This window comes from Spirosoma arcticum (assembly GCF_054779955.1).
In genome coordinates, this window is the sequence record NZ_BAAGXG010000017.1 from 1 (window position 1) to 113497 (window position 113497).

At 53.2% G+C, this 113497-nt stretch carries 101 protein-coding genes; 36 read left to right on the forward strand and 65 right to left on the reverse strand.

What is annotated here, in order from left to right:
* Positions 1 to 52 precede the first annotated feature (52 nt).
* From ACYVHB_RS26765 to ACYVHB_RS26775, 3 genes are all read right to left on the reverse strand, one after another.
* On the reverse strand, positions 53 to 346 hold the full coding sequence (locus ACYVHB_RS26765; protein WP_461054956.1) for a TspO/MBR family protein: 294 nt from the start codon (positions 344 to 346) through the stop codon (positions 53 to 55).
* 3 nt (positions 347 to 349) lie between these two features.
* The gene (locus ACYVHB_RS26770) at positions 350 to 865 is read right to left on the reverse strand and encodes a hypothetical protein (protein ID WP_461054957.1); all 516 of its coding nucleotides are present in this window, start codon (positions 863 to 865) and stop codon (positions 350 to 352) included.
* Between the two features lie 85 nt (positions 866 to 950).
* Positions 951 to 1886, reverse strand: a complete 936-nt coding sequence (locus ACYVHB_RS26775; protein ID WP_461054958.1) for a helix-turn-helix domain-containing protein — start codon at positions 1884 to 1886, stop codon at positions 951 to 953.
* 170 nt (positions 1887 to 2056) lie between these two features.
* Here ACYVHB_RS26775 and ACYVHB_RS26780 point away from each other — a divergent pair, with 170 nt between their 5' ends.
* The 3 genes from ACYVHB_RS26780 to ACYVHB_RS26790 all read left to right on the forward strand — a co-directional run bounded on the left by ACYVHB_RS26780 (position 2057) and on the right by ACYVHB_RS26790 (position 4861).
* Positions 2057 to 3007, forward strand: coding sequence for a c-type cytochrome (locus ACYVHB_RS26780; protein WP_461054959.1), 951 nt, complete (start codon positions 2057 to 2059; stop codon positions 3005 to 3007).
* A gap of 77 nt (positions 3008 to 3084) precedes the next feature.
* The gene (locus ACYVHB_RS26785) at positions 3085 to 4080 is read left to right on the forward strand and encodes an SMP-30/gluconolactonase/LRE family protein (RefSeq protein WP_461054960.1); all 996 of its coding nucleotides are present in this window, start codon (positions 3085 to 3087) and stop codon (positions 4078 to 4080) included.
* A 316-nt stretch (positions 4081 to 4396) separates the two neighbouring features.
* On the forward strand, positions 4397 to 4861 hold the full coding sequence (locus ACYVHB_RS26790; RefSeq protein WP_461054961.1) for a hypothetical protein: 465 nt from the start codon (positions 4397 to 4399) through the stop codon (positions 4859 to 4861).
* A gap of 585 nt (positions 4862 to 5446) precedes the next feature.
* Here ACYVHB_RS26790 and ACYVHB_RS26795 read toward each other — a convergent pair.
* From ACYVHB_RS26795 to ACYVHB_RS26865, 15 genes are all read right to left on the reverse strand, one after another.
* Positions 5447 to 5899 carry a type II toxin-antitoxin system VapC family toxin gene (locus ACYVHB_RS26795; protein WP_461054962.1) on the reverse strand — a complete coding sequence of 151 codons (453 nt, stop codon included), beginning with the start codon at positions 5897 to 5899 and terminating at the stop codon, positions 5447 to 5449.
* Positions 5896 to 6078, reverse strand: a complete 183-nt coding sequence (locus ACYVHB_RS26800) for a hypothetical protein (protein WP_461054963.1) — start codon at positions 6076 to 6078, stop codon at positions 5896 to 5898. The genes ACYVHB_RS26795 and ACYVHB_RS26800 overlap by 4 nt, the downstream gene beginning before the upstream one ends.
* 216 nt (positions 6079 to 6294) lie before the next feature.
* Entirely contained in the window at positions 6295 to 9150 is a 2856-nt protein-coding gene (locus tag ACYVHB_RS26805) for a BamA/TamA family outer membrane protein (RefSeq protein ID WP_461054964.1), read from the reverse strand.
* On the reverse strand, positions 9137 to 9376 hold the full coding sequence (locus ACYVHB_RS26810) for a hypothetical protein (protein WP_461054965.1): 240 nt from the start codon (positions 9374 to 9376) through the stop codon (positions 9137 to 9139). Before ACYVHB_RS26810 ends, ACYVHB_RS26805 begins: the two co-directional genes overlap by 14 nt.
* A gap of 745 nt (positions 9377 to 10121) precedes the next feature.
* Positions 10122 to 10709 carry a GAF domain-containing protein gene (locus ACYVHB_RS26815; RefSeq protein ID WP_461054966.1) on the reverse strand — a complete coding sequence of 196 codons (588 nt, stop codon included), beginning with the start codon at positions 10707 to 10709 and terminating at the stop codon, positions 10122 to 10124.
* Positions 10710 to 10957: 248 nt separating this feature from the next.
* Positions 10958 to 11563 (reverse strand): YdeI/OmpD-associated family protein, encoded by a 606-nt coding sequence (locus ACYVHB_RS26820; protein WP_461054967.1) that lies wholly within the window; start codon positions 11561 to 11563, stop codon positions 10958 to 10960.
* 16 nt (positions 11564 to 11579) lie between these two features.
* Entirely contained in the window at positions 11580 to 12323 is a 744-nt protein-coding gene (locus ACYVHB_RS26825; protein ID WP_461054968.1) for an SDR family NAD(P)-dependent oxidoreductase, read from the reverse strand.
* A gap of 522 nt (positions 12324 to 12845) precedes the next feature.
* Positions 12846 to 13685, reverse strand: a complete 840-nt coding sequence (locus tag ACYVHB_RS26830) for an oxidoreductase (protein WP_461054969.1) — start codon at positions 13683 to 13685, stop codon at positions 12846 to 12848.
* 208 nt (positions 13686 to 13893) lie between these two features.
* Entirely contained in the window at positions 13894 to 14211 is a 318-nt protein-coding gene (locus ACYVHB_RS26835; protein WP_461054970.1) for a hypothetical protein, read from the reverse strand.
* An 87-nt stretch (positions 14212 to 14298) separates the two neighbouring features.
* Positions 14299 to 15174: an SDR family oxidoreductase gene (locus tag ACYVHB_RS26840; protein ID WP_461054971.1), complete on the reverse strand. Its 876-nt coding sequence runs from the start codon at positions 15172 to 15174 to the stop codon at positions 14299 to 14301.
* Between the two features lie 25 nt (positions 15175 to 15199).
* Positions 15200 to 16150 carry an SMP-30/gluconolactonase/LRE family protein gene (locus ACYVHB_RS26845; RefSeq protein ID WP_461054972.1) on the reverse strand — a complete coding sequence of 317 codons (951 nt, stop codon included), beginning with the start codon at positions 16148 to 16150 and terminating at the stop codon, positions 15200 to 15202.
* 12 nt (positions 16151 to 16162) lie between these two features.
* Positions 16163 to 17611, reverse strand: a complete 1449-nt coding sequence (locus tag ACYVHB_RS26850; RefSeq protein ID WP_461054973.1) for a hypothetical protein — start codon at positions 17609 to 17611, stop codon at positions 16163 to 16165.
* A gap of 107 nt (positions 17612 to 17718) precedes the next feature.
* A complete protein-coding gene (locus tag ACYVHB_RS26855; RefSeq protein WP_461054974.1) occupies positions 17719 to 19296 on the reverse strand; it encodes an aldehyde dehydrogenase family protein in 1578 nt (525 codons plus the stop codon).
* Positions 19297 to 19556: 260 nt separating this feature from the next.
* Positions 19557 to 20432: an oxidoreductase gene (locus tag ACYVHB_RS26860; RefSeq protein ID WP_461054975.1), complete on the reverse strand. Its 876-nt coding sequence runs from the start codon at positions 20430 to 20432 to the stop codon at positions 19557 to 19559.
* A 28-nt stretch (positions 20433 to 20460) separates the two neighbouring features.
* Entirely contained in the window at positions 20461 to 21066 is a 606-nt protein-coding gene (locus tag ACYVHB_RS26865) for an NADPH-dependent F420 reductase (protein WP_461054976.1), read from the reverse strand.
* Between the two features lie 258 nt (positions 21067 to 21324).
* Between ACYVHB_RS26865 and ACYVHB_RS26870 the strand changes: the two genes are divergently transcribed.
* The 3 genes from ACYVHB_RS26870 to ACYVHB_RS26880 all read left to right on the forward strand — a co-directional run bounded on the left by ACYVHB_RS26870 (position 21325) and on the right by ACYVHB_RS26880 (position 21900).
* Positions 21325 to 21462, forward strand: coding sequence for a hypothetical protein (locus ACYVHB_RS26870; RefSeq protein ID WP_461054977.1), 138 nt, complete (start codon positions 21325 to 21327; stop codon positions 21460 to 21462).
* A gap of 25 nt (positions 21463 to 21487) precedes the next feature.
* Complete coding sequence (locus ACYVHB_RS26875) at positions 21488 to 21667, forward strand: hypothetical protein (RefSeq protein ID WP_461054978.1); 180 nt, start codon at positions 21488 to 21490, stop codon at positions 21665 to 21667.
* Positions 21668 to 21732: 65 nt separating this feature from the next.
* Positions 21733 to 21900, forward strand: coding sequence for a DoxX family protein (locus ACYVHB_RS26880; protein WP_461054979.1), 168 nt, complete (start codon positions 21733 to 21735; stop codon positions 21898 to 21900).
* A 167-nt stretch (positions 21901 to 22067) separates the two neighbouring features.
* On the opposite strand, the gene ACYVHB_RS26885 is transcribed toward ACYVHB_RS26880, so the two are convergent.
* The 18 genes from ACYVHB_RS26885 to ACYVHB_RS26970 all read right to left on the reverse strand — a co-directional run bounded on the left by ACYVHB_RS26885 (position 22068) and on the right by ACYVHB_RS26970 (position 36935).
* A complete protein-coding gene (locus ACYVHB_RS26885) occupies positions 22068 to 23942 on the reverse strand; it encodes a heparinase II/III domain-containing protein (RefSeq protein WP_461054980.1) in 1875 nt (624 codons plus the stop codon).
* A gap of 265 nt (positions 23943 to 24207) precedes the next feature.
* Complete coding sequence (locus ACYVHB_RS26890; protein ID WP_461054981.1) at positions 24208 to 24885, reverse strand: GAF domain-containing protein; 678 nt, start codon at positions 24883 to 24885, stop codon at positions 24208 to 24210.
* A gap of 76 nt (positions 24886 to 24961) precedes the next feature.
* Positions 24962 to 25765: an alpha/beta fold hydrolase gene (locus ACYVHB_RS26895; protein WP_461054982.1), complete on the reverse strand. Its 804-nt coding sequence runs from the start codon at positions 25763 to 25765 to the stop codon at positions 24962 to 24964.
* Between the two features lie 145 nt (positions 25766 to 25910).
* Positions 25911 to 26087, reverse strand: coding sequence for a hypothetical protein (locus ACYVHB_RS26900; protein ID WP_461054983.1), 177 nt, complete (start codon positions 26085 to 26087; stop codon positions 25911 to 25913).
* Positions 26088 to 26834 (reverse strand): type 1 glutamine amidotransferase domain-containing protein, encoded by a 747-nt coding sequence (locus tag ACYVHB_RS26905; RefSeq protein WP_461054984.1) that lies wholly within the window; start codon positions 26832 to 26834, stop codon positions 26088 to 26090.
* Positions 26835 to 27077: 243 nt separating this feature from the next.
* On the reverse strand, positions 27078 to 27797 hold the full coding sequence (locus ACYVHB_RS26910; RefSeq protein WP_461054985.1) for an alpha/beta hydrolase: 720 nt from the start codon (positions 27795 to 27797) through the stop codon (positions 27078 to 27080).
* Between the two features lie 1055 nt (positions 27798 to 28852).
* Positions 28853 to 29623: a glucose 1-dehydrogenase gene (locus ACYVHB_RS26915; RefSeq protein ID WP_461054986.1), complete on the reverse strand. Its 771-nt coding sequence runs from the start codon at positions 29621 to 29623 to the stop codon at positions 28853 to 28855.
* 91 nt (positions 29624 to 29714) lie between these two features.
* On the reverse strand, positions 29715 to 30362 hold the full coding sequence (locus ACYVHB_RS26920; RefSeq protein ID WP_461054987.1) for an NADPH-dependent F420 reductase: 648 nt from the start codon (positions 30360 to 30362) through the stop codon (positions 29715 to 29717).
* Positions 30363 to 30374: 12 nt separating this feature from the next.
* Entirely contained in the window at positions 30375 to 30689 is a 315-nt protein-coding gene (locus ACYVHB_RS26925) for a nuclear transport factor 2 family protein (RefSeq protein WP_461054988.1), read from the reverse strand.
* Between the two features lie 106 nt (positions 30690 to 30795).
* On the reverse strand, positions 30796 to 31704 hold the full coding sequence (locus tag ACYVHB_RS26930) for an NAD(P)H-binding protein (RefSeq protein WP_461054989.1): 909 nt from the start codon (positions 31702 to 31704) through the stop codon (positions 30796 to 30798).
* Positions 31705 to 31728: 24 nt separating this feature from the next.
* Positions 31729 to 32394, reverse strand: a complete 666-nt coding sequence (locus ACYVHB_RS26935; RefSeq protein WP_461054990.1) for a quinone oxidoreductase family protein — start codon at positions 32392 to 32394, stop codon at positions 31729 to 31731.
* 53 nt (positions 32395 to 32447) lie between these two features.
* Positions 32448 to 32705 carry an alcohol dehydrogenase catalytic domain-containing protein gene (locus tag ACYVHB_RS26940; RefSeq protein WP_461054991.1) on the reverse strand — a complete coding sequence of 86 codons (258 nt, stop codon included), beginning with the start codon at positions 32703 to 32705 and terminating at the stop codon, positions 32448 to 32450.
* A gap of 74 nt (positions 32706 to 32779) precedes the next feature.
* Positions 32780 to 33529: an SDR family NAD(P)-dependent oxidoreductase gene (locus ACYVHB_RS26945; protein WP_461054992.1), complete on the reverse strand. Its 750-nt coding sequence runs from the start codon at positions 33527 to 33529 to the stop codon at positions 32780 to 32782.
* Positions 33530 to 33580: 51 nt separating this feature from the next.
* Positions 33581 to 34168, reverse strand: coding sequence for a TetR/AcrR family transcriptional regulator (locus ACYVHB_RS26950; RefSeq protein WP_461054993.1), 588 nt, complete (start codon positions 34166 to 34168; stop codon positions 33581 to 33583).
* A gap of 125 nt (positions 34169 to 34293) precedes the next feature.
* Positions 34294 to 34599, reverse strand: a complete 306-nt coding sequence (locus ACYVHB_RS26955) for a hypothetical protein (RefSeq protein WP_461054994.1) — start codon at positions 34597 to 34599, stop codon at positions 34294 to 34296.
* Positions 34600 to 34889: 290 nt separating this feature from the next.
* Entirely contained in the window at positions 34890 to 35513 is a 624-nt protein-coding gene (locus ACYVHB_RS26960) for an FMN-dependent NADH-azoreductase (RefSeq protein WP_461054995.1), read from the reverse strand.
* A gap of 21 nt (positions 35514 to 35534) precedes the next feature.
* Positions 35535 to 36281, reverse strand: a complete 747-nt coding sequence (locus ACYVHB_RS26965) for an SDR family oxidoreductase (protein ID WP_461054996.1) — start codon at positions 36279 to 36281, stop codon at positions 35535 to 35537.
* 63 nt (positions 36282 to 36344) lie between these two features.
* A complete protein-coding gene (locus tag ACYVHB_RS26970; protein ID WP_461054997.1) occupies positions 36345 to 36935 on the reverse strand; it encodes a TetR/AcrR family transcriptional regulator in 591 nt (196 codons plus the stop codon).
* 400 nt (positions 36936 to 37335) lie between these two features.
* Here ACYVHB_RS26970 and ACYVHB_RS26975 point away from each other — a divergent pair, with 400 nt between their 5' ends.
* The 4 genes from ACYVHB_RS26975 (at position 37336) to ACYVHB_RS26990 (ending at position 47061) form a co-directional block, all read left to right on the forward strand.
* On the forward strand, positions 37336 to 39495 hold the full coding sequence (locus ACYVHB_RS26975; RefSeq protein WP_461054998.1) for a glycoside hydrolase family 36 protein: 2160 nt from the start codon (positions 37336 to 37338) through the stop codon (positions 39493 to 39495).
* Positions 39479 to 39682 carry a hypothetical protein gene (locus tag ACYVHB_RS26980; protein WP_461054999.1) on the forward strand — a complete coding sequence of 68 codons (204 nt, stop codon included), beginning with the start codon at positions 39479 to 39481 and terminating at the stop codon, positions 39680 to 39682. The genes ACYVHB_RS26975 and ACYVHB_RS26980 overlap by 17 nt, the downstream gene beginning before the upstream one ends.
* A 271-nt stretch (positions 39683 to 39953) precedes the next feature.
* Positions 39954 to 46517 (forward strand): sigma 54-interacting transcriptional regulator, encoded by a 6564-nt coding sequence (locus ACYVHB_RS26985; RefSeq protein WP_461055000.1) that lies wholly within the window; start codon positions 39954 to 39956, stop codon positions 46515 to 46517.
* A gap of 154 nt (positions 46518 to 46671) precedes the next feature.
* Positions 46672 to 47061: a hypothetical protein gene (locus ACYVHB_RS26990; protein WP_461055001.1), complete on the forward strand. Its 390-nt coding sequence runs from the start codon at positions 46672 to 46674 to the stop codon at positions 47059 to 47061.
* Positions 47062 to 47119: 58 nt separating this feature from the next.
* Here ACYVHB_RS26990 and ACYVHB_RS26995 read toward each other — a convergent pair whose 3' ends face one another.
* Positions 47120 to 47410 carry a putative quinol monooxygenase gene (locus tag ACYVHB_RS26995; protein WP_461055002.1) on the reverse strand — a complete coding sequence of 97 codons (291 nt, stop codon included), beginning with the start codon at positions 47408 to 47410 and terminating at the stop codon, positions 47120 to 47122.
* A 208-nt stretch (positions 47411 to 47618) separates the two neighbouring features.
* On the reverse strand, positions 47619 to 47936 hold the full coding sequence (locus ACYVHB_RS27000; RefSeq protein WP_461055003.1) for a hypothetical protein: 318 nt from the start codon (positions 47934 to 47936) through the stop codon (positions 47619 to 47621).
* An 844-nt stretch (positions 47937 to 48780) separates the two neighbouring features.
* On the opposite strand from ACYVHB_RS27000, the gene ACYVHB_RS27005 reads away from it, so the two are divergent.
* From ACYVHB_RS27005 to ACYVHB_RS27035, 7 genes are all read left to right on the forward strand, one after another.
* A complete protein-coding gene (locus ACYVHB_RS27005; protein WP_461055004.1) occupies positions 48781 to 49365 on the forward strand; it encodes a DsbA family protein in 585 nt (194 codons plus the stop codon).
* 238 nt (positions 49366 to 49603) lie between these two features.
* A complete protein-coding gene (locus ACYVHB_RS27010) occupies positions 49604 to 49858 on the forward strand; it encodes a hypothetical protein (protein WP_461055005.1) in 255 nt (84 codons plus the stop codon).
* A gap of 646 nt (positions 49859 to 50504) precedes the next feature.
* Positions 50505 to 51128, forward strand: a complete 624-nt coding sequence (locus tag ACYVHB_RS27015) for an adenylate/guanylate cyclase domain-containing protein (RefSeq protein WP_461055006.1) — start codon at positions 50505 to 50507, stop codon at positions 51126 to 51128.
* A gap of 284 nt (positions 51129 to 51412) precedes the next feature.
* Positions 51413 to 52654, forward strand: a complete 1242-nt coding sequence (locus tag ACYVHB_RS27020; RefSeq protein WP_461055007.1) for a Pycsar system effector family protein — start codon at positions 51413 to 51415, stop codon at positions 52652 to 52654.
* A 225-nt stretch (positions 52655 to 52879) separates the two neighbouring features.
* Positions 52880 to 54178, forward strand: coding sequence for a TolC family protein (locus ACYVHB_RS27025; RefSeq protein WP_461055008.1), 1299 nt, complete (start codon positions 52880 to 52882; stop codon positions 54176 to 54178).
* A 44-nt stretch (positions 54179 to 54222) separates the two neighbouring features.
* A complete protein-coding gene (locus ACYVHB_RS27030) occupies positions 54223 to 55350 on the forward strand; it encodes an efflux RND transporter periplasmic adaptor subunit (protein ID WP_461055009.1) in 1128 nt (375 codons plus the stop codon).
* 66 nt (positions 55351 to 55416) lie between these two features.
* On the forward strand, positions 55417 to 58608 hold the full coding sequence (locus ACYVHB_RS27035) for an efflux RND transporter permease subunit (protein ID WP_461055010.1): 3192 nt from the start codon (positions 55417 to 55419) through the stop codon (positions 58606 to 58608).
* Positions 58609 to 59103: 495 nt separating this feature from the next.
* On the opposite strand, the gene ACYVHB_RS27040 is transcribed toward ACYVHB_RS27035, so the two are convergent.
* The 5 genes from ACYVHB_RS27040 to ACYVHB_RS27060 all read right to left on the reverse strand — a co-directional run bounded on the left by ACYVHB_RS27040 (position 59104) and on the right by ACYVHB_RS27060 (position 69494).
* Positions 59104 to 61764 carry an alkaline phosphatase family protein gene (locus tag ACYVHB_RS27040; protein WP_461055011.1) on the reverse strand — a complete coding sequence of 887 codons (2661 nt, stop codon included), beginning with the start codon at positions 61762 to 61764 and terminating at the stop codon, positions 59104 to 59106.
* Positions 61765 to 61802: 38 nt separating this feature from the next.
* Positions 61803 to 62621 carry a tyrosine-protein phosphatase gene (locus ACYVHB_RS27045; protein ID WP_461055012.1) on the reverse strand — a complete coding sequence of 273 codons (819 nt, stop codon included), beginning with the start codon at positions 62619 to 62621 and terminating at the stop codon, positions 61803 to 61805.
* 24 nt (positions 62622 to 62645) lie between these two features.
* Complete coding sequence (locus tag ACYVHB_RS27050; RefSeq protein WP_461055013.1) at positions 62646 to 64328, reverse strand: amidohydrolase; 1683 nt, start codon at positions 64326 to 64328, stop codon at positions 62646 to 62648.
* 74 nt (positions 64329 to 64402) lie between these two features.
* A complete protein-coding gene (locus tag ACYVHB_RS27055; protein WP_461055014.1) occupies positions 64403 to 66022 on the reverse strand; it encodes a SusD/RagB family nutrient-binding outer membrane lipoprotein in 1620 nt (539 codons plus the stop codon).
* A gap of 127 nt (positions 66023 to 66149) precedes the next feature.
* Complete coding sequence (locus tag ACYVHB_RS27060; protein WP_461055015.1) at positions 66150 to 69494, reverse strand: SusC/RagA family TonB-linked outer membrane protein; 3345 nt, start codon at positions 69492 to 69494, stop codon at positions 66150 to 66152.
* 385 nt (positions 69495 to 69879) lie between these two features.
* On the opposite strand from ACYVHB_RS27060, the gene ACYVHB_RS27065 reads away from it, so the two are divergent.
* From ACYVHB_RS27065 to phnN, 6 genes are all read left to right on the forward strand, one after another.
* The gene (locus ACYVHB_RS27065) at positions 69880 to 72324 is read left to right on the forward strand and encodes a TonB-dependent receptor (RefSeq protein WP_461055016.1); all 2445 of its coding nucleotides are present in this window, start codon (positions 69880 to 69882) and stop codon (positions 72322 to 72324) included.
* Between the two features lie 2 nt (positions 72325 to 72326).
* Entirely contained in the window at positions 72327 to 73121 is a 795-nt protein-coding gene (locus ACYVHB_RS27070; protein WP_461055017.1) for an endonuclease/exonuclease/phosphatase family protein, read from the forward strand.
* Between the two features lie 10 nt (positions 73122 to 73131).
* Positions 73132 to 73920 (forward strand): bifunctional hydroxymethylpyrimidine kinase/phosphomethylpyrimidine kinase, encoded by a 789-nt coding sequence (locus tag ACYVHB_RS27075; protein ID WP_461055018.1) that lies wholly within the window; start codon positions 73132 to 73134, stop codon positions 73918 to 73920.
* 141 nt (positions 73921 to 74061) lie between these two features.
* Positions 74062 to 77019, forward strand: a complete 2958-nt coding sequence (locus ACYVHB_RS27080) for a TonB-dependent receptor (protein ID WP_461055019.1) — start codon at positions 74062 to 74064, stop codon at positions 77017 to 77019.
* A 71-nt stretch (positions 77020 to 77090) separates the two neighbouring features.
* Positions 77091 to 78503 (forward strand): purple acid phosphatase family protein, encoded by a 1413-nt coding sequence (locus tag ACYVHB_RS27085; protein WP_461055020.1) that lies wholly within the window; start codon positions 77091 to 77093, stop codon positions 78501 to 78503.
* Positions 78504 to 78521: 18 nt separating this feature from the next.
* Positions 78522 to 79070, forward strand: coding sequence for a phosphonate metabolism protein/1,5-bisphosphokinase (PRPP-forming) PhnN (gene phnN / locus ACYVHB_RS27090; protein WP_461055021.1), 549 nt, complete (start codon positions 78522 to 78524; stop codon positions 79068 to 79070).
* A gap of 10 nt (positions 79071 to 79080) precedes the next feature.
* Here the strand turns inward: phnN and ACYVHB_RS27095 are convergent, their stop codons facing one another.
* The 9 genes from ACYVHB_RS27095 to ACYVHB_RS27135 all read right to left on the reverse strand — a co-directional run bounded on the left by ACYVHB_RS27095 (position 79081) and on the right by ACYVHB_RS27135 (position 86699).
* Positions 79081 to 79629, reverse strand: a complete 549-nt coding sequence (locus ACYVHB_RS27095; protein ID WP_461055022.1) for a DUF6886 family protein — start codon at positions 79627 to 79629, stop codon at positions 79081 to 79083.
* A 35-nt stretch (positions 79630 to 79664) separates the two neighbouring features.
* Entirely contained in the window at positions 79665 to 80219 is a 555-nt protein-coding gene (locus tag ACYVHB_RS27100; protein ID WP_461055023.1) for a pyridoxamine 5'-phosphate oxidase family protein, read from the reverse strand.
* Between the two features lie 38 nt (positions 80220 to 80257).
* Positions 80258 to 81421 (reverse strand): alpha-D-ribose 1-methylphosphonate 5-triphosphate diphosphatase, encoded by a 1164-nt coding sequence (locus ACYVHB_RS27105; RefSeq protein ID WP_461055024.1) that lies wholly within the window; start codon positions 81419 to 81421, stop codon positions 80258 to 80260.
* Between the two features lie 37 nt (positions 81422 to 81458).
* Entirely contained in the window at positions 81459 to 82277 is an 819-nt protein-coding gene (gene phnE, locus ACYVHB_RS27110; protein WP_461055025.1) for a phosphonate ABC transporter, permease protein PhnE, read from the reverse strand.
* Positions 82261 to 82992: a glutamine amidotransferase-related protein gene (locus ACYVHB_RS27115; RefSeq protein WP_461055026.1), complete on the reverse strand. Its 732-nt coding sequence runs from the start codon at positions 82990 to 82992 to the stop codon at positions 82261 to 82263. The genes phnE (ACYVHB_RS27110) and ACYVHB_RS27115 overlap by 17 nt, the downstream gene beginning before the upstream one ends.
* Positions 82989 to 83798: a phosphonate ABC transporter, permease protein PhnE gene (phnE, locus tag ACYVHB_RS27120; protein ID WP_461055027.1), complete on the reverse strand. Its 810-nt coding sequence runs from the start codon at positions 83796 to 83798 to the stop codon at positions 82989 to 82991. Before phnE (ACYVHB_RS27120) ends, ACYVHB_RS27115 begins: the two co-directional genes overlap by 4 nt.
* Complete coding sequence (locus ACYVHB_RS27125) at positions 83755 to 84588, reverse strand: phosphonate ABC transporter ATP-binding protein (RefSeq protein WP_461055028.1); 834 nt, start codon at positions 84586 to 84588, stop codon at positions 83755 to 83757. The genes phnE (ACYVHB_RS27120) and ACYVHB_RS27125 overlap by 44 nt, the downstream gene beginning before the upstream one ends.
* 439 nt (positions 84589 to 85027) lie before the next feature.
* Positions 85028 to 85705, reverse strand: a complete 678-nt coding sequence (locus ACYVHB_RS27130; protein ID WP_461055029.1) for a thiamine phosphate synthase — start codon at positions 85703 to 85705, stop codon at positions 85028 to 85030.
* Positions 85706 to 85787: 82 nt separating this feature from the next.
* Positions 85788 to 86699 (reverse strand): phosphate/phosphite/phosphonate ABC transporter substrate-binding protein, encoded by a 912-nt coding sequence (locus ACYVHB_RS27135; protein WP_461055030.1) that lies wholly within the window; start codon positions 86697 to 86699, stop codon positions 85788 to 85790.
* A gap of 189 nt (positions 86700 to 86888) precedes the next feature.
* Between ACYVHB_RS27135 and ACYVHB_RS27140 the strand changes: the two genes are divergently transcribed.
* Genes ACYVHB_RS27140 through ACYVHB_RS27155 form a run of 4 tightly spaced genes read left to right on the forward strand, consistent with a single transcriptional unit; the run spans position 86889 to position 92007 of the window.
* Positions 86889 to 88715 (forward strand): ABC transporter ATP-binding protein, encoded by a 1827-nt coding sequence (locus ACYVHB_RS27140; protein WP_461055031.1) that lies wholly within the window; start codon positions 86889 to 86891, stop codon positions 88713 to 88715.
* Between the two features lie 3 nt (positions 88716 to 88718).
* Positions 88719 to 90581: an ABC transporter ATP-binding protein gene (locus tag ACYVHB_RS27145; protein WP_461055032.1), complete on the forward strand. Its 1863-nt coding sequence runs from the start codon at positions 88719 to 88721 to the stop codon at positions 90579 to 90581.
* Between the two features lie 11 nt (positions 90582 to 90592).
* On the forward strand, positions 90593 to 91129 hold the full coding sequence (locus ACYVHB_RS27150) for a P-loop NTPase family protein (RefSeq protein WP_461055033.1): 537 nt from the start codon (positions 90593 to 90595) through the stop codon (positions 91127 to 91129).
* A complete protein-coding gene (locus tag ACYVHB_RS27155) occupies positions 91126 to 92007 on the forward strand; it encodes a uridine kinase family protein (protein ID WP_461055034.1) in 882 nt (293 codons plus the stop codon). Before ACYVHB_RS27150 ends, ACYVHB_RS27155 begins: the two co-directional genes overlap by 4 nt.
* 9 nt (positions 92008 to 92016) lie before the next feature.
* On the opposite strand, the gene ACYVHB_RS27160 is transcribed toward ACYVHB_RS27155, so the two are convergent.
* The gene (locus ACYVHB_RS27160) at positions 92017 to 92580 is read right to left on the reverse strand and encodes an MOSC domain-containing protein (RefSeq protein ID WP_461055035.1); all 564 of its coding nucleotides are present in this window, start codon (positions 92578 to 92580) and stop codon (positions 92017 to 92019) included.
* A 188-nt stretch (positions 92581 to 92768) separates the two neighbouring features.
* Between ACYVHB_RS27160 and ACYVHB_RS27165 the strand changes: the two genes are divergently transcribed.
* Positions 92769 to 93101 (forward strand): ArsR/SmtB family transcription factor, encoded by a 333-nt coding sequence (locus tag ACYVHB_RS27165; protein ID WP_461055036.1) that lies wholly within the window; start codon positions 92769 to 92771, stop codon positions 93099 to 93101.
* A 238-nt stretch (positions 93102 to 93339) separates the two neighbouring features.
* Here ACYVHB_RS27165 and ACYVHB_RS27170 read toward each other — a convergent pair whose 3' ends face one another.
* Genes ACYVHB_RS27170 through ACYVHB_RS27200 form a run of 7 tightly spaced genes read right to left on the reverse strand, consistent with a single transcriptional unit; the run spans position 93340 to position 98792 of the window.
* Positions 93340 to 94095, reverse strand: a complete 756-nt coding sequence (locus tag ACYVHB_RS27170) for a class I SAM-dependent methyltransferase (RefSeq protein WP_461055037.1) — start codon at positions 94093 to 94095, stop codon at positions 93340 to 93342.
* 4 nt (positions 94096 to 94099) lie between these two features.
* Positions 94100 to 94552 carry a GNAT family N-acetyltransferase gene (locus ACYVHB_RS27175; protein ID WP_461055038.1) on the reverse strand — a complete coding sequence of 151 codons (453 nt, stop codon included), beginning with the start codon at positions 94550 to 94552 and terminating at the stop codon, positions 94100 to 94102.
* Positions 94549 to 95205: a DapH/DapD/GlmU-related protein gene (locus ACYVHB_RS27180; protein ID WP_461055039.1), complete on the reverse strand. Its 657-nt coding sequence runs from the start codon at positions 95203 to 95205 to the stop codon at positions 94549 to 94551. Before ACYVHB_RS27180 ends, ACYVHB_RS27175 begins: the two co-directional genes overlap by 4 nt.
* An 8-nt stretch (positions 95206 to 95213) precedes the next feature.
* Entirely contained in the window at positions 95214 to 96017 is an 804-nt protein-coding gene (locus ACYVHB_RS27185; protein ID WP_461055040.1) for a hypothetical protein, read from the reverse strand.
* Positions 96014 to 97198 carry an alpha-D-ribose 1-methylphosphonate 5-triphosphate diphosphatase gene (locus ACYVHB_RS27190; RefSeq protein WP_461055041.1) on the reverse strand — a complete coding sequence of 395 codons (1185 nt, stop codon included), beginning with the start codon at positions 97196 to 97198 and terminating at the stop codon, positions 96014 to 96016. Before ACYVHB_RS27190 ends, ACYVHB_RS27185 begins: the two co-directional genes overlap by 4 nt.
* 19 nt (positions 97199 to 97217) lie before the next feature.
* Positions 97218 to 97937 (reverse strand): phosphonate C-P lyase system protein PhnL, encoded by a 720-nt coding sequence (locus tag ACYVHB_RS27195; protein WP_461055042.1) that lies wholly within the window; start codon positions 97935 to 97937, stop codon positions 97218 to 97220.
* Positions 97938 to 97943: 6 nt separating this feature from the next.
* Positions 97944 to 98792, reverse strand: coding sequence for an ATP-binding cassette domain-containing protein (locus tag ACYVHB_RS27200; RefSeq protein WP_461055043.1), 849 nt, complete (start codon positions 98790 to 98792; stop codon positions 97944 to 97946).
* Between the two features lie 53 nt (positions 98793 to 98845).
* Between ACYVHB_RS27200 and ACYVHB_RS27205 the strand changes: the two genes are divergently transcribed.
* Positions 98846 to 99031: a DUF433 domain-containing protein gene (locus tag ACYVHB_RS27205; RefSeq protein WP_461055044.1), complete on the forward strand. Its 186-nt coding sequence runs from the start codon at positions 98846 to 98848 to the stop codon at positions 99029 to 99031.
* A gap of 65 nt (positions 99032 to 99096) precedes the next feature.
* On the opposite strand, the gene ACYVHB_RS27210 is transcribed toward ACYVHB_RS27205, so the two are convergent.
* From ACYVHB_RS27210 to ACYVHB_RS27230, 5 genes are all read right to left on the reverse strand, one after another.
* Positions 99097 to 100014, reverse strand: coding sequence for an alpha-D-ribose 1-methylphosphonate 5-phosphate C-P-lyase PhnJ (locus tag ACYVHB_RS27210; protein WP_461055045.1), 918 nt, complete (start codon positions 100012 to 100014; stop codon positions 99097 to 99099).
* Positions 99995 to 101200: a carbon-phosphorus lyase complex subunit PhnI gene (locus ACYVHB_RS27215; RefSeq protein ID WP_461055046.1), complete on the reverse strand. Its 1206-nt coding sequence runs from the start codon at positions 101198 to 101200 to the stop codon at positions 99995 to 99997. The genes ACYVHB_RS27210 and ACYVHB_RS27215 overlap by 20 nt, the downstream gene beginning before the upstream one ends.
* 2 nt (positions 101201 to 101202) lie before the next feature.
* Positions 101203 to 101823 carry a phosphonate C-P lyase system protein PhnH gene (phnH, locus tag ACYVHB_RS27220; protein WP_461055047.1) on the reverse strand — a complete coding sequence of 207 codons (621 nt, stop codon included), beginning with the start codon at positions 101821 to 101823 and terminating at the stop codon, positions 101203 to 101205.
* Positions 101820 to 102248, reverse strand: coding sequence for a phosphonate C-P lyase system protein PhnG (phnG, locus tag ACYVHB_RS27225; RefSeq protein WP_461055048.1), 429 nt, complete (start codon positions 102246 to 102248; stop codon positions 101820 to 101822). The genes phnH and phnG overlap by 4 nt, the downstream gene beginning before the upstream one ends.
* A 131-nt stretch (positions 102249 to 102379) precedes the next feature.
* Positions 102380 to 103123, reverse strand: coding sequence for a response regulator transcription factor (locus ACYVHB_RS27230; RefSeq protein WP_461055049.1), 744 nt, complete (start codon positions 103121 to 103123; stop codon positions 102380 to 102382).
* 659 nt (positions 103124 to 103782) lie between these two features.
* Between ACYVHB_RS27230 and ACYVHB_RS27235 the strand changes: the two genes are divergently transcribed.
* From ACYVHB_RS27235 to ACYVHB_RS27265, 7 genes are all read left to right on the forward strand, one after another.
* Entirely contained in the window at positions 103783 to 106836 is a 3054-nt protein-coding gene (locus ACYVHB_RS27235) for a SusC/RagA family TonB-linked outer membrane protein (protein ID WP_461055050.1), read from the forward strand.
* Between the two features lie 22 nt (positions 106837 to 106858).
* Positions 106859 to 108514 (forward strand): RagB/SusD family nutrient uptake outer membrane protein, encoded by a 1656-nt coding sequence (locus ACYVHB_RS27240; RefSeq protein ID WP_461055051.1) that lies wholly within the window; start codon positions 106859 to 106861, stop codon positions 108512 to 108514.
* A 59-nt stretch (positions 108515 to 108573) separates the two neighbouring features.
* Positions 108574 to 109917, forward strand: a complete 1344-nt coding sequence (locus ACYVHB_RS27245) for an alkaline phosphatase family protein (protein WP_461055052.1) — start codon at positions 108574 to 108576, stop codon at positions 109915 to 109917.
* Between the two features lie 1023 nt (positions 109918 to 110940).
* Entirely contained in the window at positions 110941 to 112263 is a 1323-nt protein-coding gene (locus tag ACYVHB_RS27250; protein WP_461055053.1) for a site-specific integrase, read from the forward strand.
* A complete protein-coding gene (locus ACYVHB_RS27255; protein ID WP_461055054.1) occupies positions 112263 to 112736 on the forward strand; it encodes a DUF6932 family protein in 474 nt (157 codons plus the stop codon). The genes ACYVHB_RS27250 and ACYVHB_RS27255 overlap by 1 nt, the downstream gene beginning before the upstream one ends.
* A 2-nt stretch (positions 112737 to 112738) precedes the next feature.
* Positions 112739 to 112993 carry a hypothetical protein gene (locus tag ACYVHB_RS27260; RefSeq protein WP_461055055.1) on the forward strand — a complete coding sequence of 85 codons (255 nt, stop codon included), beginning with the start codon at positions 112739 to 112741 and terminating at the stop codon, positions 112991 to 112993.
* A 130-nt stretch (positions 112994 to 113123) separates the two neighbouring features.
* Positions 113124 to 113426: a hypothetical protein gene (locus ACYVHB_RS27265; protein ID WP_461055056.1), complete on the forward strand. Its 303-nt coding sequence runs from the start codon at positions 113124 to 113126 to the stop codon at positions 113424 to 113426.
* Positions 113427 to 113497: the final 71 nt, after the last annotated feature.

The window sequence follows — 113497 nt, forward strand, 5'->3', positions numbered from 1 at the left end:
TTCCCCCTGAGTTAGAGTCACATGGTATTTCTTCATAGTTGTAAGCGATTGCTTACGCCAAAAATACCCGCCAAACAATACAAGTCAAAATACTAGTCCGTTTCACTAACCAGGCCGCTACTCCCATCGTGCTGTAGTTAATGGTCCATATAACGACGAAAAACACCCAATCGAACTGAGTCACGGAGGGTTTGATGAGGTTCTTGTCCCAGTTATGACCAAAGTACAGATTGCTCCCGTAAGCCGTTAGTTGGCCAATAAATAAACAGAAAAGAGCAAAAAAGCACCCGGCCAGCCGGTTGTTTTTTTGCTCTTTTGAGCCAGTTGCATGGACGGTCGTAAACATAAATTAGGCGTTTACAGGATTAGGTTGAGGATGTATCATGCGAATGGCCCGGACCGACCAAGCAAGCGCATACCCTTCAGCTAATAACCGGAACAAACCCAGCACGAAACCCAGATAGTAAGTTTCCTCGATGGTTAACCGGTTTGCGCTTGGTTGCAGAAAATAGAGTTTTAGATTCACCTGTGTAACGATCAGCACCGTAAGCACCCAGGCAACTGTAACACCTATGGCCACCCGCCGGTCGGCAAGCTGATGGACTCTACCCATTCTGGCTGAATACTGGCTCACCAGCCAGACAAGCACCAGCAAGACCGTGTTGAGCGGTTGGAAGTAATAAATGGGATTGGTCAGCCAGTTCAATTGATTCCATAGCCTGATCCCATCAGGAATAGAACCAAAGAGAATGTTGGGGGTGAGTACCACTTTTTCATACAGATTGCCAAAGAACCAGTGGGCAGTTAATAGTAATACGCCCATCCGCAGGGTATCGACCCGGGTTGTCGTCATGGTCATCGCCATAAGCGGTACGTTACGCTTACAGTAACAAAGGTAGATACGGGGTAAAACGGGCGGGTAGACTAAATCACGCCATCCCTCGCACAATTCATGCTTTCTGGCGGTAATCCGTTGGGTTAAGGCCTGTATGTTTACGAAAGAAACGGCCAAAATAAGATAGGTCATCGAAACTTAACCGAAAAGCGATCTCTGAAATTGGTAGATCCATCTGATGCAGCAGCACCTTCGCTTCGAGTACCAGCATGTCGGCAATCAGGGCACTGGCGGGCTTTCCAACGGCTTCCTTAACGCATTTATTGAGATGGTTGGGGGTAACAGCCAGTAAATCGGCGTAGTCACTCACCGAGCGCCGGGTCAGAATATGGCGCGCCAGCAGTTGACGGAATCGGTCGGTGAGTCGGTCGGCCGATGATAAAGGACGGGATGAAATCTGTTGCCCGTACTGCTGCTGCACATCCAGCAGAAAACTATACAACAACGTACTACTATAGGCTTGCCCATCCAGCCGATCGCTTCGAAACGTCCGTTCCAGCCGCGCCAACTGGGCCAGCCAGTCCGCCTGAGTCGCGGCATCAATGGGCAGTACCGGCGTGACATCCGGTTGCAGGAAATTCAGTTCGTCCAGTGCCCGTGGGTTTTTTATCGTCGCCAGCACATACGCAGCATCGAACAAGCCATAATAGCCGGTAGCATCGGCACTACAGGCATCGGTGGAGACAATATCGCCCGCCCGGTAGGCCGAAAACATAGCCGGGCCAATCGTATACGACTCCAAACCATACGTTCGCTGAATGGAACCCGCCGTCAGGAACATAAAATCGTAGTGAAAACTACGGGCGGTGGGTATTGGAAACGTAATATGTCGGGCAAAATCCTCAATCCGCATGAGGGTGAAAAACCGGGTGGCCGGAAAGTTGCTATCAGCCGACGAGTGTATGTGCCGGGCCTGCTCATGCGCTTCCGGGCTGACAAACTGATTGACAAATAAGGCCGGGTCGAGTACCGGGATAACGGGCTGGTTCATGATGCTTAAGTAGTTGCTGGATGGCTACTAAACAAAAACAAGCCCGATTTGTCCTGATAGGCTCCGTGTTTGTCCTACCCGCAACGGCTGACCCCGGTTGAACTTTGCAACATAGTCGGGGTCAGCAGTATGGGTTACTGTCCTGCATCCCAACCCGACTACTCAACCGCATGAAAAAGCACACCCTTGTCTTGCCGTTACTGCTCTTGACCGGCGCAACGGCGACATTTTCCAGTCTGACCTCGATTGACTTGCGTCCGGGCCGTACGCCTGAACTATCGAGTCGTGTTCTCGAGGTCAGGCCACCGGACCGGCGATTGATTCAGGCCGGCGAACGGTTGGTGCTGACCAACTGCACTCACTGCCACAGCAACGACGAGGGCCGGTTGGCCGGCCAACAACTGACGGATGTCTCGCCTACGCTGGGCCGGATTGTATCGGCCAACATTACCAACGATTCGGTGCAGGGCATCGGGCGGTGGTCGGACGTACAATTAATTAAGCTACTCCGAACGGGCGTTGACCCGAAGAACCACAAAACCCACTTTATCATGCCCCGCTATCCCCTACTGGCCGATGCCGATATGCGGGCCATTGTCGCGTTTTTGCGCTCCTCCGAATATGCCGTTCAGGCCACGCCCAACACCGGCCCGACCCACAAGCCGTCAATCCTGTCGGGGTTTATTGCCACGTTTTTTATCAAACGCCTGCCCGAACCAACCGCCCCGATTCCCCTGCCCGACACGACAAAGCCGGTGCTGTATGGGCGGTATTTGGTGAACAGTCGGTATCAGTGTTTCGCCTGCCACTCGGCCAACGTGCAAAAAACCAATCTGATTGAGCCTGAGCGAACAAAAGGCTACTTAGCGGGCGGCAGCCAGTTCGATGATGCCGATGGCAAACCGGTGTATTCGGCCAACCTTACCCCCGACCCAGAGACCGGCTTTGGGCGCTACACCCGGGCCGAATTCAGCGAGGTAATGCGGCTGGGCAAAAAACGCAACGGGCAGATTGCCCGCTCCCCCATGTTGCCCTACCCACTGCTGAACGACCGGGAAATCAATGCTATTTATCAGTATCTCCAGTCGGTACCGGCCGTTCGTCATGCCCTGGCCCGGTGAGGAAAAAGCAGCCCGGTTCGCTTCAGTTGCAGTACGCTTTTGAGTTCATTTTTTATCACGTTCTATCAAACAACGCTATGAGAGTTACAACAAAATTGTTCGTGTTATCGGCAGCCATTGGCTTACTCACCGGCTGTCAGGATCATATCACCGATCCATCGCCCATCCCTTCATCGGCCGTCGAGACGGTCCGGGAGTTCAATGCCGCACAGGGGCAGCACCCTGAGAATGTGGCGGTTGACCGGAGGGGTACTGTTTATGTAACGCTACACGAATCAGCAACGGTCTGGAAACGCGATGCTGCGGGTCAGGAATGGTTTATCAACGTACCCGGTAGTAATCCAACGGGTTCGCAGACCCGCGCCAACGGCCTCGTGATCGACCGCGTTCAGAATGCGCTGATCCTGGTCCGTTCTGACCTGCCGGAGTTGGCGGGCATCTGGCAGATCAGCCCCGCTAAAGCCGTCACGAAGTTGATTGCGTTACCGGCCAAAGCGGGTCTAAACGGGCTGGCTCAGGATGAGGTGGGCAACCTGTACGCCACCGATGATGCCAATGGTCTTGTTTACCGAATTAAAGCTGGACAGATCACCCCCGACGTTTGGGCGAGTGGCTCCCTGCTGAAACCGCAGGGGCAATCGGCATCTGGCTTCCCGGTTTTCGGCGTTAACGGCATTAAAGTCTATAAGGGAGCCGTGTTTGTGTCGAACCCGTCGCAGTCGTCGATTCTACGGATACCTATTCAGGTCGACGGTGCTGCCAGGCCGATAACGGAGGCCTATCCTGGGAAACAGTTTGCCAATGTAGATGACATCACCTTCGATGAGCAGGGCAATTTGTACACCACGACCGTGGACCAGAACACGGTGAACCAGATCAGCCCAACGGGTCAGTCGCGGGTGCTGTTGACTCAAGCCGATGGCCTTGATCAACCCACGGCGGTGGCTTTCGGCACCGCAGCGGGTGATGCCACGAAGCTTTACATTACCAATGCTTCTTTCTACACCCCACCGGGCCAGACTTCCAGAGCGTCCCTGTTGCGAACGGATATAAGTATCAAAGGAACCCGGTAAGTAGGGAATAACGTGTTGCCAAGAGGAAGCGGGGTGGTGTCACCGGAAAAGATAGGAGCGGTTAAAGGGGGCTAGGCGTTGTTGAATCTGCTTAGTTTAGTTCCCCACTCTTGCTGAGATTGAGCCAGCCAACTACGCTTTCCTGGTCGGTCAGGGTAGTTGGTTGGCGGGCTCATCAAGACGCCTAATTATTAGTGCAGGACTACGGGGTAGCCGGTTGGGGGCATGCCGACAGCCGCTTTACCGACGACACGCCAGTCAGCGCTTGTTGAAAATTCATTCGTTTACTTTTTTGTTCTCCTAAAACAATTCGTCGATGAAAACGAAACTATTGACCGGTTATTTCATACTCTCGTTTTACGTGCTGGGTGGGCTGATCATCGAAAATGACGCTAATTATCCCACTTGGTATCAACTGGATGCCAGCCATTTTGAGGCCTACCATTACTCCCTGGAAAGCCGGTTGAGCTACTTACTGTTCACACCTCTGGCGATCCATCTCCTACTGAACGGACTGCTGGTCTGGTTCCCCCCGGCTGGTATTCCCCGGTGGCCGTTGGTGCTAACGCTGCTGTTGAGTGGGTATATCATTGTCGAATCGGTATTGATCCAAGTGCCGATTCACCAAGCACTGGCCGCCAATTACTCGCCCAAGTTGGTCAGTCAGCTTATTGATCACCATCGTACCTGGCGCTTACCCGCTGAAGTGTTGGTTGGCAGTCTTAACGCCTGGTGTTTGTACCGGGTTATCAGGATGTCGACTATGCTCTTGAACCGGTAAGTAGGTGTAGGCTCGCTGAGGTGGTCGAGTGTAGCGGCTTACTGAATTTGAGTTGCTGGTTGGCTTTGCCAAATATTAAACGCAGAATAACTGTGAGATGGTCCAGGTTTGCCGGACAGGCTAAGTGTGTCTTGTCTTGAAATCAATTGGACGTTTAACTGAACGGTAGCTGGGTAGGAGGGAGGTTACCGAAAACAGGCCTTTTAGCGTTCAATAAACCCGTTCAGTTTAGTAGTTCACGATTTTGACCTGTTCAGCGCTTTTTCTGAACGGTTTTACATGGCCCAGATAGGCTTATCCATAAGGCCGTGAGGTTTACCAAACTCTACTGCTCGTCTTTTAACGCTTAACCCCTCGATCACTTGATGATCGACTATGCATCAGGCCCGAATCTGCCGTATTGACGGGCATTTCCGGTGGTAACCCAGTACCGGTGTGATCGCAGTCGGAAAACCAAAAAAATCCACAGTTATGTATTCGAAGTAGAGATACCGTACAGATCACTCAAGTTAGAATCACTTTCTCGCTTTGGAAAAATTAGTATCGCCAAATGGACCCGGTGGCATGAGCAGACAATACCGGCCCCTAACTTCGCTTGGTGCTTTGCAGGAGCTGCTGGTAATTGTCAGGCTTGTGGAGAATGATACCTGTCACACGCTCAAAATGCTTGGGATTAAGTGTAAATACAGGTACATCAAAAACTAAGGCGGTGGCAATCGTGTAAGCATCCCCAACGCCGGTGTCGGGCCATCGACGAGCCACGGCTAACGCGGTTTCACTAACCCCATCGCTGTTTAAAACAATATAGTTGTCCAGCCGCTTGCGGTGTCGATCATACTCCGCCCGGCTAATGGGCATCGCCAGCCCCCGTTGGATCAGTAGCCAATGCTGTAATTCAATGAAGACTGCCGCGCTAATCGTTTCTTGATACTTCTCAATGGCCGTTTGGTAGGCTTCGACAAACGGCGGTTGGGCTAAAAAAACACGACTTAACAAACCTGTGTCACAAAGGAGGGCAGGCTTTGTAAGGGTGATCAAGGGATGGAGGTAGGCTCAAGGTGTTTATGGTTGCCCAACTCCCTGGCTATGGCCAGACCAGGGTCTTCTTTGGCGAGTTGACCGGAGAGAATGATGCCCTCAATTACCTGGCCCGATGCATTGATGAGTTTTACCTTAAGCGGCTTTTTGTTTTTTAGCTTTGCGTTGCTCGTTGCCATGGCTGAAAGAATGATTCACGAATTTAACAAAAATAAAACTAATTGATCAATATGCTGAGCGTTCCCCGGCTGTGATCACGCAGATGGTTGAAGACTTTGCACGGGCTGAGTCTGCATGAATTCGTCCATGTAGCGTGGCAAAGAAAATCAACCCTGTTTGCTCAGGAGCCGGTCCCGGATCCAACACACCTTCATTCGATGAGTAAGGGACCCCCTTTAAAAGAAAAAACCAACGTAGACATTCGGCAGGACGCCTTCGCGCGATAGGGCACCCGTCAAAGTAACCACAGCCAGATTGAAGGGGGCCAGCCAGAGTCCACCCCCGAAACCATGATGCCAGCGGGTGGATTGTTCGCCATCCGCCCACACTCGACCCACGTCCGAGAAGCCCAGAACACCCGCATAGCCCCGGGTAAGAAACGAATTGAACTCAACTACGCGCAGCCGCAACTCTGTGTTCTGGTAAAAGGTAGTCCGACCCGAAAATCGGGTGCGCCGGTAGCCCCGCAGATTGGTTGTGCCACCAAGCGTCTGCGCCTGAAAAAAGTCGAATTGGCCCAGGTTGGTGCCACCACCAAGCCTGAGTGCCAGCACAAACGGTGTACCCCGACTCAGCAGCCAGTAGCCGGACACATCCCCCTGAACTGATGCAAAGGCCTTTTCGTCAGTCAAACTGCGGAACCCACCCAGCGTCAAACGGGCCTGCGTCCCCCGGCGGGTTAGCGTGGGGTTATCCCGGCGATCCAGGCTATAGCCCGCCCGGAGACCCACGTACTGCTTCGCCGTGAAATCGTTGGGCGTTAGTCCGGAATCCGGTGCGCCAATGAAGCGCTCTGTATAGGGGCGGACATGGGTGTACTGATACGACGCGCCCAGGAGCAGTTGGCCCTGCCGCCCCAGCGGTCGGCTTAAGGCCGGGTCGAGCAGGACCTGGTTAAAGCGCAGTTGGTAGTAGCGGTACAGCGATACGGGCAATCGGTCATCACCCACCTGCAGGGTTTGGTTGCCCAAACCATAATAATTGTAGACGTAGTTGGGCGCCCGTATCTCCGAGTGCAGAGCCAGATCCCAGGATCCGATCAACCGACGAAACTGCCCCGCGTAGCGAAAACTATACGCCCCGGTGCGAACCGCATAATTGCCCGTCAGCACATGCGTCGAGGCTACCGGCTGTCGGCGAAAGCCGTGGTGAGTGATGGCAACCCCATCGCCCAGAAACAACCCGTCGTCCACGTTGTAACCAGGGGCCAGGGTGGGTCGGACGTGATCATACTCAAACAGCGAATCATACCGGTTCACACCGGGCCGGTCGGCCAGTCGATTGATGGTTTCCGGGCCTGCCGACAAGACAGTACCCTGGTGCGTGTCATAAATGCGGTGTCGGCGCAGCAGGCTCCGCCCGGCGGATTCATCCGTAATCGTATCGCTACCGGGACCGCCCACGACACGAAGCCGGGGGCTTTTCCGGCCCGCTTCTTTCAGAACAAAGTGGTCGTTGCCCTCCCAACCGTAAAGCGTCAGGGTGCGCGTCTGACGGTTCTCGAAGACGCGTGCATACCATGATGCTGTGGGCGACGGACCCGGCTTACCGCTATACACGGTTACCCGCGTGTGATGTTTATCGGGGTGGTCAACCACAATCTGATCGGCACCGGCGGTCCCCACGATGGTCACCTGCCGGGCCAGAACGCGGTAGTAAGCGATGGCCGTTTGCCGTAATCCGTTTCGTCGGCTTTTGAGTTTGGCTATGATGGATTCACCATGCAGTCGATAGACATTATCAGGCCACTGTCGTAGGGCCTGCTTAATCAATGAGTCGGTGAGGCACGTTTGCAAGCTATCGGCAACCGCTTCCCAGTCGGCCTGAGTCAGTTTGGTCAGGTAGAGCCGGTCGAGTCGGCGGGCGTTAAAGCCCAGCCCCACCACGTCGGTAATCTGCGCGTTAAAGCTTTGGAAGCGTCGGCTACCCCACTTGCGACTGCCTATATACGGAATCAGGCCGTCGTAACGGGCAAACACCTGATCGCGATCGCGGGGAATGGGCCGGTAAACGATACCCGCTGACGTTTCAATAGCTGCCCACCGCCACTGATCTTCGTGGCGGTCCCAGTCGCCCAGCCACATATCAAAAAGCCGCGCCCGAACGAAGGCCCGCTCATCGACCCGGTGCCGGTGGTCCTGCCGACATTTGGCAAAGACCTGCCGGGTGTTCAGAATCCGGTGGGCACCCCCGAAGCGGGCCAGATTCGGGGCGTCGCTTTCGGGTCGCTCTTCCAGCAGAGCAACCGTTTCGCCGAAGGTGGTCCGAAAGGTACCCAGAGCGGTGTCGGCTGGTATCCAGACCAGGTGGGGCGTGGTGTGCAGAATACCGGCGGCCTCGGCCAGTAGTGGCACCACCAAGGCACCGTAGGGATGGGAGGCTGAAATCTGATCCTGCAGAATGTAGGCCGGAAGAGTACCCCGAAAGTTCGCCGGTAGCAGGTTTTGGGTGTTTTTGTTAATGGACCGGAGAACATATTGATTGCCATCGGCTCCTTGCAGGCGTAACGAGAGTGTTTGCATGCCCCCACCCTGCTCAAGGGGCGTCAGCCCCCCGGCTGCGCGCCTTAAATCGAGTACTGGCAGCCGCACGGGTGCCGACCAGACCGCTCGGTAATGGCGACCAAAGAACAGAGTCATCAGCCCACGAGCCGTGTACTGCCGGGTAGCACATACAGTAACGGAATCAGGGCGTTGGCACCTCGCTGAATCCGCCAACCAAGTTGCTGACGTTTGGCTGGCCGGTGCTTTGTAGCCGCCTTTCGACGCGGCTAGTGTTGGCTTCGTCGTACCCCAGAAACTGACTGCCAGCAAGCCGGCCCACAACCAGCGTAACCAGCGATGCTGTCGTTTAGCAGATGCGACCAGAGGGGCATTCATGGGGTTGGAGCCGGCACGGACTATATGAACCAGGTCGGTCAGGGTAGCCTCCAGCGGACCCGACGCAGGTTCGTCCAACTGCTCAGACGTCAGGCTCAGGAGTTGCCGGAAACAGCGGCTTAGTGGGTGGAGGTCGGTATCAGCAGGAGACATAGTAGAGTAGCAGATTGGTGAAACAAAGAGTGTTAATGAAATGGCCGGCGGGTCTTCGTACACCCAGCAGGGCGGCTATGGTATAAGCCACCAGCGTAACGGCTAAGTCGATGACGAGCAGCCGGTAAAAAATGGCTAAGAAGCGGAACTTGTAAGTGAGTAGTTTGATAAACTGGTAAGTATCCCGTAACATCTCCCGAAATACATCGGTCTCAGCGCGGTTCATCAGCACCCGAACGCCCGTGTAATGGCTGGCTGGCTCAGGTACTGTTAGGCGCGCAGGTTCTCAATGTTACGTTTGGCTTTGGCCATCAGCCGGACCGGCTGGTACACCCCGGTTTGGTGTTTTGTTCGCTGGGCGATGTCTAACTCAGTTTTCATGGATAGAGTGATTGAAAAACTTGCTGACGGTAACGATTTTATTTTTCCTGAGTGTACCACTTGATTAAGGCGGGGAAGACAATGCAAACGGGTTAATAGGCAGGTGAGTACCGCAACAGGCTCATCAGTGTTGGTGCCAAACGACGTGCCAGCCCACAGTTGGCGGTTTGACGCGAACAGAAAGGTGGTGAAGCCCCTCAGAAATGCAGATTCAGTTGTTGCCGGTTTGGACGAAAGCCTACTGGAAGATGTCTGGCTATCGAACATTCGCATTTCACTGCCAATGGGTGTTTCTGCCGATTCAGCAAAGACGTTTCCGGCAGTTGTTTGGTAAGATGTGAGAGGCTACCCTGAAATCAGACTGACGTTTGGTACAAAACTGCCCGCCAGTGCTTTACATGTCCGGCATGTAAAAGGAATGGTCTTCGATAATGTGTCGATCAATTACGCCGAAAAAGATTCCTGACCCTCGTTTTTCTTATATGCCACGACGCGAGTAAGCCTGCTGAATGTGTATATCGACTTGCATGAACTTGAGCAAAAACAGCCAGAAGCTTCGCAGAAAAAAGTGGTTCGTTTGAGGTGATCAATCAAGAAAAAGGCCTCAGTTTAGTCAGATTACGCACTTCCCAGGCCAGTTCCAGAGCCAGTGAGAGTGTACTGGCATACCGCAAAAAATGCACTTCGTCATAGGCCGTAAAGTCGCCTTCGTAGCGGTCTGAGAGTTGTAACAGACCCCAGTTGGTACCCTGTCGATCCACAATCGGGGCCGCCATCCAACCGCGCATCGGCGGGTGTTTATCGGCTTCTTGGCCGAAATTCTTCCAGGCCGGGTGCTGCTCGAATTCGGCCTGCGTAAAGCGCACGGGCTGGTTATGACTCAGCAGCCAGCCGTGTGTACCGTAGCCAGTTGCCGGCGTATCGTAACCCGACCAGGCCTGATACTTCTCCAAGAGCGAAAAAAATTTACGTACATATCGCCAGTCCTGCCCGATGACAATAGCAATGGCTGCCTGATGTGCGCCAATCAGGTGGCGAAGCAACTCAACTCCGGTCAAAGCAAGCTGATTGGCCGTTTGGGCAAACGCTTCGTCGGCGGCATCAGGGGTAGGCATGAGTGGGTTGGGGGTAGCTCCAACGACAATATTGCCTGTATAAATGTTATGTTCAGGTAGCATAGACAGGGTTTGGCAAAGGGATTTCAGCCAATCCATTAGACTATTCAGGCTGCGTCTCGATTCATAGACATAATAGAAACTATTTTTCAATAGATCCTACTATTGTCTGCTCATTTGTCTTGGCAAAATAGGAGCTATGGCTACAATAGAGGGAATACATTTTTTTGAATGGACGTGGTTTTAAATAGAACAAACGTATCCCCTGACAAAACACTATTAGTCTGTCAATTTATTAACCTTCGTTTTCTCTATTTTTTCCTTCCTGTACCCAGTTGCCGAAAGTGGTTGGCTCGAATATTCTGCTCAGCTAGCCCTACTGTTTCGTTCACCCGTTTCTGCCGGGTTTCTGCTGTTTTGGCATTCTGAATCCACTCTAAAATGTTGCGTTTCGAGGAGCGGGGAAAGGCTTCGAAATTTTCCTTCGCTTGTGAATGTTGATCTAAAAGTCCTTGTAAATCGTTGGGTATAGAGAGTACTTCGACCTCGTCAAGTGCATTCCAACTACCGTTCTGTTTGGCTAATTCAATCAGTTGAAAACCTGCATCGGTCATTCGACCCTCTTGAATTAATTTCTCAACCCGCTGCTTATTGAGCCGTGACCAGTTACTTTTTGGATTGCGGGGAGCAAAAAATTGTTGAAATCGTTCCTCATCAAGCTTATTGGGCTTACTGTCAATCCATCCAAAACAAAGTGCTTCTTCGACGGCTTCATCATACCCGACGTGAGGCTTAGCACTACTTTTCTTATAGGAAATAAGCCAGACACCTGATGCTGTCTTGTGATGTTCCATTAGCCAATCTCGCCATTCCTGAACGGTTTGAGCCTGGAAGGTTAGGGCTTTAGAGGAGTTCATATTCGCGCTGTTACACTTACCAGGGTAGTGGTTTTCCATCCCTAAAAAAACCGCCAGTTGGCCCATCTTTATCTAATAAAGCTGCCCAGACTATACTGGTAGCCCCTTCCGATACGGGCCGGGCACCCATAGCTGCTCCTCCTTCAAACGTGGCCGTCAAGCCAGGGCATACCGCGTTGATGAGCAGACCCGTTTCTTTCTCTTCGTTCGCTAATTTAGCGGTTAGCCCATTTACCGCCGTTTTAGCGACTGCATAACTCGTTCCCATAGCGTTTTGCGTGGTCATGCCAAAGACGGTATCACCATGAGAGCCGGCCCCACTCGATACATTAACAATGCGTCCCTGCTGACTTAACCGAAGTAGGGGAAGCATAATCTGGCACATCCGCCAGGTACCAAATAAAGTAGTTTCCAGAACGGCATGGGCTGTTGCTAAATCAGCCGTTGCTGCTCTTTCTCCGTAGGGAGTGATGCCCGCTGCGTTATTGATTAAGATATCGAGTTTGCCAAACTCCTGCCGGACCTGATCAGCACATGCCTGGATGCTTTCCGCTACATTTACATCGACTACATAGGGCCTGACATCGAGTCCTTCTTGTTGTAAAACCGATGCCAATTGTTGCGCTTCTTCTGTCTTACGAGAAGTCAACAGAACCGTCATTTGATGGCTTGCGAGTTGGCGGCATACTTCATAGCCAATTCCTTGCGCCCGTCCAACACCCGTGATTAGTGCAATTCGATTAGTAGATGGTTGGTTCATGTTAATGCTTTGCTTTTTGTCGTAAAAATAGAAATTGAGTTAACTAAATTGTACCCCATTCTCTGTACCACCATTTGGCCAAACGAAATGGTTAGTTGACAGATTTAAGTTGTTTTTCTTTCCCTTCCATTAATGCGACCCCCTGGTGCCTGGTGTACGGTAGCCTTACGACTGATGGGACCGTTGGTCATTGTAATAGTGAAAATACTTGCTCAAACCCGTCCGTAATCCACCGCCTGTTTGATAGTTTCGCAGATAAACGTCCGAACTGCTGGGGATGCTTATAGTTTAGGGTTCCGCATTGCAAAACCGTTTCACAAAAACATTGTCTAATGCTTGGCCTTTCCCATCTCAACTGATAGCAATTTGGTGATTTTGTAAGACCGCCACAAAATCATCACTGGTGAACTGAATACGGCACGGGCTGCCAAGCCTGATCAGTGTTGAAAATCTCAGGATTACCCCACTGCTGTAAGCTTTGCTGCAGCGTTTCTACACATCAATCGGCTTCCAAAACCCGCGTCATTCAGCGGCCCGGAAGGTGAGGTCTTTGTACTGCTCTACATCCGCCAGTAACGTCCGGCCCTTATCCCGCACCACGGCGTAGGCATCCGTTCCTAAGGCTAACCGATGGGGTGGCTGGCTCATGTGCGCTACCTCAACGATCACCTGAGCCAGTTTTTTGGGATTACCCCCGGCTCGTTGAGGCATCTGGGCTGACTCGAAAAACTGACGGATGCCCCCATTCGTTCGGTCATAGTCATTAATCGTCTGTTCCGAAAAAAGCATGGAACTACCGCCCCAGTTAGTGCGAAAACCGCCCGGCTCGATAATCGTGACGTGAATGCCCAGTGGGCTAAGTTCAAGTGTCAGAGCTTCGGACAGGCCCTCGACGGCAAACTTAGCGGCATTATAGGCCCCCAGTCCTGCCGAACCCCGGATACCTGCGACGGAGGAGAAATTGATGATATGCCCCCTCCGCTGGCGACGCATCAGGGGTAATACTCCTCGTGTAATGTTGAGCAGGCCGAACACATCGGTATCAAAAATACGCCGGAACTCCGCATCGGAGATCTCTTCGATAGCCCCAATCAGGCCAAACCCGGCGTTGTTGACCAGCAAATCGACTTGACCAAATACCTGCATTGCCTGCTTCACAGCCTGTGTAATCTGGTCAGGCTTGGTCACGTCGAGGTGTATTACAATGGCTTGATCAGGAAATTGAGTTTCCCAGTGGCTGATGGCATCGAGTTTGCGGGCGGTGGCAACCACGCGGTCGCCACCCGTTAGGGCTGCCAGGGCCATTTCGTAGCCGAAGCCTGATGAACAGCCGGTAATGAACCAAGTTTTTTGTGTTTTCATTAATTTATTCCTGTTTAAGGGCAGTAAAAAACTTAATAAATAACTTAAGCCGGTGCCCAATGTATAGCCAGTTCGTCCGCCATCAGTTTGTGAAATAGAACCGCCAGTCGATAGCGAATTCGTAGGTCCTCTATTGGTTTCATCAGCTATTCTGGCTAAAAAACAACTGCTATGCATCAGACATGGCCCGTTCCGGCAGCATGCCTGGTCAGCCGTTTGTTTGGTTACTCTTATTCTCAGGCGCAAACAACGATTCCCAGTTTTTGAAGGGCCGTAATTCATGATACGTTGCGTTCAGCATCCCGGCCTTTATCAGGGGTAATTGCAGGAGGTCTTCCTGCAAAGCCGCTATCGACGGATATTCAAATACATCAATGACCATCCCGTCCGTTTCGGTCAGGTATGTTTCTCGGAGTTCACCTTTCAGGAACATCCGCCAGGCCATCCGCTCTTCGTCGGCAATGAGCGGCAGCGCGTCCGCCAGGGGGACATTCTTTTTCAGTGTAAAAGTGGCTATGATTTTCATCAGTAGGAGGCTTAAGTAGGGTTAGCAGTTGACAGACTAAATAAAACTTGCCCGGATTGGTCCCCGGGCAGGCACCTTAATGAACGATTAGGCTATCGGGCCGCGTTCGGCTTCGGCTTTTGCTGGCTGAAACAGATCCAAATTTTCTCGAACGAAATCACGGAATTTGATCGGTTCCGTTCCCGTTACGGAAGCGACATCCGTTGTGGCCGTCGCTACGTAACCCAAACGGGTGATCTCGTCGAGTTCCACGTAGGCCGTCGCCAGCCAGGGCGACAGACCCGCCTGTAGCAGAGACTCATACGCCTGCTGACGCCACTGGTCAATGTACCGGATAGTCCGGCCCGTTTGGCGGGTTAACTCGGCTGCTACGTCTGCGTTGGACAGCAACTCGCTACCCGTCACGGTATAGGTTTTACCTGCGTGGCCGGGTTCGGTAATAGATTTGACCACCACAGCGGCAATATCCCGCACATCTATTAGTGCGTTCTGACCCTCACCGGCCGAGCCGTAAAACGCATCCTGGGTGGTGATGGTCGCCAGATTGGCCAGCGTGTTTTGAAAGAAGGAGGCTGGCTGAACGATGGTGTAAGGGATACCCGACTGTTTGACCAGTTCCTCTACTTGACCGTGCAGTTTGCCCATCGTGATGGGTGCATCGGGGCTGGCTCCCCGAGTGGAGGAGCGGACGATATGGGTAACTCCGGCTTTTCGGGCGGCTCCAATCAGGTTCTGCGCCAGCTCGACCATGTTTTCGACTAATGGAGACACAAAGAAGAAGGTATCGACACCTGCGAAAACAGCATCGAGCGTATCGGGGTTGGCGGCATCGGCCACCGCAAGCGTCAGTCTTCCGGCATCCGCGGTCGGTTTGCGCACCAGCAGACGGACGGTGTGGTTTTGAGCCGCCAGACTTGTGGCTACGACACTGCCGATGTTTCCATTTGATACTAAAACGTTCATGAGTTGATCGATTTTAAGTAGAGTATCAATTAATGCGAAGTGCCACAACTTTGGCGTCTTCAACCCCTCCCCTCGGTGGATAACTCATGCCGCCGTTGGTGGTAACGTACAGTTGTTTTTGGTCAGTAACGGGTCGTCCCCAGGCAACGGCCGTGGACCCGGCCATACCCTGAGCTATTTCAGATACTATGAAAACTTTCTTTTCGGGAGTGATTTTAATCAGGCTATTGTAGATGTGCGTGGTGCCGTACAGATTCCCTTCTTTATCCAGAACGAAATCATCTACATTCACCTGGTCGATGTATGTCTCGGGGTTGCCTGCTTTGTAATTGGACAGGAGTGGAATTCGTACTATCCGTTGCTGTTGGGTATTTGACGCATATACATACCCATTGAAAATCTTGACCCCATTCACGGCGGGGGTGGGGTTCTTGGCATCGGTGCGGCCCAATAACGGGTTATTTACCCAAACGTTCAGTGCATTCTTCCGTTCATCGTAAAGCCACAGGCATCCTTTATACGAATCAGCGATCAGATAATAGCCCCTGGCTAGTTCAGTGATTCCGTTCAAGAATTGGGCATCCTTCGCTACCAACAGTTTTTTTGATTTCCCCAGTTGATCGAAGTAATAAATAGCTGCTTTTTCGTTTTCGTCATAAGCGGTAGCCAAAAGATTCCCTACCTCATTGAAAACAAGCCCCGTAAGTTTTCCCTTTATTCTGGCGAAGGGCAATGGGCCGTGATCTTTTCTGATTTTATAGATCACACCCTCGTAATGGCTGGTCACAAATAACTCATCCTGGCCGTTGATCACAATATTTTCCAGGAAGGTTTTCTTCGGAAAAGAAGTCCGCAGAGCGGACGGTACTATCGTTACAGGTTTTCCCTGAAAGATTGCTGGTAATTCCTGAGCTGCCGCACCAGCTATTATCAGGTACGAAATCAAACCAGACAGAAAAATTCTCTTTATTCTCATCTTGCTGACTAATTAAAAATTGACTTGAAACTGCGCAATCACTTCTCCTTTTCGGACATCGACTACAGCGTTGGGAGACTGATCAGCAAAGGCCGTACTCCCCTTGAAAACGGGTCTGTTTCTATACATCATGGTAAATTTTACTTGATTGGCGTTGATGAACCAGTTGAAACCTCCTTCGTAAATTGTTACCGGGTCTTTTAATGCGTCCAGCTTCGAATGTTGGTATGTGGTAAATACGCCAAGCCGGGTGGTCGGAAAGAGGGTATTGGGCAGGATATAGCCAGCCTGCGTATAAAAGGTCTGGCCGGTTCCAGTGGCGGGGTAGGCGTTGCCGGCACCATTGACGAGCGAAGCACCCTGGGTTGCCGTAGCAATGTTATTCACATTGCTAACCGTGTAATAATTTGGGCCGAGATCGACCGAGTAATACCCCGCATACAACGTGATACCATCAAGCCGGTTGCTGAACGGATACATAACAATGGCATCCACTGCCCAGGCAAACAGGTCGGACGTACGAGCGGAATGTATTATTTTAGGGTTCAGATCACCTTCTGGCTGCCCGGAATTTTGCAGCGTAATCTGCGTTGGAGTCAGGATTCCATCTTTCCGATACATGAAGCCGGTGCCGATGTTCAAAAGCTTCTTACCACCCTGATAGGTGCTAATTTCATACGGGGTAATATGGTTTTCGGTATCCCAAAAAGCATATTCAAAATAGCCCTGTAGCAATTTACTAGTTGCGGAAGGATTAAAATAAGCAACGTTTACCTGGGCATTTCGGGCTTCTTTGCCTAAACTTCCGCCATTGGGGGTACCCCTGCCCGCATTAATCCCGAAAGCAGAAGGCGTAGGGGTAAAGGGTTCATTGAGCGATAGCCGGTAGTTTAATTTTCCTACTTCGCCTTTGACGTAAACCCCCATGACCTGGCCAAGTTTATCCAGTCTATTCCAGGTCACCTGCTGAAAAGCAGGCTGGTCAAGGTTCAATAAACTCCCGATTCCATCAACGTTAAGCCTTGAAAAACCCGTCCATGGGTGGAGTCCGGCACCGATAAATAAGGCTTTGCTGATTTTATACTCCCCGTAGGCATCCAGAATACCTACGTTTAAACCTGACTGGAAGGCATCGCCCGCCCCATTGGCGTTTCCTACCACATTTAATAAGAACAAGGCTCTCGGATGAAACTGGGCTACGGTTGTAAAGACAATACGCCGAAGGGACAGATCGGTGGCCGACGGGCGAAGCTGTTCCCCAACTACGCTTCCCGGATTCAGGTCGGTATACCTGATCCAGGTTTGCAGCAGTGAAATAAACCGAATGTTAGTGCTTCCATCTTTGGTCAGATTTACCTGAAGGCTTTTCTTTTCCGGTTCAGGGTAGTTTGGCTCTTCCTGTGCCTGTGCGATTTGGCACCAAATAGCCACGAATATGAGCGCAATAGAGCACTTTCGCATGGTCGTGTTTGCTATAGAAAGTTACACCAGCCAATACGTAGCCGGTTGTACTGATGCAACTTTCTGTTTTTAGGTTAGATTCAGAATCAGATCCGGGCGGTCGTTTCTTATTCTTTCAGGTTGGCCCAGATGGTTTTAACCTGGGTGTAGCTCTCGAATACTTCGATGCCGTGTTCGCGGCCGTAGCCCGACATTTTGTAGCCGCCGAAGGGAGCTGACGGATCGTACTGGTGCCAGGTGTTAATCCAGACCATACCCGCCAGAATCTTTTCAGCCGCCCGCAGGGCCTTCGCGAGGTCGGTAGTTTGCACACCCGAAGCTAACCCGAAAGACGTGTCATTGGCCAGTTTGATGGCTTCGTCGAAGTCCTTAAAGGGAATCACCGAGAGCACCGGCCCGAAGATTTCCTCGCGGGCAATGCGGCTGTTGTTATCGGTCACAAACACCGTCGGCTCCACAAAATACCCCTTACCATTGATTTGGGCCCTGCTGCCGCCAACCACTAATTTTGCCCCGTCTTCGTGGCCGTACTGGATGTATTTGAGTACTTTCTCGTACTCGCCTTTGCCCGACATCGGTCCCATATCAGTGGTCGGATCGAACGGATCACCGGTCTTGAGTTTTTTAACGCGGGCCACCAATTTCTCTACGAACGCATCCAGAATAGACGCTTCCACCAGACAGCGGGAACCCGCCACGCAGACCTCGCCCTTGTTCCAGAAGATCGCCAGTACTGCCATTTCAACGGCTTTGTCCAGATCGGCATCGGCAAAGATGATGTTGGGCGATTTTCCGCCCAGTTCCATCGTCAGGTGCTTCATCGTGTCGGCACCGCTCCGCATGATACCCTGACCCACCGGGGTCGAGCCGGTGAAGGCAATCTTGTCGATTTTGGGATTTTTAGTCAGCGCATCGCCGACCGCTCCGCCCGGACCCGTCACCAGGTTATACACACCGGCGGGCAAACCAGCCTCGTCCATGATTTTGGCGATGGTCACGGCCGTCAGCGGAGTCAGCGACGCAGGCTTGTGGATAAACGTGTTCCCGGCAGCCAGTGCCGGCGCAATCTTACTAACAGTCAGGATAAGCGGGAAATTGTAGGGAGTAATAGCCGCTACTACGCCCAGTGGTTCACGTCGGGTGTAGGTCAGCAGATGGTTATCGCCACCGATGCCTTCGGCACTTTTTACCGACCCATCGAGCTTAGTCGTCCAACCAGCAAAGTAGCGGAACATATTGGCGATGTGCGGAATATCGACGTAGGTAACGTCCCGGTATAGTTTACCCATGTCGGTCGACTCCCGCACGGCCAGTTCTTCGGCGTACTTCTCAATCACATCGGCAATGCGGTTCATATACTTTGCCCGTTCTTTGCCTTTCATCTTGCCCCAGGGACCCTCTTCGTAGGCGGCCCGGGCGGCATCGGCGGCATCGTCGGCATCCTGGGCGGTTCCCTGCGCCAGCGTCGTGATGACTTCTTCGGTCGTTGGATTAACGGTTATGAACGTTTTTCCGTCACTGGAATCGCGCCATTGACCGTTGATGTAAAGCTGGCCGGGACCAATCGCAATTTTCTGAGCACCTCCCGAAGCCGGTTGAGTTTGCGTCTGAGGGATGGGGGCGTGCGGGTGAAAATCAGCCTCGGCTGAGCCGTTTATCGTTGTTGGGGCAGCTACTGCTTCCATAATCGTACTGGGATTTGAGTTGAAAAATGAATTATAAATTGATTCGGGAAATGAACAGTTAGTGGTTGCAGAGGACAATACCACTTTTGTATAGGGCATTCGTACGCCTTCCCGGTGCTGGGAATGCACTTTTTGTCAACCATCCTAAAACGGAACACAAATGTCAGTATGCACTAACGGATGTGTATATACGTAAAGAGTAAATTTTTCTGCTTCAGCTACTGGTTCTAAATCAGGATGACAGAATACCCGCTAACTCCTTAATCGACTACTGCGGATGCTACTGGCACCGAATCGTAATTAACAGCGAGAGCGACTGACTCCCAGCGGTCAAACTCGTCTGTCATGGCATTCATTTTCTGGCGTACCATCTGAAGGGCGGCCGCTGTCAGAGGAAGGTGAAGGGGTGGATACCCGGCCTGCACCGCTTCAATAATGGCACGAGCCGCTTTAGCCGGATCACCTAGCTGATGACTATCCATTTTCTCAAATTTCTCTTTCAGATTACCAGCGGCAATTGTGTATTCTTTTATTTCGTGCTGGCCCCACTGCATTGAACTTCCACCCCAATTGGTGTTGAATCCACCCGGCTCAATAATCGTTACCGCGATGCCGAACGGAGCCAATTCTTGGGCAAGGGCTTCAGAAATACCCTCGACGGCAAACTTGGTAGCGCAGTAGCCACCCAGCCCAGCCGAGCCAACCAAACCGGCAATGGAGGATATGTTGACGATATGACCGCTGCGTTGTTTTCGAAGATGAGGCAAAAGCGTGCGGGTGACGTTGAGCAGCCCGAATACATTGGTGTCAAACTGTTTCCGTATTTCCTCGTCGCTCAGTTCTTCAATGGCCCCCATCAACCCGTAACCCGCATTGTTGACCAGCACATCGATGCGGCCGAACCGGTCAATAGCTGCGTCAATGGCTGCCGAAACCGATTCGGCTTTGGTAACATCTAGGGGAAGTGCCAGCACCCGGTCAGGAGCCTGTTGAGTAAAGTTAGCTAATTTTTCAGGTTGGCGAGCGGTGGTAACAACGCGGTCACCCAGGTCAATTACAGCTTGGGTAAGGGCGTAACCAAAACCGGACGAGCAGCCGGTGATGAACCAGGTACGGTTTTTTTGGGTCGTTGACATAATTCTGCTCGTACAGGTTAGTTGTTGTTTACTGGCGGCTCAGAATGGATTGGGCAACCGGCAGGGTCATGACTTTGCTGAAAAATGGTCCGCCGGGTTCCTGAAGCCCGGTACTCTCCAGCGTTCCCAGATCGAGCGGCTCGAAACCCGTTTCCCGAATTAGCTGAGCGACAAGTTCGTTAGCCGCCTGATCATTGCCCGACACGGGCAGCACCGTTAGTGGTTCCTGAAAACTGAGCTGAATCAGCAAATCGTACTTCAGGCTGTTAAACGCTTTCACAAGTCGGACTCCGGGCAAGCGACGGGCGATTTCCTGTCCAAAATTTACGCCGGGCGATAATTTAATACCGAATGGGTTATTGGTGTCGATTAGAATCTTGTTTGCTACGTCACCCATCTGCGCCAAAGCCGTATCCAAGGCGGTAAAGGGTATCGACAGGATAACGACCTCACTGTTTGCGACCGCTTCGGCCGGATTAGTTACGGCAACCGAATAGGCAGCCAGTTCCTGGGCAAGGGCCCCCAATTTCTCCGGACTGCGCGAGAAACTGATACGAACCTGGTGGCCGGCCTTCGCCAGCAATCGGGCCAGGTTCGACCCAATAAGGCCGGTACCTATAATACCAATAGTCATACATTTGACGGGTTAAAACGCGTGAAGAGAGGCAAAATAATTATTGGCTTATGATCAGCGTTTTTCTCGTACGTCGCTGACTGTTGCACATCTTCCCCAATTTCAAAAGATGTACCAACTTCTCAACCAGGCATCCTTTATTTTATAACAAACTGAAAATCAGTGAAATAAGGTTATTGTCGAGAATGTACAAGGTGAGGGGCGTATTACTCAGAAGCCCAATAAAAGTGGAGAAATCCATCGTGTACCTCTACTTTTTTGGAGGACAATCAGCTTTCACTCCAGAGCCGAGAGATGGACGCCTATGAGCAGCTCGTCATGCCAGAAAACGCCCTGTCCCTCACGGTTGGCAAAGCGGCTAACCACCAGCGCAAGCCGGAGTTTTTTGTAACGTAATGTAACGGACCTGCGGGCCGTCCGGGTGCTCAACGCGGCCGCAGGTGAAAACGTAACGGTGGTCGTCCAGCACTACGACTACACCGACGAGGAATATGGTGAGAAGAACTACCCCCAGGTTTCGGTACAGTACTGGCGCGATGACAAAATCGTCCGGGAGCAATTCTTCTACGATTTCGTTCTCGCTCCCGTGGCGGTTGATTAAGGTTGTGCCATTTCCGTTCAACTCCTTTCTAAAAGCTGATTGCGCACCTGCTGTCTGGCTTTTCCATGAACTGGTTCGGCAACCAGCCCGGCGATGGTATCGAGATGAACCTGCTGATCTTTGGTATGAGCCTTGCCTTGCTGGTGGTGGGCAGCGGGCGTTACTCCGTTGACTGGCTACTGATCCGATCTGCCCATCCACCTGTCAAAATACCTACCCGAGTAATGGGCTAATGGTCCTTAATTCTTGACGTAGCGGGTCAGAACCAAGCCGCGAACCCCAATTTCCATGGCTCCGCCCACCCGGTTATACCTAAAGCTAAAGCAAGCAAGAGAAAGTAGGGCCGCCGGTGCGGCCCTACTTTCAACCAAAGAACCCCAAGTTGACAGGAAAATGCGCGTTACTTCCGTAGGCCTGCTAACACACTCCCCGGCGTTGCCTTAACCCGAAGGCTTCCGGTCGTCTTCGCCGGTGTCGACTGTCGAATTACAATGCGGCTCAAGCCCGGATTAGGGGAATCCTGCACATTTTTCGCTGCTGAAACATCCTCAATGTCGATCGTCGTACCGGCTGACGAATCGACTGTTAAGGTTAGCGTTTTACCATCCTGACGGAGTAGCAGACCAGTCGGTGTCCTGCTTACCTCCGCTTTGGTCAGCCACTGCCACGATGCTTCGACCGGGCTTTGGCCGGTGGTCCATTGATCTTCGATGTAAACCGAGCAGTCGGAATGAAGCGTTACGTTCCGTTGTACACGAGCGACCTGATTCCGATAAAGGGACGTCAAATCGACTGAGTTGCCCATACTTCCCCGTTGGGTCGGCAACGTAGCCACTTCCCCTTTGCCCGATATATCCTGATAGGCCCCATCAAACCGGAGAATGTTATGACCCTCGGGACCAACGCGGAAGGTGGTCCAGCGGGTACTGTTCTGGGCATAGCTCCAGAGGTCGAGTTTAGCCGCCCGCATCTTGTCGTAGCTTTCCGTTCCCAGGTCCAGCGCCCAGCGAACACCATCGGCTTCGAGTACGAAACTACCCACGTCCATGTGCCCGTGCGACTGATTGGGAGTACCCCCCTTTATCGCTATGAACGTGGCGAGTGGGTCATTCCAGGCCGACCGCATTACGGCAATGGGCAATACGCCCTGCGAGGTCCAGTGCAAAGACGATGTACTGGTTGATGGTAACGGTAGGCCCCGGTCAATCCAGACCGGCTCCCACCACAGCAGGTCGAGGGGTGTATGGCGGTTGGGATGTACGCTGCTTTTTGTGTTCGAGATAGCCGCCCGATATAGGGTGTTTAAATCGGCTACTTCCTGCCGGGCGAGGTCAGGGCGACGGGTTTCTCGGGCGAACCACAGCATAATGGGTTCGTTCTGCGTTTCGGCGTGGTAGTCAGAATAATTGAAATCCAGACCGCCTGGACCCACCATGTGCAGGTTATAATCGGCCGTTTTGAGGAAACCAGGGAACTGTTCCAGACCGTAACTGCTGCCCAATGCCGACCGTAACGCTTCGATTAGCAATACATGAAACGTAGTGCCATACGACCAGTAACTTGGCCCTTCGGGATAGGCTCCGTCGGGGGCATACACCGCGCCAGCATGAGGCAGGTTTTTGATGGCCCGGTTAATGATCTGTTGCGCCAGGTCCGGCTCACGTTCGGCTATAGCCAGCGCGCCAACTGTCAGGCCACCGTGGCACACCTGTGTCCAGTTGAAATCACCATCAACCCAGCTCCCATTGCCCTCTGGCACGTCCAGGGAGGGCAACAAGGCGTTTTTGACGATGGACTGAGCGATTTGTTTCCGTTCATCAGGCGTCAACTCAGCATAGAGCCAGTCAAGACCGATACCAGCCGCCAAGGCACCTTCGCCAACGTCCAGAAAGTGGTTAGGTGCCCAATCGGGCAGGGCCGCCAGTTGCAGCAGTTCGTCGCGGGCGCGGCTCAGAAAGCGTTGATCGCCCGTTAGCCGGTAGCTCATAGCCAGCGTGAGTATGCGCCCCTGCACGGTTCGCATCGGCCCGAATTTGAACCCTTTGGTTGGGTACACGATCCTTTCGGCTGTCAGTATGCTTTCGGCTGTTTTTTGAATATACTTTTTGAGTTGTTTGGAAACCGCATCGTTCTGGTTTTTTAACGAGACGAATCGGGCGGCATTGGCAAACAAACGCGGGTGGTCAGGTACCGGCGGTAACCGTATCTGTGCTTCAGCACCGGTACCCAGCCAGAGCATCAGTGCAATCCCTAAAAGCTGGCTTATAAGTCGCATTGGGGCAGGTAGTTACTTCCGTCCGGATTGTTATTATTCGTTTCAAAAGCCACTAAACCCGATTACTGGAAAACACAGGTCGAGCTGGTTACCTGATTAAACGAAGCAGTCAACTATTTTCCCGGTTTTCCCAATTAATCCTTCATAATGTATTGGCTACGTGGTGTCAGGTTTAAGAACCATACCTGCCGGGCAGCCTGTTGAATATGCCAGCTATTGTTTTGTCTTCCTCGTTTTTAGGCCATGAAAACGGATAAACTAACCGTCAACCAACTCCTGACCAGCATTCCAGCCGACTGCTTGGATACGCTGGCCGACCACACGCAGACCGATCTGGCCCAGCAGAACTGCCCGGTAAAGACGGGTAGTTCTGCTGGGCCAGATTCCGCACCTCCCAGGCCAGTTCCAGAGCCAGTGACAGCGTGTTGGCATACCGCAGAAAATGAACTTCGTCATCCGCCTTAAAATCGCCTTCGTAGCGGTCCGAGAGTTGCAGCAGTTCCCAGTTAGTACCTTTCCGGTCACGGATGGGGGCCGCCATCCAGCCGCGCATGGGCGGGTGTTTGCCCGCTTCCAGGCCAAAGTTTTTCCACGCCTGATGTTGCTCCAGTTCAGCCTGCGTAAACCGCACGGGCTGGTTATGACTTAGCAACCAACCATGCGAGCCGTAGCCGGTGGCGGGTGTATCGTAACCCGCCCAGGCCTGGTATTTTTCGGAAAGCGAAAAGAATTTACGCACATACCGCCAGTCCTGCCCAGTGACAATGGCAATCGCGGACTGATGCGCCCCAATCAGGTGCCGGAGCAATTCGACACCTAATTGGGCCAGTTCGTTAGCCGTCTGTGCAAATGTTTCGTTGGCGGCACCGGGGGTGGGCATCAGTGGGTTAGGCGTGGCCCCGACGAGCGCATTGCCGGTATAGATGTTGCGGTCAGGCTGCATAAATAGAGGGCGGTGCCATAGCAACTTCTTTGCGTAGGAAATAGTATCAAACAGACCTGATTCGTCCCGTCAGCGATTAATTAAGCTGCTTCAGGATACTGACCAATTCGTCGGGTTTGGCAAAGTAGGGGCTGTGACTCGAGTCAATGGTGTACGTTTTCAGGATGGAGCTGTTGTCGGCAATCATTTTCTGCTGCAATAGTGTTCCCACACCCTGGTCTTTTAACGTCTGGACGTAGTACTTGGACACTTTACCGAACTTACTATCCGTCAGCGTAATTTTGTCCTGAAACGCCGACAGCGGTTCGGGGCGGCTCTTGTCCACTACTAACTTTTTGATATCGTCGGAACAGTCAGCGGCAAATGTCTGTACGGTGATATCGTTGGGCAGAGTGGCTGTGGTGAAGTCGGCGGCTAATTTCAGATTGGGGCCAATCAGGCTCTGGCTGTCTTGGCCCGACAGATCGAGCAGACTTTGGCCGTTTTTGGGTAGATAGGCCGACAGATACACCAGCTTGTCGAGTTTGTCGGGGATTTGCTCGGCCACCCCCGAAATCACCATGCCGCCCATGCTGTGGCCCACCAGCACCACTTTGCCGGGCTGGGCATCGATGCGCTGCACCACCGCAGTCGCATACGAATCGAGCGTTGCTCCGCTGACCGGTGTTGTATCGTCGCCGTGAGCGGGCAGGTCGAGCGTGACGACCGTGTATCCCGCCTGTTCGAGTTGGGGCTTGACGAGTGACCAGGCATACTGCCCGGCAAAGGCGCCGTGAACGAGCACGAAGGTTGGTTTGGTTGAGGGTTCCATCGCATGGTCCTGACAGGATAAAAAGGTGAAGAAACAGAGACAACTGAGATTAATCAAAATTCGGGTCATGGTCGTATTGAATAAAAATGAAAAGTGAAACGGTTATTGGACGTGGCCATATTGACTAAAATCAGTCAGGGCGGAACAAAGCTGGACGAGCAGCCTCGGATGACGCGCGAAGGGCGGTGAGCCAGCGAGGGCTGGTTCACCCAGCTTAGAACAGGTGGCGGACAAAGACTCCCCCATCGACGCTGTTCGACAGGCGTTCGCAGTAACTATTTTGGTTGCTGCGAACGCCCGATGCCCACTTGTAGCATCGGCTGTAACGACAGCCCCAGTCGTACTTGCTGATAGCCCAGCAGGCAACCTTGTCAACTGTGCTATTCGCCATTTATAACCCCAGAGCCTCAATGATGACCCGGGCCGTGACGGCCCCAGAGTAGTTTTGCTGACCCGTTATTAGGTTACCCTCGCGGATAGCAAACTCGCGCCAAAGTCCGACCTGAACGTAGTTGGCACCCAGTTTCTTTAATTCGTCTTCAATCCGCCAGGGCATGAGTTGCTGGCCGATGTAGGCATCTGAGAAGTCTTCTTCGACGTTAGCGAAGCCCGTTACAGTCTTGCCCTTTACCAGATACTCTCCGCTGGAAAGTTTCACATAACGCAGTATCGACGTGCCATGACAGAGGGCGGCTGCAATTTTGCCCGCTTCATAAAACTCGGCAAATTTCTGGTGCAGTTCCGGTTCGTCCTGAAACGTAAACATCGGCGACTGGCCGCCGGCAACCATGATAGCATCGAAGTCATTCAGGCTAATCTCCGATACCTTTCGGGTGTTGTCGAGCCGGGCTACCAGCTTTGGTGTATTGATGAAGCCCATCGAGATCAGGTCGTGTTCTGAGTAGCCGCTGGGATCGCGCGGATCGCTGTATTGGTCGCCTTCGAGTTTGCCGCCTTTAGGGGAGAAAAGTTCGATCTCATAGCCTACATCGGTAAAGGCGTAATAGGGGTGCGTTAGTTCCGACCACCAGAACCCAACCGGCGCGTGGATGGTGGTAGCGATTGAGGGATTGCCCAACACAATGGCAATGCGCTTGGGTTTTTGGCTGTTGACAGGGTTGATGGCTTTGGTACTCATGTCTGCTGTTGATCTGTAGGTGAGAAAATCGGTAATTGGTTGTTAATTGATTATTCGCTTTTGGATGGGTTAGAGATTACCGCCTGGCATGGCTGATCCAGCGGAAAAACCGGTTCAGCCATGCCAGTTACAGTTCGCCCTTACCCCTATACGTCGGTCCAGACTCTACAAAGAAACTACGCCTGCGTAACTGGTTGGCAACCGGCTCATCTGTTCGTGTCGATGCGGAAACCACACATTGTCTTACAGCTTGTTCAGGATGGCGGCCAGTTCGTCGGGTTTGGCCCAATAGGGCGTGTGGCCGGTGGCGATGGTATAAACCTTTTTGATGGTGCCATTATCGGCAATCATCTTCTTTTGCAGGGATGTGCCCACGCCCTGGTCGTTCAGCGTTTCGATGTAGTACTTGGGCACCCGGCCAAACTTTTCCGCACTCAGACTAACCTTCGCCTGAAACGGAGCCAGTGGCTCAGGCCGGTTTTTACTAACAACTAACTTCTTGATATCGTCCGAACAGTCACTGGCGAACACCTGCGTAGCCACATCGTCGGGCAACGATGCACTCGAATAATCAGTGGCCAGTTTGAGGTTGCGGCCAATCAGGCTTCCGCCATCGGTGTTACCGAGCGTCTGGAGGTCCTCGCCGTCCTTGGGCAGATACGCGCACAGATACACCAGCTTATCGAGTTTGTCGGGGATTTGCTCGGCCACCGCCGAAATTACCATGCCGCCCATGCTGTGGCCCAGCAATACGACCTTGCCTGGCTGCGCCTGCACCACTTTACCAACGGCTTCCACGTAGCTATCGAACGTAGCTTGTCCCGGCGGGGTGGTGTCGTCGCCGTGGCCGGGCAGGTCAAGCATAACGACCGTGTGGCCTTCTTTTTCGAGTATTGGTTTGATAAATTGCCAAGAATTCTGACTGGCGAATGCGCCGTGAACGAGCACGAAAGTTGACTTCATTTTTTCGGGTGATTGGGTTGTAAATGAGACAAGGGTAACGGTTAGCGACAGAGCCGGTACGGCGATGCGCCAACGGGAGCGGAAAAAATTACCGGCGGCTTCAAGTTTTGATTTAACCTCGGCCCAGACAAACTTTCCTTGCCAGGCTCTATACGCGAGTGCATACGTTTTGGGCGTTGCTGCTATGAGTGAAAGCGAGAAAAGAAGACGAAAACGAACGATTTAAGGAAGACGATCATAATGAGTGAATTTCGATAAAGTCATGAAATACAAAAAGCGCGTGCAGCCCAAAGCGATTCGTTGCCCACTAAACCAGACTGTTATCTGGCGATTGAGGATGACAGCTATTCGATAGCCTACTGACCTTGAATCAGCCTGATCGATAGTGTGTGCAGTACTACGCTGTCAGTTTACGATATCTGCTTTCCAACATCTATGCCATCAGCAAGTGTATGTACTTGACTGTACTTTAGGAATCATATAAACTGCTGAATAACAGTACACTGTATTTCGCTCTCTCTTTTTTCTAAGTATCACCCTCCAAAAAATGGAGTACGCTGGAACGGATTTATCCAAAATTTTAGAGGTTATTAAGGGCGATCATATATCCCTGATTTTACAGTTATTATTGAGCACCTAACTTTCCTATTTTGAGACTTGAGGAGTTGCAAATCCTGCTTTCCATGAGTACTATCATGGCCACGATTCGACAGTAGGCTGACCTGGTGCGGGTCATTTTGGAGCAGATCAAACCCTGTTTCGGTTTTTACGACTGTGGGTTGTTCGTCTTCAACCAGGGCAAAACTAAATTAGACCATTTTACAGTGAGTTGGCCCGGATCAGCCCATCGGAAGCAAACCAGTATTTGGCCAACAACAGGAGGTCAGATTGTTCGCCCTGAGTTTTTTCACCCGCTTACGCGAGAATGGTGAGTCGCACATCCATGGTTAGATGTGAATTTGGGATTTTAGAATTTATCAGTGAATCAAAACGACGGAGTTGGGGGTTCATTCCCAATTTCCGCCGTTGTTAAAAAACGAGACATTACCAATCAATTATCGTTGCACCCCCGGCGTACCGATGGTGCTATAACCGCCATCCACCAAAATCTCTTCCCCGATCACGTAGCTGCTATCATCCGAAGCCAGAAACAGCACCGCTTTGGCGATCTCGGCGGCATCGGCCGCCCGGCGTAATGGTACTTCGCCCTGAAAGTGGTTGTACAAACCTTCTACCTGCTCGTCGCTGAAGCCCGCATGGGCAAAACCAGCCGTGCGCGTAACGCCCGGACTCACCACGTTCACGCGGATGCGTCGGCCCGCCAACTCCATGCTCAGGTTACGGGCAAACTGGCGCACGGCCGCTTTTGTACCTGCGTAAAGCGCGATGTTTGGCGTACCAACATGGGCAACAGTGGACGCATTAATGATGATGGCCCCACCGTCGCGCAACAGTGGTTCGGCTTTTTGAATGGCAAAAAACACCCCCTTCACATTAACGTTAAATAAATCGTCAAAGAGCGATTCGGTACTTTCCTGTAATGAACCGAATGCCAGGATACCAGCATTGGCAAACAAAATATCTAATCCACCGAACTGCGTCTTTACCAACGCAAACAACTGGTCAAGGTCGGTCATACTGCTCACGTCGCTCTTCACAGCCAAGGTGCCGGTGCCAATTTCAGCAGCCGCTGCATCGAGTGTGGTTTTGTCGCGGCCCGTGATGACGACGGTGGCTCCTTCTTCGGCAAAGATTTTAGCTGTGGCTAAACCGATGCCACTATTTCCACCCGTGATAACGGCGATTTTACCCTGTAAGCGGTTCATAATGAATTAGTTTTAAATTGTATTTGACTAATTGCTCAAAAACTGCTAAAAAATAGGGAATGACTGAACCACTCGCTCTCTAATTGGCCAGTTAGACTGCTTTACGATGCAGAAAGGCGAATCCCGAATCCACGCCTAACCCCTGACCGAAGGCGAGTGCGATAAGCAATTGCCCTAAACTCTCTAAATGGCGGGCATTTCGGAGCGGGCCAGCGTCTAATGCGGCTAACCCAACTTCCTGCACCAGTCTGCCCACAACCAGTTTAGCGGCTTCGTCGTCGCCACAGTAAAAACCCGTGACGGTTGCATCGCCAAACCGAAGCTGTTGATTGCCAAGCGTGTAGCCGGACACGGAGTTAAAGGCTTTCACGACCCGCGCTTCTGGGCGCAACCGGGCTACTTCCTCGGCACCCGAATTGGCCTGCTCGAAGTGCAGAGGTGAATAGTCGGCCTGTAACGCGTTGGTTACGTCCACCAGAATCTTGCCCGGCAGCGGGCCGATGGCCTGTAGCGCATCGACCGTGCCATTGTCGGGCCAGGGCGTTGCGACCAAAACTACATCACCAAATTGGGCGGCCTGCTGGTAAGTACCTACCTGCACCGAGGGACCAATGCCGGCGGCCCATTCCTGTTTTTGGTCGTGTGTGCGCGAGCCGTAAAATACGGAATGACCGGCGGCATTAAAGACCTTGCCGAGAGCTGTGCCCCAGTTGCCGGTACCTAAAATAGAAATGTTCATTGTTTTTCAGAATTAAAATCGGTTGTCAACCCCATCGCCTGAGCGATCGAAAAAGTGTCGGTGTACTGCCGGGCCGCCGGTGCGGGTGAACTCAGTGATTTTGCCGTTCGCTACTTTGTATTCAGACGCAAAGTCGGCCTTCATAAAATTGCCAGTGGCCGTGTAGGTGCCTTCGTAGTAACCAATCACGAAAACGCCATCGCCAGTGTCAATCAGGCGGGTAGTGATGGCCTTCCAGCCGGTCCAGTTTGCCCTGAGATAGCTAAATGCCTGCTCAAAAATGGCGTCTATTCCCACGTGCTGACCGCCACCAGGGAAGCCTTTCATCTGGTTCTAACGTACTGCTTCGTCAAAAATGGGGCGAACCGTATCGAGATTGCCAGCCGAAAACAGCGCGTACATCCGTTCGATGGTTTCGATGTTGTTCATGGTGTTAGGCGGCTACTTTGCTTTGTTCATAGACCCCCGCAAACTCCTTGGTGTAGTCTTCCAGCTTGGTTTTGCCGAGCGGTGGTTTCACGGCCAATGACTCGTAGTGTTCCGCCAGCGTACCGTTCGCCAATCCCTGCCCGACTTCCGTGAAGATGTCGATTAAGGTCTCCGGCAGACCGCCCTGTCTGGCCCCAGCGCGAAACTCGTCGTCCGAAAACGGAATCCAGGGTAAATCTTCCTTGCCGATAGCCTTGCCAATGGCCGAAGCCACCTCGGCATACGACCGCACATCGCTCACCACGTAATACGGGTCGCTACTGTCAAATTGGTCATTGTTAAGGGCTTCAGCGGCTACTTCGGCGATGTCGTCCGTGTGGACCAGCAGCAGGGTTCGTTCGGAGGAACCGTAATTGCCGCCCATAATGTCCGCGCCGGTGATGGTCGGGATTTGCCGCACCAGATTACCGTAGAAGAAGCCGGGCCGCAGGTGAATGACGGTTGTATCAGTCAGCGTATTCAGCGCTACTTCAACCTGTCCGATGGAGCTGGTGGGGCCAATGCCATCCAGCCGGTGGGCACCGTAGGTACTGAGGTTCACCACTCTTTTTACCTCGTTGGCCCGCAGTGCCGAGGCATAGTTGGCCCCGACCTCTTTGCCATACGCTATCCAATCCGAGGCATGATACGGAACCGGAATCATCGTATAGACCGCATCGGCTCCCCGGAACGCTTCCGTCAGGAAGGCTTCATCTTCGATGCTGCCGATGGCGGCTGTTGCACCCTTCTCCACAAGCGGCCTGAGGTTTTCGGCGTTGCGGCCAATGACCGTTACCGAGTGGCCCTCAGCCAGCAGTTGCTGCGCTAAAGGTTTACTGATGTTGCCGGCCGCGCCGGTTAGAACAATTTTCATGGTCATTGTGAGATTAAACTTGTTTCAAGGAATCAATACAACTTTGCCGGTTGTCTGGCGAGACTCCAATAGGCGGTGCGCTTGGGCGGCTTCGCATAGGGGTAATGTTTGCCCGATGTGTACGTTGAGTTGACCGCCAGCCGCGTGGCTGAATAAAAATCCATAGGCCTCTTCGATGAGCCTGGGTTGTCTAAAATAACCGCCCAAGTAGAAACCACTGACCGATTGATTGGGAACCGTAAGCTGCCAGACATTGACCGAACTGGGGTTTCCGCTGGAATTGCCGTAGTTAATCAGACGACCAAATGGAGCCAGACACTCTAAACTGCGCTGAAAAACGTCGCCCCCAACTGCATCGAGAATAATAGCGACACCCGTGTTACCACTTGCCAGCTTCACCTGCTGAGGCCAGTCAGCGTGAGAATAATTGATCGTTGCATCGGCTCCTAATGAATGAGCCAGGGCCAGTTTCTCGTCGGTGCTGGCTGTCGCAATTACGGTTCCGGCTCCCTGCAGTTTAGCCAGTTGCACCAAGAGAGTACCGACACCGCCAGCGGCTGCATGAATTAAAATGGTCTCACCCGGTTGCAGGCGGGCAGCTTCTTTCAGCAAGAGGTAGGCTGTCAGCCCCTGCACCTGCAACGTCAACGCTTGCTGACCCGATACGCCTGGCGGTAGTGGAAAGACCATCACGGCCGGGGCTACCGCATATTCCGCGTATCCACCTCCGTTTGGCAATACGGCTACGACTTTGTTTCCGGTGCAACGGAAGTAACGCCGGTACCCACCTGCTTAATAATACCGGCAATTTCTCCGCCCGGTAGGCCAGGTAACGGCGTAGGTTGTGGATAGGCGTTGCGTCGTTGCATCGTATCGGCAAAATTGAGGCCTGCCGCTTCCACCCGAATCAATACCTCACCCGGCCCTGGCTGAGGAACGGGGACATCTTCCAGATAGAGTACCTCCGGCTCACCATACTGGTGAAATTGTATTTGTTTCATGGGGAACGTGGTTTATTATTGAACGATTACTTAAAAACTACAGACGAACTAAGCGAGGATTGAACCCCGCAGCTTTAAAAGCGGAAGCCACCATCAACAGCGATGTATTGACCGGTCACCCAGGCCGAAGCATCCGAAGCTAAAAAGGCGACGGCCCTGGCAATGTCTTCCGGCTGGCCCACTCGACCCATGGGTGTGCGATTCACAAACAGCTCATTCATAGCGGCTGGCAGGTCCATAGCGGCTAAGCCTTCCGTTTGGGTAGCTCCCGGTGCAATGGTATTGACGCGAATCCTTTTGGCACCAAGTTCCTGGCTCAGCACCCTCGTGATGGCATCCACAGCTCCTTTACTGGCAACGTAGGCGACACTGCCGGGGGGCGGATTGAGGGTTCCTGCCGTCGAAACGTTAATGATGGAACCGCCCGTAGCATCAAAAGCGCGAACGGCAGCCTGTGTAGCAAAAAGTAAGCCCTTTACGTTGGTTTCGAAGTGTTTTTCAAGATGCGCTTCGGTAATTGTTTCTATTGGAAGAAGTTCATAGACTCCTGCATTGTTGACTAGTACATCAATGCGGCCAAAATGACGTGTAGCTTGCTCAATGAGTGCCTGTGCTTCGAGTACGCTGCCCACGTCCGCACGAAAGGATACAGCCTGACCGCCTTTGTCAGAAATCTCGCGGACTACAGCCTGAGCGGATGTTTCATCGTTGTGGTAGTTGACCACAACGGCTACTCCCTGATGAGCTAATTCCAATGCAATGGCTTTGCCAATTCCCTTTGACGCGCCGGTCACAACCGCCACTTTACCTGCTAATGGATTCATAAAAATAGGGGATATAATTATTGAACGATTACTCAAAAACAGGGCAAAAAATTAGTCGAGTGCCTGCACGGCGATTCTGGCAATGTCATTCAGCCGATGCGGGTTGGGATCAGCTTTGGCCAACACCTGCATACCCCGCATACAGCCATTCAGGAAGCGGGCCACGGCCAGCGTGTCGGCAACGGAGCGGGGGCGCATTTCACCCATGTTCTGCGCCCGCTGCAACACACTGGCAATGTCGGTTTCAAAGCGGGTCTGGAAGTCTGTCACTTTGCGGGCAACATCGGAGTCAGTTTCGCCGAGTTCAACGGCGGAGTTGGTCATCAGGCAACCCTGCCGCCCTTCGCCGGTTGCCAGCACGCGGGCCACAAGAAACAAGGTGTCTTCGATGGCCTGCCGGGGCGAACCGGGCTTTTGCAGCAGGCTAGTCAGGTATTGCCCTCCCGTTAGGGCGTAGCGATCCAAAGCCGCCAGAAACAGGCTGTGCTTGTCGCCGAAGGTGTTGTAGATGCTACCGGGGTGCAGGTCCAGTTCGCGGCCCAACTCCTGCACCGACGTAGCCTCGTAGCCCTGCCGCCAGAACAAGTGCATGGCTTTGTCTAAAAGCGGTTCGGTATCAAATTTTAGCGGGCGGGCCATTGGTGTTTATGCGTTGTTGAGTGGTTAATCAAAAACATACACCTTTGGTTCAGCTACCGTGAAAAGATTTGGTTTCCTGACAGTTGTAACTGCATGATCCAGGTCATTCAGCCGTCTGGTATTTTTTAGAAATGCCTGATTTCTTCAGTTTCGATTCGAGGGTCAAGGGCGGTAGACCCAGCAGCCGGGCGGCTCCGTGGGGGCCGTTCACCCGCCCCCGGCAGCAGTAATAGTCTGTATTGGACCGTCGTTCTGAGCAACCAGTCGACTTTATCTGTCACGTCCACCCATTGTCGATCCGTACTTTTTGGCGTTGGCTTTAAAATCTGTACGCCTTCGCACGCCTGACGGATAGCGAAAGCGTCAGTCCGGCCCAAACCGTCGCCGTTGGTGAAGCGATAAATCACTTCATCGAGGTTACTAAAGTCCAAGTGACAAACGAAATGGTAACCACTTATGTCCGTTGTAATGGACTAAGTGGTTACCTGTTTTTTCGTATTATAAATCAATATTCCAGGATTTTGGACACGCCGAGCTGCTGGCGGAAGTAGCTCGGAAAACCTGGCTAGGTGCTGGAAGGCCGTCACCATGTCGGGCGATGTGAAATAGGCCTACGTCGAACCGGCCATCATCAGAACCAGCAGCCCCCTGCTGACTCAGTAAGCAATGTTGATTACTTTCATGGAAATCAGTAAGACAGGCAGGAGAGTAGCCGGAGAAATCAAGCAAATACGGGTAACACGAGCTGATCGATCTGCTCCTCGGCTTTGCGAGTCTTTTCTTCAGCGTTGAACAGGAGCCCGGCAGCATCAATGAACTCTACGTGTTGAATACCCAGCGTTTGCCACAGAAACCGAGCATACGGCGTGGCGAAATCCTTGTCGCTGCCCATGGCTCTGCCCCCGCTGGTAAAGACGATGTACACGCTGTGGGCGCGGAGTAAGCCGTGCGAAACGCCGTCGACGTAGTCAAAGGTCACGCCAGGACGGCTGATATGGTCGACGTACGCCTTGAACGTGGAGGGAACGGCCCAGTTGTAGAGCGGCAGGCCGAGCACCATCACGTCGGCGGTGAGCAGTTCGGCCACCATTTCGTTGGAAAGCTGAATAGCGGCTTGCATGGCCGGGGTTGGGTTTTGCATGGAGTACAAAATCCCATCAATGACTGCCTCCGTTGGGAGCGGCAGGCCTACCGCTAAATCGCGGGTCGTGACGTTAGCCTCGGGATATTCCCGCAGCAGGCGCGCCACCAAGTGGTCGGTCAGGTGCCGGGACACGGAATCGGCATACCGCGGGCTGCTGTCGATGCGCAGAATTTCAAGGGGGCGAGTGGGGGAGTGAGTCATGAGAAAAAGTGTTGAAGGGGTTTAAGCATTGGTCCCGTTGATGGCGAGGAACGCTTTTTGGGGTGATTGCAGATACAGGTTGTAGAGCGTTTCCGTAAAACCGACGTGCATCTCGTACACGTCGTTGGAGAGTCCTTTCATGATGTCCCCGGCCACCTCCGATGGCAACATTCGGTCGTCACCGGGTACGTCTTTTGAAAAATTCGTATCGACCAATGGGGGCATGACCTCAAATACCTTGATGCTGGTCCCCTGGCTCAAGGCCAGTCGCAACGTCTGAGAATACGAGTGTAAAGCGGCTTTAGACGCACTATACGTTGGGGCAATACCGCCCGGTGCAAAGGCCACTACGGATGTGTTATTAATCACAGCGGCTTGCGGCTGCGATTGCAGTAAGGGCAGTAATTGTTCCGTCAACCGAACCGCCGACAGAAAATTAGTGCTCATTTCCTCGGTTGCCTTTTGGTGGGCATCAACCCCTTCGCCCAAAAAATAAAGGTGGGCTAAGCCTGCATTATTGAATAATATATTCAAGTCCGGGTGTTCAGTGTTGAGTCGCTCCACCAAGCGGTTTACATCCTCCTCCTTGTTAATATCACAGGGGATGGCGATCACATTTTTCAGGGTGTTGGCGGCCTCGTTGATCGTGATGGCGTTCCGACCGCAAATGATAACCTGATTGCCCCGTTCAGCAAACAGTTTGGCGGTTTCGTAGCCAATTCCCGACCCTCCGCCGGTAATCAAAATGGTGTTGTTTGAAAGTTGCATTTGCCGAATCGATTAAGTGAATTTTTGATCGTTTGCTCAAAAACTGATAAAAAAAATACCAGGTCAGTCTATTGTTTGAACCGCTATCTGTGCGATGGCTTGCAAGCGAAGCCGTGCGTCTGGACTTGAATGAGCCACAACCTGCATCCCCCGCATACAGCCGTTTAGAAAACGGGCCAACGTCTGTATCTCTTTCGGAGAACGTGATTTTATCTCGCCGTGAGCTTGTGCGCCATTCAATGTTTCTGTCAAGGCTTCTTCCAAATTATGCTGATAAGCGGCCACTTTTCGGCTCACGTCAACATCATGGTCGGCACGTTCCATCGCCGTGTTGGTCATCAAACAGCCCCGCCGACCTTCCTCGGTTCCCAGTAACGTAACAGATGTCTGAAAGACGTTCTCAATGGCTCCACGATAGGAACCAGGCTGACGCAATAGATTCGGTATAAAGCACCCTGCGGTGACAGCGTAGCGATCCAGCGCGGCCAGAAATAGCGTGTGTTTATCGCCGAAGGTGTTGTACACACTGCCGGGATGGAGGTCCAGTTCTTTACCTAAATCCTGCACCGACGTAGTCTCGTAGCCCTGCCGCCAGAAGAGGTGCATGGCTTTATCCAAGAGCGGTTCGGTGTCGAATTTCAGCAGACGGGCCATTGAGGTTTGTTCGTTTTTGAGTGATTAATCAAAAACTGCTTAGAATAGTTCATCGGGTAGTGGTAAATATCACGCTGATTCAGTTCTGTTGTATTGATTGATGAAGTTGAGAGTGCGGGCAAATTGGCTGTCATCACGTTTGGCAAACGACAATGTTTCACGGGTCAGTTGAGGCTGCCGTTGCCTAAGCGGTTTATTAACTCGCTCAGTATAAGCCTTGTCTCGTCCTGAAAAAGGGGGTCAGTTCAGGTATCAGGTAATTTCCTGTAGAGCAGGATAATCCATGTTTAGGCTAACATACTTCATTTATAGATTCTTGGGATAACTGAACTTCGTAAATGTAAAGTACAAAAAGAAAGACGATCCTGATAGCCTGAATAGCGTCGGTAGCCAGCCCACCATGATGAAAAAACTCATACTTGTAATCCTACTGGAAAGTCTCTCTCTATCAGGAATTGTGGCAGCTAATCAGGCATCGACGCGTCTGGAGGCACCCTTCGCTAAATGGACCAGCTCGGAGCTTACGCTGAACAACGGAGTCGTTCAGCGTACTCTTAAACTGCCTGCTTCGGAAGCTAGCTTTCTAACCACGCTCTACAAGCCGGTTGACGGGGAACACAAGTACTTCAGTAAAACGAATGCTGACTTTCAGTTTGAGCTTAACGGTAAATCGTACACTGGCTCGGGCGACTGGCGGCTAATTTCAGTTCAGAAAATTACGGATACGAAAGAAGGCGACGGCGCGGCCGTCATTCTACGAAGCAGAGACGGAGTTGCTGAAGTGACTATCCGGTTTCTGCTGTATCCAGACCTGCCCGTTATCCGCAAAAACTTGGTAATCAAGAATCTGGCTAAAGAGCAGGTCCAGCTGGAATCGGTTGATGTAGAGAAGTTTACTGCAACTGATTATTACGCCACTACATTTAGCTGGATTTGTCATGATTACGGTCGAAGGCGATCCATCGGTCCGTATGACGGGAACATGCAGGATGCGTTGCTGACCGTCCACAACAGCGACTGGCAACAGGGGATTGTGATTGGAAACGAGGCCGCCGGGGTAGTCAAGCACACCGCCATATTTTGGGATGAGCCTGCCATTTTGAGTGGCCTAACCCACAAAGATGCCCGCTTCCCGTTTCGGAAATACCTGAACCAGGGGGAGTCGTTTACGACACCACAGGTCTTCACCATTGTTTACAACAACCACAAAGACCCCGATGAAGTACTGAATACGGTCGTACCTGATTTTGTGCGGAAACACATGGGCATCCGCCTGTCGGTGCTGACCGAAAAACCCACCTTTGTCTACAATACCTGGAACCCGTTCAAGAAGAATATTAACGAAAAACTTATTCGTGAACTGGCCACGGCGGCAGCAAAAGCGGGTATGAAAGAGTTTGTGATCGACGACGGCTGGCAAGATAAATACGGCGACTGGGGCATTGACAAAACCAAGTTTCCCAATGGTCTAAAGCCCGTATTTGACCATATTAAATCACTGGGCATGAAGCCCGGTCTGTGGGTTAGCATCGGCACGGCGGCCCCCGACAGTAAGGTCTACCACGATCACCCGGACTGGTTTGTCGAAGACGCAAGGGGTAAGCCCACTTCGCTGGTTATTGATGAGGCCGATAAGTACACGGCCTGTTTCGGTACCGGTTGGTATGGCCATATCAACAAGGTGCTCAACCGTTTGATAAGCGACTACGGACTGGAATATCTGAAACTCGATTTCTCGGTCGTGACCAGTCCGTACCGCTTCCCTCCGGCTGAGTCGGGTTGCTATGCACTGGGGCACGCGGGCCACCGGGATCATCACGAATCGCTGTTCACCAATTACGAACCAATGTGGGCACTTTTTGATGAACTCCACGCCAGAACACCTAACCTGTTCATTGACTGCACGTTCGAGACGATGGGCGGCTTGCAGTTGATTGATTACGCTATGCTGAAACACGCTGAAGGTAACTGGCTGTCCAACTTCAACGGCCCTGATGCCAAAGTAGATCTACGCGTCAGGAACATGGCCTGGTGGCGTTCGCCAGCCATGCCCGCCACTGCCCTGGTGATTGGTAATCCCGAAATGCAGGACGCCGGCTGGGAGCTACACATCAAATCGCTGGCCGGGGCCTTGCCCATCATGCTGGGCGATCCCCGGAAGTTATCGGCACCCGACCTGAAGAAATACCGGGCCTACGCCGATTGGCTGCAACTGATGGAAAATAAGCATCAAATCATGAGCTACCGTCAGGATCTGGCCGGATTTGGCGAGCCGATGGAAGGCGGGTGGGACGGCTTTCAGCGGATCAATACCGAAACGAAGCAAGGCGGTCTCATCGGCGTTTTCCGACAGGGGGCGGTCGAAAAAACGCGCCAGATAACGGTCAACTACCTTGAGCCAAAACGAACATATCAAATAAAAGCTATGAATGGAAAATTGATGGCGACGCTCACCGGAGAAGCACTGCAAACTACCGGATTTACGGTAACGTTGAACGAGTACTATGACGGGGAACTCTTTGACGTTACGGATGCCCTAATGAATGCAAACACAAAGTAAAATTCTAACAGAAATCGTCACGATCAATCAGCTGTTAACCACCGAACAAGTCCGGCAGTATAACCGGGACAGTTACCTGATTATCCAAAACTTCCTGAACCAAGCGGAGGTAGACAAACTGTATCAGGTCGCGTGCCGTCAGCGAAACGCTATTAACGACGGCACCGGCGACCAGCTGGGCAAGTGAGTGCCGTTTTCTGTTTACCGTCGTATTGTTCTATTCATGCTGTCAGAAGATGTACAAACGATGCGGTCAATTTGCCTGATGAACTTTTTAAAGCATAAATGACGGTGATACTCCAAATACTACGCAGTGTGTGGATACCTAATTACTCCAATATATTGTGCAAAAGTCTTATATGTAATCCAATATAATGGAGGGATCACAGAAGAATATGCCTGTTTTCGCTTAGAGAAGCCTAAACCAAATTGGATTCAACCTTGTAGGCAGGATTGACATGGACACGCAGCAATTACAAACACTACTGGAAGTCAGTAAGGCAATCACTACGGTTCGCGATCGTAAGCAATTGCTTAACGTGATCTACCAAACAATCAAAACCGTTTTTCCCTACGATAATGCGGGGCTGTTTGTACTCGATAAAACGGGGCGTTTTTTTACGGAGATCCTCGATAAGGACGTGTTACCTGATTTAGTACAAAACCAGTTAACGCAAGCCAATCTATCCGGGCCTTTTGATTACCACGGACACCCGCCAGCCTCATGGTTCTACGCCCAATCCCCGGTGATTTGCTCATTGGCTGACCAGTCTAATCTGTATTCCACTGATTCGCCGGAACGGGCCATCTACTCCATTGCATTAGACCAGGGGTTACGGCAAATGATTGGGGGACCCCTGGTCTGTAACGACCAGAAGATCGGCTTTATCGCGTTCAACTCTTCCCAGGAGAATGCCTACACCGAAGCCGATACTCCGTTTTTCAACGCCATTACCGACCAGTTGGCTTTAGCCGTGGCTAATATTGTAGCCAATGAGGAGATTCTCCAGCGCGAGCGGGAGAGGGACGTTTTACTAAAGATAACTCAGGCACTCGAACAGCCAACGCTTTTGGCACCCGACGAAACGTCTCTGTTGCTGGCCGTCAGCCGGGCCATTGCTACCATCCGTGACCGGAAAGAACTCTTGGCCACCATCTTTGAGCAGATCAAACCTATCATCCCGGTAGACGATACCGGTATACTGGTATTGGATTCAACCGGGCAGTATTGGCAGGACTGGACCAGCGTGGATGATTATCAGCAAACTCAAGCCTCAGCCATGCTTCAACAGTTGGGCTACGATCAGTGGCTACCGATGGATCGGTTTGGAGAGTACACGTTGACCCATACGGGCATCATGACTGTAGCCCACTTCAAGGAACACTACCCCGAGCATCCCTTCGGGCCGGTGATGTGGGAAGTGGGCCTGCGGGAGATGCTGTATACTCCACTGGTGAACGGAGGGCGGAAGTTAGGAGTACTGTTTTTTGATGCCGAGCAGGAAGGCACTTATACAGAACAGCATGTGAGGTTGTTTAAACCCATCGCCGATCTGATTGCTGCGGCTGTCCATAACATTCTGGCCAACGAGGAAATTCTGGAACGCAAGCAGGAGAAAACCAAACTATTAGCCATCAGCGAAGCCATCACGATGGCCCGGACACCTCGGCAGTTTCTCCGGCTGGTCTATGAGCGGGTTCAACTCCTGTTTCCTTTCGACGATGCGGGTTTGTTTACGTTGGACACCACAGGCCAGTACCACCGCGACTGGGTAATCGATTACGAAGCTACTGATCCAAGTGAGAACTTTACTCGCGCCGGGATAACGGGGTACATCCCCCATGCCAACACGCCGATAGCCGCTATGATGGCCGCACCCACAGCGGCTCTTTATTCATTTGATGACATTACGGCTCAGTACCCTGGCCATCCGCAAGAAGAGCAAATGCGCCAGATGGGCTTCAAGCATCTTATTGCCGGGCCGTTGCTACAAGGAGGAGAGACCATCGGCTTGCTTTGTTTTTTGTCTAAGCAAGCGGATTATTATTCTGAAAGTCAGTTACCACTTTTTAGGGCCATTTCCAATCAACTAACACCCATAGTGGCCAATATTCTGGCCAACGAAGAAATTCTGGAGCGCGAACGGGAGAAGACGCTACTGCTTTCTATCAGTGGGGCCATTTCGTCAACGCGGAATGCCGAAGAGTTACTGGCAGTCATTCGGGAAAAGGTTCAGCAACTGATTCCCTTCTACGATACGGGAATTATTATCGTAGAAGAAGGCGGTCAATACCACTATGATTTGGCTGTAACGATTCAGGGATGGGACCCAACCGAAGCCAATAGACAATTATATGAAGCTGGTCTGCACCGTATCCACCATCCGGGTTCCTACATCGCCCACGTGATGGAGTTAATTGACGAAGCGCACGGGCCAATTATTGACGATTATGAAAAAAGCTATCAGCAATTTGACTACGTGTTCTTTCCCGTTCTAAAAAAACTGGGCTACAAAGAGGGAATCATTGCTGAACTTAAATCGGGGGGGAAAGTTATTGGCACATTTTGGCTCAATTCACTGGAAAAGGGCCTCTTTAATGAGAAACAGTTTCCATTATTTCAGGCAGTAGCCGATCAGGTGGCTGTCGCAGTAGCCAACATTCTGGCCAACGAGGAGATTCTGGAGCGGGAGCGGGAGAAGTCAGTTTTACTCTCCATTAGTGAAGCCATCGCTTCGGCTCGTAACGCGGTAGAGCTATTGACTGTTATCCGGCAGAAGGCCCAGCAGTTGATTCCGTTTTACGACACAGGCATCTTGATTGTGGAAGCCGACGGTCAGTTTCATTTCGACTTAGCCGTCAATCTGTCAGGTTGGGATGAATCCGATGGTAACCGGCAGCTACGCGCGGCTGGTTACCATCGGATTCCCCATTCGGAATCCTACGTTGCCTACGTTATGGACCTAATTGATGCAGCAAGAGGTCCGATTATCGAAGATTACCAGTTGCGATACGAAGAATTTGATTATCCATTTTTTAGCGTTGGTAGAGAGTTAGGCTACAAAGAGGCCATTGTTACGTCCTTAAAGTCAGGCGGTAATGTGTTAGGTACGTTCTGGCTTAATAGTTTACAGAAAAGCCAATTTAAGCCTCAACAGTTTGAGATTTTCCAAGCACTGGCCGATCAGGTGGCCGTAGCGGTGGCCAACATTCTGGCTAACGAGGAGATTCTGCAACGCGAGCAAGAGAAGTCGGTTTTGCTCAGTATCAGCACTGCCATTGCCACTATTAATGACAAACACAGACTACTTAAGCTGATCTTTGAGCAGGTACGCCCGTTATTCGGCTTCGACGATGTTGGTTTAAGTATTCTGGAAAAAGATGGGCAGCATTTCAATGACTGGGCGACACAATTCACCGATACACTGCCGCTTGATATTGCGGCTAAGCAATTGGTTAAGCACCGATTCCCTTATGCCGGTTCCTTGATTGAACAGGCAGTTCATGACGTGATAACGGCGGGGCATCCTTTGGTATATAACCTCACCGCTGAATTAGCCGAGCAGTGGCCCTATAGCCGGGACTTCCTGTTAATTGAAATGGCCGACTCGCAAAAAGAAGCGTTAGTTACTACACTTCGGACAGGAGGGAAATTGCTGGGTTTATTTAATATAAACACGAAGCAGGTCGGCCATTTTTCAAGAACAAACCAGCATATTTTTCAGGCTGTGGCCGATCAGGTAGCGGTGGCGGTCTCCAATATTCTGGCGAATGAGGAGATTCTGGAACGCGAGCAGGAGAAGTCGGTTTTGCTCTCTCTGAGTGAAGATATGGCCACGATCCGGGACCGAAATGACCTCTGGCGGGTAATGATGTCGAAAGTTAAACCGTTGGTTGGATTCAACGATGCAGTGGTTGGGATTTATACCAATAACGGCACTACCTGTAATCATATCCTCACGGTTTCTCCTGCGGAACGAATCAACAATCCTCATTATGCCCAGGTGGTCGATACCGATGTTCCCATCGTAGGCTCACCCATTGAGTACCCGCTTACAAAACCTAAACACTATATCTTTCCGCTTGAGGAGTTAATAAACTTGTATGGCCGGATTCCGGTGCTGCTCTTGATGGCCGAAACAGGACTAACAAATACGTGGCACATTAAACTGAATTGGGCCGGGCAAAACATTGGGTTTGTTCATTTTCACTTTACCCATAAAGACCAGATTCGGGAGTCTCAACATCATCTGATTAATTCGATAGCCGACCAAGTGGCAGTGGCCGTGGCCAATATCCTGGCTAAAGAGGAGATTCTGGAGCGGGAGCGGGAAAAGACGCTATTACTAAACATCAGTAATTCCATTGCTAAGATCAATCACAAGGCAGACCTCTTAAAAAGTATCAACGAGTTGCTGTGGCCCCTCTTTCACCATGATGATGCCTGTTTCTGCGTAGTGGATAAAGAGAAAGAATACTTTACGGATTACTATAATCTGTACTCAGCGGAAATACTGAACTCACCCGAAGCCCCTGACAGGAAGGGCGTTATCTACAAGCAGATTTACAAAAAGAATGATCCAAGACTGCCCTTTCCTGGCTCTTTCGTAGAATATGCCATGAAGGAGTCCCCGGCCGTGGGCAGGCTGGAAGACATTATACCCTTAACCGTCCATGCTGGGCTAATAAAATCAGATATCGAAGCGGGACTGGTGTATTATCTCAGTTCGCCATTAAACGTGGGGGGCAAAAGTTTGGGCTTGTTTATGCTTGATTTTAAAGAGCAAAATAAGCCAGCCGCCACCTCGCTCCATTTATTTTCTCAAATCGCGGAAATGATGGCCATCGCGATGGCCAATATCATGGCCAATGAGGAAATTGTGGAGCGGGAACGGGAAAAGAGTCACTTATTGGAGATTAGTCAGGCGATTGCACAGGTGCAGAACACCAAACAACTGCTTCGAATCATATACGAGCACATCAAGCCCGTGTTTCCTTATGACAATGCCGGGTTGTATGTCTTCGATCAGGCTGGAGAAAACTATTGGGGACTACTCGATACGGAGGTACTGCCGGACGAAACACAAATCGAGTTAGAGAAGGCCAATCTGTTGGGGCCATACGCCTACAAAGGGCACCATCCTGATTTGTGGGGGTACGCCGAAACCGCAGCTATTTATTCCCGGCCGACTCAAGGCCTGCTGTTTGCCGAAGGCTCAAAAGAGCGGATCGCTAACGACATCATCGTGGCCAGTGGGCTTAAACAGATGATTGGCGGCCCCCTTTATTGCGCAGGCCGGAAAATAGGCTTGCTGTGCTTTAATGCCAAACAGGCAGACTTTTATACCGCTAAACACATACCCTTATACAACGCCATTGCGGATCAAATTTCGGTAGCGTTGGCTAACATCGTGGCTAATGAGGAAACCCTCAAGCGGGAGCACGAGAAGGCCCTGGAACTGGGTGTAATCAAGGCGTTGACCGACGGGTATAACTGGGAACAAAAAATGCTGGCGTTGGCCCGGGCCATTCAGCCATACGTCCCGTTTGACTACGTCACCTTGGGTCTGGTAACGGAGGGTCAAAGCCGCCACAGCTATACGTTTTACCAAACCGGCTACGATGAGTACGAGACCCTGCATCCAGCCGAGTTGGTCAGGTTGTGCGGCCTCAGTCCCGAGCGTTACCACAAACTGAGTCAGCCGATAGACGTCTCGCGCTCATTACGGCTAAACGGGACCGAATTTGAGCATTTCTGCCGACAGGATGAGCTAAAACGGATCATTTCCCAGACTTTCCGGCTTCAATCCCACTTGGTGATACCCATACCGATGACGCAGAACGGTTGCCTGCTGCTTTCATTTTACTGCCGCCAAACCGATGCCTACCTGGACTTTCACCTGGATCTGCTGAGTAAACTCCGGCAATCCATCGCCCTGACGCTCGACCGGCTGCTGGCTTACGAGGAGGTGGAGGCTCTTTCCAAACAACTGCAACAGGAAAATACCTACCTGCAGGAAGAAGTCCGAACAAATTACTCGTTCGAGGCTATCGTTGGTACCAGTCAGGCCATAAGTGATGTTTTTCAGAAAGTTAGCTTAGTAGGGCCCATGACTTCGACCGTGCTGATTTTGGGTGAAACCGGCACGGGTAAAGAACTCGTAGCCCGGGCCATTCACCAGTCTTCGCCCCGCAAGGCCAAACCCATGATCAAGGTCAACTGCGCAGCCCTGCCCGCTCAACTCATCGAGTCTGAGCTGTTTGGTCACGAGCGGGGCGCGTTCACCGGTGCCATTGAACGTAGAATTGGCAAATTTGAGTTAGCCCATGAAAGCACCATTTTTCTCGATGAGATCGGCGAATTACCCCTGGAACTGCAAGCCAAGCTCCTGCGGGCTATTCAGGAAAGGGAGATCGAACGGTTAGGCTCCAATAAGGTGATTCAGGTTGACGTGCGGGTGCTGGCGGCCACCAACCGGAATCTGGAAAAGGAAGTGGCCGACGGTCGGTTCCGTTCGGACCTTTACTTCCGGCTCAACGTGTACCCCATTAAGTTGCCACCCCTGCGCGAGCGCCGGGAAGATATTCCCCTGCTGGCGATTCACTTCAGTCAGAAGCTGACCAAAAAATTGGGTAAGCCCATCAATGGTCTGTCCAACGGAGCTATCAAAGAAATGCAATCCTATCATTGGCCGGGTAACATTCGGGAGCTGGAACACGTCATCGAGCGAGGTGCCATTGAGTCAGTGGGCGGTACGATCAGGAGTTTGGCATTACTTAAAAAGCCGGAGGATATACCATCCGTGCCGACCAGCCCTGCCTTCCAGATTAAATCCTACGCCGACGGCGAACGGGAACTGCTCATCAATACGCTCCGGTACTGCAATGGCCGCATCCGCGGGGCAGGCGGAGCCGCTGAGATCCTGAACGTGAAAGCCACTACGCTGGAAGCACGGATGAAAAAGTTAGGCATAAAACGGGAGTTTTTTATTGCCGATTCAGCCAACCCACCAACCGCTTAACACGCTCTATTATACTGGAGAACGCCAATTCATCCGGGTCAACGAATGGAGTGACGACAGGTGACTTAGCTGTGGTACGGCCCGGGTTATCGGTAGACGGAGGTTTTGGCGTTGGTAGGAAGTTTGCAAAGCTTATGCAAAACAGGCTGAACCCATGCAAAACAATAACTCAAATCCGTATGTATCTACTGAGTGTGAATGGCTGGCTGTGCGGGATGATTACCAGGATTGGTACCAGTTTTTTTCCCTGATCAGCATTCAATTTAACACCATCTGCCGCTTGGTGACTGTGACGAGTTCGCTGGAAGATTCACCCGAGGCCCGGCAATCCGCCCAGCAATGGCAGGCCTCGCTGACCCGTTACCGCGCTCACCTCACCGACACCACGCATACCCTGCAGCGAGCATTGAACGAATTAGAAGCGGACGAGCATTCAGAGCGAGTAAACTGGCTGGTATACATTCACCCAATCGTCAAATGCCACATGACGCGTTTTGCGAATGGGATGGACGCGTTATTGTCCGAATTGGAAAACCCTGAATGACCACTGATAGCAGAAGCCGCGCTGATTCGATTCCGGCGGCACAAACAAGGCTTTGACCCTACTCTGACAAGGTGGTAAACTGGCGAATCAGGGGTGTACTCGTTAACAGAGATTGGGCATCCTCGATGAACGACTTAAAATGAGGCTGTTGATAGTGGTTTTCCAGTGCTGCCAGATTCTGCCATTCTTCCAGTAATAGAAAAACATCCGGTTGGTCGGCCTTGTGGTAAAGGGTACAGCCGAAACCGCCTGGTTCGAGTTTTGATTGATGGATTAATGCGGTAGTCAGCTTGGTCAGCTTTTTCTGACAACCTGGCTTTACGTTTAGGGTGGCGGTTACTAAAATCATAACGTATATCCTTAAAATAGTTGTCTCTCAGTCCACTACGTTTTACTGTGCCCAAACGGTACCTGGTCGTCGACAGTTACGTAAGTAAGCTGATGGGTGCCGTTTAGTTTTTACCAGGTTGGTGACGCGTCAAGCAGGTTGCGCCTGGGCCTGACGTACCTTGTCCATTAGGCCCAGGCCAATTAAGGTATAGCCGTAGCCAACCTCTTCAAGGAAGCGCTGGTTGAGCGCAATGCGGGTATGGCGCAGGGTAAGCGGGGGGGGGAGTTGCTCCCCCGGGCCAGAGAACTAACTTAGGGAGCAACTCAGCAGCGGGTAGTGCTTCGTTTACTACGCCGAACTCCTGGGCCTGCCGGGCGGTCAGCACCCGACCGCTTAACAAGAAGTACTCACCGCGCACGACGCCGAGTGCTTCCTGCCAGACCACTTGTGCGATACCGCTGATGACCATCCGGGCCGCGGGCAGGTCGTTTCGCATAACGGCCTGATAGGTAGCTTTTACAATTGCCAGATTTGATGTAAGCATAGGCATTCGGGAGTATAGTAATTAGTTATGGCAGCTAAAGAGTCCTATTAATCATGCAACTAATTACACGCTGACTACGTGGACACGTAGAGCAATTGAATGAGAGAATACCGGGATACAAGTTAGCTATCAAGGCCAGTGCCAAGGGGAGAAGAAGACGGATAGTTACGCTGCTAAACCCTGTTTGAAGGCTGTAGCAGCGTAATTGTGATAGAGGAGAGTTTGATAAATAGAACCGGGAGCAAGTGCATTCTATTATGTTGGAGTCGCTATTCCGGCTTTATCCAATATAATGGGCCCGCACCATATGGAAACGATCAGCTAAATGACCTGTTAAATTTCTCGTTTTAATAAAGCGGCTACGTAACCCGCTCAGACAACCGTCCCGAAAGCTGCTTTTTAGGCCAAATTCTGAACTTCCTTTTATCATCGAGACAGGGTTTGACCAACGCTCAAAATGGCCCAAACGAAACTGTTCATATCGAAACATTCACCATGTCATGACTGATGTCCTTTACAATTAACCGTGTGGGCAAGTTGTGGTGATAGGCGTATTGCACTGATCATTTATTCGACGTAATGCTTCTTACTAATCCTGAACAATCAAAAAAATGGTGCATAAAGGCTATTATCTCTACTGAATATTTTGGAGAAGCACAGAATAGCCGTGTAAAATTTTGGAGTTGCCTCCTGGCACTTCTATGTTGCTTGAGCTAATAAGTGTTTTTTATGGCCGCAGGACCGTATACGACTTGTTTTCTTTACGTTTTCTAACCTGGCATTCAATTTGGCATACTGTATTGGTAACCTGGGCAACTATCTGAAGTTATAGATACCCTAAGCCATGAGCAGTAACGACCCCAATAATTTTACCCATAGGCATGACTCAACTACGCTCGAATTGGTCGAGTATGGTGATTTTACGTGTCCACGTTGTCAGTCGTTCCGCAAGGTACTGGCAACGATCCTGCCAATATTCGAGGGAGTAGTGCATTATACCTTTCGTTGCTTTCCAAACCTACTTCATCCCCAAGCATTTATGTTGGCGACGGCGACGGAGGCTGCTCGGCGGCAGGGCAAGCACTGGATCATGCACCAGGCTCTGTTTACTCATGCTTCTACTATATCGCTTCATTCACTGTCGGGTCTTGCCTTAGCGCTGGGACTTAAACTGGAACCATTTCTGGACGATCTTCATGATGAAAGGGTGAAACAAGTCGTATGGTCATCCATAGAACAGGGACGCTTGGATGGTGTAGTCAGGACCCCCACGCTGTTTTTGGGAACTCACCGATTACATGGTAAACTAACGCAGGCGCGGCTGCTGCCGCTCATTCGCCAGCACGTGAATCGTGCGACCAGTCAAGTCTTGGGAACGGTGGATACCGAACGGGGCCTGATTCGATGGTCCAGCTCCGACTATCAGTAGTAAACCAATTACGTTGAACTACTCATTGCCAATTTAACTGCGCCAAGTTTGATGGAGTAGAATTGGTCGGGCAGATGCGCCAATCCAGTTGTTCCTTAATGTGATCGGATACTGAAGCAGATTGTAATCGCTGCTTACCCGCTGGTGCCAATGTATACCCAGACGCGTGAGCCAGAATATACGTCGAAGAGTTAGCGAGGGACGTTTTTTAAAACTGTAACCTTTAATTAAAGAATATATGAATCGCTACATGTTTGCCTTTACTTGGTTAAGTAACCCCGATCCACAGATAGCGCCTGCCGAACACGAGCAGGTAGTACAACTTATCGCTGAGAAACGGATGGAACAAATGTTTCTGGCTCAGGACCGCTCAAGAGGATGGTTAGTGATGCTGGGTGAGACAGCAGAGGACGCTACCAATTCCGTTAATACACTGCCTTTCTCGCCAATCATGCAACTGGACCTGACCCCCTTAATCCAAAAATACCCCTGATTATTTAGAACCGAATTTACATGCACGAATGTCAAAGCAAATTCTGGCGTTATAAATTATTCGCTATGCTCAAGTTAATATTCTCTGACAAAACGAACTGACTAATCCGACGAAGGTTCTCGCACCTTTTAGTTGAAAAATTACGCCCCTGTTCATTGGAAGACTTTTGACGCATCCTATGGGTAAGCAATTGTTGGAGTTGCCTCATAGCTTTCGCTACTGGGGCATTCGATACGTAACCGTACTCGGGTTGTGTAGTCTGACCCTAATCCTGTTCATGTTGAGCAAATATGGCTTGGAGTTGTCTCTCGTGGTCGTAGCCATTTGGGGAAGTGTTTACACGGCCGGCTTAATTATACTAACTGAATGGGTCGTTGAGTATTTCAAACGCCCCTTGTTTCGGCGTCGGTACACGTGGTTGGGTTTTATAGGATCACCACTCTTTCAATTTGTCGCAGTAACGATTGGGTTGCTGGCCTACCAGGTTCTTAATCACTTTCTGCCAAACTGGCTCTCAGCATCACGATTACGGTTACTGCCCTCCGTTGAAACGGGTGGATCGCCGAATTGGCTACTAGCAAGTGGTGTCGTGTTACTGTGCGTAAACTTAATGGATAGCCTGACTCAACGACTGGGCTGGCGCAATATGACTAACATCCTGACGGGATACTATTGGAAGCCCCGGCTTAAGCAGGTCGTCTTTCTATTTATGGACCTGAATCAGTCGACCCGTTTTGCTGAACAGTTGGGCGAATTGACCTACAGCGCCCTAATGCAGGATTTTTTTTATCTGATGGGTAAACCAATCGAGCAGACTGGTGGAGAGGTGTATCAATACGTGGGGGACGAAATTGTAATTACATGGCCGGTGGTGGATGGATTCAACTTCAATAGGTGTATTACCTGTTATCAGCGCATTTGGCTGGCAGTCAGGCAACGGGAAGCCGATTTCCTTAAAGCGTACGGCGTTTTGCCGCAGTTTAAAGCAGGTATGCATACTGGAGCGGCAGTGATGGCCGAAGTCGGGCGGTACAAATCGGACATTGCCTACCACGGCGATAGCATCAATGTAGCAGCCCGGATAATGACCCTTAGTACCGAGCAACAGTACAACCTGGTCATAACTGACGCCATGGAGCAGCTTCTAACTCCTGATCCGGCATTTCAGATAAAAGCGTTGGGGGAGGTTGTCCTTCGGGGTCGCCAACACCCGATGCATTTATTTGCTGTTCACCAGCTATCTACCTTACCGACACGATCTTGTTCATGAAATTAGATCTATTGTTACTATTCGTGTTCATCAAATCAGTCAAGCTCAATACACATACACTGGTCAGCTCCGGAGCCGATCCAGTCATAGAGGCAAGTCCGTCTGACATTACAAAACGGGCTCCGGTGTCTCAGTTAGATGCTACAACCATCAGCGTTATAGTCATGCAGAACGGTGATGGTTATCCTTTCTCGCTTACTCGGCATCGATTTGTGTCCCTGCCTATTCTATTGTCTTTGCGTTACAGCTTATGATTTATTCACGTCAGACGTTAACCACCCTATATGCACGCGACCAAAGAAACTCTCCGACTGGCGGCAGCGCACGCCACCGAATTAATCACACGGGTATCGCCCGCCGACTTTCCCTATCACACCCTCGATCACACCCTGGGTGTGATCGATATGGTCCGCGAGATTGGCAAAGCGAGTGATTGGAGTAAACGGGAGTTGATCACGGTGAGCCTGGCGGCCTGGTTTCACGATACAGGCGTGCCCCAGACACCGACTAACCCACAAGAAGCCAGCGGACAGGTTGCCCGCGATTTTCTGATCCAGCACGAGGTGGACCCTGAACAGATCGAGCTTGTAGTCGCTTGCATCCGGGCGACCCGCCTGCCCCAATCGCCCCAGGACGATTTGGCAAAGGCGCTGTGCGATGCGGATCTGGCTCATTTGGGCAAAAAAGACTTTTTCGAGCGAACCGAATTGCTCCGGCAAGAACAGGAAATTCAGCAGGGGTATTGCATTACGCCAACAGAGTGGGAGGAACGTGACATTCACCTGCTTCGTGACCATACTTACTTTACCAATTACGGCCGGGACGAACTGGCACCCCGTCAGAAGAAGAATTTGGAACAACTCCTTTTCAACCGGGAGCGCATCAAACCCTACCTCAGGCAGCTGAAACAACTTACGAAAGAAAATGGACGGCTGGTAAGTAAACTCGACGAGGAACGCGGTAAGCAGAACAAGGGTATCGAAACCATGTTTCGAACCATGTCGCGCAACCATATTGAGTTGTCGAACATTGCCGATAATAAAGCCAACATCATGATCTCAATCAATGCCATCATCATTTCTCTGATGGTATCAGTGGTGATTCGTAAGTTCGATGAGTTTCCCAACTTGATTATCCCAACGGCCCTGTTGACGCTGGTTTGCACAATAACTATCATATACGCAGTGCTGGCCACTCGCCCGACAGTTACACACGGCACGTTTACAATGGAAGATGTCCAGGCCGGCCGAACAAATCTTCTGTTTTTCGGAAATTTTCATAATATGACCCGAGAAGCCTACCAAGAGGGCATTCATGGACTGCTGGAAAACGCGGACCTTCTGTATCATCACCTGACCAACGATGTCTATTATTTAGGCCTGGTTTTAGCCCACAAGTACCGGCTCATTCGAATTTCATACACAGTGTTTATGTATGGGTTTGCGCTCACGGTGCTGGCCTACGTGATTGCGGTAAGCTGGCAGCCCTTCGCCCAACCCATAGTGGCTGGCCGTATCCAGCCATAAAGATCAGATATACCTGTGCTATCCACCGGTCGGCAGTTATACTCATAGTAAGTAGATTGCGCATTGATGAATGGTTGAAAGACCGAAACGGTACCAAAGGGAAGTCTACTTATTCTCAACTTTATCGACAGCCTGACGGTTACAGTAGAGCCTATCCATAAGGCTGTTGCCCGTTATTACGTTATGAAAAATAGATGCTTTATCTGCTGCACTGGCTTGTTTGCAATGCTCTCTGGTGTCAGCCTGGCGCAGAAAACACCCGATGCATTAGCGCAGCAGGCGCAGCTACCCGATTGTATTCAGTATGCATTGGAAAATCAGCCGACCGTTCGGCAGCTATTAATCGACCAGGAGATAGCGGATCGTACCGTGCGTTCGACGCTGGCGGCCTGGTATCCACAGCTTAACGCGGGCTACAACGTACTGCACTACCTCAAGCTGCCCGTAACGCTCATTCCCGACGCAGCCACGGGCGAACGGCGGCCGGTAACGCTGGGGGCTAAAAACACCTCGACCGTCTCGTTCTCCCTTTCTCAGGCCGTGTTCAACCGCGACGTGCTACTGGCCAGCCGGACGGCCGATGCGTACCGGGTGCAGGCTACGCAGGCAACCATCGACAATAAAATTGATGTGGTTGTGAACGTTAGCAAAGCCTTCTACGATGTGATCCTGACCCAGAAACAGGCCGACGTTCTGACCGAAGACATTGCCCGGCTGCAGCGTAGTTTGCAGGACGCTACCAATCAATATCAGAGTGGCGTAGTGGACAATACGGACCCGCAACGGGCCCGTATTGCCCTTAACAACACAGTTGCCCAGCGGAAGCAGTTTCAGGATCTGGTCGGAGCCAAACAGCAAGTGCTTAAACAGTTAATGGGCTACCCGCCTAACAGTCCCATCAACCTGACGTACGACACGCTGCAATTGGTTAACGATGCTGTTTTAGACACGGTGCAGTTGGTCAATCCACTTAACCGCATCGAATACCAGTTGTTACAAACGCAGGGGCGGCTGCTGGACGCCAACGTGCGCTACAACCGGTGGGCGTATTTGCCGACGGTGAACGCCAACGCGAATTACAACCTGTTTTATCAGAACAATAGCTTTTCGCAGCTGTACGGCCAGAATTTCCCGAACTCGCTGGTTGGTTTGTCGGTGGCGTTACCCATTTTTCAGGGCGGCAGGCGGGTGCAGCAGACAAAAATTGCGGAGCTACAGGTCAGGCGACTCCAGTGGGATTTAGCCGGGCTAACGAGTGCCATCGACGCCGAATACGCCCAGGCATTGGCAACCTACAAGGGCAACCTGGCTATCTACCGGGCACTACGTGAGAACCTGATGCTGGCGCAGGATGTCTACCGGGTTATTAACCTGCAGTACCGCTCCGGCGTGAAGGCATTCCTGGAAGTTTCCATTGCCGAGGCTGACCTCAGAACGGCCCGTCTCAACGTATTTAACGCGCTCAATCAACTACTGGTGAGTAAGTTGGATGTGCAGCGGGCGTTGGGCGAAATTCGATTTTAACTATGCTCCCGGACTATAGATCGGGGTATACACGCATACACACAATGAAGAAACACATTAAATCTGGTTTCATCGCGGGCATCGCACTCATGCTGACTGCCTGTGGCGATAAGCAGGACGAGCAACAGCAGGCCCCACCACCGCCCACGCCGGTCACCGCGGTGAAAGCGACAAAGGGTAACGCTACCTATTATGACGAGTTTCCGGCGACGGTAACCGCCCTGCGCGAAGTTGAGATTCAGCCGCAGGTGGCAGGTAACATTACGGGCATCTTCTTTCAGGATGGGCAGCGCGTCAGAAAAGGGCAGAAACTGTACACCATCGACGCCCAGCAGTACCGCGCCGGCTATGATCAGGCGGTGGCGAACCTGAACGTGCAGAAAGCAAATCTTAACCGTGCTCAGAAAGATGCCGACCGCTACAACACGCTGGCCGGGCAGGATGCCATCGCCCGGCAGGTGGTCGACAACGCATCGGCCACGCTCGAAGCATCTCGGATGCAGGTCGAAGCGGCTCAGGCCAACATCCGGCAGGTAGCCACGAATCTGAAATACACGACGATCTACGCCCCGCTCGCCGGCACCATTGGTATTTCGCAGGTGCGGATTGGGGCGGCTGTGGCGCCCGGTTCGGTACCGCTCAACACGATTTCGTCCGACAGCCCGATTGCGGCCGATGTGCAAGTCGATGAATCTGAAATTCCTCGCTTTTTAAAATTGCAGAGTCAAAAAAATATCGTGCGTGATTCAACTTTCGTGCTGGCACTGACCGGTGGTAGTCGCTATAAATACCCCGGTTCGGTTCGCATTGTCGACCGCGCCATCGACCCCCAAACGGGTACGCTCCGGGTCCGAATCGCCTTTCCTAACCCCGATAAGCAATTGAAAGTCGGCATGAACGGCAACGTGCGGGTGAGAAACAGCACCAACCAGCCCGAACTGCTGATTCCGTACCAGGCCGTGACGGAGCAGATGAGCGAATACTTTGTGTTTGTCGTGGGTGACAGCAGCAAAGTGACTCAGAAAAAGGTGACGCTCGGTGCGCGGATCAACGAGAAAGTAATCGTCAAAAATGGACTGAAAGAAGGCGAGGTCGTCGTGACAGAAGGAACCCAAAAGATAAAGGAAGGGGCTAAGGTGAAGGTAAACCTCAATCAGCAAACCGGTAAATGAGTGGAAGAGCGCCAGTTGCGTAGCCTGTCCACTCGTTCGCTCGTTCACTTTCTCATTCGTTAAATCATGTTCGCAGAAATATTCATTAACCGACCCGTCACTGCTATTGTCGCGTCCATCGTCATCGTGATCCTGGGTGTACTGGCGCTGTTAAGTTTGCCCGTTAGTCAGTACCCCGACATCACGCCCCCCGTGGTGCAGGTAACCGGCACGTACACCGGAGCCGATGCCCAAACGGTGGAGCAGACCGTGGCGACACCCATTGAAACGCAGGTGAATGGTACGCCCGGCATGGACTATGTGCAAACCAACGCCACCAACGACGGCCGGATGACCATGAACGTGACCTTTAAAGTAGGCACCGACGTGAATATTGCCGCCCTCGACGTACAGAACCGGGTGGGTATTGCCGAGCCGCAACTGCCCGAAGAAGTTAACCGACTGGGGGTGGTGGTTCGCAAGCGTAACCCGTCGCTGTTTATGCTGGTCGCTATTTACGCACCGAAAGGAACCCATGCCGTCTCTTTTCTGGATAACTACGCTAACATCTATATCCGCGACGCCTTACTGCGCGTGCCGGGTGTGGGTGACATCTTCAGCCGGGCCGACGACTTCAGTATGCGCATCTGGATGAAGCCCGACCGGTTAGCTCAGCTTGGTCTTACTGCCGAAGAGGTAGTAGCGGCTTTGCAGGAGCAGAACCTACAGGTGGCGGGTGGCTCGGTAGGTGGGCCGCCCCAACCTACGTCGCAGGCGTTCGAGTACACTGTTTTCACCAACAGCCGGCTCAGCAAAGAGGAAGAGTTCAATAATATTATCGTTCGTTCGGACCCGGCGCGGGGTTCGCTGGTGTACCTTAAAGACGTAGCGCGCGTGCAGTTAGGCAAGTTTTCGTACACCAGTAATTCGTTTGTCGATGGCAAGCGGGCAGCCTATCTACTGGTGTACCAGTTGCCCGGCAGCAACGCATTAGCCACGGCTAAGGGCGTGTACGACGCGATGGACAACCTGAAAAAGACGTTCCCGAACGACGTGGAATACGTGGTGCCGTTCGAGTCGGTGTCAGTGATTGAAGTGTCCATTGAAGAAGTGATCAAAACGCTGCTCGAAGCACTGGTGCTGGTTATTCTGGTCGTATTCCTGTTTCTGCAAAGCTGGCGGTCCACGCTCATCACACTGCTGGCGATTCCGGTGTCCATTATCGGCACGTTCGCGTTGTTTGTTCCGCTCGGTTTCACCATCAACACGCTGACCCTCTTCGCGTTCGTACTGGCCATCGGGATCGTGGTCGATGATGCCATCGTAGTGGTCGAAGCAGTGCAGGTCAACATTGACAAAGGCATGTCGCCCAAAGAAGCAACGGTGGAAGCCATGCGCGAGATTTCGGCTCCGGTCATCGCCATCGCGCTGATTCTGGCGGCTGTGTTCGTGCCGGTGGGATTCATTCCCGGCATCGTTGGGCGGCTCTATCAGCAGTTCGCCATTACCATCGCCGTGTCGGTACTGATTTCAGCGTTCGTGGCCCTGTCGCTAACGCCCGCGCTGTGTACGCTGCTGCTCAAACCGCAGCACATCGACGAAAATGCGAAAGGATTAGACAAGTTTTTTTACAAATTCAATCAGTGGTTCGAGCGGGTCACAAATGCTTACTCGAACAGCGTTCAGCGGCTCATCAAAGCTACACCGCTGGTGATTGTCGGCTTAGTGGTTTTGTACGTCGGCACGGGGCTGCTGTTCCGGGCCAAACCAACGGGCTTCATCCCGACGGAGGACGAAGGACGGCTGATTGTGACCTACGAAATTCCCGAAGCCGCTTCGACCTCGCGTAGTTTAGTCGTACTTAACCGCATCATGGACACCCTCAAACGGCAGCCGTACGTCAGTCACTTTTCGGCGTTGGGCGGTCTGAACGCCATTACCTTCGCATCCAAATCGAACAGCGGCACGGTATTTATCCAGCTAAAGCCCTGGGACGAACGCACTGGAGATGGAATGCAGGCCGATTCATTGGTGGGCAAACTACAGCGGGCCTTTGCCAGCCTGAACGATGCGCGGGTACAGGTGGTGCAGCCGCCCGCCATTCCGGGATTAGGCCAAAGCTCGGGGTTCACGTTCCAGATTCAGCAACGCGAAACCTCCGACGACGTGCGGGCCTTCGACGGTGTCGTTCAGAACTTCATTGCCGAAGCCCAGAAGCGACCCGAAATTGGCCGGATCTTCTCTTACTTCACGGCTAAATCGCCGGCCTACCGCGTGGAAGTGGACCGCGATAAATGCAAAAGATTAGGTATTCCCGTGAGTACGGTCTACCGAACAATCCAGACGTTTTTGGGTAGTCAGTACGTCAACGACTTCATTATTTACGGCCGCAAATTCCGGGTGGTGGCCCAGGCCGACACGATGTACCGTACCGACATAAAAGCCCTGAATCAGTTCTACGTGCGCAATTCAGGCGGACAATTAGTGCCCATCAGCACGGTTATTAAAACCAGTGTTATCGAAAATGCCCCGCTGATTTCGCACTTCAACCTGTTTCGCTCCGTCGAACTAAACGGCGGGGCTAAGCCGGGTTACAGCAGCAGTCAGGCCAACGAGGCCCTGCGCGAAGTAGCTGCGAAAGTGCTGCCTGCAGGCTACTCGTTCGACTTCTCTGGCCTGAGCCGCGAGGAGATTAGCGCGGGCAACAGTTCCATCTACATTTTCGCGCTCAGCATCGGCTTCGTGTTTCTGTTTCTGGCAGCCCTGTACGAAAGCTGGACAGTACCGTTTTCGGTGCTGCTGTCGGTACCCATCGGCGCGTTGGGAGCCATCCTCGCGCTGATTCTGTTCCCGTACCTGACCAATAACGTGTACGCTCAGATTGGCCTGATTACGCTCATTGGTCTGGCGGCCAAAAATGCCATTCTGATTGTGGAGTTCGCCAAAGAACGCGTGGACAGGGGGGGCGATCTGTTTGAGTCGACCATCGAAGCCGTGCGACTCCGGCTCCGCCCGATCCTGATGACTTCGCTGGCGTTTATCCTGGGTGTGGTGCCGCTGGCCATTGCCAGTGGGGCGGGGGGCGTGGCCCGCGTTACCATCGGCCGGACGGTACTGGGTGGGATGCTGGCCGCGACCTCGCTGGCTATTTTCGTCGTGCCGGTGCTCTACGTCGGTATTACAAAGTTGGCCTATGGTAAGAAAGGGCTGGAAGCCTTGAAGAGTAATGCAGTACGGGAGAAGGAGCCGGAAGACCAGCCGCAGATGGTGGATAAATGAGTGATTATGAAGAGACAGTACTGCTCCGCTTCCTTTAGACAAGAAATAGCTCAAAACTCCCTCGTAAAGCTTCTGGTGTAAGTTGCGTAGCGGTTTCCTCGTGTGACACCTATGTTTATTTCCGTACACGCTTCCTCCTCTATTTAACCGGCCGTTTTAGTCCAATAAAAGGGACGTTTTTCTGAACGATTTCCAGCGGTAGCTGAAATTGACACAAACCATTCATTGACAGTAAAATAACGAGTTCATTAAAAAGCATTAGCTGCCCATTTATTAACCGAAAACGGCCAGTTGAGTAGGCGGGATCCTGCACGAATATAAACAGGTAGTTGTGTGAAGAAAACGCGACGCAACCTATACCAGAAGCTTGACGAGGAATTATGGAGCTATTTTTTGCCTTAAGGAAACGGAGCAGTACTTTACGGAGAAAATCACTACTTTTTGTCAATATGATCTTTTGTGCTAAGTGGTTGATTTTCAATGATAAGTAATCTGTCAACGGTGGCGTGGATAAGGTGCGTTGCCTTTCGTAGCAAACCACAGGATTCGGTTCATCAGCTCGTCTTCGCCGGTGTCGATGCCCTGCTCCGCCTGCTCGACCGACTCACGGGCGTATTGCAAGGCACGGCCCCGCAGACTTGTCAACGGCTTGTTCATCTCATCCAGCGGAATCCGATTCTGTAGGGCCTGATATGGCGTAGTATTGGGCTTGTCGGTAAAGCAGTCAAACATGGGCAGGGCCGTGACGTCGATGACGTTCATGGGCGGCAATCCCAGAATCTGCTCAATGGTGCGCACCATTGATGTTTGGTTGTAATTGGTCGTCACCGTTTTTCGGAGCCGCGAATAGGGGCTAATCACAAAGCCCGTCGTGCGGTAGGCCGAAATGTGATCCCAGCCAGCCTGCGAGTCGTCTTCTGTGATAAAAATCACAGTATTGGCCCCGAACCGACTCTTCTGAATGGCCTCGACCATCCGGCCAACGGCCAGATCGTTGTCGGCTACCATGGCGCGGGGCGTCGGGAACTTCGGACTCATTCCCGCCGTGTGGTCGTTTGGAAGGGCCATGACCATCAGGTTAGGCCAGTCATCGCCGGGGCTGGCGGCTGCCGCGTTCAGGTCGCGGATAAACGCATCAGCCCGCATCTGATCGCTGATGGCTTCGTCGGCGCAGCCAGGAAAATTCATCGCCAGAATGGGGCGTACCCGCGAAATGGTTGTCGTATTGGTGTATGAAAACGGTTGGCCCGTCAGCCGCATCTGATAGAGCTTCTTCCAGTCGTATTGCTGCTTGTCGTACTCACAGTCGCAGGCTTCGCCATAGATACGAACGGTTTTGCCGTGATCGAGAGCGTTGTTCCAGATTAACCCTTCCTTGTTATAAACCATAGCATCGTAGAGCACGTGCGGATACGACCGGAACCACGCCCGCACACTTTTTTCGGTGTAGTCGGTTACGATGGCTGCGTCGGCCCAAGGGTGACCTTCCGCCGACGATTTGCCCGACACGTGGTAGTTGTCCAGCAGCGTAAACTCACGAGCCAACTGGTGCTGATTGGGCGTGACGCTGTCGCCGAAGACACAGAGCGAGGGCATCCCACGACCTTCGGGCATATCGCCCAACACCTGGTCGTACGTGCGGTTTTCCTTAATAATGTATAGCACGTGTTTAAACACCGACGGTTCGCCGATACGCTCCGGTACGGGCCGGGGGCGGGCGTTGGGGCGGGGCTGTTGCTCGGCCAGGGCCAGCCGGAATTGCAGACTCAGTTGCCGCACTTTCTCGGTTAGCTTCGCCAGTTCAGTTTCGGTCGGTACGGGAATGATGGATACCGAGGCCAACTGCCGGTGCGATGTCAAGGCCCGCTGACCCGGTTTCAGGTTGCGCCCCTGACTGGCTGGTTCGACCGGCGTGGCAACCCGCGACCCGGCGGCTTCGAGATTGGTGACGTATAATTCATTACCGACGCAGAGCACCCCCGACGGGTACGCCTGCGTGGGGATGTATCCTCTGACGCTATGGTTGCCGGGCGTGTTGCCGATGCTCACCACCGCTAAGGCGTTATCCAAACCATTGGCTACGTAGAGCGTTGTACCGGTTGAATCGAGAGCTAAGGCATTAGGTGTGCTGCCAATGCGGCTGTTGCCCCGTCCGAACAGGCCCACCGCTATTGAATCAACCACCTGCCGCGTTTGCGCGTCGAGGACCGATACGTAATCGCTGTTGCCATTGGCGACATACAGTTGCTTCGCATCGCGGCTGGTCAAAATGGCATTGGGGTGCAGTCCCACCCGCAGTTCGGATTCGACCTTGCCGTCGTTCTGGTCAATGACCGAGACGGTACCCTGCGCCGTCGCGCCCGTTCGGGGGGCTACGTATGCATTGCCAAAAGCTACTGGAACGCCCGCCGTTTCAAGTTTACGGGTCGAATCGGGCGAATCTACGCTGGGCACCGGGCCACCCCAGTTAGTTACGAACGCTCGGTCATTGGCGAGGGCCACGCCGTACGGTGCTACGCCCGTCGGGGCCGTCCAGACGATGCTGCGATCAGCAAAGCGCACTTTAACAAGCTGGTTATTACCGTTCAGCACTACGTACAGAAATAATTCATCACCTTCCGTCTGCACGGCAACGTCGTTGGGTAGCGAGAGAGGAATCGGGGCCACGGCCGGAAAAGTCAGGAACTCAACCGCCCCGATTTTACCGTTAGCGAACGGGGCAATCACGACCCCCGACTTCCCCTTTCCCCGCTCCGACGCGCCCCAGATCAGATACGTTTGCCCCCGGTACACAACCGCTTCTATGCCCGAAAATACGCTCATCAGGGATTTTGTCTCGGGTGCGTCGCTGAGACTCCAGCGGTAGGTGATTTTGCGGCTGACCCGGTCGAGAACGGCAATGCCGTAACGGTCTTCTACTACTACCTGGGTGCCACCGGGCAGCAGGGCTACATCGAGCGAATGGTTTTCGAGCTTAGCGTCGCCGAAGATGACCGTCGTACCAGCCGCATCGATGAGCCGGTTGTAGGGCATAGCTATAGGCAGGCTGTCGGCGAGTGTCCGTTTGTCGCTGCGATGTCGCTGCGCTTTTGGCTGGGCCGAAACAGTCAGGGTTACCAGCAGCAACAGGCTAAGAGGGAAAGACTTGTTAAGCATAATTTATTGCTCCGGGGTAATGCGTAGTTTAAGCCTGACTATTGTAAGTATTTCGTCCGCAAAGTAGTCAGTTTCTCTGGTGTCAATTCCATTTCGGTCGTTAAGAAATTGGTCATTGAGCCGTATTTCTGATCAATGGTTGTAAAGAAGTTGGTCAGATATGCCGGGTCGGCAGCTAACATTTTCGCCATCTGTGCATTACCTGCCCCGCCCTGCTGCATCATCTGAGCAACGCGCTCTCGGCCCTGTTTCCAGTATACATCCGTGGCGACATAATCTTTCAGAATTGTGGCATTGTCCACGCCCAGCGCACTCAGCACCAGGGCGGCTCCCATGCCGGTGCGGTCTTTGCCCGCCGTGCAGTGAAACATCAGAGCTTTTTCGCCGTCGAGCATTAATAACTGATCGAACATGGGCTTGTATTTGGCCTTGAGGTGGTCGGTGCGGGTGTAGGCCACGCGCATCATCGAGTCGCGGTTCATGGCTGCGTAATTGGTGTTGGCCCGGAGGGTTTCGCTCCCAGCGGGCAGATTCACGTAGGTTACGCCGGTGGGTAGCCGGTCGGGGCTGGTCTTCAGTTCGTCGGGGCCGCGCAGGTCGCATACGGTGGCAATGTGGCGGGCTTCGAGGGTTTTCATATCGGCATCGGTCAGCTTGCTCACATCAGCCGAGCGGTAGATGCGGCCCCATTTTACCGTTTTGCCCTCCGCAGCCGGGTAGCCACCCAGGTCGCGGAAGTTGCTGGCTCCCTCGAGTGTAACGGCCCGGTGGGCGTTGTATACCAGCGTATCGGTCTGGTCGGGTGCCTGAGCCAGGGCGATGGCTGGAGATAGCAGGAGGAATAAAATGTTCTTCATGATTTGGGGAGATTTATGATTGAGTTATTGTTCAAATACGACCTTGCCGCCGATCATTGTTTTAAGCACTCGAATGGCCTTCAACTGGTTTACATCAGTCGTGGTCGGGTCTTGCGACAACACCACGAGGTCGGCCAGTTTGCCTACCTCGAGCGTTCCTTTTTGCGCGTCTTCAAAGGACGTTTTTGCCCCGCCGAGCGTCCAGAGCCGGATGGCATCTTCAGCCGGAATGCGTTGACTTTCGCCGATGACGATGCCTTCGGCACTGCGCCGGGTGGCTAAACTCTGGATGCGTAATAACGGAATGGCCGCGCTCACCGGCGAGTCGGAGTGCTGAGCGGCCATAATACCCATCTCCAGTACGGTTCGGTTCGGGTGCATCATGTTCCAGCGCTGCGTACCATACACCAACATTTTGTCGCCGTGTTCGTAGATGTAGGAGTGGAGCACCACCGCCACGCTGTCGCGCCGGATGCGTTCGAGCAGTTCGCGGTTCGTCACGCTGCAATGCTCAATGCGGTGGCGGCTGTTGGGTCGCGGGCTGACGCGCTGGGCGGCTTCGAGGGCGGTCAGCACCATAGCAATTTCGCGGTCGCCGTTGGAGTGGCAGGCGACTTGTAGCCCACTGCGGTGAATCTTCAGGAGTAGGCTGTCAAGCTGGGCCTGTGTTCGTTCGGGGGGAATGCCGTAGTAATCGCGTTTGCCCGTTTCGGGGTTAACCATGTCATACGGTTCATTGAGCCAGCAGGTGCGACCGCTCAGCGAGTTGCCGTGAAAAACCTTAATACCGCTAATCCGTAGTTTATGAGTGCCATAGCCCTGCCGGATGCCCTTCCGAACGGCTTCGTCCAGTTCGCCGACCGACAACAGCAGGTTAATGCGCAGCGACAGACCAGACGCCTGTAGTTTTTCGTACAGGGCCATTCTGGTGAACGACGAACCCGCTTCCGTAATGCTCGTGATGCCGTTGGTAAGATAGGACTGAAAACACAGGCGATAGGCTTCCAGCGTTTCAGCTTCCGACGGTGGGGGCGGCTGTTGCAGTTTCGCCAGGCGCTGCACCAGCGAGCCTGCCCCTTCGCGGCAAACGCCGTTGGGAACGCCTGCGCTGTCGCGATCAAAAGCCCCGCCAGCCGGGTCGGGCGTGGTGGCGTTTAATCCAGCCCGCTCGATAACGTACGAATTGACGACCGAGAGGTGCCCGCTTGAATGCCGGATAATGACCGGATGCGTTCGCGATACCTGATCCAGATCCTGCCGCGTCGGGTGCCGACCGAGTTTAGTGTCCTGATAGCCAAACCCCTGAACCGGTAAGCCAGCCGGTGTCAGTCGGGCCTTTTTCTGCAACAGCGCGACCAGTTCGTCTATGGTCCGGACCGAATCCGGCCCGACGTTCACCACCGCGTGAACCGACGCGAAGGGAAAAACGGGTCTCGGATGCAAGTGAGCGTCGTTGAATCCAGGTACTACTGTTCTACCCTGAAGGTCAATCGTTTGGGTTTGCTTGCCAATGCGCTTTCGGATGTCGGCGTTCGAGCCAACGGCTACAAGTTTACCCCCGCTGATAGCAACAGCCTGGGCGCGGTGGCCCTTCTCGGCAATCGTGATGATGTTGCCGTTGAGCAGCACCATCTCCGCCGGTTGCGCCATGAGCGTTGCCGGAAGCAAAGCAATCAGAAGTATTGTCTGTTTAGCGAAAAGCGGCATAAGATTATAAAATCACGTACGAGTGAATGAACCGCTTCATTCACTCGTACGTATGGTAGAGGTTGTTAAACGGCTTACTTCGTCAGCCAGATGTCTTTGCTCAGATCGTCGGTGCCGCCGAACTGAGCCGTGATAGCCGCTTTGTAGTTTTCGGTGTTATAGGTCTGTTCATCCACTGAATACTGCCACCGACGCGGGATTCTGCCGGCTGCGTTGATGCCTGATCCGGTCGAGATAAACGTGCGGGGAAAACCCGTTCGGCGCCAGTTGTAAAAAGCCTCCCAACCTGAATTCTGGAAAAAGGCGACGTATTTCTGGTTCAGAATCTGCTCCAGCCCCTCGGCATTGTCGCCCTTATACGCCACACCCGGATTAGCCAGGAATGCGGCAATGTTTGCCTTTACCGAACCGAGCGATTTGCCGGTCAGGTCGCCGATGGGGAGCGTCGCGCCTTCGGTCAGGCCGTAAAATGTCAGCGATGCGTTGATACCGCGTGTGTAGTAGGTGGCTGCCGTGGTCGTCGGTGCGGCCCAGCCCCGGTTGATGCCCTCGGCAATGTTGAAGTTCATCTCCGAAAAACCTACCATGATATACGGCTCCGGTCCGGTCAGCGACACATAATAGCGCAGGTAGTTGGTGAACGAAAACTTACCGTCGATGGCCTGGGTGGATAAATCCGGAATCGGCACCGAAATATCAGCACCGACGTAGGCCGTGAAGTCGTCTACTTTCTTGCCCTTCACTAACTCTGCCGGGGCGGGCGTGGCCACCACAAACGTGCGTGGGTCCTGCGTGGCGGTCGTTAGTTTGAGGTAGGTGCTGGCCATGCTCGACGAGCGGTTGTAGTTGGCCGTTGGCCCCACCGGATAGGTGTTATACGACGCATTGTAGGTGAACACCATGTTGTCGGCGTTGCTGGCCATAAGCGGGTACTTCCCCGGGTTGTCGACCACATCTGCAAATTTTTGCTTGATGCCCAGATCGGCGGTGTCGTCGGCGCGTTTGCTCAGGCTGATCAGCACCCGCAATTTGTAGGTGTTTACCATTTTCTGCCATTTTTTGATGTCATTGGCGTAGAAAATGTCCCCCTCCAGCGTGGCAGCAGGGTTGGCGGGCGTGGCAATCAGCGCAGCCAGTTCGGTGTTGGCCTCGTCCAGCAGTTGCAGCGCACCGGCATAGATCGCCTTCTGCGAGTCGAATTTGGGCGTGATAAACTCCAGTCCTTTACCGGCCTCCATCATCGGGGCATCGCCCACTCGTTGCGTTTGCCACACAAACACGTAGGCCCGGAAAAACTTACCCAGGGCCGTGTACACGTTTTTGGGATTGTTCAGAATTTTGACCGACTGCTCTTCCATTTTGCTCACGTTCCGCAGCACGTTGTACATCGGGGCCGACGTAGACCAGTTATAGCCATTCTGCCCGCCATAATAGGTGTCGTTCGAGATAACGAACTGATTCCAGCGCTGCACCTGCCCAAACGGCCCTTCCAGTACGTTGCCCGGAACCCCGTCAATTACGCCACCACCTCGAGATACTTCCATCTGTACCCGGCCCAGCAACAGCGAAGGCGGTATGGTCTTGTCTTCGCCGGCCACGTTCGGGTTCGGCTCCAATTCATCGAACGATTTGCAACCGTTCAGCGCCAGTAGCACAGCCGCCAGCGCAATGATTTTGTGAAATATAGTTTTCATCGTTTGGGAGAGTTGGATAGAACCGCACCGGCGGTCCAGGCAGATTTTTATGATGGTTATGATTAATCATGATTGACCATAATCATCATGACAACCTGCCCGGGCCGCCGGTGCGGTTCTATTTAGCTTAGAATGTCAGGTTTAGATTAATACCAAACCGGCGCGTGGTGGCTGATTGCAGGCTGGGGTTCCGAAGCGTGCTGCGGCTCGTTGCGTTGAAGCCGATCCCGTACTGATCGAGGTCGAAATCTTTGCGTTCGGCAAAGTAGAGCAGGTTCCGGCCCACCACCGATACCGAAGCCGCCCGGATAAACTTAGGCAACAGGTTCGTCGGCAGGGTGTAGCCGATGATGACTTCGCGCAGCTTGGCGTAGGTCTTGCTCATCATATATTCTTCCTCGATGCCGGAGCCATAAACACCCACGGCGTAGGTCTGAACGGTAGTCGCTTTAGTGTTTGGCACAAACGTCAACTCGTTGATATTTTTGATGCTGCCATCGGGGTTGAACTGCGCCACGCCACCATTGGCAATCTGCACACCCTGCCCCACGTAGGCGGGCGTGGCGGCTTTAGTGCCGAGGGCCGTGCTTTCCCATTCTTTGTCGCGGGCGGCACCGTAGGCGCCTTCTACCAGTTCCTGGGCGTTGCCCGAACTCATCTGGTAGGCAAAAACCTGGTCACGAATCACACCCCCCACGCGCCCGTCGAACTGGAAGCTGAAGTTGAAGTTTTTGTAGCTGAACTGGTTGTTGATGGCCCATACATAATCGGGATTGGTGTAGCCCATTAGTTGCTTATACTGCGTACCGGCGGGGCGCTGTAGCGGCAGGCCCGTAGCCGCGTAGATAACCTGCCCATCGGGGCTGCGTAGGTAGTTGTAGCTGTAATAGCCATCAAGCCGGTCGCCGATGCTGAAGACGTGGTCCGGGCCAGACAAATAAAGCGTCTGCTCGTTGTCGTAAATTTCCTTCAGCTTCTCTTTATACGTAGACCAGTTGGTCATCACGTCCCAGTTGAGGCCGTTCGGATTTTTCAGGACTGAGCCGGTCAGCGACACTTCCCAGCCGTCTTTCTGCGTCGTCAGGCCGTTGATGGTCCGGCTGCTGTAACCAGTCGAAGAGGCTACCGGCAGCGGGAAAATCTGCGGACCGTTGAGTGAGGTAAAGTGCGTCACGTCCAGCCCGAGCCGATTGCGGAGGAACTTGGCATCCAGACCAAACTCGTAGGACTGTACCGTAAAACTCAGCAGATTGCGGTTGGCGATGGTGCCGGAGTAGTTAGCCAGCGGCTGGTTGTTATACAGGTTCGTGGTGATGTCATACTGGTTCTGGTTCTCATAGCTCGGTCCGTCGTAGGCCGTCTGCACGTCTTCGCCATAGCCGAACAGAGTCGATATGTTCCGGCCCGTCACGGCGCGGTAGGCCGTGCCGATGTTCGACTGCGTCAGCCCCCCGCGCACGTTGGCCCACGAGCCGCGCAGCTTCATGAATGTAATGGCCTGCGGCAGTTTCACGTAATCCGAAACCACCGTGCTGAGGGCCACCGATGGATAAAAAATAGCGCGGTTGCTGGCCGATAGCGTCGATACTTTATCGATTCGGCTCGTTACGCCCAGCGTTAGAAAGTTCTTGTACGAAAAGTCAGCCGTAGCGTAGGCACTCAGCACAGCCATGTCGGACCGGAAGTTAAAGCCGCGCACCGGATTTTTCGAGTTCGAGAAGGCATACACGCCCGGCACGATCAGGAAATCGGTGGTGGCGAAACTCGAATTGTAGCGGAACAACCGCATGTTGCCACCCAGGCTGGCGTTGACGCGGAAGTTTTTTACCACTTCCTTATCGAAATTAATCAGCAGGTCGGTGTTGTTCTCGAACAAATCGCGCTGGTCTTCGCGGTAATCGCCCTGACGGATGTCGGGGGTTTTGTAGGTGATGGCCGAGAAAGGCAGTTTTTCGGTCCGCAACTGGCCCCAGGTCGTGATCTGAGTTCGGGCGGCCACGTTCATGAAGTCATTGATTTTGTAGCTCAACCGCGTGTAACCGTAGATGTCGGTCTTGCGGTGTTCGTGCAGCCACTCGTAGGCCATGAAATAGGGGTTGTTATTCCGGCCATATTCGCTGTAATACTGCGTCACGCCCACTTTGCCCTGCGGCCCTTTCCAGTAGTCTCGCATATCGGACATGGCCCAGTGACTGCCGCCATAGACCTGCAACTGATACGTGTACCCTTCCGGTCCCGACGTAGCTTCGGGAATGTTGGGTGTATTTTGAAGGTTTACGTTCAGGCTTCCTTCCAGCAACAGCCGGTCCGAGAATTTAACGCCTGTCGTCAGGTTGAAGTTGGTGATGTTCAGGCTGGTGTTCGGCACCATGCCCTTCTGGTAGTTGTTCGAGACCGAGATCCTGACGTCAGCTTTGTCGGTGCTACTCGAAATCGACACGTTATTGGTCGAGAGCATCCCTACTTCCATGAAATCGCGGAAGTTGTTGGCCCCCCGCTCAATCCAGGGTGTCGGAATCCGCTTGCCATCGGCCCCAAACGGACTGTCATACTGCTTCACCGGCTGGCCGTCGAAGCGCGGTCCCCAGATGTTGGACCGGCGGTTCACATTGCCGTCGTCGTAGAGGTTGTCGGCGTATGAATACTGATAGTTGGCCCCAAAACCGTACCGGCTTTGCCGCTCCGGGAGTGCTAAGTAGCTCGGCTCAAACATGGTACTTGAATTAAACTCGACGGCGAATTTGCGCTTGTCTTTCGAGCCTTTTTTAGTCGTAATCATGATGGCGCCGTTCTGCCCCCGGAAGCCATAGAGCGCGGCTGCGTTAGGCCCTTTCAACACGGTGTAGGTCTCGATGTCGTCCGACGACACGTTCCAGGTGTCGGAGTTGATTGGTACGCCGTCCACCACAAATAGAATCTCGGTGCTACCCCGCAGAATTAGGGTCGGCTTGCCCAGTAATTCAGCCGAGGGAGCGACCGTCAGACCGGCGATTTTGCCCGTCAGCGAATTAATTGGGTTCGGTTCGCGGGCTTTCACGAGCTGCGTTCCCTGCACCTGTTGTGTGGTGTAGCCGATGGTACGGGCTTCTTTCTTGATGCCGAGGGCCGTTACGACGATCTCGCCAAGCTGCTGCGCGTCTTCAGAGAGGGTGACGTCGATCACCGTTCGGTTGCCAACCACAACTTGCTGATTGGCAAAGCCGATAAATGAGTACACCAGGGCAGCTTTTTCATCAGCTACCGACAGCGCGTAATCGCCCTCGGCGTTGGTAGTCGTACCGGTGTTCGTGCCTTTGATAACTACGCTCACACCGGGCAGACCGGCTCCGGCTGCGGTGGCTACTTTGCCCTTCACCTGGCGGCTTTGCGCCAGCACTGTACCACTCATCAGCAGCAGGCCGATCAGTGGTCCATACACGCTACACAGCCACGCGCGGGGAGTTGCTCTTCGTAGGGTAAACTGGTTTTTCATGTTGGGTTAATTTATCGGCTTTTCAGCGTTAAATTGTTGATAATCAATGCATCGTGTGTTCTGAAAATGCTTAACAAAAGTATCCGGCCTGTTTTAGGCTTGGATGAGGGTGTAATTATCTGTTTGTGACAATCGCTATAGAATCTGTAATAGAATCTTTACTTGTTTATCTCGGAATAACCAGTAAGAGTAATGGTTGATTTTCAGTAGTTTAAGGATATTGTTAGGATTTCGTTAGCCGATTTTGACTTTCTGAAAAGAACTTGATGAAGATGGGATCTTTTGAGGAGCAGGGCTAAACTTAAGCCAGGGCCACGGGTTGATGAGGTTGGCTTGTATCGCATCAAATTCAGTATTTTTATCGCCGGATCACTAACCTCACTCTATGCGTTTAGGTCTATTAATCGATCGTTTTCTGACAAGCTCCCTTGTTGTGTTAACTGGCTTCTCTTCATGGGCCCAGTCCATAACCTTCTCCGGGCAAGTGCGCGACCGGCAAACCAACCAGCCTGTCGAGTACGCCACCGTGCAGGTCTGGAGCCGCGATTCCGTGCTGCTGACGGGGGGCATTACCAACGCAGGTGGAGAGTTCACCGTGCCGAACGTGGCCGATCCGTCACCCCGGCTAACGGTGCAGTTCATGGGTTATCAGACCGAAACCATTTTCCCCACCCGGCAACCAGGTAGTGCTTCGGTTCGGTTGCCGGTGGTGCTGCTGCTACTGTCAGAAAAGGCTTTAAAGGAGGTCATCGTGAAAGGCGAACTGGCAACAGTTACCCTGCAAATCGACAAGCAGGTTGTGGCGGCTAAGTCGTTTCAGAACGCAGCCAATGGAACCGGCCTGGACCTGCTCCGGCGGATGCCCAACGTGACCGTCACCAGCGAAGGAGCCATTGCTCTGCGCGGCAACACGGGCTTTCTGGTGCTCATCAACGGGAAGCCGTCCACCCGCGCCCCCGCCGACGTGCTGGCCCAACTACCTGCCAACCTGATTGAGAATGTCGAGATTATCACGTCGCCCTCGGCCCGGTACGATGCCGAAGGCCGGGCGGGAATTATCAACATCGTTACCAAAGCGCCCGTCGGGCAGGGGTGGAGTGTGATCGGCAACACGCTTTTCGGCGGTATCACCCCCACGCGCTACGGGGGCGACCTGACGCTGACTTATACTGCTAAACGCTGGACGGCCTACGTGGGGGGCGACTACCGGCGCTACGACATCAACGGCTTCCGGGTAGGCGAAGTCCGTACCCTCGTGGGCGATACGCTGACTTATCTGCCCTCCGCAGGCATCCGTAACTACAAAGACTATCAGTACGCCGGACGAGCCGGGGCCAGCTTCACGCCCAACGCCCGCACGTCGTTTAATGTTGGCGTGTATGCCGGTTACAAACAGGCCGACCGCACGGCCAACCTGCATTATGATGAGTTTGTGCAGACAGGGTCGTCGCTCAACCTATTCAACCGGCAGTGGGGAACGCCCCGGCAGGAGTTTTTCAACCAGAACCTGTTTGTGCGGTCGGGGTCGTTTCAGGCGTATAACCTCGACTTCACCCGGACATTCGTCGATAAAAGTAAACTGACTGTGCTGGGGCTGTACGAGTATTCGGTGCTGGGCGGGCCGCTGACCAACCGCGACACTCGCGAGAACAGCCCGGGAATCAGCCTGTTTGAACGTTCTGATGAGCGCAGCCCGCTGACGGGCTGGCGCGGGCAGGCCGACTACATCCTTCCCCTGCCTAATAAACGGCGGTTAGAAATGGGCCTGCAATACCGGTCGTTGCGGCACGTGGGCGATTTTTCGTTCGAACGGCTCAATTTAGCCACGAATCAGTTCGTTAACGATCCGCTGTTTGCCGACCGGATGGACCTGACCCAGCGCGTCACGGCGGGCTATGTACAGCTAAACGGCGAAACGAAGCGGTTAGCCTACAACGCCGGGCTGCGAACCGAATATACCGACCGCAACCTGACACACCGGCTGGGCAAGCAACCCTTCCGCTACGACGCGCTCAACCTATTCCCGTCGGCGCAACTGCTCTGGACACTGACCAAGGGACAAAAAATCCGGCTGGCCTACACCCGGCGCATCGACCGCCCGACTACCAAGCTGATGGCTCCGTTTCAAAACCACCGCCACGCCGAAACCATTGAAACCGGCGACCCGAACCTACGGCCTGAACTCGCCAGCGTTATCGAAACGTCGTTCAGTCGGAGTGGGGACCGTGCCCTGCTGACGCTGACGGGCTATTACAACCGGGTGACAGACAAAATTTTCCGGATCAACACGATTTACAACCGCACGATTCTGGGCCGGACTTATTCTAACGCGGGTGTAGCGTCGTCGGTGGGGCTGGAAGGCATTGCGGACGTTAAGCTATTGCCGGGCTGGAAGGCTTATCTGTCGGGTAACGTTTACCAGTTTGCCGTGCGGGGTGTGGCTGACGGCCGTGACCTGAGCAGCAACAGCCTGAACTACAACCTGACGGCCAACACCTCGCTTGATTTCACGGATAACCTGCGGTTTCAGTGGGACCTGACCTACCTCTCACGCACGGTAACGGTGCAAGGTGGGGATTCAGACTTGCTGCTGTCGAACATGGGTCTGAAGTACGCGCTGCCGGGCGGACGCGGGGCTGTCAACCTGCAAATGCTCAACGTGTTCAACTCGAATGTCCAAACGATTGTCACCGAGGCTCCGCTGTTTTTCAGCAGCACCGACTACCGTAAATACGACCGGGTATTGCAAATTGGGCTGAACATTTCACTCAACGATTCGGGCAAAAAAGCCAGGACGGTCAAAACGGAGTACGGCGAAAAAGACTTTTAACGATGACCAATTTTTTTCGCCTGCTTACGATCAATACCTGGAAATGCGACGGGAATTACCGGCAACGGCTGACCCTGCTTAAGTCGCAACTGAGCGCGTTGCAACCCGATGTGATTGCGGCTCAGGAGGTGTTCCGGGTCAATGGGGCCGACACGGGCCGCGAACTGGCCAACGCGCTGGATATGCACTACGCCTTCGCCCCGGCCCGGCGCAAGGTCCGGCTGTTTGAAGGGCAACTGACTGACAGCGAGTCCGGGCTCGGAATCCTGTCGAAGGTACCGATCCTAAAAACCGACATGCTGCCCTTGTCCCCGCATCCCGACGACATCGACCGGCTGGCTCAGCTTGCCTGGCTCAACGTCAATGGCATCTCCGTGCTCATTATCAATACGCACCTGACGCACTTGCGCGGGCAGTCAGAGCTTCGAAAACAGCAGATAAGCACCTTGCTGGGGCATCCGGCCCTGACTAATCCAGATTCTACCGTATTCCTGTGCGGTGATTTTAACGCTGAAGCCCACTCTCCCGAAATCCAGTTTCTGTTGAACCATCCGGCGGTTTCTGTGCGAAACGCCTATCAACTCGGCCATGGAAACCAACCCGGTTACACCATGCCCGACCGTACCGGCAATCAGCTCAACTCCGGCCGTTGCATCGACTTCATTTTTTTAGTGACGTCCGCCAGCCAGCTGCCTGTGGTTATCAACGAAGCCCGTGTTGTACTCGACGTACCGGACAAAGCGGATAATTACCCCAGCGATCATTTTGGGGTGATGATAACGGCTCAACTTCCGTAACCTAACTAAAATGGATACGCTTAAAGTGTTGGCTATTAATAGTCTGCCCGTTAACGGAAACGCCGGTTTGAAGATGGTCATGAGTGTGCTGGGCACCCGCGCCCTGCCCGTACCAACCTTGCTGCTGTCGGGCATTGGTAATATGCCGGGTCACCAGCGTTACGCCGTTCCGTTCGCCGATTTGTTGAACAGCACCCTAACGATGGCCCGCCAGAATGGTTACCAGTTGGTGGTTTACGTCGGGTATCTGGGCAGTGTCAATCAGGCGGGTATCATTGCCGACGCGCTGACCCGCTTTGCTGACCTGGTCCGGTTCGTGCTCATTGACCCGGTTTGTGGCGATAACGGCCGGGCTTACGTGGCAGACAACATTATTGACTCCTGGCATCAACTACTACCCTTCGCTAATCTGGCCCTGCCCAACTTGACCGAAACGGCCCTGCTGTCGGGCTACCGGCACGATATTGACTTAACCAAGCCGGAGCCGTATCTGAGTGCATTTCGCCAGCGATACCCTGCGCTGGAAAGCATCGTGACGGGTATTATTTGCGACGACCGGATCGTCAACCGGTGGCTGCAAGCCGATACCCGAACTGACTTTTCGTACGCTTACTACGCCCGCCCCTTCAGCGGCACGGGCGACACTTTCGCCAGTTTATTTGTCCATTACCGATTCTTCCACAACCTAGCCCCGGCCGATGCCATCGACCGGGCGGGCCTGACGCTGGAACGACTCATCTGGTCAGCGGTCGAGGCCGACCGCCCCGAGTTGCCTGTTGAGTGGGTGTTAGCCAGATGAGATTAGCTGTTATGATCGCACGTTCGTAAACTAATTCATCATATTGACATAATCTGCCAACGGAAATCGTAATCTACTGCTAATTATTGTCTAACACGCGCCGAGTAATATTGCAGGGTTAACTAACCTGTAATGATGCGCATGAAATTACTTGTACTTCAGTCAGTTATCTCTAATGCTCGCTCTCTGTTTGGGCGGCCATCGGCCTGTCTTTCGATTTTGATCCTGCTACTGACAACGGCCGCTACGCCACTCATGGCCCAGAGCGTCGGGATCGTCCGGGGCGTCATTACCGATGCCGATAATGGCGAACCCGTACCCGGTGTTACGGTTATGGTGAAGGGTACGCTGCTGGGCGTGGCTACCAATCCAGATGGCACGTATCTGCTGACGCGGGTGCCGGCTGGTAGTCAGGTACTGGCTATCTCCAGTTTAGGGTACACATCGACAGAAACCCCCGTCACCGTGACCGGAGGGCGGGAGGTGCGGGTCAACAGCAGTCTCAGAAGCCAATCGACCGAATTAGGCGAAGTGGTTGTGACGGGCCTGCGCCGGAGCCAGCTTGAATCCATTAGCCGCAAACGGCAGTCGCTCAACACCCGCGAGGTTATCACGACCGACGATCTGGGCCGGTTGCCCGACATCAACGTGGCTGAAGCCACCCAGCGCGTAGCCGGAGTAAACATCGAAACCAACCGGGGCGAGGGCCAGTTTGTGTCCATCCGGGGAGTGCAGCCGTCGCTTAACAACGTGACGCTCAACAACACCAACTTAGCCTCGACCAGCAACAGCCGCGCCACGCCGTTGGACCTGATGCCGACCGAAATCATTTCGAGTATCGAAGTCATCAAGACCAATACGCCCGACATGGAAGGTAACGCCATTGGCGGTACGGTCAACATCAACACCATCTCGGCGTTTGAGCGCAAAAAACCGTTTATGGTCCTCTCGCTCGACGGCTTAGTGCAGACCCAGCAGGTCGACCTGTCGGGTTTCGACCGTACCCGGTTGCCGTTCCGGGCGGCTGTCACGGCGGGTAAGCGTTTTGGCAAACAGGAAAAATTCGGCGCGGTGGTATCGGCCAATTTCTTTCGTCGGGACTACAGCGCGTCCATCCTTGACCCCGACGGCTGGGTGTATAACAAGTATTTTTATCCCAACGAGATCGAACTCCAGATTGAAGACATCGAGCGCGACCGGGCCAGCATCTCGGCCGATTTCGAGTACCGCCCAACGGATAAAAACTCGGTCTATCTCAAGACGCTCTACACCCGCACGCGGGAAGTGCTGAAGAACTCGGAATTTGAGTTAACCATGCAGATTGGCTCGGCCCTGCCCTTAGAACAGACCGCAACGACCGGCCGGTTTGCGCGGGGGTCGGGCGAACTGGATCAGGCTTACACCGACGAAACCGAGAACCTAACCAGCTATACGTTCGGCACCCGCAACCGCTTCGGCAAATTATCGACCGACGTTTATGGCACGTATTCGCGGGCAGCGACCGCCCTGAACAACTTCGACGCGACTTTCGAGAACCCTACCGCCACCGAGCCGCAACTGTCGCTAAAGTATAACACGGCTCCGTATTTCTTTGAGATTCTGCCCGAAAATCCGGCTTTTGCCAGCAACCCGGAAATCTATAAACTCCGCAACCTGAACTTTACCGACGGCACTATCGAAGAAAATCTGAAAGAAATCAGTGCCGATCTTCGCTACGACACCAAATTAGGGTCTATACCCGCCTACATCAAGTTTGGCGGCCGGTTTCGCGACCGCGCCAAGGTGGTCGACCGCTCACGGGATTCGTATGATTTGAGCTTCGGGGGCGTTACGGTTGCCAACGATAACGCGTACTCACTGACGCCGTTTTACTTCCCGGTGTCGGTTCCGGCTCAGGGTGGTGCTCAGCCCTTTGTGCATGGCGTGGTGAATAGATTCAAGGCTTTCGTCGAAACACCCGGCGTCATTCAAGACCGGTCGAAACTGATTTATGATACACTGGTCACCCAGCAGCAATTGTACGTCAATGACCTCAACAACAGCGAACGGGTACTGGCGGGCTACGCGATGACGGTCATCGACTTCCGTAAGCTAACGTTCATTGCCGGCCTGCGGCTGGAGCAAACCACCACCGAATCAAACCGGACCGTGACGAGCCAGTTTCGCAACCGAATCACGCCATCGAATGTGTTCTTAACCAACACTTATACGAATCTTTTGCCATCGGTACAACTCAAATACAACGTAACGTCGAAGCTCCTGATTCGGGCTGCCTGGACCAACACCATTGGTCGCCCCGATTACGCAACGCTATCAGCCACGTCGGTTTTCAATTATGCGGCTACTTCGAACCCGGCCGTGTTTACCGGGTCGCTTTCGCTGGCAAACCCCGACCTGAAACCGTATGAGTCGAGCAACTTCGATTTATCGTTTGAGAACTATTCCTCTTCCGGTGGCATCATCGCCGTGGGTGGTTTTTACAAGCGTATCGATAATCAGATTTACCGGATTCAGGATATTCTTCGCAACACGCAATACGACGGCCGGACATTTGAGCAACTGACCGTGACCCAGAATGTAAACGCCGACGCTGCCGACTTATACGGTGTCGAGTTTACGTACGATCAGGCGTTTACATTCCTGCCTAAATTTCTGGAGGGGCTGGGCCTGAGTGCCAACTTCGCCCTGATTGGCTCACGAGTATCGCTGCCTAACCGCCCGGGCGAAAACCTGCCCCTGTTCCGGCAGGCCAGCAATGTGTACAATGCGGCTCTGTACTACCAGAAGCGGGGTTTCGAGTTCCGATTTGCCACCAGCCACCGCAGCGCCTATCTGACCGAAGCTGCTAACGCTGCCGGCTATACAGCGGCCATTGCCGCGGGCGTATCCCTAAGCGAATTCGACCGGTATGATGCCGCCCGGACCACCTACGACGTGACGGCGAGCCAGTTTCTATATGGCAAGAAACTACGCATTCTGGCCCAGATCCGTAACTTGACCAACGCATCGGAAGCCGGCTATCAGGGCCGTACCAGCCGCTACGACCGCCATGACCTGACGGGCCGGAGTTATTTCTTAGGCGTGTCGCTGAATTTGTAAGTTTACCAACCCTGTAAGGTCTTTAGGACCGGCCGGTGCTCCGGCTCGCCAGTCTTTCTACTTTTATTGCCATGAACCAAATCAACCAACTGCTTCGGGCAGCCGCCCTGTTCGTTTGTCTGACAACGCCGGGCTTTGCCCAGCAGTACGCTCACCCCGACAAGCCAGTGTTTCCTAAACGCTGGACCCTGCCCACTGAACAGCCCGACCGGGTAATCCTGACCTTTGCTGGTGACCCCGCAACGCAGCAAAGTGTAACCTGGCGGACCGACACCACCGTGCAGCAAAGCGTGGCCGAAATTGGCGTTGCCGATGCGGCCCCGCGCTTCATGCGCAACGCCAAACGAATGAACGCCAAAACTGAGCGGTTGAACGCTGATGCGGTGAAAGGGGCTGAGGTGGTGGTAAACTACCATTCGGCCACGTTTGCCGACCTGCAACCCGACGTGCTGTATGCTTACCGCGTTGGCGACGGTACGCACTGGAGCGAATGGTTTCAGTTTCGCACGGCCAGTCAGGAGGCCAAACCGTTCTCGTTTCTATACGTCGGCGATGCGCAGAACTATATATTCGAACTTTGGTCGCGGCTGATCCGGGCGGGGTTCAGCAAAGCTCCCGACGCCCGGTTTATTATCCACGCCGGTGATTTAGTGTCCGAAGCCCATAGCGAGCGGCAGTGGCACGAGTGGTTTACGGCGGGTGGCTGGATTCATGGGATGTTGCCCAGCGTTCCGGTTCCGGGTAATCACGAATACCGCCCCGTCACAGCGGCTGACGAAGCCAAGAAAGAGTCCGGACTGTCGGTACAGTGGAGGCCCCAGTTCACGCTGCCCCAAAATGGCCTGGCGGGTCTGGAAGAAACGAGTTATTTTTTCGACTACCAAGGCGTTCGATTCATTGCCCTGAACTCGAACCGGCAGCAGGCCGAGCAGGTCGTCTGGCTGGATTCGCTGCTGGCCAACAACCCCAACAAATGGACCGTCGCCACGTTTCACCACCCTATTTTTTCGACGGCCAATGAACGGGATAACAAAAAGCTACGGGATATGTGGAAACCCCTGTTCGATAAGTATGGTGTTGATTTGGTGCTGCAAGGCCACGATCATACCTACGCACGGGGCATATCGGGACCAACGACCCAGAATGTGGTTGCGGGTACCAACGCCCGGGATACCAAGACCGGAACTGTTTATGTGGTCTCGGTGAGTGGTGGCAAGATGTACACCTTCAAGAAAGACGCCTGGGATAAGTACGAGGCAAAACTGGAACGGAAGGCCGAAAATACGCAGTTGTTTCAGGTCATTCGGGTAGACGGCAACACCCTCCAATACCAGGCTTTCACGGCTACGGGCGAGTTGTACGATGCCTTCGACATCGTGAAAAGCGCCAAACAAGGTGCAAAACGGTTCGTGAACCGGGGGGGCAGTGCCGTCGCCGAACGCCGTCACGACAACACTATTCCTTACGACGATTCTGACAAATAACCGCCGTTAGTCTGCTTTATGCCACAAGGCAACTTGTTTTACGTCATCGGCCCGTCGGGATCGGGTAAAGATTCGCTGATGAATTACGCCCGCCAGCAGATGGCCGGTGAACAGCCTGTGTTGTTTGCCCACCGCTACATCACTCGCCCGATGGATGCAGGGGGCGAAAATCATGTTGAATTAAGTATGGCCGAGTTCCGCACACGTCGGGAACTCGGCCTGTTTGCGCTCGACTGGCAAAGTCACCAGAATTGTTACGGAATTGGTATTGAGATTGTTCAATGGATGAATGCCGGGGCTAACGTGGTGGTGAATGGTTCGCGGGAGTACCTGACTACGGCTACAAACCGGTTTCCGCAAATGCGCGTGCTACTGATCAACGTCAGCCCCCATGTGCTGCGCCAGCGTCTGACCGAACGGGGCCGCGAAACGCCCGGCGAGATTGAACGCCGTATCGAGCGGTCCCGGCTAATCGCCCCCGTAGAGCATCCAAACCTGATCGTGCTGAATAACGACACGCCCCTGGCAGAGAGTGGGGCGCGGTTTATAACCCTGCTGCAGGAGTGATTGACGCTGATTAGCCTACTAAGCCGTTCTCAACCGATAAAGACCTCGGTTCCGCGTTCCGCATCCGAATCAGTGAAAATTGCAGACTTGACTCTACGACGGCATCCCGTAATTTCCACAGCGATGGCATGACGCGTAGTTCGACATTACGCCGGAACAATTCATCAGGCAGATTATCCAGCCGCGTAACGTACTGTGGTATAATAAGCTGTCTGGCAATGTAATAACCCGCGCCCTCGTCGATCAGTGTAAATAGTTCGGGCGAAAACGTGTACAGGTACATCGTCTGACCCAGTACACGCTTAAACCAGGCGGCTTCAATGGCAACAACATAGTCGGCATCGGTGCCGCCGAGTAGCCGGGCAACGTCGTCGGGGTGGCTGTTGGGGCTGGCGTAAAACGTGACGCGGGGACAGTCGCGGGGCAGCAGGTAGTTGTGCAGATGCGCATCGTCGATGGCCCAGACCATCAGTCCCGTCAGCCCCGAACTGGGGTCAGGGGCTGGTCGGGGGTCAAACCGGGTAATATCGGGTTGCTCGCTGACGTGGAAAAGCAACATTGTATAAAAGTTGATCTCGTTGATTAGTAGCCAGGTCAGGATTTTATACCCAAATCGGTCGGTAATCCATCGAGGCTAATTAAATTTTTCTCCTGAACGTACTTCTGAAGCCCGGCTTCTCCTTTTTTCTCGGCCCAATCGAAGTGAATCGTTCGCTCACCTACGTATTCGTACAACGGCACACCAAACCCACAGGAGGTTTGCACTAAGTCGATGTCGGCCACAATAAGCTGGCGCGTACTGGGGTAAATGGTGAACTGTGATGCATACAGTTCCCAGCTTTCTGTTCCCGGTAACGCGGCAAACCCTTTCCCATATAACCGCAGAATCAAAGGAGAACCGGCAAATGAACAGAACATGAGGGTGATACGCCCATTTTCGAGCGTATGTGCCGACGTCTCATTGCCGCTGCTGACTAAATCCATGTAGGCTACCCGGTTCTCGGACAATACCCGAAAACAATCGAGACCTTTCGGCGATAGATTAACCCGCCCGTCTTCGCTTAATGGGGCAGTGCTGACAAAAAACACGTGTTGTTTTTCGATAAACGTTTGGTGTTCGGGCTTAATATGATCGTGTAGTTTACCCATAGCTACTGAAGGAATGGAATGAGTGGGTAAGTTACGGATTATACCGCGCTAAGCATTGGGCTGACAATGCCCTCGGTAGCAGCCTGAAATTTGCGCAGGCCCCGCACCCAGACGCTGCCTACGTCGGCGTAAGTCTCACGGCCCCGGAAAGCCACTAAGTCCGCTTCTTTACCAATTTCGATGCTGCCGATGGTGCTGTCCATACCCAAAGTTTTCGCCGGATTGAGCGATACAAAGTTAATGGCCCGGCTCGGCGTCATGCCGTCGCGGATCATCATCAATACCGCCGATAACATGGTCGGGAAGTGATAGTCCGAGCAAAGGATGTCCACCAAGTCTTTTTCAATAGCCTCTACGCACGACAGGTTGCCACAGTGCGACCCGCCCCGCACATAGTTGGGTGCCCCCATGCACACGAGCATTCCTAATTCCTTCGCCCGTTGAGCCGCCAACAAGGTTGTTGGCATTTCGGAGAGCGTTGCACCAAAGTGGTGAGCTTCGTCCACGTGGACAACGGTTGTATCGTCGTGGCTGCCCAGCGGGAAAACGCCTTCCAGAGCGGCTTGAATGGCTCCGCGCTGGTTAATCTGGCTTAGTTCATCTACTTTCTGCTGCAACATCTGCCGGGATTCTTCTTCACTGATGCCTTTCAGTTTGGCTCGTTTCACGACCAGATCATCAAACGCAAACTGCCGCTGCCCCGGAATGGCATCGTTGTATACCACCAGTTTCAGGCTTTCGAGGGCCTTCATGTCGTTTAAGTAAGCCAGCACTGCGTCGGTATTCGGGTTAAGGCGGGCGTGAACGAAGTGCCGGACAAGGCCTGTTTTGCGCAGACTGTCTACTTGGCGGCACTGGTCGATGGCGTGGCCGAAATTGCGCCCCATCCCTTCGTTTTCCGAAAAACTGATGGCACTCAGCACGGTAGTCAAACCACAGGCCGCAGCCCGCTGATCCATGAAGTGAAACGCCATTGGAATTGGGAAGTTGGCACCAGGGCGCGGGTGAATCTCGCGCTCTAAGTAATCCGAGTGAATGTCGATGCAGCCCGGAGCCAGCCACATACCGCTGAGGTCTTCGCCTTCCCGGTACGTTTTGTGGGGCATGACATCGGTAATCAGGCCATTTTCGATGACAACTGAACCTAAGAAGTTGTTGGTAGGCGTGATGATACGGGCGTTGGTCAGGATGTGGGTATTCATACACAGGTTGTAAAATGGGCGGAGCGAGTGGATTATTTTACTTTAATGTGTCTTGTCCTAATGCTTTGCTGCGCAGATAATCAGACACTTTCTCGACGGCGAAGACCAGAATGATGGTGAAGAAAATAAGCCCCAGCGCGTCGCGGTAGCGGACCAGACGCATAGCCATACTGATTTCGTAGCCAATGCCCGCCCCACCAAAAACGCCCAGACCGATGGCCGCCCGCAGGTTAATGTCGAAAGCGTAGAACAGGTTGGCGATAAACGAGGGCAGCACTTGTGGAATGACGGCGAACCGGATCACCTGCGCCTTACTGGCTCCCACCGAATACACCGCGTCGATGGGTTCTTTTTCAGCGCCCTCAATGGCATTTGCAAATAATTTTCCGAACATACCCACTGTGCCGACCGCCAGCGACATCATCCCGGCAAACGGCCCCAGCCCGACCGAAATCAGAAAAATCAGCAGAACAACCAAACTTGGAATGACCCGCTCGACGGCGAGCATCACACGAACCACAACCCCCAGCGTGGGGTGGGGCGTGGTGTTGCGGGCCGACAGAAACGCCAGTCCCAGCGCTACCGTGCTGCCCAGCAACGTGCCGAGGAAGGCCATGGAGATGGTTTGCAGAATCGACGTAACGATCTTCTTTTTCTGCCAGAGCACCTCAAAATTAGGCGGTACCATCTCGCCGACGAGTTCGGCCAAGTAATGAAAATCGGTGAAAAGGAGCAGCGGCTTGAAGTCGAAATAAGTGCTCAGCCCAACCACAGCTACAGAAAGGAGGACAAAGTAGGTCACCCGCTTCCGGTATCGTTCGGAGGGCAGGTATTGTTTATCAAGCGTAAGTTGCATGGCGATGTGATGTTTCGGCGGCTTTCTGCAGAAACGCCTGCAAAATCGGATGGGGCCGACCGGGTTGATGATTCAGTTGCGGATAAAACAGCATAGCCAGAAACAGGCCGTTGGGGCTATATTCGAGCATTTTGACTTCGCCGGTTGCGTCGCGGGCCGACACAATCATGCCGTTTTGGGCAAACACGTCGGCCTGGGCCGGATGCAGTCCGTAACTACAATGCGACCGTTCGTTGACGAGGTTGGCGGCTCCGTAAATTTGCTGGGTGAGCGTTCCCGGTACGGTCGAAAAAGCGATGTCCTGCCAGCCCAGTCCGCAGGCTGTTAGTTTTTCCAGAAAAAGGTGTTCGGTGGAAATAGTTACGCCTTCGTCGGGGTGGTTAACGGAAGCAAGATTGAACAGGTGCTGCCCAAACTCCAGCACGGCATAGCCTAAGCCGCTGCACGTGCCGAGAAACGGAATGTTGTTCTGGCGGGCGTACCGAATGCCGTTCAGCACGCCGGTTTTACTTTTATACGGCCCCGAACCCGCCCAAACACCCGAAAAATGGGCCAATACTGACCCCGGCTGTTGCACTAACTGCGCGGTCGGAATCCAGGTAAATGAGAACGGAACCGAAAGCTGCCACTGTTGCAACACCTCGACCGCTTTGACATGTGGCTCATAGGCCGGGTTATAGTCGCCCAGCAGTGCGATAGAAAACGGCTTGTTCATAGTTTCACTTCCGGGACATATCGCTTCCGTAAAAACGAGGACATCCGCTCCGACAAAAACACCAGCACTAAGGTGATGAGAATGGCGGTAGTAGCTCGCTGGTACTGGAGCGTCTGGAATGAGTAATATAGCTGATAGCCAATACCGCCCGCGCCTACTGCTCCCAGTAGCACCGACAACCGGATGTTGACCTCGAAGCGAAAGATGCTGTTGGCAATCAGCGAAGGCAGCACCTGGGGCAGTACCCCGTAGAAGATAACCTGCGCGTGGCCCGCCCCCACCGACCGGATCGATTCGAGCGTAGCGGGGTTAAGTTCTTCAATGGCGTCGCTGAATAGCCGCCCCAGCATACCAATGCAACCGATGGACATGGCCACCACGCCCGGAAATGGCCCCAGCCCCAGCGCCGAAATCAGCAGTAGCAACATGATGATTTCTGGCAGCGAACGCTCGGTGGCCAGGACGAATCGACTCGTGTTGCGTAGCCATTTGGGCGCAATGTTGGCCGCTGCCGCCAGCCCGAACAGCAGGGAGAGAACGGCACCGAAAACCGTCGCTAAGAAGGCCAGCAGCACCGTTTCGACGGCGGGTTTGAGCATGGCCGAAAATGCGTTCCAGTCGGGCGGGAACATAAACCCAAGAAACTCAAGCCCTTTGGGAATACCCAGCCGAAGCGCATTAAAATCCACTTTGCACGATACGCCTGCCCAGTAGGCGCAGAACGCCAGGCCCGCCAGCACGGCCCAAGCCTGTAGGGTTTGCTTACGCCGATAGCGGCTGTACGACCAGGTTTGGGTTGCCTTCATGAGTCGGTTGGGTTGGGATGCTTCGCTGCGCCGTTTCAATCTCCGACAGTTCGGCTCCGTAGAGGTCAACAAGTTCGTCGCGAGTCATTTTATTGTCGCCGTCGCGCACAATTCGGCCGTCTTTGATGGCAATGATGCGTGTGCAGAACTCCATAATCACATCGGGCTGGTGAAACACGCCAATGATAGGCATCTCCTCGGCCAGGGGCTGGAGGAGTTTCATGATCTTGCGGGCGTTGGTGGGGTCGAGGTTGGCGATGGGTTCGTCGGCCAGCAGAATTACGGGGTTTTGGAAAATGGCCCGTGCGATGGCCACTCGCTGCATCTCACCCCCGCTCAGTGAACCCACCTGCCGGTGGGCCAGATGGGCAATCCGCATCTTGTCGAGAACGGCCAGGGCCTGCGTGGCTTCGGCATCGGTGAAGCCATAGAAAATGCTGCGGAGCGGATTTATGTTACCCAACTGCCCAATCAGCACATTGTCAATGGCCGACAGCCGTTTGACGAGGTTGAAGCCTTGAAAGATGACCCCGATTTTTTGCCGGGCGTGTTTCAGTTCGCGGCCTTTGGCATGGGTGAGGCTAATGAGGTTATTCTGATTGTCAGTGAATACAACCTCGCCACTGGAGGGTTTGGTGAGTCCGTTCAGGCAGCGCATGGTTAAGGTTTTACCCGCTCCGCTGGGGCCGAGGATGCCCACGAACTCGCCTTTTTTCACCTTAAAGCTGATGCCTTTCAGAATGGGCACCCCGTCTTTGGTCGATTTGGTAATCTCTCGAACGTCTATCATATCAGCCAGATTCTACAGCGAAGGTAGGCCCGGCGTATTAGCCCTGATTAAGACGTTTGTTAGGGTTCGGTTAGCGAACGAGTACTTACAACTCGTGCGGATTGACACAATTCAGACCGGCGATGTGCTGAAAATCTTGGGTGTTGCGCGACCGACGTATTCCAATGACTACATTGGTGTCAATCAAATATCTCTGTCCCACTCGTTACGGCTCTGAGTTATATACGCTTGATATTTTTCTCCTTTGTCCTGACTAAATGTGCCAAAATAATCAGACGGTTTCTTCTTAGGTTTTTCCAGTTCCTTCAACTCCTGGTATTTTCCAGTCCTCAATCGGAATCACCGTCGGCCCTATGCGTCTGAAATGTATTATATGTTCATGAGTGCTGTCGGTTAAGTCGGTTTGTGAAAATATACAATCCGTACGCAGGAAGCCAGTTTACAACTCTTCGTTCACAATCGGCTCAGTTGTCTCAATCCGGTTTTTGATCAGGCTTTTAATGAGCCGGAACCGTTTGACGGCCTGCGGAATGTCGTGGGTCCGCTCAAACGTGGTCCAGATGTAACCGAGCAGGGCCATTCCGTCGAAGCCCACGTTAAACACATCATCGACTACTTCTTCCGTAATGCCACCCAGAGCAATAACTTCGGGGTGGCCATTTTTATGACCCAAAAAACGCTGTAACTCGTCAACCCGAAACTTGCTGTTGTAGCCTTGATTAGAAATACTGTCGAATACCGGACTCAGAAACAGGTAGTTGTAAATGGGCGGCATCCGCTTGATCTCCGGAATGGTATGCAGCGAAAAGCTGAGGTGGTTGAAGAGTCGGTCGTTGGTGGCGGATAAATTTCGGCTCTGTAGGAACTCGTCGTAGCTGTATTTCTTGGTAAAATGCGCCCCCCGCAGCCCATACTCGTCGATGAGTTCAAAATGCGAATGCAGCACCACATACGGCCGGAAGGGTTCGGCAATCCGCTCGATGTAGCGGGCCATCTGACGGGCCGTGTAATCGTGCTTCCGCAAATGAAAATACTGAAGTCCCTCGCAGAACAGCAGGTTTAAGACATGATGTTCGTCGGGGATGTCGCTGAAATTAGAAATGAGCAGTAGTTTCATGAACGGAAAATGTAGTGTAAAAGCCGCATTACCTGACTGGTAGGACTGCACCGGAGGTTCTATCAATCAGGTCTTCAATGGTTTATTCTTCTAACGTCAACCCTTCAACTTTGTTGGCCATGTCGCGCAGGGGCTGATAAAACGAGTCGTTTACCGGGATGTAGCCTACGCCGTAGGTGAATTGTGACTGTAGGGCTTTCATTGCTTTAGGGTTTCCTTTCGATACGTCAAGATACGCTTGCTGAATCCGTTTTTTCAACCCTTCATCTAACCCCTTGCGGACAAAAACCGGGCTGGGGGCAATGGGTTCCGACTCCCAGATAATCCGCAGATCACCTTTTTTTAGTTTGCCCGTTTTGATAAATCGGTCGATCAGCGCATAGGTAATAGCCGCCACGTCAACTTTGCCCGATAGTACAGAAAAAAGCGTAGCCGTGTGATTTGTCGACGTAAATACTTCTTTAAAGTCGTCGGGCATGATGCCTCGCTGCTGCAGGTAATAGCGCGGTACCAAATGGCCCGACGTAGAGGTCGGATACGCCCAGGAAAGAGTAATGTTTTTGGCGTTTTTAATTACGTCGTCGATGTTGCGCAGGCTTGATTTTGAGCTGGTAATCAGGCAACTTGTGTAATAACGCGGGTTGCCGTCGGTAGCCCTGGTGGTGGCGATGGCTTCGGCTCCGAACGTCTTCGAGGCCACCAGGTAGGTAAACGCACCGGCCGTGGACACATCAATCTTGTTGGCCCGCATAGCCTCGATAATAGCTGATGTATTGCTCATCTGGAGAAATTCAACCTCCCGGCCCAACTTCTCCGAAAAATACGCCTGAAGTATTTCCATCCGTTCGAAAGTTTGCTCAGTTTCTTCGGACACCAGCAACCCAAACCGAAGTTTTTTCGGATTGCCATCAGCCTGTTGGTCCGGGCCTCCGCAGGCAAAACAGAGGGCAATAAGCAGCCCGCATAGCAACACGTTGATGCGTTTCGTTTTCATAAACAATGAGTTAGCAAACGGATTATATGAAATGAGCAGGCAAGTTGGTTACGCTGTATGTCCGTTGCGTTAGGCGTTTGTAAAAAAACGATGAGGAGCCGCCCACAAGGAAGCCTAACCAATCGCTAATCTATTTCTGACATCCTGGTCATACGTTTGTTCCCGTATTGATACCAATAGCCACCGCATTTGAACAAAAATCTTAACGCCCTGCTGCGCGTACTGGGGCCGTACGGCAGGGCATACGCCGTTTCGGCGCTCCTGCTGATGGCCTCAATGGCCGCCCGCAGCCTTGAACCTAAAGTATTACAGGTGCTGGTCGATAACGTGTATGTCTTCCTGAGGTCGGGTGGCAAACAGGGCGGCTTTGCGCCTGACTTCGGCTCCCAAGCATTCTACGGGTTGCTGCCCGCCCTGACGCCCGACAACCTCAACCAGATTCTGATGCGGCTCGCCGTGATTTACTTGCTGATTGCATTCGTTCGGGGTGGCTTTCTGTTTGCGTCGTCGGCAATGAAAGAATCGTCTACGGAGCAGGCTATCAAACGACTAAGGGATCGGATGTTTGCCCACATCCAGCGAGTGCCTCTGCAACACCTGGCAACGGTGTCCAAAGGTGAACTGGTGCAGCGATGCACGGGCGATATCGACACGGTGCGGAATTTCTTCCGTCAGCAGATTAACGCCGTCTTCCGGCTGTCGTTTATGCTCCTGTTTAGCTTTGTAATGATGTGTACGCTGAACTGGCCATACGCCCTGATCTCGGTGATGCTTATCCCGGTGATTGGCCTGCTGGGCTACGTTTTTTTCAACCGCGAGCAGAAGATCTGGCAGCAACACGAAGCCGAGGCCGACCGGCTGAGTAACATGGTTCAGGAAAATCTGAACGGCATCCGGGCGGTGGCCGCTTTCGCTAATGAACAGTACGAAATTGAGCGGTTCGACCGGCAAAACCGCCGGAAACGCGCAATGGGCCTCAAACAGGTGTCGCTGCACAGCCTGTACCACCCGCTATCAGACTTCCTGGTCAACCTGCAAATAACCATTTCGGTGCTGGCGGGTGGCTATTTGGCGCTTACCCAACGCATTACCATCGGCGAACTACTCGGCTTTTTTGCGTATGTGACGCAGATTGCTTGGCCGATGCGCGAAATCGGGCGGCTACTCTCGCAGTTGGGCATGGCTTTCGTCGCGATGGAGCGGATTGCCGACATTCTGGACGCGCCCGTGGAGCAGGACACCGATGCTGAAACGGTCGGTCACCTCAACGGCGACATTGCGTTCAGCCACGTCACATTCCGCTACACGCCCGATGCCGAACCCGCCCTCCACGACGTTTCGTTTTACATCCGGGCGGGCGAAAAAATTGCGTTGATTGGGCCAACGGGTTCAGGCAAATCAACGATTATCAAGCTGCTGCTGCGTCTGTATGAGCCGAATTCGGGTGAAATCCGGCTCGACGGTCAGACCAGCACGACCTACGCCCGTGGGTTTCTGCGTCAGCGCATCGGCGTGGCCCTGCAAAAAGCATTTCTTTTCTCGACTACCATTCAGGGTAATATCGCCTACACCCGCCCCGAAGCGCCCCTCGAAGCCGTTGACGACGCGGCCCGCACGGCGCAGGCCCATGAGATGAAACACAAGTTCCCGGCCGGCTACCAAACCGTGGTGGGCGAAAACGGCGTCACGCTGTCGGGCGGGCAAAAGCAGCGGGTCGCCCTCGCCCGAACGTTGCTGGCCGGCCCCGACATCCTCGTGCTCGATGACACGACCTCGGCGGTCGATGCCATAACCGAGCACGCCATTTTTGAGGCACTGGCCGAACCCATGCAGGGAAAAACGACCATCATTATTTCGCACCGCATCGCGTCCATCCAACAGGCGCACCGCATTTTTGTACTGGAAAATGGCCGAATCGTGCAGCAGGGAACCGCCGACGAACTGGCCCGTCAGCCGGGGTATTACCAGCAGATTTACCAGATTCAGTCGGCAGAGGAGAACACACTTCACGTATAAACTATGGCTCTGCGACCTGAAGACGGACTATCCGAAAAAGAATTTACCCGAAAACGGGCACTTCTGCCGTTCCTGAAACGGTTGTTCGGCTACAGCCTGCGCTACCGGCGCTGGGTTGTGGGACTGGTGACGGCTGGGGCGGTAGAAGCGATCATCGACGCGATTTTTCCGCTCATCTGGCTGCGGTTCATCGATCAGTTCATCGTGCCGGAAGTAGCCCGGTTGGCTCAGCCCGGTAATCAACCGATTTTTACCGATCACGTCTGGCAGCAGTTTGGGCTATTTGCGGTTATCTACGGAGTGGCTATTAGTATACAGGCCGTGAGCGTGGGTTTCGTCAACCACTTTTCGGGCCGCATCAGCGAATACGTCATCTTCGACCTGCGCACCGATATGTTTACCAAACTCCAGCAACTGCCCTATGCCTTTTACGACCGGTCGGCCATCGGCTGGCTGCTCGTGCGGCTGACGGCCGACGTGGATAAAGTGGCGAACGTGATTTCCGAGGGTTTTGTGACGCTTATCGTCGGTATGATTCTGATACTGGCCAGTTTGGTTGCCATGTTTTCATACAGTTGGCAACTGACGCTAATTGTATTGTTTATTATGCCGTTGCTGGTCGTGTCGTCTACCCGAATCCGACTGTTGATGCTCGGTTTCACCCGGCAGGCCAAACGGTTTTACAGCGTCATGGCGGCTTTCCTGACCGAACATATCAACGGCATCGAGGTCAATAAAGCGACGGTTCAGGAAGGGCAGGCATCGGCTGATTTTCGCGACCGCACTGACCAACTTCGGCAGTCGGCGTACAAGGCCGCGCTGTACGCGTCGCTCTACAATCCGGTCATTATTGTGATTGGGTCGGTGGCAGCGGCTTCGGTACTGTACCGGGGTGGCCTGATGCTGTTCGGTTCAATGCTTTCGATTGGTATGCTGGCCGCTTTTTTTGCCTACGCCCGCTCCATTCTTGAACCGATTTTAGACCTGACGCGCTACTATGCAGCCACGCAGGACAGTCTTTCGGCGGGTGAGCGAATTTTTTCACTCATCGACGAACCCGTTACCATCGCCGACCAGCCCGGCGCAGTTGAGCTGCCCAAACTGCACGGCGACATTCGGTTTGAAAACGTCAGTTTTCACTACAAAGCGAGTGTCGGTCCAACCGACAAGCCAGTTATTAACGATCTGAACCTAACGATTCGGGCAGGCGAGTCCATTGCGCTGGTCGGGCCAACGGGTGAAGGGAAAACTACCCTGATGAGCCTGATCTGTCGATTTTACGAACCTACGGCAGGGCAACTTTTAGTGGACGGTCAGGATTACCGGCACTACACCCTGCGCAGCTACCGCCAGCGTCTGGGCATCATTTTGCAAACGACCTACCTGTTCTCAGGCACCGTGCGCGACAATGTGCGTTACGGCCGCCAGGACGCCACCGATGATCAGATCCAGGCGGCTTTGCAGAGTATCGGTGCCGATGAGTTCGTGGATCGACTGGACGAGGAAGTTGGTGAAGAAGGCAGTCGGCTTTCGGCGGGTGAGAAGCAGCTGCTGTCGTTTGCACGGACCATCTTAAAAGATCCTGACGTGCTGCTAATGGACGAGGCTACTTCGTCGCTCGACACGCTGGCCGAACAGAAGATTCAGCGTGGTATCCAGCAACTAACCAGCGGGCGCACGTCAATAATCATTGCCCACCGGTTGTCCACCGTTCGCCACTGCGACCGGATTCTGATGGTGAATCGGGGCAGCATCCTCGAAGATGGTAGCCACGAGCAACTGATGAAGAAACACGGGTTTTATCATGACCTCTATACCCGGCAGTTACGGAAGGAGATGCCCAATACGGAAACGCTGGACGTATAAACCATTAAACCATGAAGCGGGTTGCTATTTTCGGTTCACCTGGTTCGGGTAAAAGCACGCTGGCCCGGCGGCTGTCGGATAAAATGGGACTGCCGGTGGCGCATTTGGATACGTACTATTTTAATCCGGGATGGGTCATGAAACCGGCGGATGAGTTTCGGGTGAGCCTGAAGACCATTGTGGCCACCGACTGCTGGATTACGGATGGAAACTACCTTACCGAGTCGGGTCCGGCAGGGCGTATTGACCGGGCTGATACGCTGATTCTGCTCAACTGCCCGCGCTGGCGTTGTTTGTGGCGGGTGTTTCGGCGGTCGGTGCTGAGCTACGGCCGGGTTCGGGCCGATCAGGCGGCTGGTTGCCCCGAACGCTTCGACCTGGCATTCTGGCGGTTCGTTTGGAACTTCCCGGCTAAAACGGAGCGCATTCGTACCCTGTTGACGGGGCTGGCCGATCAGAAAGCAGTTTATTTTCTGAACAGTCCCGCCGACACGAACGTGTTTATAAGCCGCATTGCGTCTGAACAAACGGCTGCGAGTTCGGTATGAACGGCCCGATTGTCAGCACCTGGCAACCTGAAATTATAGGTGCGTTGGCCGACCGCATCCGAGCCGTTCATCGGGTTAACGGCCAAACGGGCCGTAACACTATCATCTGCATAGCGGGTGGTTCCTCTACGGGTAAGAGTACACAGGTAGCGCAGGGTTTACGGGAATGGATACAACCCGATGCACAATTACTATCGCAGGATAATTTTCAGTTGGGACGCGACTTCTTAGACTGGTCCGACCCGGTGTACGGATGGGATGCGCTCGAAAATTATGGCCTGCACGAAAGCCAGGTTTTGCTCACCAACCTGAAAGATAACCTGCCCGCCAAACTGCCGATTTACTCCTTTGCTGAAGCGTGTCGAACAGGTATGCAAGAGGTCCAACCCACATCAATTGTCTTGTTTGAGGGACTGTACGCTGGTTTCGGCCCGTTGCGCGGGGTGGCTGACCTGCTCATCTACGTCGAAGCACCGTTAGTGGCGCGCGTACTCCGGCGGCTGTTCCGGTCGTGTTTTGAGCGATACCAGGCCGACCCGACCCGCTCCCTGCGGAGCACGGCTACCGGGGGCGTATTGAAAGCCCACCGCGATCTGGTCCGTCAGCAGCGCCCCACCGCCGACCTAATCCTGCAAATGCCGTATCGCTTTGCCGATACCATCCGACGCTTTGGCCTAACCGAACAGGTACGTTCGTTTCGGTCCCAATCAACGCTGTTTTCGGCTTGTGTTGACGAAGATACTGAACTACAGGTAGTAGCCGACGGGCAGGGCGGGAGGCACCTGTGTCTGCTGCACCGGGCGGTGCTGTACTTCACGTTTCCGATTGATACTGAAACGTTCGACTGGTTGACGACGGCTGACTTAGCCTCTTTTTAACGGCCCAAACTACACCCGTTCCAGCTTTTCAAAAGGCTTCTCGGGAAGCGTAACGGTTATGGCATCGCCTGGTTTTACCAGTCCACTCACCAGAACAACGCCCATGATGCCTGCCTTGCGGATCAGTTCTCCATTCCCGTCTTTATCCAGAACGGCTTTCATTAAACCTTCCTGAATACCGTCTAACTGGTGGCATGGGTTTCTAAGCCCCGTAATTTTCACCTGGGCAAATGGACCAATTGTCAGAATGGTGTTTCTGGGTAAGCTGAGTAAGTCTATACCGTGTGTCGTAATGTTTTCCCCAATTTGGCCATTCGTAATGCGGAAGCCCTTTTCGACCAGTTCATCAAACAGCTCAGTATGGACTAAATGTACTTGCCTCAGATTTGGCTGCGTCGGATCTTGTGCTACCCTTGAGCGATGTTTGACCGTCCTGCCGCAGTGCGCATCGCCTTCTACACCCAACCCTTCGAGTAAGTGAATACTGTTGCGGTTGGGCTTCGACAGTGTGTGCGTCGGACTGCTGCTGACGGCTACTACAACGGATTTAGTCATATATAGAATGGTTTTCATCTACGAACCTGTTTAAGATAGTTACTCAATTCAACAATCGAGTACGGCATGATGCACCAGCCTCATTTACCTGGTTAACCGATAATCCCAAACCGTTTCTGTCCGATGTTTAGGTGCGCCGGTAAAACAAGTAGTACAGTTGTTAATCGTAATATTGCGATTAATATTCTATTCACTATATTTGCAGCATGGGAGCCACAAAAGCTGAAGTATTTACGGCCGAGCAAAATCGCATTGCGGACTTGGCCAAAGCCTTCGCTCATCCGGCAAGGGTTGCCATTTTGCAACTGCTGGCTCAACGACAAACCTGCGTTTGTGGGGATCTGGTCGATGAGTTGCCGCTGGCTCAAGCAACTGTATCGCAGCACCTGAAAGAGCTTAAACGCATCGGCATTGTCGAGGGTGAGATCGATCCACCCCGCGTCTGTTACTGTATTAACGAATCGGTATGGCGGGAGGCTCAACATTTGTTTGGTCAGGTGTTTGCGGCTTTCGCGCCTGATACAGCTTGTTGCGGATAAAAAATTTATTCAATATTATCGCAATAACACGATTAAGATACTCTGGAGTAGAGTTGTCCTATGTTTCACCGTTAAAACCAATTGTCATGGAAGAGCCAGAAGTTGTCTGCTGCCCGCCTGACTGCTGCCCCGAAGATGGTAGCGAGTCAACCTGCTGTTAAGCTGGGCGCCATACGGAGAGACTTTTTGGTCTCTCCGCTTTTTTATAAATCAAATTAGTGGATTTGCTTCCATTCGATTACCATCGACCGGCGTACACTACAGTCTTGTATTCGAACCGAATAAGGCCATTTTGCTGATGGTTGTTAAACAACCGACGCAGTTCGCGGATGGCGTCGGCGTGGGCAGGGTGGGTTTCGGCGTAGCTGTACGACGACGACAGGTAGCGGCCCGTCAGTCCGGTGAAGTCAAAATCCTGGTGATTGGCGAACGTGGCTGTCTGGTACTGCTCCGCACCAAAAAACTCATCGAACACGGCCCGGTCGATGTGGCGGTGGTGTACGTCGGCGTAATCCGTGGAGAACTGGTGCAGGAACTGGTCGTAGTCGCGCAGGAAGGGCGATGCTTCGCTGCGTTCGTTCCAGATGAGTGCTGCCCAGCCGCCCGGCTTCAACACCCGCCGGAACTCGGCCCCGGCCCGCGCCCGGTCGAACCAATGGAATGCCTGCCCCGCCAGAATCAGATCGGCGGAGTGGTCAGGCAGAGTGGTTTCTTCGGCGGTTCCATTGACGGAAATGAATGTCGGGTACTGAGCCAGCAGGTCTTCGGCAGCGGCCCGCATCTCGTCGTTTGGCTCCACACCCGCCACTACATAGCCCGCGCTCAGAAACAGCTCCGTCAGTTTGCCCGTGCCGGAGCCGATGTCCGCAACGTGCGCATTGGGTTGTAGGCCAAGCGTATTGCGGAAGAAATCGAGCAGTTGGGGCGGGTAGCCGGGTCGGTACCGGACGTAATTGGCAACCCGGTCGGAGAAACGGTGTGTGTTGTCGGTCATGGATTTATGCATTGCTGGTTACTGGATCGATACGTTTGCTGTAGCCGGTCGTCGTTATGCCCTCAAATCCTATTTTCGGATAAAATTGATGGGCCGCTTCCCGTTCGGGGCGGTTGCCGCTGTTAAGAATCAGCCGGGTAGCTCCCGTGTCGATAGCCCAACGTTCAGCGGCACGGATGAGCTGCTCGCCAATTCCCTGCTGCCGTGCTGACTGGCTGACGACTAACGCAATGATTCGCACAAAACAGCCGTCGTGTTCAAGACTCCAATTTTTTGACAACCCAATCAGGCCAACTGCTTCCGTTTGATTATTGGCCAGTAGTACTCTGTAGTCGGGGTGAGCAGTAATGGTGGCCAACCGCACAGCCATCTGTTCTGTGGTACTTGGGTAGCCTAATTCAGTAAGGAGCTTTAGCAAAGCCGGAATGTCGTTGGGGGTTGCGTCGCGGAGAATCATACAGCGTATTTTTCCAGAAACGACGGTACATCCAGCAAATCAGAAAATCGCTCAACCAGCGTTGGCCGGTCCCAGTCCCACCAGGCAGTGGCCAGCAATTTCTCGATCACCTCATCAGGAAACCTTTTTTTTATGACTGTTGCGGCCACGCCCACCGCTACCTCATACGGCTCTACGTCCTTGGTAACGACGGCCCCGGAGCCAATCACGGCTCCCGTCCCGATTGACACGCCGGGCATGATGATGGCCCCGTGTCCAATCCAGACATCGTGTCCGATCACACAGCGGTGTTCACGTCGCCAGTTGAAAAATTCTTCGTCATTGACCATGTCGAAGCCGTACTGAATCCGGCGGTAGGTGCTGTGGTGCTGCGTCACGCGCCACTGCGGGTGGTTACCGGGGTTGATGCGGCTGCTGTTGGCAATGGAACAGAACTTGCCCACGTCGGCATAAACGATGGATACGTTGCCCGCCGTGTAGCTATAATCGCCAAAAGTTGATTCGGAGAGTGTAGTGTGCGGGCCAAGGGCCGTCCAGCCGCCTACTTTGCTTTTATGGACGCGGCAGGTGGGGTGTATGCTGGGTTCTTGGCTCAGCATTTTCGGGCCAGCGTGGTCGGCTTCGACAGGAAATCGGTCAATATGGTGGAGCATGACAGGGGTTAAACAAACGAATATACCGGATAACCCGGTTTGGTCTGGAAATCGGCTAAGTGCGGGTACTTGCGTAGTTCGGTGGTCGAGATAGTGAAAAACAGCGGCTGTTCGGCCAGCGACTGATTGACGGCTACGCAGGTCGATACAAGCCGGTGCTTCTCGTCGTCGGTCAGGTCGGCTTCGAGGTAGGCCAGCGTGATGTGGCCAATGAACGGCCGGGTACGCCGGACAGTTAGCCGGGCCAGGTTCTCATCGGCGTAGAACTGCTCACGGAAATGCAGAATCCGCTCATAATCCGCTTGCTGGTCGAAGATGCCGAGAATGCCTATTGCCCCCGAAAACAAACTTAGCCCTACCAGGCGCATCCGAATCGGCTCCGGTTCGGTGGTGGTCGAAATCTGGTCAAAAGCCGTCTGAATCAACGATGGATACTGCTCTTCTAAGCCATTGGCCACAACGTTTTCCCGGAACCGGTCGTCAGACAGTGTGTTGGCAACGGTCTGGTGAAAGCTGTCGGGGGGCAGTAGAAAACAAGTTTCGGGCAGATCGAAACAGGACACCAGTTGGTGTTGCATATTTTGTAGCCGGTCGCTCAAGTCGGCATTGCTGGGGTTGGTGTCCACCATCGACACCACAGCATAGCCTTCATACGACAGCCCGTGCCAGTTTCCGTCTTCATAGGCAAATTTGCCGGATTGGCGGAGTTGCCTGGCCCGATAGGCGAGTTGTTCAGGGGTTGTTTCGCGGACTTGCCGTTCCTGGTATGTCGCGAAATCCAGTTCCGGCACGGCGGGTTTTTCGAGGGTCATACCAGTTCGGATTGAGTCGGATTGGGGACCAGTTGCATACTGGCCCGCGCCGACAGGTTTCCGTTTACGAAGGTGTGCGTCACCAAAGGCACCCCGTTCGAGGTGTTCACCAAGATCAGATCGGCCTGTTTGCCCGGTTCGATGCTGCCCGTGCGGTCGGCGATGCCAACCGCCTGCGCCACATTGCGCGTCGCTAAGTTCACGGCTTCGGGTAGGGCGATGTCTCCGGTTGCCAGCTGAAATACGGAGTGGAGCATGGCCGGTGGGTAGTAATCGGAACAGAGTGAGTCGATGGCTCCGGCCCGGATACCCGCTTCGATGCCCAGGTTGCCCGACAACGAGCCGCCCCGCAGGACATTGGCCGCGCCCCCAATTACGCTCATACCCAATTCTTTACCCCGTCGGGCCGCTTCCATCGACACCGGAAATTCGCAGATGCGGATACCGGCGGCATACATCTCATCCACTTTTTGGGCTGTATCGTCGTCGTGCGAAGCTACGGGAATGCCGTTGGCCTGCGCCAGGCTAACCAGACGTGCAAATTGCTCCTCAGACAGCCGGGGCGTGGCCTGCATTTCGGTTAATTTCTGTTGTGCTTCGGCGTCCGACAGGCCGTTGCGGGCCATGTACTTCAGGAAATTAGCAACGCTCGTCTGCCCCTGACCCGGCGTGTGGTCCATGACCGAGAGCAGACCGACTAGCCCGTTGGTAATCAGGTCGAGGGCCGTTTCGTAGGCATAGACGCCCGTGAGTTCAAAGCGCAGGTGGATTCGGTTGTTGATCAGCGTCGGCTGCTGAGACAGGGCATGAACCTGCTCAAAAATCTCGCGTCGGGTGTATTTACTGTCCGAATTGTTTTCGGCAACGGCATAGCCGAGGTGCAGCGAGTGATAGACCGTCGTGATGCCGCAGCCGCTCATCCGGCGTTCGAGTTCGCGGAAGGCTATGTCAATCGGAAAATCGGCGCGACGGCGGGGTGAAATCTCGGTATCCATCGCGTCGGTGTGCATATCGATCAGGCCGGGCATCAGCCACTGCCCGCCCGCATCAATAACCTGACTGTCGGTAGGGTACAACGCGGTGGTTTCACCCAACTCAGCGATCTGGCCGTTCTCTATGTGCACGCAGCCATTTTCGAGGATGCGTTCCGGTAGGACAATTCGGGCGTTAACGAGAAGCATAACGAAGGAGTATGGCGGTTTAATTCATGTTCAGGCTGTTGGTAACAATACTACCTTCGCGGAGTTCGATGGTCCGGTCGGTCATGCGCTCGAGCGTATAAGGGTCGTGCGAGATGCACAGCACTGACGTGCCACCCGCTTTGAGCGCGGTAATCATGTCGATGACTACGTCTTTGGTTTTCTGGTCGAGCGAGGCTGTGGGTTCGTCGATGAGCAGTAGCCGGGGCTGGGCAATAATGCTACGGGCGACGTTGATGCGTTGCTGTTCGCCCCCGCTAAAGGTGGCTGGGTAGGCATCCCACAATTCTTCGGGCAGACCCAGCCGGTCGAGGTAATCACGCGTTTGTCGACGCGCTTCTTCCCGCGCCACACCCCGCCGAAACAGATTGGCGGCTACCACGTCGATAGCCGATACGCGCGGAATCACGCTCAGGAACTGCGAACAGTAGGTAATTTCGTCACGCCGGAGAGCGATAACCTGGTGGTCAGTGGCTTGCACAAGGTCGATGGGTCCGTAGCGCAGCGAATCGTACCGGATTTCTCCGCTGGTAGACAGATAGGTCCGGTAGATGCTTTTCATCAGCGTCGATTTGCCGGAACCCGACTTGCCGACCAAGCCTACAATCTCGCCCGGTTCGATTTGGAACGAAACGTTGTTGAGTGCGTTGATTCGCTTATTGTTCAGGATGTGCAGGTCGAACCGCTTGGTGTACTGATTGACTTCGAGGATGGGAGTCATAGCTGTTTATAAAAGAGAACTAACCAGCAACTGCGTGTAAGGGTGCTGCGGGTCCTGCAAAATCTGGTCAGTCAGGCCCTGCTCCACGACGCGGCCATTTTTCATCACCAGCGTCCGGTCGGTGAGCATTCGGATGACGCTTAGGTCGTGCGACACCACAATCATGGCGATGCCCAGTTCCTGCTGCAACATCCGAATCATATCGAGCACTTTGGCCTGCACCGACACGTCGAGGCCGGTTGTGACTTCGTCCAGAAACAGTAGGGGCGGGTTGTTGGCGATGGCTTTGGAAATCTGCACCCGTTGCTGCATTCCCCCGCTAAAACTGGCCGGGCTGTCGTCTAAGCGTTGCGTGGGCACTTCGGTTTGCGTGAGCAGTTCGGTGGCGCGTTCGCGGATGCGACCGACGTTGAAATTGCCCGCCATGAGCAACTTCTCAGCGATGTTGCCACCCGACGAAAACCGGAAGTTCAGCCCATCTTTTGGGTTCTGGTACACCATGCCCATCAGGTGGTTACGGATGTAGCGTTTCTTCTGGTTCGACTCGGTCAGGATATTGGCCCGACCGTCGGCGTAATTAGCGAAGTAAGCCGCGCCCGCCGTGCGTTCGAGGTCGAAGTACAGCAGCCGTATGAGCGTACTTTTGCCCGAACCGCTTTCGCCAACCACGCCCAGCACCTCGCCTGGGAACAGGTCGAGGTTGATGTCAGCGCAGGCCACGATGGCATCGGTTTCGGGGCAGATGTTGGAGTTGAACAGCGGGCCGGTTTTGCGGATCGAGTTTTCGTTGGGCTCGCCGTAAATCTTGGTTAGCCCTTCCACTTTAAGGAGCCAGGTATCGGTGGTGTTTTCCATTGCTTTTCTATGCGTACCAAAATGGTTAACTTTGGCAAAAACAGGTTATTGTTATGCTACTCGCCCGTATTACCGTTGACCTCGAAGTCTGTCACGGGAAACCGGCCATTCGCGGGTCAAGGTTGTTGGTTATCACTGTTCTTGAACTACTTTCCAGTGGTATGACCTGGCCCGAAATCATCGCCGACTACCCCGGCCTGGAACCAGATGATATTCGGGCTTGTCTTTTCCGGGATTAACCGGCGTACCGGTCAGCATGAAAAAAGCCGAGGAAAGCTGAGAATATTAGGTTTTTATTAACTCATTACTCCGTCCCCAACTCATCCAGCACTTCCTGCAAATACCTGTTTCCCCACTGCACCGGGCGTTGCTTCAGTTCGACTAATTTATCCAGAAAGTCGCTGTCATTAATGACGTGCCGGAACGCGCCGAGGTCGTTGTACAACTCGTCCATGAACGCCCCGCCCGTGCCTGACATCGAGCAACGGATGTTCAGAAACTTTTCGATCTTAAACTTAACATCTTCAAATTCCAGCGGCTTCACAGTTGTATGGGGCGGTACAGCGTAGATTCGTTTCTCGCGCCCGGCCCCGAACAGGTACAGACAATCGCTCTGGTTGAGGTTCGGAATGTCCCAGCGTGGGATGGGCGAAGGCGACATGATATACCGGCCGTTGACCATAACCGGGTAGCCCGCGCCCTGCATGGTGTCGCCGTAACGAACGAAGGCTTCGTAGAGCGAGACCCACATTTTGGCATAGTCGGCCTCGCCGTGCATCTCGCGGGTTTTGTTTTCGTAGCGTTCCACCGAGCGCAGGGGTTCGGGCTGCGGCACCTGAAAAATCAGAATTTGGCGGTCGGTCAGGCGTTCTTCCGTGATGCGGTGGCGCGTCTGAATCAGCGTGGCTTCGTGGGTGCTGAACGTGGTTTCGCAGTTGGTGACGCGCTTCACAAAATCGCGCAGGTTGCAGGCGTTCACGCTGGCATCGCTGCCCTGGTCGATGATTTTGAACACATCCTGTCTGCCGATTATGGACAAGGTCACGTGCAGACCGCCCGTGCCCCAACCCCGCGCAATGGGCATCTCGGGCGAGGAGTAAGGCACCTGATAACCGGGTACGCAAATTGCCTTAAGTAGTTTACGCCGGATTTCGCGCTTCGTGCTTTCGTCGATGAACGCAAAGTTGAACTGCTGGTTGAATTTAGGAAACGAGGGCGTCATGGTCGATTAGAGAGTCGGCGGTTTTAGTTACGGAAGGTTCGGTCTCAGTCACGGTCTGTTCTGACCCGTTCTTGCGGACAGCCTGTTTCTTTTTGTCTTTCTCAACGGCTTCGCGCACGTTGCTCAGGCCCGACTGGAAGGTAACGTAGTGCGGCAGCTTGAGGTGGTTAGTGAAGCCCATGGCCTCAATACCGTCGGTGTGGTACAGCACAAATTCCTGGTCCTGGCTGGGAGCATCTGGTGCACCCATCCGCATCGCCCGGTCCAGAATGCCCATGCAGATCGCTTTAGTTTCGTTCTGGCCGAAGCACAGACCGTAGCCGATGGCGTAGTACGGCACCGATCCCGCACCACGCCCGGTTTTTTTGCCGGTTTTGGCTTTGGTAATCATTTCGGCTTCGGTGACACGGACTTTGCCAATGTAACGACTACGGCCTTTCGGGTCGGTGACGCGCACGTCCACTAATCCAACGCGCAGTTCGCCCACCGTGGGATGAACGCCCCCGTGTCCGCGCATACTACTGTAGCCGAGGGCCATAATTCCACCCGTTTCGGCGCGGGCCAGCATCTGGAGCCTTGCCGAACGCGGAGCCGGAAACTTAACGGCTTCGCGGGTAATGTCCACCAGCCGAGTGTCCTCATCATTACCCACACCCTTCAACAAACTCTGTTCGCGCAGCAGGTCAATTACTTTGCCGAAGGTCGTCACGGCCCGGCGATCACCCTCGCTGATGCGGCTCTCGAACTGGGTCAGGAATGCCTGCACCTGCTCGTAGCTTTCGTCGGCCAGCCGGGTGTCGATAATGCGTTGCGTATAATCATAAGTTGGTCCCAGCACCTGCCCGCCCGGAATGTCGCGGAACGACGACGAGATGCGCCGTTGCACAAACATGGCTTCGGTGTTGATGACAGCTGAATAATACCGGCGCGAGAGCGTAGCCCGGAACGCCCGCATGATAAAAGCGGCTTCCAGCACGTCACCTTCCACCTGCTTGAGAGCCAGTGCGCCGTATTCGGGGGCATAGAACGAACCTTCGCCCATGATTTTGTCAATCGCCAGTCGGAACTGCGCCCGCAACTGGCTAATCTGGATCGGGGGCGTCTGGTCTTTCAGCCGGTAAAACTCAACGAGGTCGATGGAGTTGGCAATGGCTTCGGTGCCTCCTTTTACTGCAACATATCCCATAGTCAGTTTTCAGTTATCAGTTCTCTGTTAGTCAGCACAAACTGATTGGAACGCGGAATGCACAGAATCTGGTCGTTGGCGTCGGTCAGGATGGTGTCGAGGCCCAACGGATATTCCGCATTTTTTTCGCGAATCGTAAGCAGCAAGTCTGGATTCAGCCCCTGCACAAATACCCTCCGTTCGCCGTTTACGCCCGGCCCCCGCAGAGTAAGTACTATTGAGTTGGGCTGAGGTTCGTCGCTGATCGCTGCTACGTCAATGACCACGAACGCGTTGGTTTCGGGGTAGCTCAGCGTACCGATTTTGGCCTGTTCCAGCGCATCTGATGAGGATTGACCTGGTAGAAATAGAAAATCAGCTTCGTCAGCTCTGGCCGGTTGGGAAGCCATATTGGTCACAAAGTAGTTGGCGACGGCGTCCGGGTTTTCAGCGGAATAATACGTCACGTCGGCGTTGAGCAGGGCTAGCCCGATCAGGGCCGACGCCCGGTTGAGCGACACGGGGGGGTCGATGTCCACGCCATTCAGCGCATTAAGTTTACCGGGCCGGGCCATGCTGTCCATGATGAGCCGGAAATGCTGCTGGGCGTCAAAAACTTCGTCGTAGGTTGTTTCGCGGATCATGCTTGTTCCATCAGTTTAAAGTCCACCTTGGTCCGCATAATATGGCTGAATTCCGTTTCCTCCTGCTGACGGATCAGCACGGCTTGTTCGGATAGAAACTGCTGAATCGGGCTTTGCTGCGCGTCGTTCTGGGCCAGAGCGGCTTCGACCACGGCCATGCAGTAGGCCCGGTCAGGTTCGTCGCCGAGACAGATGCCATAGCCAATGTGTCCGTTGATTTCGACTTCGCAGTCGGTAGTAAGCGCTTCGCCCAGGTAGAACTCCTGGCGTTCGACGGAGTCTTCGGCCCGAATCATGGTCAGGCAGATGCCGGGAGCTTTGAGAAGGGTAGGCTGGTAGTGGGTCAGCAGCCGGGTTGTCTCCTGCTTCAGGTTATCCAGCGGGCACTCACATAAAATGTAATCAATTGGTTTGTCCTGCTCCATAAACAGCGTTGCTCTGATGAATGAGCAGGACAAAAGTCAGGGAGATTTATTCAGATTTGATTAGCGAACCGATAGGGTTTAATTACTCATCGGCTTTTCGTGGCCCGGCGAAGCGTCGCCCAGCCTGCTCATTATTCCTGCATTCGGTAGCCCACGCCCCGGACCGTTTCCAGATAGTCTTTGTAGGGGCCAAGCTTCTTGCGCAACCCGGCTACCTGCACATCAATGGATCGCTCGGTAGCAAAATAATCAATGCCGTTCAGCTTCTCCATAATCTGGTTACGGGAGTAGACCCGACCCTGGCGACTGATGAGCAGTTGTAACAATCGAAATTCAGTGTAGGTTAAGGCCAGTTCGTTGCTTTCGATAGACACCTGGTGATTTTCAATGTTCATGACCAGGTCTTTGAAACAGAGCAGTTTATCGCTTGCTATTTGGGGCGGAGTCGAGGCCGGCAGTTGGGGGATCAATACCGCCATTGGCATAGCTGGTTTGGCTGCGCTGGAGCGGTCTATTATTTTTCTGATACGGGTAATTAGTTCACGCATCCGAATGGGCTTGACCAGGTACTCGTCAGCCCCCAGTTCGAGGGCTGTCACGGCATCAATCTCGTCGCCACGAGCCGTTAACATAACAAACGGAATCTGCGATAGGAGGGGGTCACGTTTCAGAACCCGACAGAGGTCCAGGCCATCAATGTCGCCCATCATCCAATCCGAAATGATTAGATCAGGCGCTGATTGCTGAATGATTTTCAGGGCTTCCTGGCCTGAGGTAAAGGTTTCGACGGTCGCTCGTTCCTTTTCGAGGTTATATCGGATGAGTTCCAGAATGTCTTCTTCGTCATCAATCACGACGATCTTTGAAAACTTCATGATTTCGTGCGGTTAACAGCCGGAACGATCATCCGTTCCCCTGGTTGGCGCGTTGCGTTATTCTAAAAAGAATACTCGATTATAAGAAACGGATGGCAGCTAAGTTAGCAGTTCATTTGGGTAAGGGTTTTACCTGAGTGTTAAATCAATCGAGGCCAATCCCTGCTTCATCTACATTGTCTTCTTCATTTGCGCGTTTAGCTCAACTTAAATTAATCCGTTGTCATTTAATGGGTTCCATTGTCAGGATAGGCCATATCGCTGTTTTGTAAGGTTGTATTTTTCGGTTACCTGCTTATTGGTGACAACGACAGTCGTTGTTAATCTGCGCTTGCCTTCCGAGTTAGTTTGAGTTAAACAATCGCTGCCTTGCTCACAAAATAATACCACATAGATGAGGGTTTGATTAGCATTTGATTAGCGTGACCGACTGGCCCTATATCCTTAGTGGATTTATACCCATACAAGAGAATCAGCTTTGCCGGACGTGGTACGACACGATGCGGAATCCGCAAATTATCTACTTGCGTAGCGGCCCGACTTTACTTAACGGAAACTTAAAGCCGGGTATCATAATCCTAAACGTTCTCACACGATAGCCTAACATAGCCACGATAATCTTGTGCCGGAATTGAGTATACACTTAACAACCGTTCAAGATGGGCTCACAGCTACTAGGAAAGCAAGTGTATTGGGTATGGCAGCTTCTGTTCATCGTCACGTTGCAGGCGATAACGGTGCCGTTTGCGTTCGCACGAACTGTAATAATAATTAGTGGTAGCGTAACGGATGCCGCCAGGCAGGTTTTACCGGGCGTCAATGTTGTGTTGAAAGGGTCGACCAACACGGGAACGACCACCGACGGCAAGGGGCAGTTTCGTCTCGAGGTACCAAACCAGGAGGCCGTACTGGTTTTTAGTTCAATTGGTTACGTTACGCAGGAAGTGGCCGTTGGGGCGCAGTCGGTCCTTACGGTCGTGTTACAAACGGACACCCGGTCGCTGAGTGAAGTCGTGGTCATTGGTTACGGAACCCAGCAGCGGGCCGACGTGACGGGGGCCATTGGGTCGGTGCAGGAAAAAGATTTTAACCGGGGCGTCATTGTCTCGCCGGAACAACTGATTCAGGGCAAACTGGCTGGGGTGAATGTGACGGGTAATACCGGCGAGCCGGGGGCCAACCAAACCATTCTGGTTCGGGGGCCGGGTTCGATTCGCAGTGGTAACACGCCCCTGTTTGTGGTCGATGGCGTTCCTCTTGACAACTCCGTGGTGAGCACCGGTTCGGCCAGCGTGGGCTTCGGCTCCAGTGCCCCGCTGAATCCGCTCAATTTTATCAATCCGTCGGATATTGAAAGCATCGACGTGTTAAAAGATGCGTCGGCAACCGCCATTTACGGTAGCCGGGGGGCGAACGGCGTGGTCATCATTACCACCAAGAAAGGCTCGGTCAAGAGGTCAGGGCTGAGCTATTCCAATTATTTCGGATTAGCCACGATTGCCAACAAGATTGACCTGCTCACGGCGGATGAATTTATACGCTTCCAGGAAAGCAACAATCGACCCGCCAACATCTTTGACCGTAACGTGAGCACGGACTGGCAGGACCAGATCTACCGCACGGCGTTCACCCAAAACCACAACCTGGCCCTGAACGGAGGTTCCGAGAACTCAACGTATTATGTGTCGCTGTCTTTGATGAACCAGGAAGGCATCATCAAAACAAATGAGCTAAAGCGGTACACAGGACGGGTCAATTTTACGCAGCGGCTGCTCGACGACCGGGTTGGCGTGACGCTAAACTTTACGGCGGGTCATACCGACAATCGGGCCGCGCCCCGCAACGACTTCGCCGGAGCCAACGCGGGTAGCCTGCTGCCCGATGCGCTGGGTGCTAATCCAACCTATCCGGTCCGCAATCCCGACGGAACGCTGTTTGTGTTTCCGCAGGGCCGCAATCCGCTCGCCGACCTTGATTTGTTCGACAGTTACGCCCGCACCGACCGGATTTTGGGGAACATCGAAGGTCGATTGAAGCTCATCAAAGGCCTGGAATACCGGATCAACTTTGCCGTCGACCGGAGCGTGGGGAATGGCGAGACGCAGATCAAGCGGAGTGGTCTGCCAAATTTGGATTTTCCTGAAGGCCGGGCCGTTTTCGCTAAAAATGAATCGTCCAGCAACCTGATCGAAAACTACCTTAAATACGCCTTTGCGAAGGGCAGTAATTCGGTCGAAGCCCTGGCCGGGTATTCGTACCAGCGGTTTTTCCAGCGCACGAATTCATCGAGCATCAATAACTTCTCGACCAGCGAGATCGACGCCATTTATAATCCGGGTATCGGCACCAGCCTGACCATCAACCAAAATCCAATTACGGGGAGCGCCAATATCAACGAGTTGCAGTCATTTTTCGGCCGGGTCAACTACGAGTTTGCCGATCGGTATCTGCTGACGGCAACCCTGCGGGCAGATGGTTCGTCCAAGTTTGGCGAGAACAACCGCTACGGGCTGTTCCCGTCGGTTTCGGGGGCCTGGAAACTGAAGAATGAAAAATTCATGGCGGGCATCGGACTCATCAGCGACCTGAAACTGCGGGTCGGCTGGGGTCAAACGGGCAACCAGGAAATACCGGGTAAAATCACGCTGCCACTGCTGACGTCGGGCACTGGAAACGGCCAGGGTTACCCCCTGAGTGAAACCAGCATTACGCCCGGCTACACCTATTCGCGGACGGCCAATCCTGACATCAAGTGGGAAGTGACCACGCAAACCAACATCGGACTGGATTTTGGCCTGTTCGGTGGAGCCGTGTCGGGTACGGTCGACTATTTCAACAAGAACACCAGCGACATGCTGCTGAATATCACCGTTGCCGACCCCATCTCGCCGAACGGGAGTCAGTGGCGCAACGTCGACATGAACGTGATCAACAAAGGGCTGGAACTGGGCTTAAACTATGCATCGCCCCGGAGCAATAAATTCTCATGGCAGTTGGGCGGCAATGCGACGTTCCTGAACAACGAGGTGAAGAACGCCCCGTTCTCGTTCCTGCGCACCGGCTCGCTCAGTGGTCCCGGTCTGTCGGGCGTTACGGCGAGTGGTAACCTCAACGGGGAATCCATCTCGACGTTCTACCTGCTTGACTATACCGGCCTGACCGACACGGGTCTGAACGCTTTTCGAGACGTCAACGGAGACGGCACTATCAACGCCAGCGACCGGATCGTGGCCGGTTCGCCAATCCCGAACTTTACCTATAATTTCAACGGGAGCATCGCCTACAAAGGGTTCGATCTGTCGGTCAATTTTAACGGCGTGTCCGGCAATAAAATCTACAACAACACGGCGAATTCTTATTTCAATCAGCCGCAGTTGGCGTCGGGCCGGAACATCGTCAGCACCGCCGTTACCCCCGGCGAAGCCATCACGAACTCGGCCACGGCTTCGACCCGCTTTCTGGAAGATGGCAGCTTCCTGCGTTTGAATAACGCTACGCTGCGCTACAGTTTCAACGTGTCGAAGACGAACTGGCTGAAGACTCTGTCCCTGTTTGCCACCGGTCAAAACCTGCTGACGATCACCAACTACACCGGCTACGACCCCGAAGTAAACGTGCCCGCAAATGTCGACGGCATTACGGCCTACGGCATTGACATCACCAGCTATCCCCGCGCCCGGACCTTCCTGCTGGGGGTAAATGTGGCTTTCTAACCAACGTTACCCATCTCATACCATGAAAAAAATCCTGTTTTTAGCGCTGGCCTGCCTTACGTTTGGCTGTACCAATCTGGAAGAAGAGGTGCTGGACGAAGCCCTGAATACCGACCTGCTGAAAGGCCCCGGTGCGACCGGGGGATTACTGGCTCCGGTCTACGCCCGCATGAACGGCCTTTTCAACGGCCACGAAGAGTATTTTCTGTTGCAGGAAGTATCGACCGACGAAGCCATTGTGCCGTTTCGGGGTGGTACGGACTGGTACAACGGCGGGGTGCTGATCGAAATGCAGCAGCATACCTGGACCAGCAACCACGGCAGCCTCACCAACGTCTGGAACCAGCTGACCCAGGGCATTGCGCGGGCGGCCATCGCCGAAAGTACCCTCAAAACCCTCAGCGACCCCAACGCTGCCCTGTACGCAGCCGAAGCGCGGGGTATGGGCGCTTTCTATAACTACGTGCTGTTCGATGCATTCGGCCTGTGTTTCTACCGCGATCCGGCGTCGATCAGCGCGGGCACGGGTGCCTCACAAGTGTTTCGGGGACAGGAAGCCATCGACTTTATCCTCCGGGAGCTGGATGCTGTCGAAGGCACGTTGCAGGAGAAAAATGTGGTCAGTGCGGGGCGTTTCACGAAGGGTGCCGTCTGGGCCATCAAAACCAAGCTGTACCTCAACAAAGCGGTATACCTGAACCGCTACGCCACGAGCTTTACCTTCCCGGCCGCCGACATGGACAAGACCATCGAGTTTGCCGATAAGCTCATCGCTTCCAGCCAGTACGCCCTCGAAACGACCGATTATTTCCGGATTTTCGATCTGAACAACCACAATCACCCGGAGCATATTTTCGTGCTCGACCAGCGGGACGATGCCAATAACGGCGGTCGGTTTACGTGGTTTGCTCTGGCCCGCAACCACCATTTCAGCCTGATCAATCCCCAGTCGACCGGTACGGATGGCGCGTCTATCACGCCGGAGTTCTGGGCTACCTGGCAAAACAATCGCAATGATCCCCGTTTCTACAAACAAGTGATTCCGCAGGATGGCTCGGTTACGTCGGTGCCCGAAAGCCGCTGGGGACTAAACCGGGGCTTTTTGCAGGGGCAGCAATACGGCATCGTGCTGAACACGGCCGGAAACGGGTTCAAACGCACCCCATCGGGCGAGTTGGTGATCGAGAAACTTTTCAACAGGGCCAGAACGGGCGAAGCGGTCGACTTTACGGTCGACGTTGACTTCGACAGGAACAGCGGCCACTCCAAGGGGGTGCGGGTCTCTAAATACGAGGTCGACCCCCGCTCTACTAACGGGCGCAACTACTCGCGTATGGACCAGCCACTGATGCGGCTCGGCGACATATACCTGATGCGGGCCGAAGCCAAGTTGCGAAAAGGAGACGTGACTGGTGCGCTCGACGACGTGAATGCTGTGCGCCGGGCACGCAAACACCCGACGTTGCTAACGGCTGGCCAACTAACGCTCGATGCGCTCTACAACGAGCGGGGCTACGAACTGTACTGGGAAATGGTGCGCCGGACCGACATGATCCGCTTCGGAAAGTACGAAGACATGCGGGCGACAAAAAGCGACAAAGACGTCAACCGGCGGGTATTCCCTATTCCGCAAACGGCCGTCGACGCAAATCCTGGTCTGCTACAGCAGAATCCGTAAACGGTTGCCTAATTGTCTTTTTTACCTGGTTTCACCCTGATCATTAACTAACCTAAATAATGAAGAAATCAATCATTTGTTTCATCGCCCTGTTGGTGGCGAGCCTGTTACCACCAGGGTTTGCTCAGCTGAAACCAACAGCCAAACACGTTATTCTGATCTCGGTGGATGGTATGCGCCCTGATTTTTACATGGAAAGTAAGTGGCCCGCGCCGACCCTCCAGGAGATGGCTAAAGACGGGATTCACGCCCGTGGGATGCGCCCGGTGCTGCCCTCGGTTACCTATCCTGACCACATCACCATGATTACGGGAGCCTTACCTGCCCGGCACGGCGTGTACCACAACGATCCTTTCGACACAAAAGGCTGGAAATCGGAAGGGTACACGAAAAGCAGTCAAATCAAGGTGCCCACGCTCTGGGATGCCGTCAAGAAATCGGGTGGTACGGCAGCAAGCATCAACTGGCCGGTTTCGGGCGATGCGCCTGTCGACTGGAACTACCGCTCCTACCGACGGGCGGGCGATGTACAAACGCCGTTTCTGACCGAAATTGAAGAGAACGTAACGGGCAAACTGCCCGCCTATGACCCGGCGCAGAAGTCTACCGATTTCGATTCGTACGCAGCCGATCTGCGGGCCTCTACGGTGGGGGCTTACCTCATCCTGAAACACAAGCCAAACCTGATGACGATTCACTTCGTCACGACCGACCACGTGCAGCACGAGCAGGGTAAGGAAGGCGACAAGGTGTACAAGGCCATTGCTCATGCCGACGTGTGCATCAGTCAGTTAGTGGAAGCGACCAAGAAAGCGGGCATTTTCGAGAACACCGTTTTTATCATCGCGGGCGATCACGGTTTTGAAGACCGCCACACCCAGTTGGCCTGGAACTCGTTGCTTATCAAAGAAGGCTTGCTGGAAAATAAACCCGATCGCGGCAACTGGAAAGCGTGCTTTAAAGATCAGTTTCTGATGCTCAAAGACCCCAACGACAAAGCCACCCTGGCCCGCGTCCGGAAGCTGCTGGACGAGCAACCCGCTCCAATCCGCAAACTATACCGCATCGTGGAACGCGCTGAACTGGACAAATACGGGGCTGACCCAACCGTTGTACTCGCCGTGCAGACGGTGGAAGGCGTGGTCTGTACGACCCGCTTTAACCAACCCGAGCTGGTGCAGTCGACCCCGGGTGGTTCGCACGGGATGCTGCCCGACCGGCCCAGTCTGAATGCGGGTTTTGTGGCCATCGGTCCGGGCTTACGGAAGAAAATGACGGTCCCGACGCTCGGTATGGAAGATGTAGCACCGCTGATTGGCTACACCCTCGGACTCGATTTCAAAGCCCCCGACGGCATTCTTTACCCCGGCATGATTGCGGAAGAATACATCAAAGGATACTAACGTCGGTCGCTGACCAACGGGAAACTCAATACACTTAATCAATCATGAAATGCTTTTATAAAAGCGGTCTGGCTCGTTTACGGGCACTCGGCCGTTGCCTGACGGTGCTCTTAAGTTTCTTAGTTGTCTTGATATAGGTTGTCAGATTTTCACCAAAAATCGACAACCTATATCAAGACAAGACAGTTGTTGACACTTCTCAACTTCGGAATGCCAACGGTTAGTGTCAGTAAGCCACCGCTTACAGCAGAACAAACAAAGATTATACCTTACTGGGCCATTTTTTGGAGTCGAATAATTTCTGCTCTTAGCTTAACGGGAATCATCTTCGGTATCGGCTGGCGAATTCGTCGTAATAGACAAAGCTATAATAGATGTGGTTGGAAACTGAACTTACTCAGTCCGAAGGCAACGGTGTTACAGACTGCTCCGGTGCATACTCAGTTGTAGAACCGGTCGGATCGCACCGGCGTTCCTGTAAACTTTCCATAGAATAGAACCAGTGGTAATTACAGTCGTAAACGCCTATTTACATTGAGCAGAAGGGACGAAAAATAAAATGTTCTTTTTCCAGAATTAAACGAGCGGTATCCTCAATCAACACAAAGGCAACCAAGCCGTCGAGCAAATCGTCCGCCAGCCCGACATTCGTCAGACTACCCATACCACCGACACCAACCCGAAGTATTAAGCTATCATTCGGTACCGAACTGCCCTTATTCGTGCTGTTACATTATTTTGTATGTAAATAAAAAAGCCAATTAACCCATACACGAGTTAATTGGCTGATAGTCAAGTGCACTCGTAGGGAGTACATACTTGTTACTCTTACTTAATTGTTATTTGTCTATATGAGCTGAAAATCAACGATTTAAAAGTGTACGTTTGCGCACATTAACTGAAAATAATTCAAGAAGATTAAGTAAAACCGTCCCCTATACCGTCCCCCGTAGTATATTTACCGAACAAGTTCAGACCACTGACTACGCCGGACCAACGGCATTTGACCAACCAAAAAAGTTTATGCAGACCTTTTCTGATAAGGCCCGGTTTGTGCTGAAAGAACCAACCAGTAATAAACCGACGCTCATCCTTCTCCTTTACCGTTACCAGAACGAGCGGCTGAAATATTCAACCGGCGAAACCATCCATCCCGATCAGTGGGATGCTGCCACGCAACAGGCGCGAACGGATCAAAAGAACAAGAAAGACCGCGAATTTTACCAGGCCATTAATGCTCAGCTCGCCCGGCACCGCTCGACGGTTAAACGCGGGGTCGCTCAACTGACGCTTGCCGAGGTCGCTCCGACCGTTGACCAACTTCGGGCCTATCTGGACAAAGAATTCAAGAAAGAGCCGACGGCCTTAAAAAAAGGGCAGGAGCGGCCCGTCACCTTTTTCGCCTTTACTGAGCAATTCATCGAGGATTGTAAAACTGGTAAACAACTGACTTCAACTAATCGCCGGTACTCCATTGGTACGATTAAGAATTTTAGAATGACCGTTAACCACCTGTTGAAGTTCCAAACCGTCTACCCCAGTCGGCTCGACTTCGACGCGTTCAACATGACTTTTTATGAAAGGTTTAAGAAACACCTCACTACGGCTAACTATTCGGTTAACGCAATCGGCAATCTGATAAAGATGCTGAAGATAATGCTCAAACGAGCCTACCGAGACGGGTTGCACACAAACGATATCTTCAGGCATGAAGATTTTAAGAAGATGCAGGAGGAAGTAGAAACAATCTACCTGACCGAAACCGATTTGCAGAAATTGTACGATGCCAACCTCTCGGAACATCCCCGGCTGGATACCTTACGGGATACGTTCCTGATTGGTTGCTACACGGGTCTGCGATTTTCGGATTTTATGCAGCTGCGACCGCAGAATATTATTCACGACGGTCAGATTTTGAGCGTGCTGACCCAGAAGACCGGGACGCGGGTGTCGATACCCCTTAATCCCAAAGTTTTGGCTATTCTGTCTAAATATAATAACCAGACGCCCCGGGTGCTGAGCAATCAGAAGTTTAACGACTACCTGAAAGAACTGGCTAAAGTGGCAGGCCTGACGGATCTGGTACAAACGGCGCGAACAAAAGGAGGGATGCGCATGACCCGAACGGCGGAGAAATGGGAGTTGGTCACCACACATACTGCCCGGCGTTCGTTTGCCACCAATGCCTACAAGGGGGGCGTTCCCACGATTGATATCATGAAAATGACCGGCCACAAAACCGAGACCTCATTTATGAAATACATTAAGGTGTCGGGAGAAGAAACGGCGATTCGGTTGCTGGGACACTCGTATTTTCAGGGATCAGCCCTCAAAATCGCACGGTAATGACCGTTGATTTACAGTTTGATGCCAGTGGCTATTTGCAACCTCACGAGCCTATCCTGACGGATTTGGCGACGGTAGAGCGGGTGTTTGTAGAGGAGTTTGCGGAGTCAGCGACGCGTCGGGGATTGTTCGTCAGGTATCAAGAGTACGTTGACCAGTTGCGCGCATTCATGCCGGGCGGATTTAGCCAGTGGGTAGACGGGAGTTTTGTCGGCCAAAAACTGAATCCGCGCGACATTGATTTTGTGACGTTCGTGGACTACCGAATCTACCAACAGAATGAACCAGCCATTGACAACCTGCGACGTTTACGGCTCGAGTGGGGGATGGGCATGGATGGGTTTTTTGTGAAGACCTACCCTGATGACCATCCGGAATATAGAAACTACCGGGCTGACTTGATCGAGTGGGAACACCGGTTTAGCAGGACGCGCGATTTCAAACATAAAGGATTTATTGAACTCTTTTACTAACTATGGAACCCTATCAACTGATTGACGCCGACGACCTGCCCAAAAACGCTGGACAGCGCACGCGGATGATTGCCCGGTGTGCTGACCTCATCGAGCGCACGAACATGGCCCTTGATCGCCATACGGCGCGGTCACAGCCTGACGAGTTGGCCATTGAGGAATACACCGAACTGCGGGAACGCTACGTGCAGGAGCTACGCGAATTACTCCAGGGACTTCGCCTTGAGGGGGACATTCACATTCGACAGGCAGCCTAAAAACACAGTAAACGCCCTGACCAGGCGAATTGCAATTGTGGCCAGAGCGGAGGCCATTCCTACTTTAATTACCCCGGCAACGGGGGTTTTAAAATCCATACTTTAACCTGAGTTCAGACCCTAACGAATAATGGATGCAATTAAAACTGACGCCTTAAAATGCATCGACTCTGTGCGTTCTGTTACCAAAGAATTCACAGATATACTTGAGCGCTTAATGAAAGTAGGGCGGCCTGGCTCAGAAAACTGGGTTGGAATGAAAGGTATGGAATCGGATTTATTAAAGAAGTTGGAAGACGAGATTAAGGCTCTTGAAGAAGTTTATGGTTTGTTTCAACGTCATGAACGTCAGTTTAATACTCTTCGCCGAGAAATCATGAAGGAGGTTAAAGAAAATACAATAAAAGCGCACATTCACATTTGCAGTGCATAAAACTCATTCTGAGCAAATTCAGCCGGGCTTAGATAGCCCAAAGTTTTGCGAGGTCGTTGATTGAGTTGATC

Coding starts and splice junctions, on each gene's coding strand:
- ACYVHB_RS26965 (WP_461054996.1), bottom strand. CDS start 36,281: ATGCAACTTTCAAACAACACCATTTTGATTACCGGCGGAGGGTCGGGA.
- ACYVHB_RS27010 (WP_461055005.1), top strand. CDS start 49,604: ATGAATCGCTACATGTTTGCCTTTACTTGGTTAAGTAACCCCGATCCA.
- ACYVHB_RS26840 (WP_461054971.1), bottom strand. CDS start 15,174: ATGAACGTTTTAGTATCAAATGGAAACATCGGCAGTGTCGTAGCCACA.
- ACYVHB_RS26925 (WP_461054988.1), bottom strand. CDS start 30,689: ATGAAAGGCTTCCCTGGTGGCGGTCAGCACGTGGGAATAGACGCCATT.
- ACYVHB_RS27125 (WP_461055028.1), bottom strand. CDS start 84,588: ATGATAGACGTTCGAGAGATTACCAAATCGACCAAAGACGGGGTGCCC.
- ACYVHB_RS26785 (WP_461054960.1), top strand. CDS start 3,085: ATGAGAGTTACAACAAAATTGTTCGTGTTATCGGCAGCCATTGGCTTA.
- ACYVHB_RS26890 (WP_461054981.1), bottom strand. CDS start 24,885: ATGCAGCCTGACCGCAACATCTATACCGGCAATGCGCTCGTCGGGGCC.
- ACYVHB_RS27080 (WP_461055019.1), top strand. CDS start 74,062: ATGAAATTACTTGTACTTCAGTCAGTTATCTCTAATGCTCGCTCTCTG.
- ACYVHB_RS27115 (WP_461055026.1), bottom strand. CDS start 82,992: ATGAACAAGCCGTTTTCTATCGCACTGCTGGGCGACTATAACCCGGCC.
- ACYVHB_RS27195 (WP_461055042.1), bottom strand. CDS start 97,937: ATGACTCCCATCCTCGAAGTCAATCAGTACACCAAGCGGTTCGACCTG.
- ACYVHB_RS27025 (WP_461055008.1), top strand. CDS start 52,880: ATGCTCTCTGGTGTCAGCCTGGCGCAGAAAACACCCGATGCATTAGCG.
- ACYVHB_RS27170 (WP_461055037.1), bottom strand. CDS start 94,095: ATGACCGACAACACACACCGTTTCTCCGACCGGGTTGCCAATTACGTC.
- ACYVHB_RS26895 (WP_461054982.1), bottom strand. CDS start 25,765: ATGACCCGAATTTTGATTAATCTCAGTTGTCTCTGTTTCTTCACCTTT.
- ACYVHB_RS27255 (WP_461055054.1), top strand. CDS start 112,263: ATGACCGTTGATTTACAGTTTGATGCCAGTGGCTATTTGCAACCTCAC.
- ACYVHB_RS26770 (WP_461054957.1), bottom strand. CDS start 865: ATGGCGATGACCATGACGACAACCCGGGTCGATACCCTGCGGATGGGC.
- ACYVHB_RS26835 (WP_461054970.1), bottom strand. CDS start 14,211: ATGAAAATCATAGCCACTTTTACACTGAAAAAGAATGTCCCCCTGGCG.
- ACYVHB_RS26815 (WP_461054966.1), bottom strand. CDS start 10,709: ATGCTACCTGAACATAACATTTATACAGGCAATATTGTCGTTGGAGCT.
- ACYVHB_RS26905 (WP_461054984.1), bottom strand. CDS start 26,834: ATGAGTACCAAAGCCATCAACCCTGTCAACAGCCAAAAACCCAAGCGC.
- phnN (WP_461055021.1), top strand. CDS start 78,522: ATGCCACAAGGCAACTTGTTTTACGTCATCGGCCCGTCGGGATCGGGT.
- ACYVHB_RS26960 (WP_461054995.1), bottom strand. CDS start 35,513: ATGACTCACTCCCCCACTCGCCCCCTTGAAATTCTGCGCATCGACAGC.
- ACYVHB_RS26860 (WP_461054975.1), bottom strand. CDS start 20,432: ATGTCAACGACCCAAAAAAACCGTACCTGGTTCATCACCGGCTGCTCG.
- ACYVHB_RS26845 (WP_461054972.1), bottom strand. CDS start 16,150: ATGAGAATAAAGAGAATTTTTCTGTCTGGTTTGATTTCGTACCTGATA.
- ACYVHB_RS26970 (WP_461054997.1), bottom strand. CDS start 36,935: ATGGCCCGTCTGCTGAAATTCGACACCGAACCGCTCTTGGATAAAGCC.
- ACYVHB_RS27040 (WP_461055011.1), bottom strand. CDS start 61,764: ATGCTTAACAAGTCTTTCCCTCTTAGCCTGTTGCTGCTGGTAACCCTG.
- ACYVHB_RS26885 (WP_461054980.1), bottom strand. CDS start 23,942: ATGCGACTTATAAGCCAGCTTTTAGGGATTGCACTGATGCTCTGGCTG.
- ACYVHB_RS26900 (WP_461054983.1), bottom strand. CDS start 26,087: ATGGCGAATAGCACAGTTGACAAGGTTGCCTGCTGGGCTATCAGCAAG.
- ACYVHB_RS26805 (WP_461054964.1), bottom strand. CDS start 9,150: ATGTCTCCTGCTGATACCGACCTCCACCCACTAAGCCGCTGTTTCCGG.
- ACYVHB_RS27245 (WP_461055052.1), top strand. CDS start 108,574: ATGAAGAAATCAATCATTTGTTTCATCGCCCTGTTGGTGGCGAGCCTG.
- ACYVHB_RS27215 (WP_461055046.1), bottom strand. CDS start 101,200: ATGGGATATGTTGCAGTAAAAGGAGGCACCGAAGCCATTGCCAACTCC.
- ACYVHB_RS27260 (WP_461055055.1), top strand. CDS start 112,739: ATGGAACCCTATCAACTGATTGACGCCGACGACCTGCCCAAAAACGCT.
- ACYVHB_RS27150 (WP_461055033.1), top strand. CDS start 90,593: ATGAAGCGGGTTGCTATTTTCGGTTCACCTGGTTCGGGTAAAAGCACG.
- ACYVHB_RS26765 (WP_461054956.1), bottom strand. CDS start 346: ATGTTTACGACCGTCCATGCAACTGGCTCAAAAGAGCAAAAAAACAAC.
- ACYVHB_RS27185 (WP_461055040.1), bottom strand. CDS start 96,017: ATGACCCTCGAAAAACCCGCCGTGCCGGAACTGGATTTCGCGACATAC.
- ACYVHB_RS27015 (WP_461055006.1), top strand. CDS start 50,505: ATGACTAACATCCTGACGGGATACTATTGGAAGCCCCGGCTTAAGCAG.
- ACYVHB_RS26990 (WP_461055001.1), top strand. CDS start 46,672: ATGCAAAACAATAACTCAAATCCGTATGTATCTACTGAGTGTGAATGG.
- ACYVHB_RS27200 (WP_461055043.1), bottom strand. CDS start 98,792: ATGGAAAACACCACCGATACCTGGCTCCTTAAAGTGGAAGGGCTAACC.
- ACYVHB_RS26950 (WP_461054993.1), bottom strand. CDS start 34,168: ATGGCCCGCCCGCTAAAATTTGATACCGAACCGCTTTTAGACAAAGCC.
- ACYVHB_RS27030 (WP_461055009.1), top strand. CDS start 54,223: ATGAAGAAACACATTAAATCTGGTTTCATCGCGGGCATCGCACTCATG.
- ACYVHB_RS27165 (WP_461055036.1), top strand. CDS start 92,769: ATGGGAGCCACAAAAGCTGAAGTATTTACGGCCGAGCAAAATCGCATT.
- ACYVHB_RS26880 (WP_461054979.1), top strand. CDS start 21,733: ATGAACTGGTTCGGCAACCAGCCCGGCGATGGTATCGAGATGAACCTG.
- ACYVHB_RS27230 (WP_461055049.1), bottom strand. CDS start 103,123: ATGAAGTTTTCAAAGATCGTCGTGATTGATGACGAAGAAGACATTCTG.
- ACYVHB_RS27130 (WP_461055029.1), bottom strand. CDS start 85,705: ATGAAACTACTGCTCATTTCTAATTTCAGCGACATCCCCGACGAACAT.
- ACYVHB_RS27100 (WP_461055023.1), bottom strand. CDS start 80,219: ATGGGTAAACTACACGATCATATTAAGCCCGAACACCAAACGTTTATC.
- ACYVHB_RS26850 (WP_461054973.1), bottom strand. CDS start 17,611: ATGCGAAAGTGCTCTATTGCGCTCATATTCGTGGCTATTTGGTGCCAA.
- ACYVHB_RS26775 (WP_461054958.1), bottom strand. CDS start 1,886: ATGAACCAGCCCGTTATCCCGGTACTCGACCCGGCCTTATTTGTCAAT.
- ACYVHB_RS26920 (WP_461054987.1), bottom strand. CDS start 30,362: ATGAACATTTCTATTTTAGGTACCGGCAACTGGGGCACAGCTCTCGGC.
- ACYVHB_RS26820 (WP_461054967.1), bottom strand. CDS start 11,563: ATGAACTCCTCTAAAGCCCTAACCTTCCAGGCTCAAACCGTTCAGGAA.
- phnG (WP_461055048.1), bottom strand. CDS start 102,248: ATGGAGCAGGACAAACCAATTGATTACATTTTATGTGAGTGCCCGCTG.
- ACYVHB_RS27035 (WP_461055010.1), top strand. CDS start 55,417: ATGTTCGCAGAAATATTCATTAACCGACCCGTCACTGCTATTGTCGCG.
- ACYVHB_RS26830 (WP_461054969.1), bottom strand. CDS start 13,685: ATGAAAACACAAAAAACTTGGTTCATTACCGGCTGTTCATCAGGCTTC.
- ACYVHB_RS26800 (WP_461054963.1), bottom strand. CDS start 6,078: ATGGCAACGAGCAACGCAAAGCTAAAAAACAAAAAGCCGCTTAAGGTA.
- ACYVHB_RS27095 (WP_461055022.1), bottom strand. CDS start 79,629: ATGTTGCTTTTCCACGTCAGCGAGCAACCCGATATTACCCGGTTTGAC.
- ACYVHB_RS27065 (WP_461055016.1), top strand. CDS start 69,880: ATGCGTTTAGGTCTATTAATCGATCGTTTTCTGACAAGCTCCCTTGTT.
- ACYVHB_RS27005 (WP_461055004.1), top strand. CDS start 48,781: ATGAGCAGTAACGACCCCAATAATTTTACCCATAGGCATGACTCAACT.
- ACYVHB_RS26995 (WP_461055002.1), bottom strand. CDS start 47,410: ATGATTTTAGTAACCGCCACCCTAAACGTAAAGCCAGGTTGTCAGAAA.
- ACYVHB_RS27240 (WP_461055051.1), top strand. CDS start 106,859: ATGAAAAAAATCCTGTTTTTAGCGCTGGCCTGCCTTACGTTTGGCTGT.
- ACYVHB_RS27235 (WP_461055050.1), top strand. CDS start 103,783: ATGGGCTCACAGCTACTAGGAAAGCAAGTGTATTGGGTATGGCAGCTT.
- ACYVHB_RS27135 (WP_461055030.1), bottom strand. CDS start 86,699: ATGAAAACGAAACGCATCAACGTGTTGCTATGCGGGCTGCTTATTGCC.
- ACYVHB_RS27050 (WP_461055013.1), bottom strand. CDS start 64,328: ATGCCGCTTTTCGCTAAACAGACAATACTTCTGATTGCTTTGCTTCCG.
- ACYVHB_RS27265 (WP_461055056.1), top strand. CDS start 113,124: ATGGATGCAATTAAAACTGACGCCTTAAAATGCATCGACTCTGTGCGT.
- ACYVHB_RS27210 (WP_461055045.1), bottom strand. CDS start 100,014: ATGACGCCCTCGTTTCCTAAATTCAACCAGCAGTTCAACTTTGCGTTC.
- ACYVHB_RS27250 (WP_461055053.1), top strand. CDS start 110,941: ATGCAGACCTTTTCTGATAAGGCCCGGTTTGTGCTGAAAGAACCAACC.
- ACYVHB_RS26975 (WP_461054998.1), top strand. CDS start 37,336: ATGATGAAAAAACTCATACTTGTAATCCTACTGGAAAGTCTCTCTCTA.
- ACYVHB_RS26910 (WP_461054985.1), bottom strand. CDS start 27,797: ATGAAGTCAACTTTCGTGCTCGTTCACGGCGCATTCGCCAGTCAGAAT.
- ACYVHB_RS26780 (WP_461054959.1), top strand. CDS start 2,057: ATGAAAAAGCACACCCTTGTCTTGCCGTTACTGCTCTTGACCGGCGCA.
- ACYVHB_RS27000 (WP_461055003.1), bottom strand. CDS start 47,936: ATGCTTACATCAAATCTGGCAATTGTAAAAGCTACCTATCAGGCCGTT.
- ACYVHB_RS26855 (WP_461054974.1), bottom strand. CDS start 19,296: ATGGAAGCAGTAGCTGCCCCAACAACGATAAACGGCTCAGCCGAGGCT.
- ACYVHB_RS26810 (WP_461054965.1), bottom strand. CDS start 9,376: ATGAACCGCGCTGAGACCGATGTATTTCGGGAGATGTTACGGGATACT.
- ACYVHB_RS27085 (WP_461055020.1), top strand. CDS start 77,091: ATGAACCAAATCAACCAACTGCTTCGGGCAGCCGCCCTGTTCGTTTGT.
- ACYVHB_RS26865 (WP_461054976.1), bottom strand. CDS start 21,066: ATGACTATTGGTATTATAGGTACCGGCCTTATTGGGTCGAACCTGGCC.
- phnE (WP_461055025.1), bottom strand. CDS start 82,277: ATGCAACTTACGCTTGATAAACAATACCTGCCCTCCGAACGATACCGG.
- ACYVHB_RS26980 (WP_461054999.1), top strand. CDS start 39,479: ATGCAAACACAAAGTAAAATTCTAACAGAAATCGTCACGATCAATCAG.
- ACYVHB_RS27045 (WP_461055012.1), bottom strand. CDS start 62,621: ATGAAGAACATTTTATTCCTCCTGCTATCTCCAGCCATCGCCCTGGCT.
- ACYVHB_RS27190 (WP_461055041.1), bottom strand. CDS start 97,198: ATGCTTCTCGTTAACGCCCGAATTGTCCTACCGGAACGCATCCTCGAA.
- ACYVHB_RS27155 (WP_461055034.1), top strand. CDS start 91,126: ATGAACGGCCCGATTGTCAGCACCTGGCAACCTGAAATTATAGGTGCG.
- ACYVHB_RS26790 (WP_461054961.1), top strand. CDS start 4,397: ATGAAAACGAAACTATTGACCGGTTATTTCATACTCTCGTTTTACGTG.
- phnH (WP_461055047.1), bottom strand. CDS start 101,823: ATGATCCGCGAAACAACCTACGACGAAGTTTTTGACGCCCAGCAGCAT.
- ACYVHB_RS26825 (WP_461054968.1), bottom strand. CDS start 12,323: ATGAACCAACCATCTACTAATCGAATTGCACTAATCACGGGTGTTGGA.
- ACYVHB_RS26985 (WP_461055000.1), top strand. CDS start 39,954: ATGGACACGCAGCAATTACAAACACTACTGGAAGTCAGTAAGGCAATC.
- ACYVHB_RS27205 (WP_461055044.1), top strand. CDS start 98,846: ATGCTACTCGCCCGTATTACCGTTGACCTCGAAGTCTGTCACGGGAAA.
- ACYVHB_RS27160 (WP_461055035.1), bottom strand. CDS start 92,580: ATGAAAACCATTCTATATATGACTAAATCCGTTGTAGTAGCCGTCAGC.
- phnE (WP_461055027.1), bottom strand. CDS start 83,798: ATGAAGGCAACCCAAACCTGGTCGTACAGCCGCTATCGGCGTAAGCAA.
- ACYVHB_RS26945 (WP_461054992.1), bottom strand. CDS start 33,529: ATGAATCCATTAGCAGGTAAAGTGGCGGTTGTGACCGGCGCGTCAAAG.
- ACYVHB_RS27075 (WP_461055018.1), top strand. CDS start 73,132: ATGGATACGCTTAAAGTGTTGGCTATTAATAGTCTGCCCGTTAACGGA.
- ACYVHB_RS27060 (WP_461055015.1), bottom strand. CDS start 69,494: ATGAAAAACCAGTTTACCCTACGAAGAGCAACTCCCCGCGCGTGGCTG.
- ACYVHB_RS27070 (WP_461055017.1), top strand. CDS start 72,327: ATGACCAATTTTTTTCGCCTGCTTACGATCAATACCTGGAAATGCGAC.
- ACYVHB_RS26915 (WP_461054986.1), bottom strand. CDS start 29,623: ATGAACCGCTTACAGGGTAAAATCGCCGTTATCACGGGTGGAAATAGT.
- ACYVHB_RS27175 (WP_461055038.1), bottom strand. CDS start 94,552: ATGATTCTCCGCGACGCAACCCCCAACGACATTCCGGCTTTGCTAAAG.
- ACYVHB_RS27145 (WP_461055032.1), top strand. CDS start 88,719: ATGGCTCTGCGACCTGAAGACGGACTATCCGAAAAAGAATTTACCCGA.
- ACYVHB_RS27020 (WP_461055007.1), top strand. CDS start 51,413: ATGCACGCGACCAAAGAAACTCTCCGACTGGCGGCAGCGCACGCCACC.
- ACYVHB_RS26930 (WP_461054989.1), bottom strand. CDS start 31,704: ATGAAAATTGTTCTAACCGGCGCGGCCGGCAACATCAGTAAACCTTTA.
- ACYVHB_RS27180 (WP_461055039.1), bottom strand. CDS start 95,205: ATGCTCCACCATATTGACCGATTTCCTGTCGAAGCCGACCACGCTGGC.
- ACYVHB_RS26935 (WP_461054990.1), bottom strand. CDS start 32,394: ATGGTCTTTCCACTACCGCCAGGCGTATCGGGTCAGCAAGCGTTGACG.
- ACYVHB_RS27055 (WP_461055014.1), bottom strand. CDS start 66,022: ATGAAAACTATATTTCACAAAATCATTGCGCTGGCGGCTGTGCTACTG.
- ACYVHB_RS26940 (WP_461054991.1), bottom strand. CDS start 32,705: ATGAAACAAATACAATTTCACCAGTATGGTGAGCCGGAGGTACTCTAT.
- ACYVHB_RS27105 (WP_461055024.1), bottom strand. CDS start 81,421: ATGAATACCCACATCCTGACCAACGCCCGTATCATCACGCCTACCAAC.